This is a genomic window from Gallalistipes aquisgranensis (assembly GCF_014982715.1).
In the GTDB taxonomy this organism is placed as follows: Bacteria; Bacteroidota; Bacteroidia; order Bacteroidales; family Rikenellaceae; genus Gallalistipes; species Gallalistipes aquisgranensis.
In genome coordinates, this window is sequence record NZ_JADCJY010000001.1 from 865,073 (window position 1) to 980,415 (window position 115,343).

General features: G+C 51.6%; 107 protein-coding genes and 1 tRNA gene (2 of these 108 running past the window's edge). 45 read left to right on the forward strand and 63 right to left on the reverse strand.

The features are described 5' to 3' along the window. Window positions 1–382 carry the start of a M23 family metallopeptidase gene (locus tag INF32_RS03145; protein ID WP_226386959.1) on the reverse strand. Its footprint begins 584 nt before the window's first position, so the window shows 382 of its 966 coding nt (coding positions 1–382); its start codon is at window positions 380–382; its stop codon lies beyond the left edge, outside the window. Between the two features lie 120 nt (window positions 383–502). Here INF32_RS03145 and alaS point away from each other — a divergent pair, with 120 nt between their 5' ends. Both alaS and gpmI read left to right on the forward strand, forming a co-directional pair. Further along, window positions 503–3,124, forward strand: coding sequence for an alanine--tRNA ligase (gene alaS / locus INF32_RS03150; protein WP_226386960.1), 2,622 nt, complete (start codon window positions 503–505; stop codon window positions 3,122–3,124). Window positions 3,125–3,138: 14 nt separating this feature from the next. Further along, window positions 3,139–4,665, forward strand: a complete 1,527-nt coding sequence (gpmI, locus tag INF32_RS03155) for a 2,3-bisphosphoglycerate-independent phosphoglycerate mutase (protein ID WP_226386961.1) — start codon at window positions 3,139–3,141, stop codon at window positions 4,663–4,665. A 110-nt stretch (window positions 4,666–4,775) separates the two neighbouring features. Here the strand turns inward: gpmI and INF32_RS03160 are convergent, their stop codons facing one another. The 3 genes from INF32_RS03160 to INF32_RS03170 are packed head-to-tail and all read right to left on the reverse strand — an operon-like array spanning window position 4,776 to window position 7,125. Further along, entirely contained in the window at window positions 4,776–5,735 is a 960-nt protein-coding gene (locus INF32_RS03160; RefSeq protein WP_226386962.1) for an NAD(P)-dependent oxidoreductase, read from the reverse strand. Further along, on the reverse strand, window positions 5,732–6,484 hold the full coding sequence (locus tag INF32_RS03165) for a tRNA threonylcarbamoyladenosine dehydratase (RefSeq protein ID WP_226386963.1): 753 nt from the start codon (window positions 6,482–6,484) through the stop codon (window positions 5,732–5,734). The genes INF32_RS03160 and INF32_RS03165 overlap by 4 nt, the downstream gene beginning before the upstream one ends. Beyond that, complete coding sequence (locus tag INF32_RS03170; RefSeq protein WP_226386964.1) at window positions 6,472–7,125, reverse strand: TatD family hydrolase; 654 nt, start codon at window positions 7,123–7,125, stop codon at window positions 6,472–6,474. The genes INF32_RS03165 and INF32_RS03170 overlap by 13 nt, the downstream gene beginning before the upstream one ends. Window positions 7,126–7,191: 66 nt before the next feature. Between INF32_RS03170 and hydE the strand changes: the two genes are divergently transcribed. From hydE to INF32_RS03215, 9 genes are all read left to right on the forward strand, one after another. After that, window positions 7,192–8,256, forward strand: a complete 1,065-nt coding sequence (gene hydE, locus INF32_RS03175) for a [FeFe] hydrogenase H-cluster radical SAM maturase HydE (RefSeq protein WP_226386965.1) — start codon at window positions 7,192–7,194, stop codon at window positions 8,254–8,256. 75 nt (window positions 8,257–8,331) lie between these two features. Next, window positions 8,332–9,690 (forward strand): Na(+)-translocating NADH-quinone reductase subunit A, encoded by a 1,359-nt coding sequence (locus tag INF32_RS03180; RefSeq protein WP_226386966.1) that lies wholly within the window; start codon window positions 8,332–8,334, stop codon window positions 9,688–9,690. 6 nt (window positions 9,691–9,696) lie between these two features. Beyond that, window positions 9,697–10,887, forward strand: coding sequence for an NADH:ubiquinone reductase (Na(+)-transporting) subunit B (locus INF32_RS03185; protein ID WP_226386967.1), 1,191 nt, complete (start codon window positions 9,697–9,699; stop codon window positions 10,885–10,887). A 13-nt stretch (window positions 10,888–10,900) separates the two neighbouring features. Then, the gene (gene nqrC / locus INF32_RS03190; RefSeq protein WP_226386968.1) at window positions 10,901–11,713 is read left to right on the forward strand and encodes an NADH:ubiquinone reductase (Na(+)-transporting) subunit C; all 813 of its coding nucleotides are present in this window, start codon (window positions 10,901–10,903) and stop codon (window positions 11,711–11,713) included. A 9-nt stretch (window positions 11,714–11,722) separates the two neighbouring features. Continuing rightward, window positions 11,723–12,379: an NADH:ubiquinone reductase (Na(+)-transporting) subunit D gene (locus tag INF32_RS03195; RefSeq protein ID WP_226386969.1), complete on the forward strand. Its 657-nt coding sequence runs from the start codon at window positions 11,723–11,725 to the stop codon at window positions 12,377–12,379. A 15-nt stretch (window positions 12,380–12,394) separates the two neighbouring features. After that, window positions 12,395–13,012, forward strand: coding sequence for an NADH:ubiquinone reductase (Na(+)-transporting) subunit E (nqrE, locus tag INF32_RS03200; RefSeq protein WP_226386970.1), 618 nt, complete (start codon window positions 12,395–12,397; stop codon window positions 13,010–13,012). A gap of 15 nt (window positions 13,013–13,027) precedes the next feature. Next, window positions 13,028–14,272 (forward strand): NADH:ubiquinone reductase (Na(+)-transporting) subunit F, encoded by a 1,245-nt coding sequence (nqrF, locus tag INF32_RS03205; RefSeq protein WP_226386971.1) that lies wholly within the window; start codon window positions 13,028–13,030, stop codon window positions 14,270–14,272. A gap of 66 nt (window positions 14,273–14,338) precedes the next feature. Then, window positions 14,339–15,832: an NAD(P)H-hydrate dehydratase gene (locus INF32_RS03210; protein WP_226386972.1), complete on the forward strand. Its 1,494-nt coding sequence runs from the start codon at window positions 14,339–14,341 to the stop codon at window positions 15,830–15,832. 43 nt (window positions 15,833–15,875) lie between these two features. Continuing rightward, entirely contained in the window at window positions 15,876–16,160 is a 285-nt protein-coding gene (locus INF32_RS03215; RefSeq protein WP_226386973.1) for a hypothetical protein, read from the forward strand. A gap of 49 nt (window positions 16,161–16,209) precedes the next feature. Here INF32_RS03215 and INF32_RS03220 read toward each other — a convergent pair whose 3' ends face one another. The 10 genes from INF32_RS03220 to dnaA form a co-directional block, all read right to left on the reverse strand. Beyond that, window positions 16,210–16,962, reverse strand: coding sequence for a metal ABC transporter ATP-binding protein (locus INF32_RS03220; protein ID WP_226386974.1), 753 nt, complete (start codon window positions 16,960–16,962; stop codon window positions 16,210–16,212). A gap of 4 nt (window positions 16,963–16,966) precedes the next feature. Beyond that, entirely contained in the window at window positions 16,967–17,818 is an 852-nt protein-coding gene (locus tag INF32_RS03225; protein ID WP_226386975.1) for a metal ABC transporter solute-binding protein, Zn/Mn family, read from the reverse strand. Further along, window positions 17,815–18,249: a cupin domain-containing protein gene (locus INF32_RS03230; RefSeq protein ID WP_226386976.1), complete on the reverse strand. Its 435-nt coding sequence runs from the start codon at window positions 18,247–18,249 to the stop codon at window positions 17,815–17,817. Before INF32_RS03230 ends, INF32_RS03225 begins: the two co-directional genes overlap by 4 nt. Window positions 18,250–18,450: 201 nt before the next feature. Then, window positions 18,451–18,927, reverse strand: a complete 477-nt coding sequence (locus INF32_RS03235; RefSeq protein WP_226386977.1) for a helix-turn-helix domain-containing protein — start codon at window positions 18,925–18,927, stop codon at window positions 18,451–18,453. A gap of 416 nt (window positions 18,928–19,343) precedes the next feature. Beyond that, window positions 19,344–19,730: an HIT family protein gene (locus INF32_RS03240; RefSeq protein WP_226386978.1), complete on the reverse strand. Its 387-nt coding sequence runs from the start codon at window positions 19,728–19,730 to the stop codon at window positions 19,344–19,346. Between the two features lie 12 nt (window positions 19,731–19,742). Further along, complete coding sequence (locus INF32_RS03245) at window positions 19,743–20,105, reverse strand: hypothetical protein (protein ID WP_226386979.1); 363 nt, start codon at window positions 20,103–20,105, stop codon at window positions 19,743–19,745. Between the two features lie 14 nt (window positions 20,106–20,119). Further along, window positions 20,120–22,348, reverse strand: coding sequence for a RelA/SpoT family protein (locus INF32_RS03250; protein ID WP_226388090.1), 2,229 nt, complete (start codon window positions 22,346–22,348; stop codon window positions 20,120–20,122). 33 nt (window positions 22,349–22,381) lie between these two features. Beyond that, entirely contained in the window at window positions 22,382–23,389 is a 1,008-nt protein-coding gene (gene recA, locus INF32_RS03255; protein ID WP_226386980.1) for a recombinase RecA, read from the reverse strand. A 31-nt stretch (window positions 23,390–23,420) separates the two neighbouring features. Beyond that, a complete protein-coding gene (gene bcp, locus INF32_RS03260) occupies window positions 23,421–23,882 on the reverse strand; it encodes a thioredoxin-dependent thiol peroxidase (RefSeq protein ID WP_226386981.1) in 462 nt (153 codons plus the stop codon). A 119-nt stretch (window positions 23,883–24,001) separates the two neighbouring features. Beyond that, a complete protein-coding gene (gene dnaA / locus INF32_RS03265) occupies window positions 24,002–25,414 on the reverse strand; it encodes a chromosomal replication initiator protein DnaA (RefSeq protein ID WP_226386982.1) in 1,413 nt (470 codons plus the stop codon). Window positions 25,415–25,638: 224 nt separating this feature from the next. Here dnaA and INF32_RS03270 point away from each other — a divergent pair, with 224 nt between their 5' ends. Continuing rightward, window positions 25,639–27,381, forward strand: coding sequence for a phospho-sugar mutase (locus INF32_RS03270; protein WP_226386983.1), 1,743 nt, complete (start codon window positions 25,639–25,641; stop codon window positions 27,379–27,381). A 156-nt stretch (window positions 27,382–27,537) separates the two neighbouring features. Here the strand turns inward: INF32_RS03270 and INF32_RS03275 are convergent, their stop codons facing one another. From INF32_RS03275 to dapB, 8 genes are all read right to left on the reverse strand, one after another. Next, window positions 27,538–28,173 (reverse strand): O-methyltransferase, encoded by a 636-nt coding sequence (locus tag INF32_RS03275; protein WP_226386984.1) that lies wholly within the window; start codon window positions 28,171–28,173, stop codon window positions 27,538–27,540. A 5-nt stretch (window positions 28,174–28,178) separates the two neighbouring features. Beyond that, complete coding sequence (locus tag INF32_RS03280) at window positions 28,179–29,393, reverse strand: M16 family metallopeptidase (protein WP_226386985.1); 1,215 nt, start codon at window positions 29,391–29,393, stop codon at window positions 28,179–28,181. Window positions 29,394–29,426: 33 nt separating this feature from the next. After that, window positions 29,427–32,252, reverse strand: coding sequence for an excinuclease ABC subunit UvrA (gene uvrA, locus INF32_RS03285; protein ID WP_226388091.1), 2,826 nt, complete (start codon window positions 32,250–32,252; stop codon window positions 29,427–29,429). A 169-nt stretch (window positions 32,253–32,421) separates the two neighbouring features. After that, window positions 32,422–32,886, reverse strand: a complete 465-nt coding sequence (gene pyrI / locus INF32_RS03290; RefSeq protein WP_226386986.1) for an aspartate carbamoyltransferase regulatory subunit — start codon at window positions 32,884–32,886, stop codon at window positions 32,422–32,424. Between the two features lie 9 nt (window positions 32,887–32,895). Next, window positions 32,896–33,807 carry an aspartate carbamoyltransferase gene (gene pyrB, locus INF32_RS03295; RefSeq protein ID WP_226386987.1) on the reverse strand — a complete coding sequence of 304 codons (912 nt, stop codon included), beginning with the start codon at window positions 33,805–33,807 and terminating at the stop codon, window positions 32,896–32,898. Between the two features lie 33 nt (window positions 33,808–33,840). Next, window positions 33,841–34,452, reverse strand: a complete 612-nt coding sequence (locus INF32_RS03300) for an IMPACT family protein (RefSeq protein ID WP_226386988.1) — start codon at window positions 34,450–34,452, stop codon at window positions 33,841–33,843. 18 nt (window positions 34,453–34,470) lie between these two features. Continuing rightward, on the reverse strand, window positions 34,471–35,853 hold the full coding sequence (lepB, locus tag INF32_RS03305) for a signal peptidase I (protein ID WP_226386989.1): 1,383 nt from the start codon (window positions 35,851–35,853) through the stop codon (window positions 34,471–34,473). Beyond that, window positions 35,853–36,569, reverse strand: coding sequence for a 4-hydroxy-tetrahydrodipicolinate reductase (dapB, locus tag INF32_RS03310; RefSeq protein WP_226386990.1), 717 nt, complete (start codon window positions 36,567–36,569; stop codon window positions 35,853–35,855). Before dapB ends, lepB begins: the two co-directional genes overlap by 1 nt. A 124-nt stretch (window positions 36,570–36,693) precedes the next feature. On the opposite strand from dapB, the gene truA reads away from it, so the two are divergent. Then, window positions 36,694–37,455 (forward strand): tRNA pseudouridine(38-40) synthase TruA, encoded by a 762-nt coding sequence (gene truA / locus INF32_RS03315; protein ID WP_226386991.1) that lies wholly within the window; start codon window positions 36,694–36,696, stop codon window positions 37,453–37,455. A gap of 27 nt (window positions 37,456–37,482) precedes the next feature. Beyond that, window positions 37,483–38,628 carry a galactokinase gene (gene galK, locus INF32_RS03320; RefSeq protein ID WP_226386992.1) on the forward strand — a complete coding sequence of 382 codons (1,146 nt, stop codon included), beginning with the start codon at window positions 37,483–37,485 and terminating at the stop codon, window positions 38,626–38,628. 162 nt (window positions 38,629–38,790) lie between these two features. On the opposite strand, the gene INF32_RS03325 is transcribed toward galK, so the two are convergent. Further along, window positions 38,791–39,420, reverse strand: a complete 630-nt coding sequence (locus INF32_RS03325) for a nitroreductase family protein (protein WP_226386993.1) — start codon at window positions 39,418–39,420, stop codon at window positions 38,791–38,793. 125 nt (window positions 39,421–39,545) lie between these two features. Between INF32_RS03325 and INF32_RS03330 the strand changes: the two genes are divergently transcribed. After that, window positions 39,546–40,418 (forward strand): helix-turn-helix transcriptional regulator, encoded by an 873-nt coding sequence (locus INF32_RS03330; protein WP_226386994.1) that lies wholly within the window; start codon window positions 39,546–39,548, stop codon window positions 40,416–40,418. A 96-nt stretch (window positions 40,419–40,514) separates the two neighbouring features. Here the strand turns inward: INF32_RS03330 and INF32_RS03335 are convergent, their stop codons facing one another. The 3 genes from INF32_RS03335 to INF32_RS03345 form a co-directional block, all read right to left on the reverse strand. Next, the gene (locus INF32_RS03335) at window positions 40,515–41,309 is read right to left on the reverse strand and encodes an energy transducer TonB (protein ID WP_226386995.1); all 795 of its coding nucleotides are present in this window, start codon (window positions 41,307–41,309) and stop codon (window positions 40,515–40,517) included. 336 nt (window positions 41,310–41,645) lie between these two features. Continuing rightward, a complete protein-coding gene (lpdA, locus tag INF32_RS03340; RefSeq protein ID WP_226386996.1) occupies window positions 41,646–43,043 on the reverse strand; it encodes a dihydrolipoyl dehydrogenase in 1,398 nt (465 codons plus the stop codon). A 7-nt stretch (window positions 43,044–43,050) separates the two neighbouring features. Continuing rightward, a complete protein-coding gene (locus INF32_RS03345; protein ID WP_226386997.1) occupies window positions 43,051–44,727 on the reverse strand; it encodes a dipeptidase in 1,677 nt (558 codons plus the stop codon). A 91-nt stretch (window positions 44,728–44,818) separates the two neighbouring features. Here INF32_RS03345 and INF32_RS03350 point away from each other — a divergent pair, with 91 nt between their 5' ends. Together INF32_RS03350 and INF32_RS03355 are read left to right on the forward strand one after the other, a co-directional pair. Beyond that, window positions 44,819–45,481: a YggS family pyridoxal phosphate-dependent enzyme gene (locus INF32_RS03350; RefSeq protein ID WP_226386998.1), complete on the forward strand. Its 663-nt coding sequence runs from the start codon at window positions 44,819–44,821 to the stop codon at window positions 45,479–45,481. 105 nt (window positions 45,482–45,586) lie between these two features. Continuing rightward, window positions 45,587–46,564, forward strand: coding sequence for a dihydroorotate dehydrogenase-like protein (locus INF32_RS03355; protein WP_226386999.1), 978 nt, complete (start codon window positions 45,587–45,589; stop codon window positions 46,562–46,564). 74 nt (window positions 46,565–46,638) lie between these two features. On the opposite strand, the gene INF32_RS03360 is transcribed toward INF32_RS03355, so the two are convergent. From INF32_RS03360 to atpD, 9 genes are read right to left on the reverse strand one after another with little or no spacing between them, the layout of a single operon-like run. Continuing rightward, the gene (locus INF32_RS03360) at window positions 46,639–47,526 is read right to left on the reverse strand and encodes a F0F1 ATP synthase subunit gamma (RefSeq protein WP_226387000.1); all 888 of its coding nucleotides are present in this window, start codon (window positions 47,524–47,526) and stop codon (window positions 46,639–46,641) included. Window positions 47,527–47,532: 6 nt separating this feature from the next. Beyond that, window positions 47,533–49,110 (reverse strand): F0F1 ATP synthase subunit alpha, encoded by a 1,578-nt coding sequence (atpA, locus tag INF32_RS03365; protein ID WP_226387001.1) that lies wholly within the window; start codon window positions 49,108–49,110, stop codon window positions 47,533–47,535. A 27-nt stretch (window positions 49,111–49,137) separates the two neighbouring features. Next, on the reverse strand, window positions 49,138–49,692 hold the full coding sequence (locus INF32_RS03370) for a F0F1 ATP synthase subunit delta (RefSeq protein ID WP_226387002.1): 555 nt from the start codon (window positions 49,690–49,692) through the stop codon (window positions 49,138–49,140). A gap of 6 nt (window positions 49,693–49,698) precedes the next feature. Beyond that, entirely contained in the window at window positions 49,699–50,199 is a 501-nt protein-coding gene (gene atpF, locus INF32_RS03375) for a F0F1 ATP synthase subunit B (RefSeq protein ID WP_226387003.1), read from the reverse strand. 12 nt (window positions 50,200–50,211) lie between these two features. Then, window positions 50,212–50,484 (reverse strand): ATP synthase F0 subunit C, encoded by a 273-nt coding sequence (gene atpE / locus INF32_RS03380; RefSeq protein WP_226387004.1) that lies wholly within the window; start codon window positions 50,482–50,484, stop codon window positions 50,212–50,214. Between the two features lie 42 nt (window positions 50,485–50,526). Beyond that, on the reverse strand, window positions 50,527–51,600 hold the full coding sequence (gene atpB / locus INF32_RS03385; protein WP_226387005.1) for a F0F1 ATP synthase subunit A: 1,074 nt from the start codon (window positions 51,598–51,600) through the stop codon (window positions 50,527–50,529). After that, window positions 51,597–51,971 (reverse strand): hypothetical protein, encoded by a 375-nt coding sequence (locus INF32_RS03390; protein WP_226387006.1) that lies wholly within the window; start codon window positions 51,969–51,971, stop codon window positions 51,597–51,599. Before INF32_RS03390 ends, atpB begins: the two co-directional genes overlap by 4 nt. A gap of 41 nt (window positions 51,972–52,012) precedes the next feature. After that, window positions 52,013–52,255, reverse strand: a complete 243-nt coding sequence (gene atpC / locus INF32_RS03395; RefSeq protein WP_226387007.1) for an ATP synthase F1 subunit epsilon — start codon at window positions 52,253–52,255, stop codon at window positions 52,013–52,015. Beyond that, a complete protein-coding gene (atpD, locus tag INF32_RS03400) occupies window positions 52,255–53,808 on the reverse strand; it encodes a F0F1 ATP synthase subunit beta (protein WP_226388092.1) in 1,554 nt (517 codons plus the stop codon). Before atpD ends, atpC begins: the two co-directional genes overlap by 1 nt. A gap of 173 nt (window positions 53,809–53,981) precedes the next feature. On the opposite strand from atpD, the gene INF32_RS03405 reads away from it, so the two are divergent. Then, window positions 53,982–54,866, forward strand: a complete 885-nt coding sequence (locus INF32_RS03405) for a helix-turn-helix domain-containing protein (protein ID WP_226387008.1) — start codon at window positions 53,982–53,984, stop codon at window positions 54,864–54,866. A 6-nt stretch (window positions 54,867–54,872) separates the two neighbouring features. Here the strand turns inward: INF32_RS03405 and INF32_RS03410 are convergent, their stop codons facing one another. The 9 genes from INF32_RS03410 to INF32_RS03450 all read right to left on the reverse strand — a co-directional run bounded on the left by INF32_RS03410 (window position 54,873) and on the right by INF32_RS03450 (window position 61,605). Next, complete coding sequence (locus INF32_RS03410; RefSeq protein ID WP_226387009.1) at window positions 54,873–55,850, reverse strand: peptidoglycan DD-metalloendopeptidase family protein; 978 nt, start codon at window positions 55,848–55,850, stop codon at window positions 54,873–54,875. 164 nt (window positions 55,851–56,014) lie between these two features. Continuing rightward, window positions 56,015–56,593: a DUF3109 family protein gene (locus tag INF32_RS03415; protein WP_226387010.1), complete on the reverse strand. Its 579-nt coding sequence runs from the start codon at window positions 56,591–56,593 to the stop codon at window positions 56,015–56,017. Further along, a complete protein-coding gene (locus INF32_RS03420) occupies window positions 56,590–57,573 on the reverse strand; it encodes a D-alanine--D-alanine ligase (RefSeq protein WP_226387011.1) in 984 nt (327 codons plus the stop codon). Before INF32_RS03420 ends, INF32_RS03415 begins: the two co-directional genes overlap by 4 nt. Before the next feature lie 77 nt (window positions 57,574–57,650). Further along, window positions 57,651–58,688: a hypothetical protein gene (locus tag INF32_RS03425; protein ID WP_226387012.1), complete on the reverse strand. Its 1,038-nt coding sequence runs from the start codon at window positions 58,686–58,688 to the stop codon at window positions 57,651–57,653. Between the two features lie 94 nt (window positions 58,689–58,782). After that, complete coding sequence (locus INF32_RS03430; RefSeq protein ID WP_262892954.1) at window positions 58,783–59,202, reverse strand: SdpI family protein; 420 nt, start codon at window positions 59,200–59,202, stop codon at window positions 58,783–58,785. A 106-nt stretch (window positions 59,203–59,308) separates the two neighbouring features. Further along, complete coding sequence (locus INF32_RS03435) at window positions 59,309–59,551, reverse strand: tetratricopeptide repeat protein (RefSeq protein WP_226387014.1); 243 nt, start codon at window positions 59,549–59,551, stop codon at window positions 59,309–59,311. Further along, on the reverse strand, window positions 59,524–60,126 hold the full coding sequence (gene nadD, locus INF32_RS03440) for a nicotinate (nicotinamide) nucleotide adenylyltransferase (RefSeq protein WP_226387015.1): 603 nt from the start codon (window positions 60,124–60,126) through the stop codon (window positions 59,524–59,526). The genes INF32_RS03435 and nadD overlap by 28 nt, the downstream gene beginning before the upstream one ends. 5 nt (window positions 60,127–60,131) lie before the next feature. Next, entirely contained in the window at window positions 60,132–60,710 is a 579-nt protein-coding gene (gene gmk / locus INF32_RS03445) for a guanylate kinase (RefSeq protein ID WP_226387016.1), read from the reverse strand. A gap of 13 nt (window positions 60,711–60,723) precedes the next feature. Beyond that, window positions 60,724–61,605, reverse strand: coding sequence for a YicC/YloC family endoribonuclease (locus tag INF32_RS03450; protein WP_226387017.1), 882 nt, complete (start codon window positions 61,603–61,605; stop codon window positions 60,724–60,726). Between the two features lie 177 nt (window positions 61,606–61,782). Between INF32_RS03450 and serC the strand changes: the two genes are divergently transcribed. The 7 genes from serC to INF32_RS03485 all read left to right on the forward strand — a co-directional run bounded on the left by serC (window position 61,783) and on the right by INF32_RS03485 (window position 68,001). Next, window positions 61,783–62,856 (forward strand): 3-phosphoserine/phosphohydroxythreonine transaminase, encoded by a 1,074-nt coding sequence (gene serC, locus INF32_RS03455; protein ID WP_226387018.1) that lies wholly within the window; start codon window positions 61,783–61,785, stop codon window positions 62,854–62,856. An 85-nt stretch (window positions 62,857–62,941) separates the two neighbouring features. Then, window positions 62,942–63,865, forward strand: coding sequence for an NAD(P)-dependent oxidoreductase (locus tag INF32_RS03460; RefSeq protein ID WP_226387019.1), 924 nt, complete (start codon window positions 62,942–62,944; stop codon window positions 63,863–63,865). 6 nt (window positions 63,866–63,871) lie between these two features. Next, on the forward strand, window positions 63,872–65,116 hold the full coding sequence (locus INF32_RS03465; protein WP_226387020.1) for a DUF1015 domain-containing protein: 1,245 nt from the start codon (window positions 63,872–63,874) through the stop codon (window positions 65,114–65,116). Window positions 65,117–65,349: 233 nt separating this feature from the next. Beyond that, the gene (locus tag INF32_RS03470) at window positions 65,350–65,580 is read left to right on the forward strand and encodes a 4Fe-4S dicluster domain-containing protein (protein ID WP_226387021.1); all 231 of its coding nucleotides are present in this window, start codon (window positions 65,350–65,352) and stop codon (window positions 65,578–65,580) included. Window positions 65,581–65,589: 9 nt separating this feature from the next. Beyond that, entirely contained in the window at window positions 65,590–66,678 is a 1,089-nt protein-coding gene (locus tag INF32_RS03475) for a 3-methyl-2-oxobutanoate dehydrogenase subunit VorB (RefSeq protein WP_226387022.1), read from the forward strand. Window positions 66,679–66,680: 2 nt separating this feature from the next. Beyond that, the gene (locus INF32_RS03480; protein WP_226387023.1) at window positions 66,681–67,445 is read left to right on the forward strand and encodes a thiamine pyrophosphate-dependent enzyme; all 765 of its coding nucleotides are present in this window, start codon (window positions 66,681–66,683) and stop codon (window positions 67,443–67,445) included. A gap of 4 nt (window positions 67,446–67,449) precedes the next feature. Continuing rightward, entirely contained in the window at window positions 67,450–68,001 is a 552-nt protein-coding gene (locus INF32_RS03485) for a 2-oxoacid:acceptor oxidoreductase family protein (RefSeq protein ID WP_226387024.1), read from the forward strand. A 144-nt stretch (window positions 68,002–68,145) separates the two neighbouring features. Here the strand turns inward: INF32_RS03485 and fmt are convergent, their stop codons facing one another. The 4 genes from fmt to INF32_RS03505 are packed head-to-tail and all read right to left on the reverse strand — an operon-like array spanning window position 68,146 to window position 72,650. Continuing rightward, a complete protein-coding gene (gene fmt / locus INF32_RS03490; protein ID WP_226387025.1) occupies window positions 68,146–69,126 on the reverse strand; it encodes a methionyl-tRNA formyltransferase in 981 nt (326 codons plus the stop codon). A gap of 13 nt (window positions 69,127–69,139) precedes the next feature. Next, a complete protein-coding gene (locus INF32_RS03495) occupies window positions 69,140–70,363 on the reverse strand; it encodes a bifunctional 3,4-dihydroxy-2-butanone-4-phosphate synthase/GTP cyclohydrolase II (protein WP_226387026.1) in 1,224 nt (407 codons plus the stop codon). Window positions 70,364–70,372: 9 nt separating this feature from the next. Then, window positions 70,373–71,824 (reverse strand): LptF/LptG family permease, encoded by a 1,452-nt coding sequence (locus INF32_RS03500; RefSeq protein WP_226387027.1) that lies wholly within the window; start codon window positions 71,822–71,824, stop codon window positions 70,373–70,375. Window position 71,825: 1 nt separating this feature from the next. After that, window positions 71,826–72,650, reverse strand: coding sequence for a metal ABC transporter permease (locus INF32_RS03505; protein ID WP_226387028.1), 825 nt, complete (start codon window positions 72,648–72,650; stop codon window positions 71,826–71,828). A 61-nt stretch (window positions 72,651–72,711) separates the two neighbouring features. On the opposite strand from INF32_RS03505, the gene INF32_RS03510 reads away from it, so the two are divergent. The 7 genes from INF32_RS03510 to floA all read left to right on the forward strand — a co-directional run bounded on the left by INF32_RS03510 (window position 72,712) and on the right by floA (window position 80,193). Further along, window positions 72,712–73,401 carry a DUF4369 domain-containing protein gene (locus tag INF32_RS03510; protein WP_226387029.1) on the forward strand — a complete coding sequence of 230 codons (690 nt, stop codon included), beginning with the start codon at window positions 72,712–72,714 and terminating at the stop codon, window positions 73,399–73,401. 96 nt (window positions 73,402–73,497) lie between these two features. After that, window positions 73,498–74,802 (forward strand): tRNA (N(6)-L-threonylcarbamoyladenosine(37)-C(2))-methylthiotransferase MtaB, encoded by a 1,305-nt coding sequence (gene mtaB / locus INF32_RS03515; protein WP_226387030.1) that lies wholly within the window; start codon window positions 73,498–73,500, stop codon window positions 74,800–74,802. Between the two features lie 41 nt (window positions 74,803–74,843). Continuing rightward, the gene (locus tag INF32_RS03520; RefSeq protein WP_226387031.1) at window positions 74,844–75,593 is read left to right on the forward strand and encodes a CHASE3 domain-containing protein; all 750 of its coding nucleotides are present in this window, start codon (window positions 74,844–74,846) and stop codon (window positions 75,591–75,593) included. Then, the gene (locus INF32_RS03525; protein WP_226387032.1) at window positions 75,594–77,039 is read left to right on the forward strand and encodes a TrkH family potassium uptake protein; all 1,446 of its coding nucleotides are present in this window, start codon (window positions 75,594–75,596) and stop codon (window positions 77,037–77,039) included. It begins immediately after the preceding gene. Between the two features lie 113 nt (window positions 77,040–77,152). After that, window positions 77,153–78,643, forward strand: coding sequence for an SPOR domain-containing protein (locus tag INF32_RS03530; protein ID WP_226387033.1), 1,491 nt, complete (start codon window positions 77,153–77,155; stop codon window positions 78,641–78,643). Window positions 78,644–78,698: 55 nt separating this feature from the next. Then, a complete protein-coding gene (locus INF32_RS03535; RefSeq protein ID WP_226387034.1) occupies window positions 78,699–79,184 on the forward strand; it encodes an NfeD family protein in 486 nt (161 codons plus the stop codon). A gap of 40 nt (window positions 79,185–79,224) precedes the next feature. Continuing rightward, a complete protein-coding gene (gene floA / locus INF32_RS03540; RefSeq protein WP_226387035.1) occupies window positions 79,225–80,193 on the forward strand; it encodes a flotillin-like protein FloA in 969 nt (322 codons plus the stop codon). A 54-nt stretch (window positions 80,194–80,247) separates the two neighbouring features. Here floA and INF32_RS03545 read toward each other — a convergent pair whose 3' ends face one another. From INF32_RS03545 to INF32_RS03585, 9 genes are all read right to left on the reverse strand, one after another. Next, on the reverse strand, window positions 80,248–81,480 hold the full coding sequence (locus INF32_RS03545) for an MFS transporter (RefSeq protein WP_226387036.1): 1,233 nt from the start codon (window positions 81,478–81,480) through the stop codon (window positions 80,248–80,250). Window positions 81,481–81,647: 167 nt separating this feature from the next. Next, window positions 81,648–83,366 (reverse strand): sensor histidine kinase, encoded by a 1,719-nt coding sequence (locus INF32_RS03550; protein WP_226387037.1) that lies wholly within the window; start codon window positions 83,364–83,366, stop codon window positions 81,648–81,650. A 4-nt stretch (window positions 83,367–83,370) separates the two neighbouring features. Next, the gene (locus INF32_RS03555) at window positions 83,371–84,492 is read right to left on the reverse strand and encodes a sensor protein KdpD (protein WP_226387038.1); all 1,122 of its coding nucleotides are present in this window, start codon (window positions 84,490–84,492) and stop codon (window positions 83,371–83,373) included. Beyond that, window positions 84,493–85,236 carry a hypothetical protein gene (locus tag INF32_RS03560; RefSeq protein ID WP_226387039.1) on the reverse strand — a complete coding sequence of 248 codons (744 nt, stop codon included), beginning with the start codon at window positions 85,234–85,236 and terminating at the stop codon, window positions 84,493–84,495. It abuts the gene before it with no gap. Between the two features lie 268 nt (window positions 85,237–85,504). After that, window positions 85,505–86,074, reverse strand: a complete 570-nt coding sequence (locus INF32_RS03565; RefSeq protein WP_226387040.1) for a K(+)-transporting ATPase subunit C — start codon at window positions 86,072–86,074, stop codon at window positions 85,505–85,507. A 12-nt stretch (window positions 86,075–86,086) separates the two neighbouring features. Beyond that, window positions 86,087–88,129: a potassium-transporting ATPase subunit KdpB gene (gene kdpB / locus INF32_RS03570; protein ID WP_226387041.1), complete on the reverse strand. Its 2,043-nt coding sequence runs from the start codon at window positions 88,127–88,129 to the stop codon at window positions 86,087–86,089. A gap of 13 nt (window positions 88,130–88,142) precedes the next feature. Then, complete coding sequence (gene kdpA / locus INF32_RS03575) at window positions 88,143–89,834, reverse strand: potassium-transporting ATPase subunit KdpA (protein ID WP_226387042.1); 1,692 nt, start codon at window positions 89,832–89,834, stop codon at window positions 88,143–88,145. A gap of 27 nt (window positions 89,835–89,861) precedes the next feature. Next, window positions 89,862–89,942, reverse strand: coding sequence for a potassium-transporting ATPase subunit F (locus tag INF32_RS03580; RefSeq protein WP_226388093.1), 81 nt, complete (start codon window positions 89,940–89,942; stop codon window positions 89,862–89,864). 392 nt (window positions 89,943–90,334) lie between these two features. Next, window positions 90,335–91,672: a sigma-54-dependent transcriptional regulator gene (locus INF32_RS03585; protein ID WP_226387043.1), complete on the reverse strand. Its 1,338-nt coding sequence runs from the start codon at window positions 91,670–91,672 to the stop codon at window positions 90,335–90,337. 401 nt (window positions 91,673–92,073) lie between these two features. Between INF32_RS03585 and INF32_RS03590 the strand changes: the two genes are divergently transcribed. From INF32_RS03590 to INF32_RS03645, 11 genes are all read left to right on the forward strand, one after another. Continuing rightward, window positions 92,074–92,940 (forward strand): alpha/beta hydrolase, encoded by an 867-nt coding sequence (locus INF32_RS03590; protein WP_226387044.1) that lies wholly within the window; start codon window positions 92,074–92,076, stop codon window positions 92,938–92,940. Window positions 92,941–93,255: 315 nt separating this feature from the next. Then, the gene (locus tag INF32_RS03595; protein WP_226387045.1) at window positions 93,256–96,297 is read left to right on the forward strand and encodes a SusC/RagA family TonB-linked outer membrane protein; all 3,042 of its coding nucleotides are present in this window, start codon (window positions 93,256–93,258) and stop codon (window positions 96,295–96,297) included. A gap of 20 nt (window positions 96,298–96,317) precedes the next feature. Beyond that, window positions 96,318–97,922 (forward strand): RagB/SusD family nutrient uptake outer membrane protein, encoded by a 1,605-nt coding sequence (locus tag INF32_RS03600; protein ID WP_226387046.1) that lies wholly within the window; start codon window positions 96,318–96,320, stop codon window positions 97,920–97,922. 13 nt (window positions 97,923–97,935) lie between these two features. Then, a complete protein-coding gene (locus tag INF32_RS03605) occupies window positions 97,936–98,946 on the forward strand; it encodes a DUF5017 domain-containing protein (RefSeq protein ID WP_226387047.1) in 1,011 nt (336 codons plus the stop codon). 35 nt (window positions 98,947–98,981) lie between these two features. Next, a complete protein-coding gene (locus INF32_RS03610; RefSeq protein WP_226387048.1) occupies window positions 98,982–100,853 on the forward strand; it encodes a fimbrillin family protein in 1,872 nt (623 codons plus the stop codon). Between the two features lie 17 nt (window positions 100,854–100,870). Then, window positions 100,871–102,958, forward strand: coding sequence for an exo-alpha-sialidase (locus INF32_RS03615; RefSeq protein ID WP_226387049.1), 2,088 nt, complete (start codon window positions 100,871–100,873; stop codon window positions 102,956–102,958). Between the two features lie 470 nt (window positions 102,959–103,428). Then, window positions 103,429–105,891, forward strand: coding sequence for an FAD-dependent oxidoreductase (locus tag INF32_RS03620; RefSeq protein ID WP_226387050.1), 2,463 nt, complete (start codon window positions 103,429–103,431; stop codon window positions 105,889–105,891). Window positions 105,892–106,094: 203 nt separating this feature from the next. Then, window positions 106,095–106,529 (forward strand): thioredoxin, encoded by a 435-nt coding sequence (gene trxA, locus INF32_RS03630; protein WP_226387051.1) that lies wholly within the window; start codon window positions 106,095–106,097, stop codon window positions 106,527–106,529. A 64-nt stretch (window positions 106,530–106,593) separates the two neighbouring features. After that, entirely contained in the window at window positions 106,594–106,740 is a 147-nt protein-coding gene (locus tag INF32_RS03635; RefSeq protein WP_226388094.1) for a 4Fe-4S binding protein, read from the forward strand. Continuing rightward, a complete protein-coding gene (locus tag INF32_RS03640; protein ID WP_226387052.1) occupies window positions 106,724–107,071 on the forward strand; it encodes a MarR family transcriptional regulator in 348 nt (115 codons plus the stop codon). Before INF32_RS03635 ends, INF32_RS03640 begins: the two co-directional genes overlap by 17 nt. Window positions 107,072–107,249: 178 nt before the next feature. Beyond that, a complete protein-coding gene (locus INF32_RS03645) occupies window positions 107,250–108,125 on the forward strand; it encodes a pirin family protein (RefSeq protein ID WP_226387053.1) in 876 nt (291 codons plus the stop codon). An 83-nt stretch (window positions 108,126–108,208) separates the two neighbouring features. Here the strand turns inward: INF32_RS03645 and INF32_RS03650 are convergent, their stop codons facing one another. The 4 genes from INF32_RS03650 to INF32_RS03665 form a co-directional block, all read right to left on the reverse strand. Then, the gene (locus INF32_RS03650; RefSeq protein WP_226387054.1) at window positions 108,209–108,397 is read right to left on the reverse strand and encodes a hypothetical protein; all 189 of its coding nucleotides are present in this window, start codon (window positions 108,395–108,397) and stop codon (window positions 108,209–108,211) included. A 166-nt stretch (window positions 108,398–108,563) separates the two neighbouring features. After that, window positions 108,564–108,797 (reverse strand): hypothetical protein, encoded by a 234-nt coding sequence (locus tag INF32_RS03655; RefSeq protein WP_226387055.1) that lies wholly within the window; start codon window positions 108,795–108,797, stop codon window positions 108,564–108,566. A 420-nt stretch (window positions 108,798–109,217) separates the two neighbouring features. Next, a tRNA-Gly gene (locus tag INF32_RS03660) sits at window positions 109,218–109,290 on the reverse strand. Between the two features lie 93 nt (window positions 109,291–109,383). Further along, the gene (locus INF32_RS03665) at window positions 109,384–110,157 is read right to left on the reverse strand and encodes a S1/P1 nuclease (RefSeq protein WP_226387056.1); all 774 of its coding nucleotides are present in this window, start codon (window positions 110,155–110,157) and stop codon (window positions 109,384–109,386) included. Window positions 110,158–110,291: 134 nt separating this feature from the next. On the opposite strand from INF32_RS03665, the gene INF32_RS03670 reads away from it, so the two are divergent. Next, a complete protein-coding gene (locus INF32_RS03670; protein ID WP_226387057.1) occupies window positions 110,292–111,485 on the forward strand; it encodes a glycosyltransferase family 87 protein in 1,194 nt (397 codons plus the stop codon). 152 nt (window positions 111,486–111,637) lie between these two features. Here INF32_RS03670 and rho read toward each other — a convergent pair whose 3' ends face one another. Then, window positions 111,638–113,473: a transcription termination factor Rho gene (rho, locus tag INF32_RS03675; RefSeq protein WP_226387058.1), complete on the reverse strand. Its 1,836-nt coding sequence runs from the start codon at window positions 113,471–113,473 to the stop codon at window positions 111,638–111,640. A 183-nt stretch (window positions 113,474–113,656) separates the two neighbouring features. Next, window positions 113,657–114,403, reverse strand: coding sequence for a 3-deoxy-manno-octulosonate cytidylyltransferase (gene kdsB / locus INF32_RS03680; RefSeq protein ID WP_226387059.1), 747 nt, complete (start codon window positions 114,401–114,403; stop codon window positions 113,657–113,659). A gap of 112 nt (window positions 114,404–114,515) precedes the next feature. On the opposite strand from kdsB, the gene INF32_RS03685 reads away from it, so the two are divergent. After that, window positions 114,516–115,343 carry the 5' portion of an acyl-CoA reductase gene (locus tag INF32_RS03685; protein WP_226387060.1) on the forward strand. Its footprint extends 186 nt past the window's final position, so only the first 828 of its 1,014 coding nucleotides appear in the window; its start codon is at window positions 114,516–114,518; its stop codon lies beyond the right edge, outside the window.

Consider the following 115,343-nt stretch of genomic DNA (forward strand, 5'->3'; position numbering starts at 1 on the left):
GGGCGAAACGGTCTTCGGCAGCCGATGCGTATTTTTCGTCCGGATAGGGGGTGTAGATACCCGGAATGGAGAGCGTGTCGGCAGCGAACAGCGACCGGTAGACGTTCTGGTCCCGGTGCTTGATCTCTTCGATCTTGCGGGTCGCCGCCTTTATCTTGTCGCGCAGAATGTCGTATTTGAGAATTAATTCACTGTTTTCCCTGCTGATCCGGTACATTTTCGGTGTATAGAAAAAGAAGGAGAAAACGAAGTTGATGACCGATGCGAGGATAAATCCGATCAGGATTTTACGCAGCAGACGGTAGAACCGGATACGGAACGGCGCGGCTATTACCTCATAGGTGAGGGTCTGTGGATTGAATTTGTACTCTTTTTTTGCCATTCGCAGAAAAACTCGCTCTCGGAAGAGGCAAAATTAGACTAATTTGTGTAATTTTACAACCTCTTTTCAGAAACGTAAAAAGTATCGGTAATATTATAGACGTAGAAATTGAGACAACACATGGAATCGAATCAGATCAGAGAGGCTTTTCTGGAATTTTTCCGTTCGAAAGGACACCAGATCGTTCCCTCGGCGCCGATGGTGGTCAAGAACGACCCCACGCTGATGTTTACCAACGCCGGCATGAATCAGTTCAAAGATAAGTTCCTGGGCAATTCGCCCATCACCAGCAAGCGTGTGGCCGATACGCAGAAATGTCTGCGGGTGTCGGGCAAGCACAATGACCTGGAAGAGGTGGGGCACGATACGTATCATCACACTATGTTCGAGATGCTCGGCAACTGGTCGTTCGGCGACTATTTCAAGAAAGAGGCGATTTCGTGGGCATGGGAGTTGCTGACCGAAGTGTACAAACTGCCGAAGGAGCGTCTGTATGCGACTATTTTCGAAGGGAGCGAGGAGGATGGCGTCCCCCGCGATCAGGAGGCTTACGACTACTGGTTGCAGTTCCTGCCTGCCGATCATATCATTTTGGGAAACAAGCATGACAATTTCTGGGAAATGGGTGATACGGGGCCCTGCGGTCCGTGCAGTGAAATCCATTTCGATCTGCGGTCCGACGGGGAGAGGGCAGTGAAGGACGGCCGTGAGCTGGTCAATGCCGGACATCATCTGGTGATCGAGATATGGAACCTGGTGTTCATGCAGTTCAACCGCAAGGCGAACGGATCGCTGGAGCCGTTGCCCGCCCATCATGTCGATACGGGAATGGGATTCGAACGGCTTTGCATGATTCTTCAGGGAAAACAGAGCAACTACGATACGGATGTGTTCCAGCCTGCGATCCGTGAGATATCGGAGATGTCCGGTAAAAAGTACGGGGATGATCCTAAGGCCGATGTCGCTATGCGGGTGATTGCCGATCATCTGCGGGCCATCGCGTTTTCCATTGCGGACGGGCAGTTGCCTTCGAACGTGAAGGCAGGATACGTGATCCGCCGGATTTTGCGTCGTGCCGTGCGTTACGGCTACACCTATCTGGGATTTACGGAGCCCTTTATCTGTCGTCTGGTGGACGGATTGGCCGAGCGTATGGGCGGCCAGTTTCCGGAACTGGTGGCGCAGAAGGCGCTTATCAAGAGCGTGATCGAAGAGGAGGAGAGCGCGTTCCTGCGTACGCTCGCTACGGGTATCAGTCTGCTCGACAGCGTGATCCGTAAATCGCAGGCGGCAGGCGGCAAGACGATCAGCGGAGCAGATGCGTTCCTGTTATACGATACGTACGGTTTCCCGATTGACTTGACCGAACTGATCGCGCGGGAACAGGGTATGGAGGTAGACCTGGACGGTTTTGACCGGGAGTTGCAGGCCCAGAAAGCCCGTTCACGCAATGCTGCAGCCGTGGATACGGACGACTGGGTGGAGGTCCGTCCGGTGGAAGAGAGCCGTTTCGTGGGGTACGATTCGCTGGAGTGCGAAGTGCGGATCGCCCGTTACCGTCGGGTGACGACCAAAGGGAAAAGCTATTATCAATTGGTGTTCGATGCGACTCCGTTTTACGGAAATTCGGGCGGTCAGGCCGGGGACACCGGTTACATCGAATATGACGGAGAGCGGATCGCTATTACCGATACTCAGAAAGAGAACAACCTGACGGTGCATATCGCGGATAAACTTCCTGCCGATCCGTCCGTTTTGTTCCGGGCCGTGGTGAATCGGGAGCGTCGTGCCGCATCGGCCAACAACCATACGGCCACCCATCTGATGCACGAAGCATTGCGCGAAGTGCTCGGGACCCATGTGGAGCAGAAGGGGTCGCTCGTGACGGCCGATTACCTGCGGTTCGATTTTTCGCATTTCCAGAAGGTGACGGACGAACAGTTGCGCGAGGTGGAGAAACGGGTGAATGCCAAGGTCCGGGCGAATTATCCTCTGGAAGAGCAGCGGGAATGTCCGATAGAGAAAGCCCGAGAACTGGGCGCCATGATGCTGTTCGGTGAAAAGTACGGCGACAAGGTGCGCGTGGTGAAATTCGGCTCTTCGGTAGAGTTTTGCGGGGGGACGCACGTGTCGTTTACCGGGAATATCGGGCTGTTCAAGATCCTTTCGGAGAGTGCCACTTCGGCCGGCGTACGGCGAATCGAAGCCGTAACGGGAGCCCGGGCTGAAGAATACGTTTACGGGCTGGAGAATACGCTGAAAGACGTACAGCAGTTTGTGAACAATCCCTCGGTGACGCAGGCTGTGAAGAAGATATTGGAGGACAATACGGAGTTGCATAAGGAGTTGGACGAATTGCGCCGGGAAAAATTGAATTCGTTGAGGGATAAGGTCGCGGCGGAGTTGAAAGAGGAGGACGGTATGGTGCTTTGCGCCAGGGAGATCAATCTGGCACCCGCCTTTATCAAAGATATGGCTTTTGCTCTGAAGCCCCGGTTCCCTCGGTTGGTGATGGTGATCGGTTCGAATGTCGGCGGGAAAGCCACGCTGACCGTCATGCTCGGTGACGAGATCGTGGCCCAGGGAGTGAATGCCTCGCAAGTGATACGCGAGGCCGCGAAAGAGATCAACGGCGGCGGCGGCGGTCAGCCTTTCTTCGCAACGGCAGGCGGGAAAAATCCCGAAGGGATGGAAAAGGCGATTCTGAAAGCAGTGGATATGATAAAGGAAAAACTTAAATAAGGGTAAACAAAGATATGAAACAGAAAGTTTTGCTGATGATCTTGGATGGCTGGGGCAAGGGCAATCACGGTAAAGGCGATGTGGTCTTTTCTGCTCATCCGGAATACATCAACGGTTTGGAAGCGAAATTTCCGCATGCGCAGTTGCTCACCGATGGTGAGAACGTAGGGTTGCCCGAAGGCCAAATGGGCAACTCGGAAGTGGGACACCTCAATATCGGAGCCGGACGGGTAGTTTATCAGGACCTGGTGAAGATCAACCGGGCCTGTCGGGACAATTCGATCCTGAAAAATCCGGAAATCGAGAAAGCGTTCGCATACGCGAAAGAGAACGGCAAACAGGTGCATTTCATGGGGCTCGTTTCGGACGGAGGCGTGCACAGTTCTTTGGAACATCTGTTCAAACTGTGCGATATTTCGAAAGAGTACGATCTCGGAGACAGGACGTTCGTGCATTGCTTTATGGACGGCCGTGATACGGACCCTCGCAGTGGGAAGGGGTACATCGAACAGTTAGAGGCTCACATGGCTGTTTCTGCAGGGCGTATCGCATCGGTGATCGGACGTTATTATGCGATGGACCGGGATAAACGCTGGGAGCGGGTGAAAGAGGCATACGATCTGTTGGTGAACGGTGTAGGTGAGCCGGCAACGGCTGCCGCTACTGCGGTACAGAAATCTTACGACGAAGGTGTGACCGACGAGTTTATCAAACCGATCGTAGTGGTCGGAGCGGATGGAAAACCGGTCGGAACCATTCAGTCTGGCGATCTGGTGATTTTTTTCAATTTCCGGAACGACCGGGCCAAGGAACTGACGATCGTGCTGACTCAGGAGGATATGCCCGATGCGGGAATGCATACGCTTCCACTTTATTATTGTACGATGACCCCTTACGATGCCAAGTTTCAGGGGCTTCATATCCTGTTCGACAAAGAAAATGTTCAGAATACGATCGGAGAATATGTCTCGAAACAGGGTCTCAAGCAGTTGCGCATTGCGGAAACCGAAAAGTATGCCCATGTCACTTTCTTTTTGAACGGAGGCCGTGAAGAGAAGTTCGAGGGTGAAGAGCGTATTTTGATAGCCTCTCCTAAAGTGGCGACATACGATCTGAAGCCGGAAATGAGTGCTTATGAAGTGAAAGACGCCCTCGTGGAGGTTCTGGGAACGAAGAAATTCGATTTCATCGCGCTGAATTTTGCGAACGGAGATATGGTGGGGCATACGGGAGTGTATGACGCGATCGTGAAAGCGGTGAAAGCGGTGGATGCGTGTGTGAAGGATGTGGTGGAGGCTGCTCGGACGAACGGTTACGAGGTGGTTATCATTGCGGATCATGGGAATGCCGACAATGCCATCAATCCGGATGGTTCTCCCAATACGGCCCATTCGCTCAATCCCGTGCCCATTATCGTCGTGTCGGACCGGGTGAAAAGCGTGAAAAACGGAGTGTTGGCCGACGTGGCTCCTACGGTATTGAAATTGATGGGGCTTTCTCAGCCGGCCGAAATGACGGGACAGGCGCTGGTCGAATTGTAAGCGCTGGTCGAGCCGTAAAGAACGATAAAACGGGAATGTCTCAAACATTCCCGTTTTATCGTTTTATTGAAGCGAATGGTTCAATGAACCGGAAGTTTTACGGTCAGGGACTATTGATCGTCCGTCCGGTCAGCGATGAACCGGCTGATGTTTTCGGCGACCTTGTCGATCAGGTAGACCAGCGCTTCCTCGGAGGACCATGCCGAGTGCGGGCTGAGAATCAGTTTGTTCGGGTCTTCGATATGCAGCAGAGGATTGTCGGCCGGGAGTGGCTCCGATGAATAGACGTCGATTCCCGCACCTGCAATCGTTCCGATGTCGAGGGCTTCGGCCAGTGCCGATTCGTCCACTATACCGCCACGGGCAACGTTGACAATGAGGGCCGAAGGTTTCATCAGTTTCAGTTCATCGCTGCCGATCAGATGGTAGGTTTTAGCGCTGAGAGGTGCATGGATCGAAACGATATCCGATTCGCGGAGCAGATCGCCCAACGGTTTCTGCGGATATTTTTCGGGGCGGTGTATGCCGGAGACGGAACAGTAGGAGACGACGCAGCCGAATGCGTCAGCCAGCGAGGCGACCCGACGGCCGATATTTCCCATGCCGATGATACCCCAGTTTTTCCCGTGCAGTTCATGGGTCGTACGCCCGAAATCGAACAATTTGTCCGAACGGGAGTAGGTGCCGCTTTTGACGAAACGGTCGTAGTAGAGTGTCTGCTTCATTAGTGCCAGCACGTCGCATAAGGTCTGTTCCGCTACCGAATGGGTGGAATATCCGACCGCATTACGGACAGTGATACCCAGTTGGGCCGCCGTGTCGAGGTCGACGTTGTTCATGCCTGTCGCGGCGATACAAATCAGTTTCAGGTGAGGCAGAGCATGCAGTGTGTCGCCTTTAAGGGGTGTTTTATTGGCTATCACTACGTCGGCCTCCCGGCAGCGTTCGACGATCTGACCGACCGGAGTGGTGTCGTAGCCCGTATAGTTCCCGAGTGCTTTAATGGGGGAAAGATCTGTGTTATGGATGGTGTATTGGTCTAAAAATACGATGTTCAGTGGATTATTCATTGTCGTTTGTCGTTTTGGTTAATCTCTCCGATCAGTCCTCGGATTACGACCGAAGCGCATCCGCATCCGAAGACGGCTGGCAGATAGGAAATCGTGCCTACGTTCGATTTTTTATTGGTCTCCTCGCACAGAATCATCGAGCCTTCCCGGACGGGTTCGGCAGAGAATACGGCTTGGAATCCGCTGCGGACACCTGCCTTGTGCAGCCTTTTTCGCAGCATGTGGGCCAGCGGACAGTGATGGGTACGGGAAATGTCGCATATTTCCATGCGAGTCGGATCGGTTTTGGCTCCGGCTCCCATGGAACTGACGACGGGGTATCCCCGATCGAGGCATCCCGTGATCAGATTCACTTTCGGTGCCAACGTGTCGATGGCATCCACGACAAAATCGTACGGCCCGTTATCGAGCAGGGTATCCGTAGCGTCGTCGCGGATATATTCGCAAATGGTACGGAGTCGCAGATCGGGATTGATGTCCTGCAGCCTGTGTGCCAGAATTTCTGCTTTGGACAGACCTATCGTGGAGCGGAGTGCGATCAGCTGTCGGTTGATATTGCTTTCCGCTACCGTATCCGCATCGACGATGGTCATGCGCCCCACACCGCTGCGGCAGATCATTTCGGCCGCATAGGCTCCTACGCCGCCGAGCCCCACTACCAGTACGTGGGCCTGGCGGAGCCTGGACAGCTTCTCTTTACCCAGCAGCAATTCGGTGCGTTCCAGCCATGGCGGGATTATTTCTTCCATTTTCTGTAATTATTATATATAATGTGTCGCAATGTACCGGTCGGCATACCGAGTATTTCGGATGCTTTCTCGTAAACATCCCTGATCGGTACGGGGGTGTCGTCCGTTTCGAAAAACAGCCGGTCGGTCGGAATTGACCGTAGTGCTTCGGCAGTTTTCGGGGAGAGCAGGGAACGCGACCCGAATGAGAGGTAATATCCTTTCCGGGTAAGTTGTTGTGCTTGTTGTTCGTTTCCGGTGAATCCGTGGAAAACGACTCCGGAAACGGTATGCCTGCCGAGTGCTGCAAGCATATCGTCCCATGCCCGTACCGAGTGGAGGATGATCGGTAGGGACCGGGCGGATGCGATATCGAGTTGCTTTTCGAAAACCGACAGCTGGCGGAGACGGTCGACGGGGCGGGTGTAATCGAGACCGATTTCACCGATAGCGGATAACTCCGGAGCGGTTTTGAGTTCTGCCAGCAAGCGGTCTGTGTCGTCATTATCGAGGTGTTCCAGGCTCCACGGGTGGATTCCTGCCGAGCAGGGCGGGGCAGGGCACGGTTCCTGTTCGCCCAGCATGCGGTTCGTTACCGATACGGTGTCCGGTCCGTTTTCCGGACGGTGCGTATGGATATTTACATAAGGATCGAGTTCCACCGTTTGTCTCTGTTCGGTTTTTAATTAATTTTGTTCCCGACAGCAAAATTAGCAAAACATTTCAACATGGTCCACCTGTCCGTTGCCGGGATACGCGAAATGCTTGAAAGTACGGGGTCTGTCCGAGAGGATTTGTTCCGTCAGGCGTTACGTCTCAAAAAAGAGGCCGCGGGAGAAGGTATTTATCTGCGGGGATTGATCGAATTTTCCAATGTTTGTCGTAAAAACTGCCTCTATTGCGGTATCCGGCGGGAAGGAACCCGGGTCGGACGCTATACGCTTACGGATGCCCAGGTGCTCGATGCAGCTCAGTATGCGTGGAGAAAAGGCTACGGTTCCGTGGTCCTTCAGGCCGGGGAACAGGTGTCGGAGGGATTTATTGCCCGGATCGAACGATTGGTCGGAGAGATCGGGGATCTTTCGAACGGAGAACTGGGGATCACTCTTTCGTTGGGAGAACAATCGGCCGTGACCTATCGACGCTGGAGAAAGGCCGGGGCGCATCGTTACCTGTTGCGGATCGAGAGTTCCTCGCCGGAATTGTATGCCCGTATTCATCCGGATGATTCCAGGCATTGTTACGAAGACCGTGTGCGTGCGTTGGAGTCGCTTCGGAAGGAGGGGTATCAGGTGGGAACGGGCGTCATGATCGGACTGCCTGGTCAGACGACTTCCGATCTGGCCCGGGACATCCTGTTTATGAAGAGGCTCGATATCGACATGTGCGGTATGGGCCCCTATGTAGAGTGTGCAGGTACGCCGTTGGCCGCATATTCCGAAGCGCAGGGGGGCGGAACGAAAGAGGTGTTGCATGAGCGGCTGGAGATGACGCTGAATATGATTGCCGTGTTGCGCATTGTCATGCCCGATATCAATATAGCGGCAACGACGGCCCTGCAGGCGATCGATGCAGGGGGGCGTCTGCGGGCGGTGGAGTGCGGGGCCAATGTGGTGATGCCCAATCTCTCTCCGCAGGAGGTGCGGGAAAATTATGCGTTGTATGACAATAAGCCGCTTGCACTCGACAGTCGGATTCTGGAACAGTCTGTATGCTATGGCGAACGGGGCGATTCACAACACTTTAAAAAAAGAGAAAAAACAGCGTGGAATAGTGGAAAATATCCGAAATAAAAAGTAAATTTGCATCGCTGGGTTGATTTTTAAATTCTTTAAGAAATAAATACCTATTATCCATACTTTAGTAGCATGTCGAAAATTATAAAGTTGAAGAGGGGACTTGACATCAATCTTCTCGGAGAGGCCGCCCGGAAGCTCGTCCGTCTGCCGCAGGCGGCTTCTTATGCACTCAGACCCGATGATTTTGTCGGGGTGGTGCCCAAGTTGCTGGTGCGGGAGGGCGACCGTGTGAAAGCCGGAAATGCCCTGTTCTTCGACAAGAACAATCCGCAGGTGCTTTTCCCGTCACCCGTGAGCGGAGTGGTGTCGGCTGTACGCCGCGGTGAGAAGCGGAAAATTCTGGAAGTCGTGGTGACACCCGATGCCGAACAGGAGTATGAACAGTTTCCTGTGCCCGATTTGGAAAAAGCATCCCGGCAGGACGTGGCCGGTGCGTTGCTGGCAGCCGGTCTTTGGCCCTGTATTGTGCAGCGTCCCTATGGAATCATCGCCGATCCGGGGCAAACGCCGAAATCTGTTTTCGTTTCCGGGTTCGATTCGGCTCCGCTGGCTCCGGATATGAATTTTGTGTTGACGGAAGAGTTCGACAATCTGCGGACGGGGGTCGAGGTGTTGAAAAAACTGACTTCAGGCAAAGTCCATTTAGGTCTGAAAGCAGGTGCCGAAGGTGTGTTGAACCGACTCGGCAATGCCGAGCAGCACTTGTTCAGCGGTCCTCATCCTGCTGGGAATGTCGGCGTTCAGATACACCACATAGATCCGGTTAACAAGGGAGAGGTCGTTTGGACTGTCGATGTGCAGAATCTCGCATTGATCGGACGTTTGTTCCGTACGGGTAAAGTGGATATGCACAAGATCATTGCCCTGACGGGATCGGAGGTCGCCGATACGCATTATTGCTCTGTGGTTGCCGGTGCTCAGATCTCCTCCCTTGTCGATGAAAGCAATGTCCGGCATCAGGAAACCTCGTCCGTGCGTTACATCAGTGGAAATGTACTGACTGGAACCAAAGTGGAGCGGGACGGTTATCTGGGGTTTTATCATAATCAGGTGACGGTAATCCCGGAGGGAGACAAATATGAATTTATGGGGTGGGCGATGCCCCGGTTCGGTAAATTTTCGGTGTCTCATTCCTATTTTTCGTGGTTGATGCCTCACCGGGCGTATGCATTGGATACCAATCTGAACGGAGGGGTGCGTCCTTTCGTCGTGACGGGATTGTATGACAAGTATCTCCCGATGGATATTTATCCGCTTTATCTGTTCAAGGCGATTTTGGCCGGGGATATCGACAAGATGGAGAATCTGGGTATTTACGAAGTGGTCGAGGAGGATTTTGCCCTGTGTGAATTCGTCGATCCCTCCAAGACGGAAATGCAACAGATTATCCGCGATGGGATCAATCTGATGATTAAAGAGCTTAACTAAATACAAATGAAAGCATTAAGGAATTTTGTAGACAAGATAAAGCCGACCTTCGAAAAGGGAGGGAAGCTGCATATGCTTCATTCGACATTCGACGCTTTCGAGACGTTTTTGTTCGTTCCCAACCATGTGACGAAGAAGGGGGCCCATATTCGGGACTGCAACGACATGAAGCGCGTGATGATCGTGGTTGTGATCGCCCTGATGCCGGCTCTGCTTTTCGGGATGTTCAATGTGGGGCTTCAGCATTTCAGAGCGATAGGTTTGCCCGATACGGGGATCGGAGAGTGTTTTTGGTTCGGTTTTCTGAAGGTATTGCCGATTATTCTGGTCTCTTATATCGTGGGGCTCGGAATCGAGTTCGCTTTCGCGCAGGCGAGAGGACATGAAGTGAATGAGGGATTTCTCGTGACGGGTATGCTGATTCCGCTGATCATGCCGGTGGACGTTCCTTTGTGGATGGTGGCCGTGGCGACGGCGTTCTCCGTCATTATCGGCAAGGAGGTCTTCGGAGGAACGGGAATGAACGTATTCAACCCTGCTTTGCTGGCACGGGCGTTCATATTTTTCGCCTATACGCCTTTCATTTCGGGAGAAAAAGTCTGGGTCGCCGGTCTGAGTGAAGGAAAAGGAATTGTGGACGGTTTTTCGGGGGCGACTCCGCTTTCGGATGTAGCCAATGCGTTGGCCGAGGGGGCTGAAACCGTAAACTGGACGAATGCTTCGACTCCTTGGGACTGGTTCGTGGGAACGATTCCCGGCAGTATCGGGGAGACTTCGACGATTGCTATTCTGATCGGAGCGGCAATCCTGCTCTATACGGGGATTGCAAGCTGGCGTGTTATGCTGAGTGTTTTTGCCGGCGGTTACCTGATGGGGCTCGTCTTCAATCTGATCGGTGCCAACGTGGCGATGACTTTCCCTGCGTGGCAGCATCTGATCGTGGGTGGCTTCGCGTTCGGAGCCGTTTTTATGGCGACCGATCCGGTGACGGCACCGCAGACCAATACGGGCAAGGTGATCGGAGGTTTCCTGATCGGCGTGATCGCCGTGCTGATCCGGGTTGTCAACCCAGGTTATCCGGAAGGTATGATGCTTGCGATTCTGTTTATGAATGCCCTGTCGCCGTTGATTGATTACTATGTGGTGCAGGCGAATATCTCGCGGCGTAACCGCCGCCTTAAACCGGCAAGCAAATAAGGAGGATTGGACGATGAACAAGAACAGCAATACTTATATTATAGGTTACTCGGCGATTATGGTGATCGTCGTTGCTTCGGTGCTCTCTTTCGCGTCGCTTTCGTTGCAGAAACGTCAGAATGAAAATGTAAAGATCGAGAAAATGAATGACATTCTCCGATCGATCGGCGAAGGGGAAGATGCCGACAAGGCTCCCGACAAAGCGAAGTACGTGATAGGCGAGTACGAGAAATATATCGTGGACAGCTATGCCGTGAATACGAAGGGAGAAAAAGTGAATGGAGCCGATGCATTCAGCTTGTTGATTAATCTGAAGGCAGAATACGACAAGCCCGATTCAGAGCGGGTGTTACCCATTTTCGTAAGTCGTAGCGATGAAGGTGTCGTCCATTACATATTGCCTGTCTGGGGTGCCGGTTTGTGGGGACCCGTCTGGGGATATGTGGCGCTCGATGCGGACTGGAATACGATCTACGGGGTCGTTTTCGATCATAAGAGCGAGACGCCGGGGCTGGGCGCAGAAATTACCACGATGGCGTTTCGCGGTCAGTTCGAACAGAAAAAAATCTATGAAGAATCCCGTATGGTGGCCATTTCGGTGCTGAAGGGTGCAGGAGCTTCTGCCGGAAACATTCATGCCGTAGATGCCATATCGGGAGGAACGATTACCAGTCGGGGTGTCGAAAAGATGTTGAAGGACTGTCTGACCGATTATTCCGCATATATGGATAAAGAGCGGGCCGCCTTGTCGGAACCTCAGACTGCTGTTCCGGCGGAAATTGCCGGGGATGCGATGCCTGTCGATTCGTTAACCATTAACAAGTAAGGTGTAACCATGAGCGAAAAAGAAAAAGAACCGATGTTTTCGGCAAAGATATGGAAGCTCCTGACTTCCCCCTTTAATCAAAGCAACCCGATCACGGTACAGATTCTGGGTATCTGTTCGGCGTTGGCTGTGACGGCGAAACTGAAACCTGCTTTTGTAATGGCTCTTTCGGTGATCGTGGTGACTGCGTTTTCGAGTCTGATCATTTCGATGATCCGGAAGTCGATTCCTTCGCGTATTCGGATCATCGTGCAGCTGGTCGTGGTGGCCGCGTTGGTAATTCTGGTCGATCAGGTGCTGAAGGCTTATGTGTACGATGTAAGCAAGCAGCTGTCTGTGTTCGTGGGATTGATTATTACCAACTGTATCATCATGGGGCGTATCGAGGCGTTCGCGCTCGGGAATAAACCCTGGGCTTCGTTCGTAGACGGTGCAGGTAATGGATTAGGCTATGGGCTGATTCTGATTATTCTCGGATTTTTCCGCGAATTGCTGGGGGCCGGTACCTTGTGGGGGTATCAGATTATTCCCGATTCCTGGTATATCGGAAATGGCGGATTTTATTCTAATAATGGGTTGATGTTATTGCCTCCGATGGCATTGATTTGCGTGGGGATCATTATTTGGGTACAGCGGAGCCGCAATAAAAGTCTGATTGAAAAATAGTGAAAGGATAGCCTTATGGAAAATATACTGAATATATTCGTCCGGTCGATTTTCATCGACAATATGGTGTTCGCTTTCTTCTTCGGCATGTGTTCTTTCATCGCTGTAAGCAAGAGTGTGAAGACGGCTATGGGGCTCGGAGTTGCCGTTACTTTTGTGATGGTGGCAACGGTGCCTTTGAACTGGTTGCTCAATGAGTATGTATTGAGCGGCGGAGCGTTGAGTTGGATCAGTCCGAAATTGGCGGACGTGGATCTCAGTTTTTTGAGTTTCATCGTCTTTATTGCCGTTATTGCTTCGTTTGTTCAGCTTGTGGAGATGGTTGTGGAGAAATTCGCACCGGCCTTGTACAATCAATTGGGTATTTTCCTGCCTTTGATCGCTGTGAATTGCGCCATTATGGGCGGTTCGCTTTTCATGCAGGAGAGGGGATATGCCAATATCGGCGAAGCCACTGCTTTCGGTTTGGGTTCGGGGATCGGCTGGTGGTTGGCGATCGTTATGATGGCGGCCATTCGTGAGAAGATTGCCTATTCGAATGTTCCTCCCGCATTGAAAGGGGCCGGAATCACCTTCATTCTGACGGGGCTGATGGGAATCGCTTTTATGACTTTCCTGGGAATTCAAATCTAATTTAAAAGGATAGAGATGGGATTATCAATTATTATAGCCATTGTGGCATTTATGGCGGTCACATTGGTGCTGGTAGGTCTGTTGCTGTACGCCAAAAACAAACTGACTCCGTCGGGTGAAGTGCAGATCGACATCAACGATGCGGAAAAAGTGCTGACGGTGGAGCCAGGCAGTTCCCTGCTTTCGACTTTGGGTAATAACGGGATTTTTCTTCCTTCGGCTTGTGGCGGAGGCGGTTCGTGCGGAATGTGCCGGGTGCAGGTGCTCGAAGGGGGAGGGGATATTCTGCCTACCGAAGTGAATTTCTTTACCCGGCGTCAGCAGCAGGAAAAGTGGCGTCTGGGTTGCCAGGTGAAGGTCAAGGAGAATTTGAAAATTCATGTTCCCGAGGCTGTGCTGGGGGTGAAAAAATGGGAATGTGAAGTGGTTTCGAATCATAATGTGGCAACGTTCATCAAGGAATTTGTGGTGAAACTTCCTGAGGGAGAACGCCTCAATTTCCGTTCGGGCGGTTATATCCAAATCGACGTGCCTAAATATGACGAGATCAAATTCAGCGATTTCGATATTGATCCCCAGTATCGGGAGGATTGGGACAAGATGAAGATGTGGGGACTGGTAACCAAAAATCCGGAACCTACTTTCCGTGCCTATTCCATGGCTAACCATCCGGCTGAAGGGAATATCATCATGCTGAATATCCGTATTGCTACTCCGCCCTGGAACCGGGCAGCCGGAACGTTTGAGAATGTCAATCCGGGAATATGCTCGTCCTATATCTTTTCATTGAAACCGGGAGATAAAATTACCATATCCGGTCCTTACGGCGAATTCTTCGTGAAGGATACTCCCAATGAGAAGATGTTTATCGGCGGCGGTGCGGGTATGGCTCCCATGCGTTCGCATATCTTCCACCTGTTCAAGACGGAAAAGACTGACAAGCCGGTAACTTTCTGGTACGGTGCGCGAAGCCGGCGCGAGATTTTCTATGAAGAGCAGTTCGAGGAGATCGAAAAGCAGTTCCCGAATTTCAAATTCCATATCGCGCTTTCGGAGCCGAAACCCGAAGATAATTGGACGGGTTATGTCGGATTCATTCATCAGGTGATTTTCGACAATTATCTCAAAAATCACGAGGCACCGGAGGATATAGAATACTATCTGTGCGGTCCTCCCATGATGACTGCTGCTGTCTGCAAGATGTTGGACAGTCTCGGAGTTCCCCCCGAAAACATTATGTACGACAATTTCGGTGCATAAATCGGATTATATGCGAAAGACGGAGAGGCTGTGGGTCTCTTCGTCTTTTTTTGAGAGTGGAAAAAGATGAAAATACTGACGGGAAAACAGATTCGTGAAGCGGACCGTTACACGATCGAGCATGAACCGGTCGGTTCGCAGGAGTTGATGGAACGGGCATCCGAAGTGATCGCCCAGTGGATATGCAACCATATCGGACAGGAGACGCCGCTTTTCTTTTTCATCGGGAAAGGCAATAACGGAGGAGACGGTCTGGCCGTGGCGCGTATGCTGTACCATGCAGGTTATAGCTGCTATGTCTATCTGATTTACGGAAAGGAGTTACTTTCTGCCGAATGCCGATTCAATCTGGAACGGTTACCCGAGGGGGTGTGTCGTCAGGAAGGCGGCATCGTACAGGAGCTCGATATTCCTGGAGATGCCGTTGTTATAGATGCCATTTTGGGAACCGGTGTGACCGGTCCGTTGAAAGATCCGGTACTTTCGGTCGTGGAAATGATCAATTTTTTGCCGAATCGGGTCGTATCCATCGACCTTCCTTCAGGGCTGGGAACGGAGTTCGGAAATGACGGGCGGTTAACTGTGATGGCAGAGACTACTCTTACTCTGGAATTCCCGAAATTGGCGATGTTGATGCCCGAGGCCGGAGAAGCCTGCGGCAGAATCGAAGTATTGGCGATAGATTTGGATGCCCGGTATATGGATGCGGCTCCGTCACCCTACTATTATGTGACGGAAGAGGTGGTTCGTGCCCAGCTTTTATCCCGTCCGAAGTTCGGTCACAAAGGGACTTTCGGTCATGTTTTGCTCGTATGTGGCTCGGAAGGCATGATGGGGGCGGGAATTTTGGCTGCGGCTGCGGCATTACGGTCCGGGTGCGGTCTTGTGACCCTGCATTTGCCGATAGCCGAGCGCATGGCTGTGCAGGTCAGTTCGCCTTCGGCGTTATTGAGCCTTGATCCCGGGACCTGTTTTTCCGTTTTACCAAGGGATTTGACTCGTTATGCTTCGATAGGGATCGGATGTGGAATGGGGCAGGCGGAAGAGACCGTAGCGGCTTTCGAAACTCTGCTGCGGACTTATTCTCGGCCTGTAGTGTTGGATGCAGATGCTTTGAATATATTGGCTTCCAATCCCCGGTTGCGTGAGTATGTTCCGGAAGAATCTATTCTGACGCCTCATCCGGGTGAATTGAGACGATTGGTAGGGGAGTGGGACGATGAAGAACAAAAGTTGGAGCTGGTGAAAAAATTGGCAGCCGATCTTCGTTCGGTGGTTGTGGTGAAGGGAGCCCATTCCATGATCTGTTCGCCGGAAGGAGTCTGCTGGTTTAATTCTTCGGGGTGTGCAGGTTTGGCCAAGGGCGGAAGCGGCGATGTTTTGGCCGGATTGTTGGCCGGATTGCTTGCCCGAGGATACGATTCGATGGCTGCGGCTGTAGTGGGAGTTTACATTCATGGTTTGGCCGGAGAAAAATGTGCCGCTTATTACGGGGAGGAGAGTATGAACAGCGGAGATCTTCCGGACTTTTTGGCGGAGGCTTTTATGGATATCCGATAAATTTTTCTATATTTGTTCTGCTAACTTTAAAATCTGTTTTGATATGGCAAGCATTCGTTTGATAAAGAAGGATATAGACTATCTCGTGGGAGAAGTGATCTCGGATTGTTACCTTACCGTCTATTTTCACCCGGAGAAAAAGCAGGAGATCGTATCCGTGATGGAAGAGGCTGTCGAATTACGGAACTCTCTTTTTTCTCAGGTAAAACCGAAAGAGAAACATAATCCGAGTCTGGTGAAAAAGCATTATGCTCACATGCGTCGGGAGCTGATGGAGAAAGTGGATGGACTATTCGTTAAACTGAGCGGGATTTCCTCGAAAAAGTAGAGAATTCTTTTTAGAATCAATAAGGCGGAAAATGTATGCATTTTCCGCCTTATTTTTCTTCATGTTTTTTCAAAACGGTATGCGGAATATCGCCATGGCATATCAGTTGGATCGGACAGTCATAATTGTACAGTTGCTCTTCTGTAATTTCATTCGAATCGTGGCGATGGACTCTGCGGTTGACGCATACGATGGTTTTGACGACACTTGTAATGGTGCCGATGTCATGAGATACCATGACGATGGCCATCTGGCTGTTCAGTGTTCGGAGAATATCGTACAACTCTTTTTCGAATTTGTTATCCACGAAATTGGCGGGTTCATCCAAAATCAACAGTTTCGGGTCGGAGATCAGGGCCCGGCAGAGTAGGGCGCGCTGCATCTGCCCGCCGGATATCTCTCCGATCGGATTTTGCGCTATTAATGAGATCCCTGTCATTTCCATCAATTCTTCAGCCCGTTTTCTGTCAGTGGCAGTATACCGTTTCCAAAGTCTTTTTCGGGCCTGCAAGCCAGAGTACACCACTTCGCGTACGGAAATGGGAAACGAACGATCGAAATTGTTCTGTTGCGGCAGGTATCCGATAGCCCGGCCATACCGGTCGTCCAGACCGGGTGCGTACCAAATCGAGCCGGAGTAGGGGATCGTACCCAATATGGCTTTGACAAGAGTGGTTTTTCCTCCTCCATTCGGCCCGATGATTCCGATAAAGTCGTGTTCGAAAATGTCGAGATTCACATTTTCCAAAGCCGTATAGATACCGTATGTGACCGAGAGACCGCGGATTGAAATGAGAGCCATACTGTTATTCCGAGATTTGATTCGCAATACGATTTAGATTTTCCACTACATTTTCTTGCAGAGGATCGATCTCTATCGCCTCTGCCCCTATTTCCGATGCGAAGGCAACGACGGAGGCCCGACTGAACTGGCTCTGGTAAAATAATTTTCTGATTCCGTCATTTTGGGCTTGGCGAATGATTTTTTGTAACCGGTCGACAGAGGGTTCTTTTCCGTCCTCTTCAAGGGGGATCTGTTCAATACCATAATCTCGGGCCATATAAGTAAGGGCCGGATGATAGATCAGAAAATATTTTTTATCCGATGCCGAGAACCGGGTACGCAGTGTCCGGTCCAAAGAATCCAAACGTGAGAGCAAGTTCCGGTAGTTGACCGCATATCTGGTAGAATCGGGGTAGAGCAGGGCTATTTGTCGATAAGCTGTCGATGCCATTTGTTTCAATGCCGCGGGCGAAGTCCATATATGGGGGTCGGTTCCTTTATGGCCTGTGTGATTGTGTTCTCCGGTGATGAGGCTTATGTTTTCAGATAGGTTCACAATTCGGTTTTCCGCGATAGTGTTGGAAAATCGTTCGGATAATTGTCGTTCGAAATCAATTAATCCCGTGGTGAAAACTAATCTGGAATCGGATAAAGCGGTCATTTGTGCCGGGGTGGGCTCGTAAGTCTCCGGAGTCGCTCCGGGAGGCAGTAAGATTTCGACTGGGAAATCCTGTTCTGTGATGCTTTCTACGATATATTTTAATGGAGGAATACTGACGATCCAACTATTTTTGTCGTTTTTGTCCGTTTGTTTGGCACAGGCACAAAACAACAAAGCTATGGTAATTCCCTGCAATAAGTGCGTTCTTGTCATAGAGCATTGTTGATTACCAGATATTTGATGGATTTTCTCCCGGCTTTTTTGATGCCATGAAGAACTCCTCCTGGGCAATAGACACAGGTTCCCGGCCTGACTCTCATTTCCTTATTACCGATAATTACAGTAGCCCTACCTTCTAAGATGAAATAGCATTCGTCATTGGGGTGTTGGTGTGGTGCATGGGTTGCCGTAGCTTTGTCGACATAGGAAAGCTTGACATTAAACCCACTTTGTGTGAATTCTTTGGGAAGATACCAAAACGCATATCCGGACTTGGTTGGTGTGATTTCGCTTTTAGTAAAAGGTACGACACAATTATTAATGGAATATCGGATTGTTGTATCCTGTGGATGTTGTTGGGCGGAGAGATTTCCACAAATTAAGATACTTCCGAGAAAAACCAAAAAAGGAAAAAGTTCTTTCATAATATGGTCTATTGAAATTTATTTTTCAAAAGTAACTCAAATTTGCATGAATGCAATAAATGTCAAAGATAATATAATTAACATAATGAACGCTGTTGCAATTTTGTATAAATACACAAGATTGGGAAAGCGAATCACTGGATTTATTCTGCTTTCCCCAATTGCAATTCTGTAATGAATTATAATTTATATTATGTTAAATTATTTTCTTTGGTTGTAAATGGTAAAAGTATGATCATCAAAACAAATTATTATTTGTTCTGCCACTCTTTTTTGTTCGGGTAATTTAAATTGAATTTCTTTTTGGGAATTTGTTTTGGGAAAAGGCAATGTCGGGTGCTCCGTTTCTACCTCTATGTAATTTGTTGTGGTCTGGTCTTTTGGTCTGCTGGATGTATAAAGTTCTGTTTTGTTCGATAATTTTTCTTCCGATGTTCGAGGTGTTGATTTTCGTATATCGGCATTTCTAAAGATTGTTCCTTTACCTAAAAGAAGCCAATCGGGATTGACCGAAGGAAAGCATTGAAGGAATTTTACAATAAATTCAAAACCAGGTTTATTCCTTCCCGAAAGTAAATGGGAGATACTGGAAGGTTGCACCTCCAGTAAATTAGCCAATTTTCCCGGTGTCAATCCTTGTTGCTTTAGAAATTCAGCTAAACGGTCTTTCATATTCATTTTTTACAAATATAAAACTAATTCTATACAAACTCAATTTTCCAAAAATAAAAAATAAAAGAAAATCCTGTTATGTAATGGTATAAGCCACATGACAGCGTGAAATCTTTATACATTAAAAGAATATATAATTGTATGTAAATATTTGATTTTTCATTTAATGTGTCTTTTGTGTTGTAATTGTAATGATTGAGTATTTTTTGAAATAAGGAAACCGTGCAATATGCCTGTATTTTGTATTGATTTGCTAGTATTTAAACCACTGATAATTAATAATATATCATGCTTAAATTAAATAATTTAACCGAAACAGCGCCGAGATTTTTCAGTGATATGTGTTTACAAATGTGAATAATGAGCGACAAATAAAAGGCAGGGAATACCCTGCCCTATCTGTTTGCAAATTTGTTCTTTGATTAAAGTTTCAATTTAGATTGAATTTCTATGAATTCGTCTGAAGTCAGTTGCAATTTTGCTTTATGGAAGTCAACATCACCTTCACTATTTATAGGAATTAAGTGTATATGTGCATGTGGAACTTCCATGCCCAATACGACGATAGCAACCCGTTTGCAAGCTACTTGCTGCTTTATCTTAATTGCGATTTTTTTGGCAAATAACATTAACCCAGCAAGTGTTTCATTATCGAGATCGAAGATATAGTCGGTCTCTTGTTTAGGAACGACTAAGGTATGCCCTTTTGTCAATGGATGAATATCCAGGAATGCATAATATTTTTCATCCTCTGCAATTTTGTAACAAGGTATTTCCCCTTGAATGATACGAGAAAATAAGGTCGGCATAATTATAAAGTTTTAGTATTCTTTGAATTTTGGTGTGAGTATTTCTGAATAAATTATCGCGGCCCTTAAGTCGAAATCTCTGTTGTTTACATTTGTAAATTGTATTGGTGTGGTCTCTTTTTCATTTGAAGGTACTGGTTGTGTCTCATCCAGACTTTTCTGCGCATATCGTGGTGTAATCTTTTCTGTAAATAACCCCTTGCCCTCTACTGTTCGGTGTTTCAAATTTCTTGAGGACTCTTCTGCTAACTCATCGATTAGATTCAAATCGGGTATCGGCGTTGTCTGTTGTAGTTTCTTCTTTTTATTGATTGATCCTATTAATGATGCTACGGCGATCAATAACAAAACCAATATGTCTGAAACCTCTTCCATCTTACCTGTTTTTTTTAATTGTTTCTAATCCTTTTCACCTTCTCTATTCCTTTGATTTTCCTGACTTTATTCGTGATCATGTTAAGGTCTTCTATGCTTTTTACGTAGAGGCTGATTGTCCCTTCGAAAATGCCGTCATGACTTTGTATGTGAAGTTCTCTGATATTGATGCTGAGTTCGCCGGTGATCACCTGTACCATTTCCATCAAAATTCCCATACGATCTATGCCTCGAACCTCAATTATGGAGAGATATGACATAGCCTTATGGCTTGACCATTTGATAGATGTGATATTTTCTCCGTGTTGTGAGGCCAAGCGTGTCAGTTCGTCACAGGAAGTTTTATGTACATATATTTTGCCGCTTTCCGGGTCTTTGTATCCCATCACTACATCTCCGGGAATCGGGTTGCAACATTCGGCCATGATAAATTGAGGTTCATTTCCTCCTACTTCGGTCGGTTCTTTTACAACATACTGGTCGTTCTTTTTGTCGCCGCCGCCTCCTAAAAATTTGAAAGGATTGACGAGTTGAAGCGTCCAAAATTTCAGCATTTTGCTTGCTGCATTCTGTTTCAGTATTTTTTCCAGGTTATCCAGTTTCAGTATTTCAGCTCCCAGTTTGCTGTAAAATTCATCCTTATTCGTGCATTCGTATGCAGGAAGGACCTTTCTGAACACCCGGGCACTTGGAGTGATGCCGAATTCTTTCAGTTTGCTTTCGAACAGTTCGATACCCCGTTCTATATTGTTTTGCTTGTCTTTTTTCAGGTAATTTTTGATCGATTGTTTGGCCTTGGCCGTGGTGACATGTTCCAGCCAGTCTGTTTGGGGGTGTGCTGTGCCCGAGGTCAGAATTTCCACTTGATCTCCGCTTGCAATCGGTGTGAAAATGGATTCGATCTTATGGTTGATTTTGGCTCCGATCGCCCGGTTGCCGATCTTGGTGTGAATGTCATATGCAAAGTCGAGTGCAGTGGCGCCCTGAGGTAATTTGCGGGATTCACCTTTGGGTGTAAATACCACGATTTCTGTGGTATAGAGGGTCATTTTGAAATTGTCCAGAAAATCGACGGCATTCTCCGTCGGACTGTTCAATGCCTCCCGAACTTTTTTAAGCCATTTATCGAATTCGTCTTCGTCATTGGATATGGTGGCATGTTTGTATTTCCAATGTGCGGCGAATCCTCGTTCGGCGATCTCCTCCATTCGCTGGGAGCGAATTTGCACTTCGGCCCATACTCCGTCGGGACCCATTACGGTCGCGTGCAGAGCTTCATAGCCATTGGCTTTGGGAATCGTGACCCAGTCCCGTATCCGGTCGGGTTTGGGTTTGTATATATCGGTAATCAGTGAGTAAATATGCCAGCATTGCGATTTTTCGGGAATAAGCGGCGACGGCTGGAATACGATGCGGATAGCGAACAGGTCGTAGATTTCCTCGAAAGGAATTTGTTTACGCTGCATTTTCGACCAGATCGAATAGATGCTTTTGACCCGTCCGGAAATTTCAAAGTCGATACCGCTTTCCTTCAGCCGTTCGATGATCGGGGCATTGAATTTTTCGATGAAACGGGCCCGGTCGGCCTCCGTTTCGTTCAGTTTGCGTTCGATTTCGAGATATTGTTCCGGGAATCTGTATTTCAGGCTGAGGTCCTCCAGTTCGGTTTTGATCGAATAGAGGCCGAGCCGATATGCCAGCGGCGCGAAAAGATAGATCGTTTCGCTGGTTATCTTGATCTGTTTGTCGGGAGGCATCGAACCGAGTGTCCGCATGTTGTGCAACCGATCCGCTATTTTGATCAAAATCACACGGACGTCGTCGGACAGGGTCAGCAATACCTTTCGGAAGTATTCCGCCTGCTGGGAGGTTTCTGTGTTGAAAACTCCGGCCATCTTGGTCAGTCCGTCCACCATGGTGGCGATCTTGGGGCCGAACATCAGCCCGATCTCTTCTACGGTGTAGGCCGTGTCCTCCACGACATCGTGAAGCAGTGCTGCAACGACCGATTTTACACCGAGCCCGATCTCCTCGATCACAATTTTGGCGACGGCGATCGGGTGAATGATATATGGTTCACCCGACTTGCGCCGGACGCCTTTGTGGGCCTCTTTGGCCAGAAAGAAGGCTTTTTTGATGATGTTCCAGTCCTTTTCGCTTTTGCATATTTTTTCGCAGCTATGCAAAAGGTCGTTGAATTTGTCTTCGATCAGAATTTCATCTTCAGCCGAATATTCCGCCATGACCACCTCAATGAAAACGTTAGTACTGCCGCTCTATTTGGCTGCCATTGCCTCTCTTACCTTAGCTTCGATTTCGGATGCCAGGGTCTCGTTGTTTTTCAACAATTCTTTGACGGCATCGCGGCCCTGTCCCAGTTTTTGGTCGTTGTAAGAGAACCAGGAGCCGCTCTTTTTGATAATGCCGAAATCGACGCCGAGGTCTATGATCTCCCCGATCTTCGAAATACCTTCGCCGTACATGATATCGAACTCTGCCCGACGGAATGGCGGAGCCACTTTGTTCTTGACGACCTTCACCTTGGCCCGGGCTCCGAGTTGCTCCTCGCCGTCCTTGATGCTGGAGGATTTTCGGATGTCGATCCGGACACTGGCATAGAATTTCAGGGCGTTACCTCCTGTGGTAGTCTCCGGATTGCCGTATGCGATACCTATTTTGTCCCGCAACTGGTTGATGAAGATGCAGACGGTTTTGGTTTTGCTGATTGTGGCTGTCAGTTTGCGGAGTGCCTGCGACATCAGGCGGGCCTGCAAACCCATTTTGGACTCCCCCATCTCCCCTTCGATTTCGGCTTTCGGGGTCAGGGCTGCTACCGAGTCGATAACGACGATATCCACAGCACTCGAGCGAATCAAATGGTCGGCGATTTCCAGCGCCTGCTCCCCGTTGTCGGGCTGGGAAATTAGCAGGTTGTCCACGTCAACGCCCAGTTTTTGCGCATAGAAACTGTCGAATGCATGTTCTGCGTCGATGAATGCGGCGATGCCTCCGGCTTTTTGGGCTTCGGCGATGGCGTGGATTGCCAGGGTGGTTTTGCCCGAAGATTCTGGACCGTAGATTTCTATGACACGCCCTTTGGGGTATCCGCCCACACCTAATGCTATGTCGAGGGTGATGGAGCCGGTCGGGATGACGGCGACCTCCTCTATCTTGTCGCTGTTCATGCGCATGATGGCTCCTTTTCCGAAATCCTTTTCGATTTTGTCCATCACGGCATTGAGAACCTTGAGCTTGTCCGGGTTGATTTGTGCTTTTTCTGCCATATTCGTTTTTTGTCTGAGTTGCGTATCGTTATTATTTGTAAGCGTCGGAAATCTGTTCAAAGTGATTTTTCGTGTTGACTTTATCGAAAATCTTTTCGATTTTACCATCCGGGTCAATTACAAACGTAGTACGGAGAATACCCATATGGGTTTTGCCCATGAATTTCTTTTCGCCCCATACCCCGAATGCCTTGGCGACGGTTTTGTCTGGATCGGACAGCAAGGTGAAGTTCAGCGAGTGTTTAGCAACAAAACCTTGATGCGATTTTTCAGAATCGGGGCTGACACCGATAATGGAGAATCCCATTCGTTCCAGCTCCCTTTTGCCATCCCGCAAACTGCAAGCCTCTGCCGTACATCCGGGAGTGTTGTCTTTGGGGTAGAAATATAAAATGACCCGTTTGCCTTTCAGTGATTCGAGAGTAACGGTATTCCCGTTCTGATCCTTGGCGCTGAATTGCGGGGCGTTGTCACCTGCTTTTAATTTTTCCATAGCGATCGGTTAAACTTTCTGGTAAAGATACATTAATTTGGCTAAATCGAAAAGCCTTCCAGCACAAATATCGCACCGGAAGGCTTTTTATTGCTCGTTTCAGGGGATGGGAAATTCTCTTATCTTGCCATGACCCGTTTTTCGATCTCTTCAATTTGGGCCCGGAAAGCCTTGTCTGTCTCGAGCAGATTGGAGATCGCCTTGCAGGCGTGCAGGACCGTTGCGTGGTTTTTGCCTCCGATGGCGGCCCCGATGGCGGTAAGCGGAGCCTTCGTGTGTTGCTTGCTCAGATACATGGCGATTTGGCGTGCCTGGGCGATTTCCCGTGTCCGTTTCGGGGAGCGGAATTTCTCTTCGTCCAGATTCAGGTATTCGCACACCACTCTTCGGATGTGGTCTATTGTAATCTCTTTCTGGTTGAATTGCACGTAAACCTTAAGTATTTCTTTAGCTAAGGATACGGTGATTTTTTTATTCAGGAAAGAGGCGTTGGCCACCAAGGAAGAAAGAGCACCTTCTATTTCCCGTACGTTGGCATTGATATTGTTGGCTAAAAAGTCGATTACCTCATCCGAAACTTCGGTGCCTAAGCGGGCCACTTTGTTGCGGATGATTTTGAGTTTGGTTTCTTGGTCCGGTTGCTGAAGTTGGGCTGAAAGGCCCCACTTGAATCGGGTGAGCAGGCGTTGTTCGATATCCTTCAGTTCCACGGGAGGTTTGTCTGAAGTGAGAACGAGTTGTTTGCCGGATAGTTGAAGGTGGTTGAAGATGTTGAAAAACGCGTTTTGGGTCTTCTCTTTTCCTGCCAGCTCCTGAATGTCGTCGATAATCAGAACGTCGATCATCTGGTAGAAGTGAATGAAGTCGTTCAACTCCCCTTTGATCGCCGCGTTCTGGAACTGGGATTGGAATTTGTTCATTGACACGTAGAGCACCTGCAATTCCGGATGGCGTTGCCGGACCTCCATGCCGACGGCCTGTACGATATGGGTTTTACCCAGTCCTGAATCCCCGTATATATATAAGGGGTTGAACGGGGTTTTTCCCGGATTGACGGCTACGGCCAGACCCGCCGACCGGGCGAGGCGGTTGCACTCTCCTTCGATGAAGTTGTCAAAGGTGTAGTTCGGGTTGAGTTGGGGGTCGATTACGATCTTTTTGATACCGGGAATGATAAACGGATTTTTTATATTAGCGGTATCCGTTTGGGTGATGAATTTGTTGATCGCACTATTGTCGCCCTCCTGGGTTATGGTCATGGTTTTCGGTTCGGATTTAGGTACGGCGTAACGCAGCCGTGTCTTGAGGCCGAATAACTGATGGATAATGGGTTTCAGGAAAGGAATGTAGTTCTTTTCAATGTGATATACATAACTTTCGTTGGGAACCCGCAGGCGCAGAGTAGTTCCGTCAAAGTCCAGAGGTACAATGGGTTTGAACCATTTCACAAACTCCTCTTCGGATGTCTGTTCTTTGATACGGGACAAGCAGTTTTGCCATATATCGCTATATGTCTGTGTGTTAATGACCATTGTAGGGGTTGGGTATTTTTGCACTACAAAAGTGTAGATAAAATTGTTAAAAAAATAGTGGGGCCACCTTGTTTATTCAATATTAATTTATATAGAAAAATAAGGGCTTGAACGGGGTCGAGATTTAATCTGCTGATTGTGAGAAATCATATTTTTTTCCATATATTTGTATATAGATTTTTTTAGTTCCGGTTAAATTTGTTATAAGTAAAATTGATACGATTATGAGTGCAGAATTGGATGTATTGGTTATGGAGAAAGCTCGCAAGTGGCTGGACGGGAATTATGACAAGGCTACTAAGGAGCGGGTCAAGTATTTGATAGACAATGATAAAAAGGAGTTGACGGAAAGCTTCTATAAAGATCTGGAGTTTGGTACGGGAGGGCTCCGGGGTATTATGGGGGTCGGTACCAACCGGATGAATGTCTACACGGTAGGGATGGCGACGCAAGGGTTGGCCAACTACCTGAAAAAGGTTTTCAAGGGAGAGGAAATCCGCGTGGCGATCAGTCACGATAGCCGTAACAACAGCCGCCAGTTTGCCGAGCACGTGGCGGATATTTTCGCCTCGAACGGTTTTACCGTTTTTCTGTTCGATTCGCTGCGGCCTACTCCGGAGTTGAGTTTCGCGATCCGGGAGTTGAATTGCCAAAGCGGTGTGATGGTGACCGCTTCCCACAATCCCAAGGAGTATAATGGATACAAAGCTTATTGGTCCGACGGTTCGCAGGTGACGCCCCCCCACGATAAGAACATTATCGAAGAAGTTGGCAAAATTACGTCGATCGACCAGATTCTGACGGGAAAGAACAAGGAGAACATCAACGTGCTCGATGAACAGTTTGACCGGATTTATCTGGACAAGATACACTCCCTGTCGCTTTCCCCGGATGCCGTGAATAAGTTCCATGACATGAAGATCGTCTATACTCCTCTTCACGGTGCAGGGGTGATTCTGGTGCCCGCTTCGCTCAAACGATTCGGTTTCACCAATGTAAAAACCGTGAAGGAGCAGAATATCCTCGACGGTAATTTCCCGACGGTGGCTTCACCCAATCCCGAGGAGCGGACGACCATGAAAATGGCAATTGAACTGGGAGAGAAGGAGAAGGCCGATATCGTGCTGGCTACTGATCCCGATTCCGACCGGATCGGGATCGCCCTGCCGGATGAAAACGGGAAATATGTACTGCTCAACGGAAATCAGACCTGTGTCCTGCTTACTTATTACCTGTTGCGTCGGTGGAGCGAATTGGGCCGTCTGAACGGTCACCAATATATCATCAAGACGATTGTGACTTCGGAAATGATGGCGAAACTGGCTGAATCATTCGGCGTGAAATGCTACGATTGTCTGACCGGGTTCAAGTATATCGCCAAGATCATCCGGGCGAACGAGGGAACGGGCGAACAGTATATCGGTGGCGGTGAAGAGAGCTTCGGTTATCTGGCCGGCGATTTCGTGCGCGATAAGGACGGAGTGAGTGCCTGCTCGCTGGCGGCTGAAGCGGCTGCGTGGGCCAAGAGTCTCGGAACGACGCTGTATTCCCTGCTGAAAGAGCTGTATGTGAAGTACGGTTTCTATAAGGAGGGGCTCGTTTCCGTTGTTCGCAAAGGCAAGGAGGGGCAGGAGGAGATTCGTAAGATGATGGAAGAATACCGGAATAATCCGCCCGCTACGATTTGCGGTTCGGCCGTGGTGACGGTAAAGGATTATTCTGTGCCCGACAGTCTCGATGTGGCCACAGGGAAAAAGAGTCCGATCGAAATCGACAAATCGAATGTTCTTCAATTCCTGACAGCCGACAATACGATCATTTCCGTCCGTCCGTCCGGTACGGAACCCAAAATAAAATACTATTTCGGGGTGTGCGAACCTTTGTGCTGTATTTCGAAGTTCGACGAGGTCAATGCCCAGCTCGATGCGAAGATCGAACGGATGAAAAAGGAACTGAAACTGGAGTAGCTGCGAGTTGGTCAAAAACAATAAAGCCATACTTGTAAAAGTATGGCTTTATTGTTTTGGGGGGGCGTCCTTTATTCCGGGAAAAACCGGAAAAGAGGGCGGGGTTTGAGGCTTGCTCCGCAATGGTAGGATGCGATTGATGGTGGAAGGGAAATATTATTTTACCCGGATCAGATTTAGTCCGTCACGAATCGGCAGGATGACGTTTTCCACCCTTTCATCATCGCGTACCATACGGTTGAAGTCCGCGATGGCCTGGGTGTGCCGGTCGTTGTGCTGGATCGGCTCCGTGATTTTTCCGTACCAGAGGATGTTGTCGGCCAGAATGATGCTGCCGCTGTGTATCAGCGGCGTGTCTAACAACATGTCGTAATAGGCCGGGTATTCGCGTTTGTCGCCGTCGATGAATACGAGGTCGTATTGTATGCCGCGTTTCGGGGCTATTTCCAGAGCCGATCCGATATGCATGCGGATTTTGTGGCCGTGTTTGCTTCGGTCGAAAAACGATTGGGCCAACTCCTGGAGTTCGTCATCCGTTTCGAATGTGTCGATATAGCCCGGTTCATCCAATCCTGTGGCCATACATAGGGCCGAATATCCCGTGAATGTGCCGATTTCCAGAATGTTCTGCGGACGGAACATTCTGACGATCATTTCCAGCAGCCGGCCCTGAATGTGTCCCGAGATCATTCGGGGTTGGATCATGCGCAGGTGGGTCTGCCTGTCGAGCTCTCGCAGCAATTCGTCTTCCGGGGACGAAAAGGTTTCGATATATCGTTCCAGAGCATCCATACATACTATTTATATAGGAGTACCGACGTGTCGGTGAAAAGGTCGTTGGCCACCTCCTGGATCTGCTCCCGAGTGATGGCTGCTATTTTTCGGCATACGGTACCGATTTCATCGACGTGCCCGTACACCAGATAACTCTTGGCTGCTCCGAGCATGTACCCTTCGTTGCTTTCCATGGCGATGGCCAACTGTCCGAGGTATTGTTTTTTCGCCATCGAAAGGCGTCGGGCCGAAAGCGGTGTCGATTTCAGTTGGGATAATTGCCGGTCCACGATTTCCATGCAGCGGTCGGTCTTGTCCCTGTCCGTGCCGAAATATATGGTGAAGATACCCGAGTCGTTCAATGGAGAGTAACCCGCTTCCACACTGTACGACAATCCGTTTTTCTCCCGAAGGGCTACGTTGAGAAGGGAGTTGGCCGACGGTCCTCCCAGCAGATTGGTAAGCAACGAAAGAGTGATTCTGCGCGGGTCGTTGATGCTGTATGCACGACCCCCTACGATGCAGTGGGCCTGATGCGTGTTGCGGTTGACCGTTTTATGGAACGGCACATAGGCTCCCGGTGCTTCTCGGGTGAATGTGCGAGGGCGGTTCCCTACCCCTCCCAGATATTTTTCCACCGTACGGACGAAATTTTTCTCGGAGACATTGCCGATCGAAGAGAAGATCATCTGGTCCGTGTTGTAGGTTCGGCCCGCGAAGCGGAGTATGTCTTCTCGGCCGTAACGGAGAATGGCCGATTTCGTACCGAGAATATTGTGTCCCAACGGAGAGCCGGAGAAAAGAAGTTCTTCGAAATCGTCGAAAATCCGCTCCGACGGAGAGTCTTTATACGAGTTGATTTCATCTACGATCACTTCTTTCTCTTTTTCCAGTTCCCGCGTGGGAAAAACGGAGTGGAATACGAGGTCGGCGATCAATTCGGCCGCTTTGGGGAAATCCCCGCGAAGTGTCGTCGCATGTACGACGGTCTCCTCTTTAGTCGTGAAGGCGTTGAGTTCGCCGCCCAGGTTCTCCAGCCGGCAGTTGATATGGTAGGCTTTCCTGTGTTCGGTTCCTTTGAACAGGGTATGTTCCGTGAGGTGGGCGATTCCCTGTTCTCCCGGAAGTTCGTCCCGGCTGCCTGCCCCCACGGTCAGTGCACAATAGGATACGGCCGACTTGACGCGCTTGTGGATGCAGCGGATTCCGTTAGGGAGCGTATGTGTATAGAATTCCATGAGTTCGGGTGTTTTGTTTCGATTGGCGGCGGATCAGTCTTTGGATTGTTCGGCTGCAGGACGTTCATGCCGGGCGAGAAACTGTCCGGTATGACTTTCCTTGCATTTTTCCAACTCACGGGGCGTACCTTCGAATACGACGTGTCCTCCGTTGTCTCCTGCTTCGGGACCCAAGTCGATTACCCAGTCCGCACATTTGATGACATCCATGTTGTGTTCGACGATGACGATCGTGTGACCTTTGGCCATTAGTGCGTTGAATGATGCCAGCAGTTTGTTGATGTCATGAAAGTGCAGCCCGGTCGTAGGTTCGTCGAAAATGAACATAATCGGTCCTGCCGCATTCTCCTTGAGCAGGAAGTAAGCCAGTTTGACCCGCTGGCTCTCACCGCCCGACAGCGTGGACGACGACTGGCCGAGTTTGATATATCCGAGCCCTACGTCTTGCAGGGTTTTGAGTTTTTCGACGATTTTCCGGTTGATCGTATCTTTTTCCTTGTATTTTCCGAAAAACTCGATGGCATCGTCTACTGTCAATTCCAGAACATCGTAGATCGAAAGGTCATGGTATTTGACCTCCAGGATTTCGTCCTTGAACCGTTTGCCGCCGCAGCTTTCGCATTTAAGCTCCACGTCCGCCATGAACTGCATCCCGACTTTGATGAATCCCTCTCCCTGACACTCCTCGCACCGTCCGCCCGCAATGTTGAACGAAAAATGGGAGGGGTTCATTGCATTGTGTTTCGCATAGGGCTGGTCTGCAAAAAGTTTCCGGATGTCATCGTAGGCTTTGATGTAGGTCACGGGGTTGGACCGCGATGATTTTCCAATCGGGTTCTGGTCCACCATTTCGATTGATTTAAGCAGGGATACGTCTCCTTTTAGTTTCTCGAAACTGCCGGGTTTGAGTCCCGTTTCGTAGAGTTCTCTGCGAATGGCCGGATAGAGGATGCCTTTGACCAGCGAGGATTTCCCGCTGCCGCTGACTCCCGTGATGCAGGTGATGACTCCCAGAGGTATTTTTACGTCGATCCCCTTGAGATTGTTCTCCCTGGCTCCTATGATTTCGATGTAGTTGTTCCACTGACGGTAGTGGGCCGGAGGCTGGATGGATTTGCGCCCCGTCAGATAATCGGCTGTCAAACTGTTTTTGGCTCGGATCAGTTTGTCGGCCGGACCGCAGAAAACCACTTCACCCCCGTTGTACCCGGCTTCGGGGCCTATGTCCACGATCTGGTCCGCCGCCCGGATGATTTCCTCCTCGTGCTCCACAACGATCACGGTGTTCCCCAGATCGCGCAGTTGCTTGAGTACGTTGATCAGCCGGTGGGTGTCCCGGGGATGAAGCCCGATGCTCGGTTCGTCCAGAATGTAGAGCGACCCGGTCAGGTTGCTGCCCAAGGAGGTGGAGAGATTGATCCGCTGGCTTTCCCCTCCGGAAAGAGTCGAAGAGAGTCTGTCGAGGGTGAGATACCCCAATCCCACGTCCAGCAGATATTGCAAACGGTTGCGTATCTCTACCAGAATACGGCCGGCGGCTTTCGTGTCGTGTTCGTCCAGTTTCAGTTCCGCGAAAAAAATCGCCAGTTCACTCACGGGCATACGCACCAGATCGGGAATGGTCTTTCCTCCGATTTTTACGTACAAGGCCTCTTTGCGCAGGCGTCCTCCGCCGCAGTCGGGGCAGAGGGTTTTCCCTGTATAGCGGGAGAGCATGACCCGAAACTGGATTTTATAGCGCTCTCCTTCCAGATATTTGAAAAATTCGTCCAACCCGTGGAAATATTGGTTTCCTCTCCATAACAGGGCTTTCTGTTCCCGGCTCAACTCGAAAAAGGGAACATGGATAGGGAATCCGAACTTGGAAGCATTGTTTATCAACTGTTCGTTCCACCATTTCATGGTTTCGCCCCGCCAGCAGGCGATGGCTCCGTCGTAGATCGTTTTCGTCTTGTCGGGTACCACCAGGTCCTCGTCGATTCCGATGACTTTGCCGTATCCTTCGCAGCGGGGACAGGCCCCGATCGGGTTGTTGAAACTGAAGAGATATTCTGAGGGTTGTTCGAATTCGATACCGTCCGCCTCGAACCGCGAAGAGAATTCTTCCGTGTGGCCGTCTTCCGAAATGATCCGGCATACGCCATCCCCGTAGCTGAATGCCCGGGCTACGGAATCTCCGAAACGGCTGAGCGATTCTTCGTCTGAAGCGACACGTCCCCGGTCGATAACGATACCAATCCGAACCGGATCGGTATCGTTATCGATTTCGGGGAGAAAATCTTCGATCAGTATCGTCTGTCCGTCACAGACGATCCGTTGCAGTCCGTCTTTGAGCAGCAGGGTCAGTTTTTCGATGATCCCCTGCCCTTCCGACAGCATTAAAGGGGCTGCGATCATCATGCGACTACCGGAAGGCAGCGAAGTGATATAGGTGACGACATCGCTGACGTAGTGGATTTTGACCTCTTTCCCAGATACGGGGGAGAATGTCTTTCCTATACGGGCGTAGAGCAGTTTCAGGTAGTCGTATATTTCGGTCGATGTTCCCACCGTGGAGCGCGGATTCCGGGTGTTGACCTTCTGTTCGATGGCGATGGCCGGAGCAATGCCCGTGATGGAATCCACGTCCGGCTTGTCGATTTTTCCGAGGAATTGACGGGCATAGGCCGATAGGCTTTCCACGTAGCGACGCTGACCTTCAGCGAAGATCGTATCGAAGGCCAGCGTCGACTTGCCGGAGCCGGACAGGCCTGTGACGACTACCAACTGGTTGTGCGGAATATCTACCTCTATATTCTTGAGGTTGTGCACTCTCGCACCTTTTATATGAATGGATCGTATTTCGTTTTTGTCGCTCATCATTCGGAGAATTAGCCGCTAAAGATAACGAAAAACAAGCAATAAAAAGTACAGGAGCATCGGAAATTTCGTTCCGTTACTCCTGTGTTGTATTGCTCTGGACGGAATTGCGGATGTGAAGTTATTTCCGCAACACATTATCCGGAATTCGCCTCAGATCGTCGTCGGATTATTTGATCAATTCCATCTGTTTTTGATAGGTGATCTTCTCGCAGTAGTGGCATTTGAGGGCGATTTCCTCCCCGTTGATGACTTCGAACGAAGTGGTCATCGGTTCGTTGTTGGTGATACATTTGGGGTTGGAACACCGGACGAATCCCTCGATGTGCTGTGGAACGGTAATCGTCCGTTTTTCTACCACTTCGAAATTCTTGATAATATTCACGACCGCCATCGGGGCGACCAGTGCCAGGCGGTTGATCTCCTCCTGTTGGCAGTAGCGGTCGTTGATTTTGATAATGGCTTTGCTGCCCATGCGTTTGCTTTCGAGGTTGGTGCCGAACGTCATGCGATGGGTGTCGGTGTCGAGTTTCAGAATCTTGATGATTTTGAACAGGCTGTCCGAGGGAATATGGTCGATCACCGTGCCGTTCTCGATGGCACGGACTTCCATTCTTTTGTCTGTGGTTGTCATGTTTCCGATCTATTTTTTTACTCCTAACAGATAACTGATGATGGCCATTCGGGTATAGACACCGTTTTCGGTCTGGTTGAAATAGTAGGCTTTGGGATTCGAATCCACATCCATGGCGATTTCATTCACTCTCGGCAGCGGATGCAGAATGCGCATGTTGGGCTTGGTGTTCTCCAGCATACTGTTGTGCAGTACGTAAACGTTCTTGACCCGCTCGTATTCCATCGGGTCCGTAAAGCGTTCGCGTTGCACGCGGGTCATGTAAACGATGTCGGCCTTGTCGATCGCCTCGTCTATTTCGCGTTTTTCCTCGAACGGCAGGCCTTTTTCTTTCAGGAACAGTTTGTATTCGTCGGGCATTTGCAGCTCGGGCGGAGCTACGAAGGTGAATTTCGTGTTGAAATGCGAAAGGGCCTGAAGCAGCGAATGTACGGTGCGGCCGTATTTCAAGTCGCCGATCATCATGATGTTGATTCCGTCCAAGCCTCCCTGGGTCTTCTTGATGGAATAGAGATCGAGCAGGGTCTGTGAAGGATGCTGATTGGCTCCGTCTCCGGCATTTACCACCGGAACTTTCGAAATTTCGCTGGCGTAACGCGGTGCCCCCTCCAGACTGTGCCGCATGACGATCATGTCGCAGTAATTGGAAATCGTGGTGATCGTATCGTGGAAGGTTTCGCCTTTCGATACGCTTGTGTTGGCCGTGTCTGAAAAGCCGATAACCCTGGCACCCAGTCTGTTGATGGCGCTTTCGAAACTGAGCCGTGTGCGGGTGGACGGCTCGAAGAACAGCGAAGCGATCACTTTCCCCTCCAGTAGAGGCTGGTAGGGATTGGCTTCGAATTCTGCCGCCAGTTCCGTGATACGGATAATCTCTTCCTTGGAGAAATCCGTGATGGAAATAAGGTTCTTCTTTCCCATGATCCTTTTTCGTATCTTGTAATAAGTTATCTCCTACTTATACCCGAGGTGCTCAATCGAGGCATCTTCACATTTTTCCAACCGGGCGAGCAACTCCTCTTCCCTGCTCTGCCGGATGGCGAGCCGGATCGTGCAGACGTTGTCGAATTTCTGTGCGATCACCTTCGGCTGTATCTCCTTTATCGTTTTCATGATGTCATTCATTGCCAGATAGGAGAAATGGACTTCCAGTCGGGCATCTACCGTCCTTTGTTCGATTTGTGCGGCTTCCAATACGGCTACGGCCGATTCACGGTAGGCCGCGATCAATCCCGGCACACCCAATTTCGTCCCTCCGAAATAGCGGACCACTACGACCAGCAGATCGGTCACCTCTTTCGAAAGCATCTGTCCCAGAATCGGTTTTCCCGCTGTCCCCGAAGGTTCGCCGTCATCGTTGGCTCTGAATAGAGCCCCTTTAGGTCCGATCCGCCACGCGTAACAGTGGTGGGTGGCATCGTAATGACGCTTCCGCAGAGCATCCAGCAGACGTTTGATCTCGTCTTCCTCTTCGATGGGGTAAGCGTAAGCCAGAAAACGGCTTCCCCTCTCTCTGAGAACTGCTTCGGCTGGTGCGACGATCGTACGGTAACTGTCTTCCTCCAATGTGAATGAACTTAAAGGTTATTTGATTCCCCTGAACATTCTGCTCCATCGTATCTTGGATGGAAAACTCTTGTCCTTGTCCAGCGACAGCCATACGAACGAGGCCTTGCCGACGATATGGTCTTCGGGCACGAAACCCCAGAAGCGGGAGTCAGCCGAATTGTGCCGGTTGTCTCCCATCATGAAGTAGTAGTCCATCTTGAAAGTGTACCGGTCGGCCGGACGGCCGTTGATATAGATTGTCCCTTCCCTGACATCGAGTTCGTTCCCTTCGTATGTTTCGATAATTGTCCGGTAGAACGGCAGCGTTCGGAGGTTGAGTTCCACAGAACTTCCTTTGCTTGGAATCCACAGAGGTCCGAAATTGTCTTCATTCCACCGGTAGAGCGTATCGTGAGGGAATACGGACGGATTGGGTTCTTCCGCGATGTATTGTTCTACGTCCGTCACGTTGCGCATTTTCCGTACCCGGTCCAGATTTTCGGCCGTGAGCGGAATCATGTAGGTCTGGGTGTATTGGTTGTAGGAAATATCGTCTACCGCCACGCCCATATCTTCGAACGTGTTTTTATTGATCGGAGTGCCGTTGGTCTGGATGAAATACATATACTGCATCTTCGGAATTTCCGGAAGCGGTTTCCCGTTGACCGTCAGATGCGAATTTATGATACGGATCGTATCCCCCGGAATACCTACGCAGCGCTTGATGTAGTTCTCCCGCTTGTCTACCGGACGGGCGATGACGGTGTACTGTTTGTTCAGCATCTCTCTACCCTCTCGGTCCCCGTAGGTGGCCTGGTATTCGCGCAATACATCGTAATAGGTGGCGGACTGGTTCTCCAGCAGGACGGTGTCTCCGGCCGGGAAGTTGAAGACCACCACGTCGCCCCGTTTTACATTTCCCCACCCTTTGAGCCGGTGGTAAGGCCACTGGATCAGTGTGGAAAATGATTTTTTAGTCTGCGAAAAAGGCATGGTATGATGTACGAACGGGAACGAAAGCGGCGTATTGGGTATTTTGGGGCCGTATGCCACTTTGCTGACACAGAGATAGTCTCCCACGAGCAGTGTCTTCTCCATGGAGGAGGTGGGGATCACGTACATTTCGAAGAAAAAGATACGGATCAGCGTAGCGACCACTGTGGCGAAAATGATGGCTTCCACCCATTCCATCGACTTTTTGTAGGTGCGGCTCCTCGCCTTTTTCGCTTTGTGCTTGCTCCACACCAGCCTGTACATGATTTTTGAAATGTAGATGTCGTAGATGACCGGAATGCCGAGCAGTAACCACAGGTTGCCTGTCCATACTACGAACCACAATATATAAAGCAGGGAAACCACGCTGAATTTGACCCAGCGGTTTCCCCAGAACTTTTTCAGTTTGCTCCAGAAATCCTTCATTATAAATCCAGTAAATCGTTCATTGAGAACACTCCCGTCTTGTTTTGGATGAATTCGGCCGCCAGTACGGCACCCACGGCAAAGCCTCTGCGGCTTTTGGCATTATGCGAAAGGGTGATCACGTCTGCTTCCGATTCGTAAGTCACCGTATGGATACCCGGTACCACGCTGCGGCGTATGGACTGTACCTCGAGTTCGTCGGGGACGGTCGTCATGCCGTTGACCCATTTTTTCTTGCGGGCGAGATGCGAAACGATGCCATCGGCCAGCGTAATGGCCGTACCGCTGGGAGCGTCTTTCTTCTGGGTGTGGTGTACCTCTTCCAGCGTAACGTCGTATTCGGGAAAACGGTCCATCATCCGTGCCAGTATCTCGTTGAGCCGGAATGTGAGGTTGACCCCGATGCTGTAATTCGAAGCATAGAAAAAGGTACCTTTCCGCTCCTCGCAGAACCGTTTGACTTCGTCGTACCGATCGAGCCAAGCCGTCGTTCCGCACACCACGGGTGTGCCGCATTCGAGGCAGGTCATGATATTGGTGAAGGCGGTCTGAGGTGTCGAAAACTCGATGGCCACATCCGCCCGTTTCAGATGTTCGGCATCGAGCTCCGAAGCGTTGTCCCGATCCACGATCAACACTACCCGGTGCCCCCGCTCGGAAAGGACCTTTTCAATCTCCTTCCCCATCTTGCCGTATCCTATGAGTGCTACATTCATGCGTCTTGTTCTATTTAACGGCAAATATAGTGCTTTACCCGCTCTTTTTAAAGAATTGTACTGTAAATTACTTTTTTTAAATAATTTTAATATTTTTGTGTCATGCGAAACCTGAAACTTCTCTATGCGTTATTTTCTGGAACTTTCCTACAAAGGCACTGCCTATAACGGCTGGCAGCGGCAGCCCGATGCCCCTTCGGTGCAGCAGACTGTCGAAACGGCTCTTTCCACCCTGTTGCGGACTTCCGTGGGAATCGTCGGCGCAGGACGTACGGATACGGGGGTGCATGCCGCCTATTATGTGGCCCATTTCGACACGGTGTCCGAAATAGAGGATACGGCTCGGTTTTGCTACCACCTGAATGCCCTGATGCCTGCGGATATCGCAGCGGGTACCGTTACGCGTGTGGCTGACGGAGCCCATGCCCGTTTCGATGCTCTTCAGCGTGAATACTTCTATCGTATCGTTCCGTTCAAAGATCCGTTCCGAACGGAGACGGCGTGGCTGTATTCCGTGCCGTTGGACGTGGAGCGGATGAATGAGGCGGCCGCGTTGTTGATGCATTACGAGGATTTTACCACGTTCAGTAAACTGCATTCGAATAACCGTACCTCTATTTGTCGGATATTCGGTGCCGAGTGGGCCGGGCGCGGCGACGAACTCGTATTCACGATCCGGGCCGACCGTTTTCTGCGCAACATGGTCCGTTCGATCGTGGGGACGCTGGTGGATGTGGGGCGCGGAAAACTGACCGTGGAATCGTTCGGCGACGCAGTGGAGAGCCGTGACCGTTCGCGGGCTTCCGGTTCCGCTCCGGCACAAGGGCTTTTCCTTTCGGATGTGCTTTATCCGGAGGAGATATTTCGCAGAACCCGAAGACAATGATTAACCAATATAAATTCACAAGACAAGATGATCTATAAAATTCAGGAAGAGTTCCAAAAACGTTTCGGCGAAGGCGCCGTTTGCTATGCTTCGCCCGGTCGGGTGAATCTGATCGGTGATCATACGGATTACAATCTGGGTTTCGTACTGCCCGGTGCGATCGACAAAGCGATCTACGTGGCGATTCGCCCTGTGGAAGGAACGGTCTGCCGGCTCTATTCGATGGATTACGGCGAGTCGCTCGAACTTGATATGACCGGTTCCCTGCCGGAGAAACTGTGGGCACGGTTCATCTACGGTGTAGTGCAGGAGATGAAAAAACGAGGTGCCGAAGTCGGAGCCTTCGAATGTGTGTTCGGCGGTGATGTGCCTTTGGGGGCAGGGCTCTCCTCTTCGGCTGCGTTGGAGAGCGTTTTCGGATACGCGCTCAACGATCTGTTCAGCCTCGGCTTTTCTAGGGCTGATCTGGCGCGGATCGGGCAGATGACCGAACACAATTATGTGGGAGTGAAATGCGGAATCATGGACGAGTTCGCTTCGCTGTTCGGACAGAGAGGTAAGGTGATCCGGCTGGATTGCCGTTCGCTGGAATACGAACTGGTGCCGTTCGAACCGGCAGGGTGCCGGGTGATGCTGGTCGATTCAATGGTGAAACACTCTCTGGCATCGTCCGAGTATAACGTCCGCAGGGAGCAGAGTGAAGCAGGCGTCGCAGTGGTGGCGAAACATGTGAAAGGCGTGGAGAGCCTGAGGGATGTGACGATGGATATGCTCGATACCTATAAGGACGAAATGGAGCCGGTCGTTTATCGGCGCTGCGCATATGTCATTCAAGAGAATCTGCGGTTGCTGGAAGGTTGCGACTTTCTGAAGCGAGGTGATTACAAGGCATTTGGACAGAAAATGTTCGGTTCCCACGAGGGGCTCAGCCGGGAGTACGAAGTGAGCTGTGCGGAACTCGATTTCATAGAGGAGATTGCCCGCAAAACGCCCGGAATGCTCGGGGCCCGGATGATGGGCGGCGGTTTCGGCGGTTGTGTGATCCATCTCGTTGAGGAACAGGCCCATGACGCCTACCTCGATGAGGTGAAATCCCGGTTTCAGGCCCGTTTCGGACAGATACCTCGTGTGATCGACGTAGTGATCGGCGACGGAGCCCGGAAATTGGCGTAATTCGGTAAGAAAATTTTGCAGCGACCGGAACACCTGTTTGATGGACATGAACAGATAGGGCTCTTTTCCGAAGCATAACCGGAAATACGGGCGGAAAGAAAATATATTTTCTTTCCGCCCGTATTGATTTATTTTGTCTTTTTGAGTGATGTTCGCCGTACGTCACCAAACATTCCTGTGGATTCTGTCTTTCACGCGGATGTTTTTTTGTTTGCAGATATGTGCGTCTGCCGCTGCGTAACCGATGGTGAGAAAACAGGTGAATTCATATTCGTCGGGGGCACCGACGAGTTGTTTCACGTATGCGGGTTCGTTGCCGATGGGGATACGGAATGCGCACGACAATCCTTCTGCAGTGGCGGCCAGCAAGATGTTTTCCACGGCAGCCCAGGCTGAAGCGAAATAGTTCAGGGAACTCTGATCTGCCGGTTGGCAGAGGGGATGGTCTTTTTGTCTGAAAAACGGCAGAATGAGGCAGTCGCTCTGCATCAGCATGCGTTGCTGTTTCGGCAGTGCATCGACGAACATGGCATATTCGTCCCGGTCCATTGTGTTTGCGGCAGCCTCGAGCCCGGTTTGCTGGATGCGGCGGGTGTTCTCTGTCACGGGGGAAATGAGCCTGGCAATGTTTTCCCGTCCTCGGATGACAATGAATTCGAACTGGCGCAAATGGTCATTGGTCGGAGCCTTGAATGCGGCCGATAATACCTTTTCTACAATCTCTTCCGATACTTTCCGGGAAGAGAAGTCGCGGATGGTCCTCCGTTTTTCCAATACTTCGTAAAAATCCATAGCTGTAAGGTTTTTATGGTGCTTTGTGTTTGTTCTCCCAGCAAAATTACCCCGATTTATTGCTGTGTATTTGTTGGTTTGTGCCGATTATTTGTCGTAAATTTGTATTTCGTATTTTTTGCAATATGACGGAAGAGGTAATCATCCCTTATGAGCTGCCTGAAACGGAGGATCATTCGTTCTTTTTCGTGAACCAGCGGATAGATGCCCGTATGGAGGCGAAGCTGCATCGACACGATGCTTGGGAATTATATTATGTGATGCACGGACACGGGACCAGAATGGCCGGAGATACGTTGCAGCCGTTTTCGGCAGGTGATGCGGTTTTGATTCCTCCCTCCATGCACCATTATTGGGAATATGCATCGGCATCGGTGGACGGGGAAGGATGCGTCCATTACCTGATGGTCGCTTTCAGCCATTCTTTCGTCGTGCAGTGCATGGAGTCTTTTCCTGAGTTACGGAACCGTTTGTCCGGTCTTTCATTTCCCGTTGAGGCATGGAAATTCGGCCCGGAAAGTTCGCGAATGATCCGCAAGGTATTACTCCGGATGAATGATGCGGACGAATTGGACCGTTTGTGTGAGATGCTTCGGTTGCTTCCGTTCATTTTCGCCTCGTCTGACCATACGGTCGCCGGCAAGCCGATATACGTCGATAAGGAAGTGAGGCGGATGCAGCAAATCTGTACGTATGTGATGGCTCATTATGTCCATGCCATTACCCTGGAGGAGATTGCGGCCGAAACCGGGATGAACCGTTCTGCGTTCTGTTCCTATTTCAAGCGGCATAAGGGCATGACTTTTTCTCAGTTTGTCACTCGATATCGTCTCAGCACCGCCTGCGAGCTGCTGAAACATTCCCGGAAACAGGTATCTGAAATATGTTTTCTTGTAGGGTTTAACGATTTGCCCCACTTCGTGCGGACGTTTACGAAAGTCGAGGGAATGTCTCCTTCAAAATATAGAAAACAGTATCGGCAAGAGGATTTGCCGTGAAATGAGGCGGTCTTCGGATATTTGTCAGTGTTGTCGAAGAGAAGACGTCCACACAGGGCGTCTTCCTTTACTGTCGGTGATTCCGCGGGCGGGATTTTACGGACGATTCTTGAAGTTGAACGAGATGGAAAGTTCCGCAGGGGCGATTTCTCCGTTTACCATGCCCGGTTTCCACTTGGGACTCAATTTTAAGACCCGGACCACCTCCTGTGTGAGTAGTTTGTGCGGGCTTTTTATCGGGGTGATCTGCCCGATGGAACCATCCGTTTCTACGACGAATGAAACGGTCACCTCCCCCTCGATGTTGCGGATGGCGCATGCCGTCGGATATTGGATTCTGTCCATTACCCATGTCCGGAAAGTTTTTAAATCCCCCTCCTTGAATTCGGGAGGAATGTTTTCCGACAGGTAGAACCCGTATTTTTTCTTGCCGGGGCGGAACAGTCCGTTTATGCACATCGTGTAATCATGTTCCTTTTTGTTGACCAGAGCCGGAGCCCAGTCGGGAGAAGTCTCGACAACCCGTTTCAATTCGGCCGATAACCGTGGATCGTCGCATTCCGAGATGTTCACGTCCGTAACGGAACCGTTCGCCCGGACGACGAATGCAATACGGCAAGGATGTATGTTTTTGTCTTTCTTCGGTATGGGAGACCGGAAGTTCTCCCCGATCCAACGGATGAAATTCGGGATGGATTGGGTGGTTATCTGAACCGTGGAGGTACGGGGAAATAGCGGCTCGGCCAGCGTGGTCACGGAGATCATGTCCGGTCGTTTCTGCGGGTCTATTTTAGGGGTCAGGTCGAGAACGATTTCCACCGAACCTTCGCAGGGGATTCCGTCCCGGGTCGCCGGCATCCATTCGGGCGAACTCCTTATGGTTTCCAGCAAAGCATCCCGGATGGCCGCATGAGGATATTGCCGGGTACGGCATCGGCTGATTTTTCCTTCCTTTGAAATGCTTATCAAGAAGGTGGCCGGGCCTGTCGTCCGGTCTTTTAACGCAACGGCGGGGAATTCGGTGCGGTCGTATACCCATCGGGTAAAATCGCCGTCGGGGAAACGGGGTGGCGTGTTTTGCCCGGATATATTCTTGGCCCGGGAACAAACAGACAGAAGCACACCCGCGAGCAGGAACCATACATGTTTTTTCATGACAAAGAAATATCGGTATTACTCCTTAAAAATAAGGTTAATACCGATATTTTCAAAATGTTTTGCGGAAAATCAGATGTGGATCGCCTCCCCGTGGGCAGCTTCGGCTGCCTCGAGGATGGCCTCACTCATGGTCGGATGCGGATGGACGGTGTTCATCAGGTTGCGGGCGGTCGTTCCCAGCATACGGGCCAATGTGGGCTCAGCGACCATTTCCGTGACATTATGGCCGACCATGTGGGCTCCCAGCAACCGGTCGCTCTGTCCGTCGAAAATCAGTTTCACGAATCCGTCCCGTTCTCCGGCAGCCGTAGCCTTGCCCGAAGCCGTGTACGGGAATTTGCCGATCCGCAGGGAGAAGCCCTGTTCTGTGGCCTGTTTTTCGGTCAGTCCTACCGAAGCCACTTCGGGAGTCGTATAGACACAGGACGGAATTGCCGACCAGTCGATCGGCTGCGGATCGAGACCGCATATCTTTTCTACGCAGCGGATCGCTTCGGCTGAGGCTACGTGGGCGAGTGCCGGAGTGGGTGTCAGGTCTCCGATCGCGTAAATTCCGGGAACGTTCGTTTGTCCGAAGGCATCGACTCGGATTTTATCCCGTTCGACCTCTATCCCGACGGTTTCCAGTCCCAGGTTTTCGATATTGGTTTTGATACCCACGGCACTCAGTACGATCTCTGCCTCCAGCGTCTCAGGGCCTTTTTTGCCTTCGATTTCGATAAGGCATTTTGTGTCCCGGTCGTTTCGTACCGATTTGACGGTCGTTCCAGTTAAGACCGTTACCCGCATTTTGCGGAAAGACCGCTCCATCTGTTTCGAAATTTCCTCGTCTTCCAAGGGCAGCAGGTTCGGCAGGTACTCGATGATGGTGACCTTGCTGCCGAGTGCGGCGTAGAATGAGGCGAATTCGCATCCGATGGCTCCGGAGCCGACGACGGCGATACTTTCCGGAATACGGTCGAGCAACAGTGCATGGCGTGAGTGAATGATCCTTTTGCCGTCGATGGGCATAAAAGGCATTTCCCGGGGCCGGGCGCCCGTAGCCAGAATGATATGGCCTGCTTCGAGCGTGGCCGTCGTGCCGTCGGAGTTGAGTATGACTTCCACCTTTCCGCTTCCGGCCAGACGTCCTTCTCCGGCGATCACTTCGATTTTGTGTTTGTTCATCAGGAATGCCACGCCGCGGCTCATGGTCTCGGCTACGGTTCGGCTGCGGGCGACCATTTTTGCCAGATCGGGTTTGGGACTACCCTCGATTTCTATGCCGAAAGCGGCCGCATGGCGGACTTCAGCGAGTACCTGGGCGCTGCGCAACAGTGCTTTGGTCGGAATGCAACCCCAGTTCAGGCACACGCCGCCCAACTCCGCCTTTTCGATTACGGCTACCTTTTTCCCTAACTGGGCGGCCCGGATGGCGGCTACATAACCGCCGGGCCCGCTTCCGATAACGATAATGTCGTATTTCATGTTCTTCCTATTTTTTGATCTCGATCTCTTTGAGCCGGTCTCCCGTGCTACCGGCTACTGCCTTTTTCCACTCGTCGTTATATCCGGGGAAATCCGGCGAGGCCGGAATATTGCGGCCGTAACCGTTGTCGAGAAACTTCCCGTTCCGTTCTTTCTTGACGTTTCCGTCCATGTATTTCACGAGCAGGTAACGATCCAGTTCCACCCATTTGTCGAACATCTCCTGTGCCGTTTTTACCGAGTAGTCGGTCAGAAGACGGATCGCGGCTTCCGGATTCGTTTTGTAGAGGGAAAGGGCTTTTGCGTCGATTTGTTGTACCTTTTTCAATTGTCCGTTTTCACGTTCGTTCACCACTTTGAGTATGTCGGCACTCATCATGTCGTATCGCAGATAGGCGAAATTCGTGACCCGGTTGAAGAGCCAGAATGCCGATGTGGGCGAATATTCGGTCATGTGGCCGTTCCCTTCGCGGAAACATTCGGGGATTTCCGTAACCGAACAGTAGATGGGAGTCAGACAAGAGGTTCCCGCATCGTCCACTCCGAACCAATAAACACCCCCGATGGGATCTGGCAGGTAGTTGCGGGCCTGTGCCATGAACCAGAATCCGGTCTGTTGTGTGGCCGTGGCCCGTTCGTTCAGATATTTCACTCCGTCCACTTCGAAGCCCATCGGCCGCCAGCGGTAAGGCAGATGATGACCGCCCGCTCCGATGTCGTAGCGCATGTCCATCGGGGTGTCCTCATAGTGGTCTCGCATGAAGTCCATGACCTCTTTGGGGGAGATACGTTTCGCCGGTTTCACCCACAGGGGCATACGGTTTTCCGGATTTTTTCCCAAAGCATAATCCAGATACCGGTCCATACCCGGCGTAATGCGACGGAACATGCTCCATACGCGGGCCTCGCAACCTCGCATACCACTGAAATCGAGCGGTGCATAGGTGTCGCAGAAACTGAAGTCGGCATCAGTACCGTTATACAGACCCGCTTCACGTGCGAAAGAGATCACATCGGGGGCGTAGAGGCAGTTTTCCGGATCGTCCTTCGGAAACTGCGTAATGCGGGCCTGATTGGCATGGGCGCAGACATATCCGTCGGGGATACGCCGGGCAACCCATACGATCCCTTTGTTGACGTTTTTACCGTTCACCATTTTGCAGCCCTTGCCGATCATCTCGAAAATCCAGGCTTCATCGGGATCTGCGATCGAGAACGATTCTCCGCTGGAGGCATAGCCGTACGTATTGGCCAGATTGACGATTACGTCGATGGCTTCCCGGGCCGTTTTCGCCCGTTGGAGGGTGATGTAGATCAGCGATCCGTAGTCCATGATGCCCGTACTGTCCTCCAATTCGGGACGTCCGCCGTAAGTGGTTTCGCCGATGATGAGCTGATGTTCGTTCATGTTGCCCACGGTCTGGTACGTGTGGGCGACCTGGGGGATTTCGCCCAGATAACGTCCGGTATCCCATTCGTATATTTTCAACGTCTCTCCGGGACGGTAGTCCCGGGCGGGTCTGTAATAGAGGGCTCCATAAAGTTGGTGCGAATCGGCGGCATATGTGACCATGACCGAACTGTCTGTCGAGGCACCCCGCGTGATAATGAAATTAGTGCACGCTTCGACCCGCGAGAGGGCCAGAGCACTCAGGGCGGCCGTGGCGATCAGGAGTTTTTTCATTTGTCGAATGGGTTTAATTGCGGTTAAACTGTCTATAACTTAACAAAAATAGGAAAATAATGTCTATTTTTACCTCCATAAATTCAATAAAATGTCTGTTCGCGAACAAATAATTGATTTACAGAAATGTCTGCCTGCGGGGGTCAAACTGGTAGCCGTTTCTAAAATGCATCCCGCTTCGGCCGTGGAGGAGGCGTACGCTGCCGGGCAGCGTATATTTGGGGAGAGCCGTCCGCAGGAGTTGTGTGCCAAGTATGAAGCACTCCCCAAGGATATCGAGTGGCACATGATCGGACATTTGCAGACCAACAAGGTCCGCAGTATCGTGCCGTTCGTGTCGCTGATCCATTCGGTCGATTCGGCCCGTCTGTTGGAGTATATCGACAGGGAGGCGGCACGGATCGGCCGTGTCGTAGACGTGTTGCTGGAGATATTCGTGGCGCAGGAAGAGACCAAGCACGGATGGGAAGAGGCCGAACTTACTGCCTATTTGCAGGAAGGAACCTGGAGGTCGTTGAAAAATGTTCGTTTCCGGGGCGTCATGGGGATTGCCTCGCTGACGGACGACCGGGAGCGGATATGTCGGGAATTTTCACGTCTGCACGCGTTGTTCGTCAGTTTGCGCGAAGAGTTTTTCGGTACGGATTTCGATACCCTGTCCATGGGGATGACGTCCGACTGGAAATTGGCGGTGGAGTGCGGCAGTAATATGGTGCGTATCGGAAGCCGGATTTTCGGCGACCGGAATTATTGACCCACCCTGCCCCGTGCCTGTCGGTCCGCGGTTCCGGATTTGGCGGTTTGAAAAAAATACGGTAAATTTATTGCATTCGAATTTGTAACCAATTTAATGTCTGTTATGATAACACTGGAAACCGATTATTTGGGATTGAAACTACGCAATCCGTTGATCGTAAGCAGTTGCAGCCTTACCTCCACGCTGCCTAAACTGAAAAGTCTGGAGGAACACGGTGCGGGTGCCGTGGTGCTCAAATCCATTTTCGAAGAGCAGATTCTGGGTGAAACGGCCATGCTGGAGCGTTACAGCGATTACCCCGAAGCGTCCGATTATTTGCACAATTATCTGAGCGACGATTATCTCCGTACCCATCTCGATCTGATTTCCCAGGCGAAATCCGAATTGTCCATTCCTGTGATCGCCAGTATCAACTGCGCTCATGTCGGAGAGTGGGTGGATTATGCCCGGCGGATGGAGGAGGCCGGAGCCGATGCCCTCGAACTGAATATTTTCATGCTGCCGCTGGATATGACCCGTAGTTCCGACGAGATCGAAAAGGCCTATCTTGAGATCGTGAATAAGGTGGTGGCAGCCGTTTCGGTTCCCGTTTCAGTCAAGTTGGGGGTTCGTTTTACAAATATTCTTTCGATCGCTCAGCAGATTTACTACCGGCATGGCAAGGGTGTGGTGATGTATAATCGCTTTTTCGAACCGGATATCGACGTGAACAATATCGCGGTCGTTTCGTCCGATCCGATGAGTTCGCCTTCCGAGTTGCGGAACAGTTTGCGGACTGTGGCTCTGTGTTCGTCCCAACTGCCTTTGTTGGATATCGCCGTTTCCACCGGGGTCTATACGGGTGAGGATGCGGTGAAGGCATTGTTGGTCGGAGCCAAAGGCGTTCAGATATGCAGTACGATCTATACGAATGGTCTGGACGTGATCCGGTCGATGGCGGACTATATCGGAAAATGGATGGAGCAGCACACCTTTTCCCGAATCGAGGATTTCCGGGGTATGCTGAGTTATAAAGGTACGGCCGATACGGAGGAGTACCAGCGGGTTCAGTATATGAAGTTTTTCCCGAAAGATCGGTAGTTTCCGTTACCTAATAACAAGGAGGGGGTGTTGTAAAAACACCCCCTCCTTGTTATTAATGAGCCCCTCTATATCTATACGGCTGCTCCGCTCATGATATCGAGCAGTTCGTTGGTGATGGCCTGTTGACGGGTTTTATTGTATTGGACGGTAAGTTCCTGCAGGAGTTCGTCCGCATTGTCCGTTGCCAACTGCATGGCCATCGTGCGGGCAGCATGTTCCGCTGCACTCGAATCGAGCAGCACGGTATAGATTTTCAAACTCAGTACCATCGGAAGCATGGCCCGTATGAGTTCATCGCGGGACGGTTCCAGAATATAATCCGGTTGAAGGTTCCATTTCCCTTCGTGTGAACTCGCATCCGCCGTTGGGATTTCCTGTTCGAGGGGCAGGTAAGGCTCTTGTGTCATAATCTGTACGGCCGTACTTTTGAAATGGTTGTAGATCAGATCCACCCGGTCCACTTCGCCCGTAGCGAACAGATGCATCAGTCGCTGTGCCAATTCTGCGGCACCTTTGTAGTCGGGTTTGTCCGAAAGGTGCTGAAAATCTCCCTGCGGTTCGAAACCCTCTTTTTTGACGGCATCGTAAATTTTTCGCCCCACAGGGAAGAGCAGGATGTCTTTCCTGTCCAGTTTCCCGTAGTCGTCATGCAGGACTGAATGGAGTTTCCGTACGACATTGGCATTGAAAGCCCCGCAGAGCGACGAATTGGATGAAACGGCCACGATGGCGACCCGCTTCACTTCGCGCCGTACAGTGTACGGAGAGTCGATCGTATCGTCCGAAGAGAGCAGACCGGCCAGCATCGCGTTCAGTTTCCGTTCGTAGGGAAGCATGTTTTCGATGGCCCCTTGTGCCTTGTGCAGTTTGGCGGAGGCGATCATACGCATGGCAGAGGTGATCTTCCAGATGCTGTTGACCGACGTAATCCTTCCCTTTATCTCTTTCAGTGACGACATGACATGCTATTTTTTGAGCGCTTTGGCCACGGCTGCCGCCGTTTCCTCTATTTTTGCCGTCACCTTGTCGTCCAATACGCCGCTGCGTAGCAACTCGTACTCTTCGCTTTCGGTGAAGGCATCCAGAAATTTGGTTTCGAACTCCTGTACCTGACTCAGTTCCACGTCTTTCAGCAACCCGTGCGTTCCGCAGTACAATACGGCGATCTGCTTGGCTACCGGCCTGGGGGAATATTGGGGTTGGATCAATAGACGAGTGTTTTTACGCCCCCGGTCGATCGTAAGAGCCGTGACGGGATCCATGTCGCCGCCGAATTTGGTGAACGACTCCAATTCCCGATATTGGGCCTGGTCGATTTTCAACATGCCCGCCACTTTCTTCATCGCCTTGATTTGGGCATTTCCTCCCACACGGGAGACGGAGATACCCACATTGATGGCCGGGCGGTTTCCCTGGTTGAAAAGATCGGTGTCCAGAAATATCTGGCCGTCCGTGATGGAAATCACGTTGGTCGGGATATAGGCGGCCACGTCTCCAGCCTGCGTTTCGATGATCGGCAGGGCGGTGAGCGATCCTCCGCCCCGGACTTTCCCCTTCAGACTTTCGGGCAGGTCATTCATTTCCTGCGCCACTTCCTGCTGGTCGATGATCTTGGCCGCACGTTCCAGCAGACGCGAGTGAAGATAGAAAATGTCGCCCGGATAAGCTTCGCGTCCCGAAGGACGCCGCAGGATCAGTGATACCTCCCGGTAGGCTACGGCCTGTTTGGATAGGTCGTCGTACACGACCAGCGCATGACGGCCGGTATCCCGGAAATACTCTCCGATGGCGGCTCCTGCAAAAGGGGCAAAATACTGCATGGCAGCGGGATCGGAAGCCGTAGCAGCCACGACGACCGTATAGTCCATGGCACCTTTTTCCCTAAGCGTATTGACGATCGTGGCGACAGTCGAGCCTTTCTGTCCGATAGCGACATAGATACAGTAAACGGGATCACCGTCCTCGAAATTGGATTTCTGATTCAGGATGGTGTCAATGGCGATCGAAGTTTTGCCGGTCTGTCGGTCGCCGATAATCAACTCGCGCTGTCCGCGTCCGATAGGAATCATGGCATCGACGGCCTTCAGTCCCGTTTGCAGCGGTTGGTTGACCGGTTGACGATAGATTACGCCGGGAGCTTTACGCTCCAGCGGCATTTCGGTCGTTTCGCCGCCGATCCGGCCCAGTCCGTCGATCGGTTCCCCCAGCGGGTCGATCACACGTCCGAGCATTCCTTCGCTTACGTTGATTGAAGCGATCCGGCCGGTACGTTTCACGATGTCGCCCTCCTTGATCTCGTCGGTCGGTCCCAGCAGGACGACACCAACATTGTCCTCCTCGAGGTTCATTACCACTGCTTTTTCTCCGTTTTCGAATTCCAGCAATTCGTTCGCTTCGGCATTCTGCAATCCGTAGATACGCGCCACGCCGTCGCTCACCTGGAGTACGGTACCCACCTCTTCGAATTTGAGTTTGGTATTGATACCCTCCAGTTGCTTGAGCAGCACTTCGGATACTTCGCTTGCTTTTAAACTCTCAGACATACAATTCGCTCTTTACTCATAAATGGATCATACGATCCGTCTGTTCTTTTCAATAAATTGCTTGCGGATACCGGCCAGTTGCGACACGACCGAAGCATCCAGTCTCCGGAAATCGATCTCGAAGATGAACCCTCCCACGAGCTTCGGATTGACGGTGGCTTTCAGCTCCATAGTCCCTTTGGTGTGCGAGGTGACCATCTCCTTGATCCGTTCTTCCACCTCTTTGTCTACGGCAACGGCCGTTTCGAGACTGCCCACGCTGATGTTGTTCGCTTTGCGGTAGAGGTCCTGATACATCAGGGCGATGGATTGCAGGTACTCTTCGCGGTGGTTTTCCAACACCAGGTCAATGAACCGTTCGCTTTCGGCACTGACCTTTTCTCCGATAGCGCTGTGAAGCAGGTCTTTTTTATCCTTGGCGGACAGAACCGGATTGTCCAGCGTCGGCCGCAGGGTGGGTTCGAGGGAAAAACTGAGGGCCAGGCTTTCCATCTCCGCATAGACCTGCTTTTCCGCCGAACGCGACTTTGCGAATTCCAGCAGAGCCTTGGCATAACGCGAAGGGATGATTCCTGCATTCATGGCTTATCAGGCTTTAGGTGCGTGAATCTCATCCAACATTCGTTCGATCAGAGCCATTTGTTCCTGCGGCTCTTTGATCTGGGCCCGGATCACCTTTTCGGCAATGTCGACCGAGAGTACGGCGATCTGGCTGCGCACTTCGGCAATGGCCGCCTCCTTTTCGATCCTGATCTGCTTTTTCGCCTCCTCCAACTCTTTCTGAGCCTCTTTCCTAGCCTCTTCTTTTGCCTCAGCGATGATTTTTTCCCGGGTTTGCGTTGCTTCACCGAGAATCTTCATCTGCTGTGTACGGGCTTCGGTGAGGACCGCTTCGCCTTCGGCTTTGATGTTCGCCAACTGCCGGTTCGCTTCCTCTGCCACCTCCAGCGAATGGTCGATAAACTCTTTCCGTTCGTTCACCATTTTTACGATCACAGGGAAACCCCATTTCGCAAGGATGATGAACACCACTCCGAAAGAGATCAGCATCCAGAACAGGAGGCCGGCGTCCGGTAATAACAACGACATAAGGCGCAGCGATTATAATGCCAGGAAACAAACCACGACGGCGAACAGGGCAACACCCTCGACCAGTGCCGCTGCGATGATCATCGACATACGAATGTCTCCGCCTGCTTCGGGCTGGCGGGCGATGGCGTCCATGGCCGACCCTCCGATTTTCCCGATACCGATACCTGCGCCGATGGCGGCCAAACCTGCGCCGATGGCGGCCAAACCTGCGCCGATGGCGGCCAAAACACTAAGATCGACCGACGTGGCGGCAACTGCTTGCATTAACATTGTTAGTAGCATAATCTTCTGTTTTTAAGTTTATAATTGTTTTAATTCTGTGTTTCAGTGTTGTTTGTGGGGTTCCACGCGCGACAGTCCGATAAATACGGCCGAGAGCATCGTGAATACATAAGCTTGAATGTAGGCGACCAATAACTCCAGGCAATTCATAAAAATACTCATCAGTACCGATACTACGGTCATGGACGTATTGATAACGGGTCCCATCGCGACCGTGACGAATATCATACAGGTCAGTCCCAATATGATGGCATGTCCCGCCATCATATTGGCAAACAGACGGATGATAAGGGCGAACGGTTTGGTGAATACTCCGAAAAGTTCGATGGCAGGCATGAGGGGCAGTGGCACTTTCAGCCATGTCGGAACATCCGGCCAGAAAACCTCTTTCCAATACTCTTTGGTTCCCCAAATATTGACGGCAAGGAACGTGCAGACACCCAGTACGATAGTGATTGCGATATTGCCCGTCGTGGAGGCTCCTCCCGGGAAGATCGGAATAAGTCCCATCAGGTTGTTGACCAGAATGAAGAAGAACGCGGTCAGCAGATAGGGCGCATAGCGTTCGTAACCCTTTCCGATACACGGTTTTATCAGTCCGTCGTTGATCTCCATGACGAACATCTCCACCGCTCCGACAAATCCTTTCGGAACGGCTTTGGGACGTTTCCTGTACCACCGGGCGACACATAGTACGATACAGACCAGTATCGTGCTGTTGATCAGCAGGGCCAGTGCGTTTTTCGTGAGGGAGAGATCGACGGGACGCACCGCTTCTCCCCGGGCGTTGTACTCCACGATCTTTCCTGCGTATTTTCCGTCTTGGGCGATGCTGAATCCTTCGTAACTGCCGTTACCGTGATAGAGATGCGACGAAGAGAACAAATGCCACTTGCCGTTTTCTCCCCGTACGATCACAGGCAGCGGAATGGAAATATGGGTATCTCCCCAGGTCGTGACGTGCCATTCGTAGGAGTCTCCTATATGGGAAAAGATCGTCTCTTTCACATCGAACTGTTCCTGCGGAGTCACTTCCACCGGTTGCTCTTCGGCCCGGGCCGTATAGGCGGCTGTCAATACCAGAACAAAGCACAATATGTTATACAATGATCTCATCTGTCAATACCCTTGTTTACCAATTTTTCGAAACGGTAGAAAAAGTAGGTCTCAATGAATAGATAGAGGAAGTAAAAACCGATGGTCGTAATGCCAAAAAGCAGTTTGCGTTCCCCGATGATCCAGTCGTAAAGCAGGATGCTCCCGATAGTGACCAGCAGTTTTACAGCCCGCATCGTCATATAAATGTGGACGATCTTTTCCGGTCTGTCCTTGCTGTGGCGGAACATGATCGAGGACATGACGATTCCCAACACCGTGAAATAGACGGGTATCGAAGGATACCACGCAAAGTAGTAATCCGGGAAGCCGTAATGCAGTACGCATCCCACGATCGCCCCTACCAACAGGTTGGTCGCCAGGATTAGCACTATCGCCCTTTTCCTCAATCGTTGCACCGCATTCATGACTGCTATTCGTTAGATTCTATGCAGACCGTTATCGTATCGTCTCTGATCTCTGCAAATCCGCCCTGAATGTCCAGTTTTTCCTCTTTGTCTGCATTTCTGTAACGGATTTCTCCCGGAGCGAGAGCCGAGATCAGCGGGGCATGATGCGGCCATACGGTGAACGAACCCACCACACCCGGCAGTCTTACGCTGTCGGTATCCCCTCTGAAAAGAGTCTTTTCCGGCGACAGGATCTCCAGTTTCATCACTTATCTTTAGCCTGTTCCAACATTTTTTCACCTTTCTCGATAGCCTGTTCGATGGTTCCTACATTCAGGAACGCCTGTTCCGGCAGGTAATCCACTTCTCCGTCGAGAATCATCTTGAAGCCTTTGATCGTATCTTCGATCGGGACCATCACACCCGGTACGCCGGTGAACTGTTCGGCTACGGTGAATGGCTGTGACAGGAAGCGTTGTACCCGGCGGGCCCGGTTTACGGTCTGACGGTCGGCATCCGATAGCTCCTCCATGCCCAGGATCGAGATGATGTCCTGCAATTCCTTGTTACGCTGCAGAATCTGTTTGACCCGTTGGGCCGTTTCGTAGTGCTCTTCCCCTACGACCAGCGGATCGAGGATGCGGGAGGTCGATTCCAATGGGTCAACAGCCGGATAGATGCCCATTTCCGTGATCTTGCGGCTCAGCACCGTCGTGGCATCCAAGTGGGTGAAGGTCGTCGAGGGAGCCGGGTCGGTTAGGTCGTCGGCCGGCACATAGACAGCCTGAACCGATGTGATGGACCCTTTCTTGGTCGAGGTGATGCGCTCCTGCATAGCACCCATCTCCGTGGCCAGTGTCGGCTGGTATCCCACGGCGGAGGGCATTCGGCCCAGCAGGGCCGAAACTTCCGATCCTGCCTGTGTGAAACGGAAGATATTGTCGATGAAGAACAAAATATCCTTCGTGCCGGTTCCTTCGTCACGGAACGATTCGGCCACGGTCAGACCTGACAGTGCCACTGAAGATCGGGCTCCGGGCGGTTCGTTCATCTGTCCGAAAACCAGCGTAGCCTGCGATTTTTTGAGTTCTTCGGGATCGACTTTGGAAAGGTCCCAATGCCCTTCCTCCATGCTTTTCTTAAACTCTTCGCCGTAACGGATCACGCCAGATTCGATCATCTCCCGCAACAGGTCGTTTCCCTCCCGGGTACGTTCCCCCACCCCTGCGAAGACGGAAAACCCGTTGTGCTGTTTGGCGATATTGTGGATCAACTCCATGATGATCACGGTCTTTCCCACTCCGGCGCCTCCGAACAGTCCGATTTTTCCTCCTTTGGCATACGGCTCCAGCAGGTCGATCACCTTGATACCCGTATAAAGTATTTCGCGGGTAGTCGTCAGTTCGTCGAATTTCGGTGCTTCACGGTGAATCGGATATCCGCCTTGCATATCGGGCTGGACCATGCCGTCGATTGCCTCACCCACCACGTTCATCAGGCGGCCCTTGATCTGCGGGCCTATGGGCATTTTGATCGGGGCTCCCGTTGAGATGACTTCCATACCGCGCCTCAGTCCGTCGGTCGTATCCATGGCGACAGTCCTTACAGTATCTTCTCCGATATGCTGCTGAACTTCCACGATCAGTATCTTTCCGTCGTCGCGTTTGATCTCCAGTGCGTCATGAATACGCGGCAGGGCGACGATACCACCGGGTCCTTTTTTGTCGAAATAGACGTCCACGACCGGGCCGATAACCTGCGAAATATGCCCTGCGATTTTTTTGCCGGACGGTTCGTGTGCTGTGGTTTCCGATTTCATCATGATTCGATTAAAAATAATTGTTCCAAAATTAGTTTTATAATCCCGTAAAACAAAGTTCTATTCCGCTCTTTTGATGACCTAAAAGTCGTTTTTTTATCGGGTGAATCGAACGGAAAATAGTTGCAAAAGTCGTCCTGTTGCTTATCTTTGTCCCAAAGGTATTGCAGAATATGGTGAAACAGGAGGGGCTGTCCGTACTCAATATGTTCAGGAACAGCGGTGAAAAGAGAAACGATTATCTGTCGGCTAATTTTGTCATATCGGATGCGAACCCGGAGCAGCTGGAGTTATTGCGGGAACCTTGCCGCCTGAACGGCGGTGCTTTCGGACTTTGTCTGAGGGGAACCTGCGAACTGTCTCTCAATCTGAACACATACCGGGTGAGTCCCCGCGATCTGATTGTGGTTACTCCCGGGGCTATCGTGCAGATCAAGGAGAAAAGCGAGGACTTCCGCGGTTTTCTGATCGGTTTTTCCGTCGATTTCGTGCGGGAAATAGATTTCCTGTCCATGATCCCCTTTTATGCCACCATACACGATAATCCGTGTCTTCCCCTGTCGGACGACAGTGCGTTCATGCTGTTCGACTTTTTCACCTTTCTGGGGGAAAAGGCCCGGCCGGGACATTTATATAAAAAGGAGATCACCCAGCATCTGATGCTTGCCCTGTTTTACGAGATCAGTGCGATTTATCAGAAAAGGCAGCCGGAATTACAGGTCCGCACACTCTCCCATCACGAGGATATCTGCAAACGGTTGGTCGAATTGGTGGTAAAGCATCACCGTAATGAACGCAGCGTGGGATTTTATGCCCGGGAACTCTGCATGACGCCCAAATATCTCTCTTCGCTCGTCAAACGTATCAGCGGCAAGTCCGTCTTCGACTGGATCAACGATGCCGTGATCCTGGATGCGAAAACGCTGTTGAAATCCTCGTCGATGACGGTGCAACAGATTTCGGACCAGTTGAATTTTCCGAATCCCTCCTTTTTCGGACGCTACTTCAAACAGCACACCGGAATGACACCTCGCCAGTACCGGCAACATATTGGTTGACGCCGCTTATTTGATCCGCAGTTTGCGTCCCAACCGGAGTACCGTATTGCGGCTGATGCCGTTCAGCCGGCAAATCTGGTCGATACTGACTCCGTAGCGGACGGCGAGTTTGCTCAGCATGTCACCCTGACGGATCGTGTGGTAAACGGCGTTGCTCGGATTGAGCCCTGTCGGCTGCGACTTCTGGCTCTTTTGAGGATTGGTGATCCGTTCCAAAATCTCTTCTGAAGTGTTTTCTCCCGATTCCGAGGCCAACATTTTGAAACTGTCGTCCCACTCATCGTCTTCCTCCAACTGGTCGGAGGCCCGGGAGTTGATATTGAAAAAAGATTTCTCGAGCGCGAAGGTCTGATAACGGAGCTGGCCGGTTTCGAAATCCACGATGAATTCCGGATCGAAAGTTTGGTCGCAGTAGCGCATTTCGTAGTGGAGGTGCGGTCCCCGGCTGCGTCCCGTACTGCCGATAAAGCCGATAATCTGGCCTGCTTTGACGTATTGTTCCGTCTCCACATTGCGCTTGGTGAGATGGGCATACCATGTCTCCAGCCCGTTGCGGTGCCGGATGATGACCAGATTGCCGAATCCCCCCGTGTTGTATTTCGAGTAGCGGATGCGTCCGTCGAATGTGGCGTAGACGGGCTCCCCTATTTGCAGGGGAATGTCCACGCCGTTATGGTTCCGGCGTCCTCTGCGTCCGTATTTGGAGAGGACTTTGCCCATGACGGGATAATGGAAATCGCTCAGCGACGAGATCAGTTTCAGGTCAGTGACGGGCGGCAGATCGGCCAGCTCGATTGAGCGATAGGCGAACACCTGCGTCGTGTCCCAATGTTCCCGATAGACAGGCAGTTCATCGAGCGCCTGGAGGGAGGGACGATAATAGCTCCAGGTATTGTTGCTGTACAGAATGACCTTGGTCTCCGGATCGGATGTGTCGAGCGTGTCGAGCGCCCTCTGCGGAAGGTCTTCCAGTTTCGGCGTCACGTGTTTGACAGGCCGGCGGGGTGCGGCTGTACCCGGTCCGGCCGAATATAGAAAGGGGATGGCTAAGATGCTTATGAATAGTGGTTTGAAATGCACAATAAGGGATTTTATGGATTTCGTTCCCACAAATGTAGAAAAAAAACGGTAAAGTCAATTTCCGGAAGCTACCTGCCGTTATCCTGCAAAAACTTGTCCGCAGCTTCCAGTGCTTTGTAAAATTCCTCGCCGAAACGGCGGATGATCGGCTCTTTCAGCGAGCGGTACAGCGGGATGCCCTTTTTTTCACCACAATGCAGTGCCGGCGAACAGATACTCCAGCGATGATAGTTCAGACCGAATGTACCGTTACTGAACCGAATTACCCGGATCGGATAGAGATGGCAGGAAACAGGCTTGTTGACAGGACATTTTCCCTCTCTGTACGCTTTTTCGATGGCGCAGAGAGTAATGCCGTTCTCTGTGTAGGAATAGGCGCATTCGGCGTCGTTGATCAGCGGCGTCGTGTAATCTCCGTCGACATCCACCACCATGAATCCCTGTCGTTCGACGGCCTCTATGCCTTCCGGTTTCATATACGGACGGAAGGTGTCGTATGCCGCTTCGAGTTCATCCGCTTCTTCGGCTTCGAGCGGAGCTCCGGAATTTCCTTCCACGCAGCAGATTCCCTTGCAACGGGAGATGTCACAGGAGAATCGGGTGGTCAGAATTTCGGTGCTTATGATTTTGTCGTCGATCTCGATCATTTTTTTACACATGTATTTTCGATGATGATGTCGAACAGCTCACCGAGTGTCATGCCCATGGCCCGGACCTGCTTGGGTACGATACTGCCTGCACTCATGCCCGGTATCGTATTTATCTCGATCATGTAGGGGGTATCGTTCCGCACGATGAAATCAATACGGACCACTCCCCGGCAGCGACAGGCTTTGTATGCTTTGAGGGTCATCTCATTCAACAGGCGCGTTACTTCGGGCTTGAGGTCGGCCGGAGTAATTTCGTCGGCCAGTCCTGCGGTATATTTGGCTTCATAGTCGAAAAAATCGCGTTTGGAGACCAGTTCCGTAACGGGGAAGACATACTCTTTGCCGCCGGCGATCATGACGCCGCATCCGATTTCCCGCCCTTCGATAAACTCTTCGATAAGCACTTCCGAACTCTCTCTGAACGCAGCTTCCAATGCCGGCAGTATCTCTCCCTCCTTTTTCACTTTCGTCACACCGAAACTGCTGCCGCTGGCGTTGGGTTTGATGAAAAGCGGCAGGCCGAACCTGCGGACCACTTCTGCCGGTTCGACCGTATCTCCTTTTTTGACGAATATTTCGCGGGCGAGAGGAATTCCCATGTCAGCCACGGCCCGTTTGCAGGAGATTTTGTCGAACGTGATGACCGACGAAACCATGTCGCACGAAGAGTAGGGAATGTCCATCATTTCCAGGTAGCCCTGCAATTTACCGTCTTCGCCCGGAGTGCCGTGAATCAGAATCAACGCATATTCGAGCGGAATTTTACGGCCGTCGAGTGTCAGCGAAAAATCGTTTTTATCGACCTGGACGCGGGTTCCGTCCGGTGCCGTATAGTTCCAATCCCGTCCGTGCAGGTCGATTTTATATATGTTGTATTTCGACGTATCGAGCGTCTGTTCGACCTGTGCGGCGCTGTCGAGCGATACGTTGCGTTCGGAGGAGTTGCCTCCTGCCAGTAATGCGATGTTCAGTTTCATGTTTCGAATATCTTTTGTGGCCTCAAAGGTAATAAAAAAAGCTGCCTTTGGGGCAGCTTTTTAAACAGGCCGGACGATTATTTGTCCCTCTCTGCGGTCGGCAGTTTGCACCACTCCTTGAAAGCTTTCATCTGATCGGCAGGGATGACGGATTCCATCTCTTTCAGATAGGCTTTGTATCGGGCTCCGCTGGCGGCTTTACGTTCCTCTTCCGACTTCCAGGTTCTGAATCTGTTCAGATAATCCGCTTCGTAGAAGTAGTTGTAGTTGATCTCTTCGAGCAGCTGCTTTGTCTTGTTGTTGACCTGGATGGCACGGCACAGGTTCGCTACCCTCTTTTCCGCCCGGGCGGCCGCTTTTTCGTTCTTTTGGGCGGGAATGGATGGTGCCGGATCGACTTTGCGGTCGCGTTCGGCCGTGGAGAGCCTGCTCCATGCCCGGTATGCTTCCATCTGGTCCTCGGGGATCAGTTTCTTCAGCTGGGTGGTATAGGTACGGTAGGCTTCGCTCGTAGCGGCTTTCTTCTCTTCCTCGGAAGCCCACTCCTTTGCCCTGAACTCGATGTTCACCTTGTAGAAATAGTCGTAGGAAATGTCTTTGGCGATCTGCTTGAGATCATCGTTGATTTTGACCGTCTGGCACATGTTCTCCACGCGGTTGTTCGCCCTGTCGCGTGCTTTCTGTTCCTTTTCGGTCAGTTTGGGGTCGGCATTGGCTTTTTGTGCCGGGCCGGACGGAGCCACCTGACGATCGCGCTCGGCGGGCGGCAGTCTTCTCCACGTTTCGAAGGCGGCTCTCTGGTCGCTCGGGATGAGCGAGCGCATCTGTTTGATATATTCGTTGAAAGCCTTGCCTCCCGCCTCTTTCCGGGCCTGCTGGGAAGGCCATTCCTGTTCTCGGTATTTGACGTCGACGAGTACGATGTAGTCGTAGGTGATCTGTTTGATCTTCTCTTTGATGTCGTTGCTGAGCTTGACCGTCTGGCACATGTTTTCCACACGGTTGTCTGCTTTGGCGCGTGCTTTGGGATACTTTTCTTTGGCTGATACGCAAACGGAGATCAGCATGGCTGCACCCAATGCGAGCATGGGTCTGAAAACGGTTTTCATCTGCATTCCGAATGTTTTTTTAGGTTGAAATTGGGTTTCTGTTCCCAAATATAGGGAAAATATTCGGAATGTATCCGTTCCGACAGGAAAATGTCTTCCGTCAATCGCATCTGCTGCCGGCCATCCTGAGGATGAAATAGAGCGGGGTGACGAACAGCAAGACGATCAGAACCTGGAAGACAAGACCGACGCCCGTGACCGAGTGGCCGTGGAACACCGTAAAAAGAGAAAGGTTGTTGATGCAGGCGAACATGACGGTTATTTCCAGTTTTATATGGCGCATCATTCTGACACCGAGCCGGTAGAGCGTATTCCGGTTGTGGTCGGATACTTTGACTGGATAATTGAATTTTTTGTAATATTTTTCGCTGATCGAAAGTCCTGTAAACAATACGGCTGCTACGATCGGCAGGATAAGCAGATACGAGCGTCCGCCCCAGCCGTCGGCTGTTCCTCTGATATCGAAATGAATCGGAATGGCCGTATCGGCCAATTCGTTCCAATAGAGCAATGGGTACAACGCCCAAATGAAACTTGCTCCGGAAAGGATTTCCAGTATCCGGTCGTAGCGTTCTTTTCGGGTCGGGGATAAAGATTCGGGTTCTCGGTGCAAGGTCAGAGAGTTGTCAGGGATTGTAGATGTCTTTGTAGCGGAATTCGAATATTTCCCGGAGCATGGCGATGTATTCGCCCGCTTCCGTGTGGGAGGGAACGAGTTGCCGTACACGGATAAAGTCGTTCATCGCTTTATCGAACGCTCCGTCACGGTGGTACAGTTTACCCCGCTCCAAATAGAGTTTGTGATCGCCGGGCGACTCTCCGATAGCGGTCGTCAGCAGATCTATTTCGTTTTGCAATCTGTTGTGCATGTCCATAGTCCGTGTTTTTCGATATAACGGTACACTCCCGGGGTGACCATCTCTTCGACCGGTTCTCCGAGGCGTAATCTCCGTCTGATTTCGGTTGCGGAGTAATCCAACAGGGGAGCGGAAGGAAGGACTTTCGCCGGGGTGTTGTACTTCGTTCCGTCACCGCCGCTTCTCGGATAGTACCATATACGGTATTTCCGGATGAACCGGTCGTATCCCTTCCAGCGGGGCAGTCCGCTGACGTTGTCTTCTCCGATCAGGATGGAAAAGGTCCGGTTGGGATAACGCTCTTCGAGTGCCTGCAACGTGTCGACGGTGTACGAAGGTTTGGGCAGGTCAAATTCTATGCCGCAAGCCTGTATCCGGTCGGGATGGGAGGACTCTCCGGCAGCTGTGCGGACCATCTCCAGGCGATGCTGTTCTTCGGCCAGTTCCTCCTGCCGTTTGAACGGACTCCGGGGAGAAACGACGAACCACACTTCTTCGCACAAGCCTTGGTCCAGAACCCATTCCGCAATGGCGATGTGTCCTTTGTGGACAGGATTGAACGATCCGAAATAGAGCATCGTCTCCATGCGGGTTAGCCGATAAAGTCGCGGATGAGCGTGGTCACCTCCTCTACGGCCTCTTCCAGCCGGTCGTTTACCACGATGCGGTCGAATTTATGGCAATAGGAAATTTCCGTTTCAGCCTTTTGTATGCGTCGTTCGATCACTTCGGGAGCATCCGTTCCCCGGCCGATCAACCGGCTGCGGAGCTCTTCGATCGAGGGCGGCATGATGAATATGGAGAGAGCTTTGTCTCCGAATATTTCTTTGAGCCGGATGCCGCCCTTTACGTCCACGTCGAAAATGATGACGTTCCCTTTGCTCCAGATACGTTCGAGTTCCGTGCAGAGCGTTCCGTAACAGGTGCCTGCATAGACCTCTTCCCACTCTACGAATTCGCCCCGTTCGACGGCTTTGGAGAATTCTTCGGGCGACAGGAAATAGTACTCCACTCCGTTCCGTTCCGTCCCCCGAGGGGCCCGGCTGGTTGCCGAGACGGAGAATTCGAGCCGGGGGAAAGTCTTCAGCAGATGTTTGACGATCGTGCTTTTCCCTGCACCCGATGGGGCTGAGAGGATGACGAGTTTGCCGGTGTACTGACAATGAAACATGGGTGAAGGAAAATTACAGTAGATTCAGAACCTGTTCCTTTATTTTCTCCAGTTCATCCTTCATCTGGACGACGAGTTTCTGGATGGCGGCATCGTTCGCCTTCGAGCCGAGCGTGTTGATTTCACGTCCCATTTCCTGGGCGATGAATCCGAGTTTGCGCCCCACCCCGTCTTCCGAGGCGGCCACTTCGTGGAAATACCTGCAATGGTTTTCCAGCCGGACTTTTTCTTCTGTGATGTCGAGTTTCTCGATGTAGAAAATCATCTCCTGCTCCAGTCGGTTGCTGTCCACCGGGATTCCCGCCGATTCGATGTTTTCCCGGATACGTGCTTTGATCTGTTCGGTACGGGCCTGTTCGTACGGTGTTACCTCCTCTTTCAGTGCCCTGATTTTGTCCACCCGGCGCAACAGGTCTCGGATCAATGTGTCGCCTTCCTGGAGACGGAATTGTTCGATATGGTCGAGGGCCTGCCGGACGGTTTCCGCGACGGCCGACTGTTCTTCCTCGGAAAGCGAGGTGTTTTCGTTCTGAACCACCTCCGGAAGCCGGAGAATGGCGGGAATGGCTGCTGCGATCGTTTGGGTGTCCCAGCCGATCCCCTGTTCGGAAGCGATACGTTCTATCTGACGGTAATATTCACCGAACAATGTACCGTTGATGGCGGCCGATCCGGATGACGCATCGGTTTCGTAGGAGATGAAGACATCCACCTTGCCCCGCTGCATGACTTTTGCCACACAGTTGCGGATTTCGTATTCGAGACCGCGGTAGAGCCCGGGCACCTTGACCGAAAGATCGAGCTGCTTGCTGTTCAGGGAGCGTATTTCGACGGTGATTTTTTTTCCGGCTACGGCCGTTTCCGCTTTGCCGTAGCCGGTCATGGACTTTATCATGGCGTGAACTGCTTTGTGATTAAATATCTGCAAATGTACGGTAAAATTGCGGAAATGCAAGGCAGGGCCGCCGTTGTTAAAATATAAGTGTTTTTGAATAATTTTAAAAAACTTTTTGGTAACTTTGTCGGATACAATAATTGTCAATCAAAACCAAACGTATAAACGAACAGTTATATGAAAAAGCACAACTTCAATGCAGGACCCTCGATCCTGCCGCGTGTAGCCATTGAAAATGCCGCTAAGGCCATTCTCGATTTCGAAGGCATCGGTCTTTCGCTGTTGGAAATATCCCATCGCACCAAAGATTACGAGGCTGTGAACGACGAGGCCGAGTCGCTTTTCAGGGAGCTGTTGAATATTCCGGATAATTATAAGGTGCTTTTTCTGGGCGGAGGTGCCAGCACCCAGTTCTTCCACGTTCCCTACAATCTGCTGGAAAAGAAAGCCGGTTATGTGAACACGGGCGTGTGGGCGAAGAAGGCCATCAAGGAGGCCAAGAATTTCGGCGAGGTAGAGGTGCTCGCTTCCTCGGAGGACAAAAACTTCACCTATATTCCGAAAGGATATAAAATCCCGGCTGATCTGGACTATCTTCACATTACGACCAACAATACCATTTACGGAACGGAGTTGCACGAAGATATAGATTCGCCGGTGACGGTGGTGGCCGATATGAGTTCGGATATTCTGAGCCGTCCGGTGGACGTCACCAAATACGGGTTGATCTACGGCGGGGCGCAGAAAAATATGGGGCCTGCCGGTGTCACTTTCGTAATCGTACGTGAGGATATTCTGGGGAAGGTGAGCCGTCCGCTTCCTTCGATGGTGGATTACCGCAACCATATCGCCAACGATTCGATGTTCAATACTCCTCCCGTTTTTGCGATCTATGTAGTGAAGGAGACCCTGAAGTGGTTGAAGTCGATCGGTGGTGTGCCTGAAATACAGCGCCGCAACAGGGCCAAAGCCGACCTGCTCTACGGGGAGATCGACCGGAACCCGCTATTCGTGGGAACGGCGGCCAAGGAGGACCGTTCACTGATGAATATCTGTTTTGTGATGGCTCCGGGTTACGAGGAGCTGGCGCCCGAATTCCTCGAATTCGCCAAAGGTCGTGGCATGGTCGGCATCAAGGGACACCGGCTGGTGGGAGGTTTCCGCGCTTCGTGTTACAACGCACTGCCCGTCGAGAGCGTGCAGGCGCTGGTGGACTGCATGCGGGAATTTGAAAAAATGCACGTAAAATAGATCGGTCATGGCTCTTTTAGTTACTTATCAACCCCGCCAAAAGAGCAAGTCGGTCAAGTTTTATGATCTGTTAAACGATATGAAGATGAAAGTATTAGTTGCAACCGAAAAACCTTTTGCCAAAAGTGCCGTAGAGGGTATCCGCCGGATCGTGGAGGAGGTCGGGTACGAATTGGCCCTGCTGGAAAAATATACTGACAAGTCCGAACTGCTCGCGGCCGTGGCCGATGCCGATGCGCTGATTATCCGCAGCGACAAGGTGACGGCCGAAGTGGTGGCTGCCGCTCCGAAACTGAAGATCGTCGTACGTGCGGGAGCCGGTTACGACAATGTCGATCTGGCCGCCTGTACCGAAAAAGGCATCGTGGTGATGAACACTCCGGGGCAGAATTCGAATGCAGTGGCCGAGCTGGCCATCGGGATGATGATTTTCATGGCCCGCAATCAGTTTACGCCGGGAACAGGTTCCGAAATACATGGAAAGACAGTGGGTATCCATGCTTACGGAAATGTGGGCCGTCTGGTGGGTCGTTACGGTAAGGCGATGGGCATGAATGTGTTGGCCTACGATCCTTTCGTGGCGGATAAGGGAGTGTTCGCCGCCGACGGTGTGACGGCCGTGGATTCGGTAGAGGAACTGTATGTTAAGAGTGATTACGTTTCGCTGCATATTCCCGCCACGGAGCAGACGAAGCGGTCGATCGGCTACGATCTGCTTTCGAAGATGCCGAAAGGGGCGACACTCGTCAATACCGCCCGCAAGGAGGTGATCGACGAGGAGGGGTTGGCCCGAGTATTGGAGGAACGGAGCGACCTGAAGTATATCACCGACATTGCCGCCGATTCGCAGGCTGCTCTGAACGAGAAGTTCGGCAAACGGGTTTTTGCTACCGCAAAGAAGATGGGAGCGGAAACCGGTGAGGCGAATGTGAATGCAGGATTGGCCGCCGCCCGCCAGATCGTCGATTTTATCCGGAACGGGAACCGTAAATTCCAGGTAAACAAATAGGTACGTATGGTAAAGATCAAGCCTTTTGCCGGAATCCGGCCCCCGAAAGAGTATGCCGCCGAAGTGGCGTCGCGTCCCTATGACGTACTGAGTTCGGCCGAGGCTAAAGCCGAGGCGACCCAGCGTTCGCTGTTGCATATCATCAAGCCCGAGATAGACTTCGATCCGATTGCGGACGAACATTCTCAGGCCGTATATGACAAGGCGGTGGAGAATTTCAAGAAATGGCGTGCCAACGGCTGGCTCGTGCAGGACCCCGAGGAGTATTACTATGTATATGCTCAGACGATGAACGGCCGTACGCAGTACGGATTGGCCGTATGTTGCCATTTCGAGGATTATCTGACCGGAAAAATCAAGAAGCACGAACTGACCCGTACCGATAAAGAAGAGGACCGGATGATCCACGTGCGAAACCAAAACGCCAATATCGAACCGGTATTTTTCTCCTATCCGGCCAACAGCGAAATAGATGCGATCGTATCCGATGTCGTAACGAAACAGGCTCCCGAATACGACTTTACGGCGGCCGACGGTTTCGGGCACCATTTCTGGCCGATCAGGGATCGGAAGACAATAGACCGGATTACGGAGATATTCGCCGGTATTCCCGCTCTGTACGTGGCCGACGGCCATCATCGTACGGCTGCCGCGGCCCGCGTAGGTCAGGAACGGATGAAAGCCAATCCTCATCACACGGGGAATGAAGAATACTGTTATTTCCTGGCGGTGATTTTCCCGGATAACCAGTTGCAGATCATCGACTACAATCGGGTCGTGAAAGATCTGAACGGCCTGACGCCTGCCGGGCTGCTCGAAAGGCTGAAGGAGAACTTTACGGTGGAAGATCGGGGAACGGCTGTTTACAAACCCGATGCCCTGCATCGCTTCGGCATGTATCTCGACGGTCGCTGGTATGCTTTGACGGCCAAGGAAGGTACATATAACGACAATGATCCGATCGGTGTGCTGGATGTGACGATCCTTTCCGATCTGGTGCTCGATAGGATTCTCGGTATCAAAGATCTGCGTACGGATAAGCGAATCGACTTCGTCGGAGGTATCCGCGGCTTGGGCGAGTTGCAGAAACGGGTGGATTCGGGTGAGATGAAAGTGGCTTTCGCTCTGTATCCCGTTTCGATGAAACAGTTGATAGATATTGCCGATACAGGTAATATCATGCCTCCCAAGACCACGTGGTTCGAGCCCAAGCTGCGTTCCGGCGTGGTGATCCACTCTTTTGAGGAATAATATTTCATCGAAGTTATCGAACCGACAGCCCGCGACATTGTGCCGCGGGCTGTTTCTTTGAAGTAGAGGATACGAAACTTTCCTGAAACATATGGCTGGAAGTAAATCCGATAGCTTCCCGAAAGATTTTTTAGGCATTGTAAAAAAATCTTGCTTTTAAATAATAAATATCACGATATAATATTATATTTGTAAAGGAAAGAATAGGAATCCTTTACAAATCGTAATATATTATGGCTAAAATCAAGGGAAGTATAATTGTCGACCGGGAGCGTTGCAAGGGTTGCGATGTCTGTGTCGTTTCGTGCCCGTTCGGAGTGCTGAAGCTGTCTGCCGAAGTGAACTCCAAGGGGTACAACTATTCCTTTATGGCTAATCCGGATGCCTGTACGGGCTGTGCAAGTTGTGCCGTGATCTGTCCCGACAGCTGTATTACCGTATATCGGCAGAAGGCATCAAATTAAGTAGGTTGTATGGAAGAGGTAAAATTAATGAAAGGGAACGAGGTGGTCGCCGAGGCGGCCGTCCGTTCGGGTTGCGACGGTTATTTCGGCTATCCTATCACTCCGCAGACGGAAATCATCGAAACGCTTATGGAAATGCGTCCGTGGGAGACGACCGGCATGGTCGTGTTGCAGGCGGAGAGTGAAACGGCCTCGATCAATATGGTGTACGGGGGGGCTTCCTGCGGCAAACGGGTGATGACCTCTTCGTCCAGCCCGGGGATCAGTTTGATGGCTGAGGGTTTGAGTTATCTGGCGGGGGCCGAATTGCCCTGTGTTGTGGTGAACGTTTCCCGCGGAGGGCCCGGACTGGGGACGATCCAGCCTTCGCAGAGCGACTATTTTCAGGCTACGAAGGCTGCGGGACACGGTGATTTCCATCTGATCGTATTGGCTCCTAATTCGGTGCAGGAGATGTATGATTTCGTATTCGACGGTTTCGACCTGGCTTTCAAATACCGAAATCCCGTCATGATCCTGACCGACGGTCTGATTGGGCAGATGATGGAGAAGGTGGTGCTCGGCCGCCAGCGTCCCCGTATGACGGACGAATATATCGCCGAACATTACGGTGATTGGGCGTTGACCGGAAAGAGGGGGCGCCATCGCAATATCATCACTTCGCTGGAGTTGGAACCGCATGTGCAGGAAGAACGGAATCACCGGCTCCAGGCCAAATATGCGGCGGTCAAAGCCAATGAAGTGCGTTACGAGGCCCGGATGTGCGACGACGCTGATTACGTGATCGTGGCATACGGCTGTTCTTCGCGTATTTGTGCGAAAGTGATCGAGATGGCCCGGGAAGATGGATATAAGGTCGGGCTTCTGCGTCCGATTACGTTGTACCCCTTCCCGACGGAAACGCTCCGCGTGATGGCTGAACACGTAAAGGGATTTCTCGCCGTGGAACTTAGTGCGGGACAGATGGTCGAGGATGTTCGTCTGAGCGTAGGCAGCAACGTGTTGGTGGAGCACTACGGCCGTTACGGCGGGATGGTGCACTCCCCTTCCGAGGTGTACGATGCATTGAAAGAGAAGATAATCAGTAAATTGAAATAACTATGGCTGAGTTTCAGGTTGAAATGAAAGATGAAAACCGGGTGTATGCCAAGCCTCGTTTGCTGACCGACAATGTGATGCATTATTGCCCGGGATGCAGCCACGGGACGATTCACAAGTTGGTGGCGGAGGTGATCGAAGAGATGGGGCTTGAGGAACGGAGCATAGGTGTATCTCCGGTAGGTTGCTCGGTGTTCGCTTACAACTATATCGACATAGACTGGGCCGAGGCGGCCCACGGTCGTGCTGCTGCAGTGGCTACGGCTATAAAAAGGCTGAACCCTTCGAAATTGGTCTTCACCTATCAGGGTGACGGTGACTTGGCTGCTATCGGTACGGGCGAGACGATTCATGCCTGCAACCGGGGCGACAACATCACGATCATTTTCGTAAACAATGCCATATACGGTATGACGGGCGGCCAGATGGCTCCCACTACCCTGTTGGGCATGAAAACGGCGACCACTCCCTATGGCCGCGACGCCGCATTGAACGGTTATCCCTACAAGATCGCCAATATGATCACGCAGCTCGAAGGAGTCAGCTATGTGACCCGTCAGAGCGTTCATACTCCTGCGGCTGTCCGCAAGGCGAAAAAGGCGCTTCGCCATGCGTTCGAAAAGTCGATGGAAGGGAAAGGAGTGTCGTTCATCGAATTCGTTGCCACGTGCAACAGCGGATGGAAACTGACCCCCGTTGCTGCCAATCAATGGATGGAGGAGCATATGTTCCCATTTTATCCTCTGGGAGATTTAAAAGACATTTAGCCTTATGAAAGAAGAGTTGATTATAGCAGGATTCGGAGGGCAGGGAGTGCTCTCGATGGGGAAAATTCTGGCCTATTCGGGTGTGATGCAGAATTACGAAGTAAGTTGGATGCCCTCTTACGGTCCGGAGATGCGGGGCGGTACCGCTAATGTGACGGTTATGATCAGCGACCGGCCGATCTCTTCCCCGATCGCTCACGATTACGATACGGCAATCATTCTCAACCAGCAGAGTATGGACAAGTTCGAAGAGAGGGTTAAGCCGGGGGGCGTACTGATTTATGACACCAACGGCATCGTCCGGCATCCTGTACGTAAAGATATTCGCATCTATACGATCGACGCGACGGCCGAGGCCGCACGGATGGGAAATTCCCGTCTGTTCAATACGATGATTTTGGGCGGATATCTGAAAGTACGTCCCGTGGTTACGCTGGAGAACGTATTCAAAGGATTGGAGAAATCGTTGCCTGAGCGGGCGCACAAGAGTTTGCCCGCCAATCAGGAGGCGATCCGGATCGGTATGGGATTGATTAAAGAACACGAGGCGGAATAACAGACGCTCGTGTTGGTTTACAGATTAAGGTGAAAACGTCCCGACAATATGGTCGGGACGTTTTTGTTACGGGGATTGCATACACCCGAGGGTACATACCGGAAAGGAGAACGAAAATGATTTTTGCAGAACGTCTCCGAATGGCTATTCGAAGCGACAGTTCTCTATCCCCTTGAATCCCCGCAGGAACTCTTCCGTCTTCATCCGTTTCTTTCCGGCCATCTGTAGTTCTCCGATCAGAATATAACCGTCGGCACAAGTTGTTTTCAAATATTTTTTCCCGTCGGTGAACAGCATGCCCGGCGGGTGGGAATGAATGGCCCGTTCGAAACGGACCTCGTATATTTTTACATTCGAAGATTCTTGAGTCCCGCTCAATGCGCTCCACGCGGCCGGATAGGGCGATAGACCCCGAACCAGATTGCGGATATTTTCTCCGGTTTCACTCCAGTCGATCCGGCAGTCGTCTTTGAAAATTTTTGGAGCCTCTTTGAGCAATCCTTTTTCGCTTTCGGGTTGTACGATCGGACGTGCGGTTCCTGCGGCGATTGCTTCTACAGTCTCCGTTACCAGTTCGACACCCGCGTTCATCAGCTTGTCGTGGAGTGTCCCGGCGTTGTCTTCCGGAGAGATCGCCACTTCGTGCTGTCCCAGTATATCCCCCTTGTCGATTTCGTGGTTGAGCATGAAGGTCGTTACTCCCGTACGGTTTTCTCCGTTGATAAGCGCCCAATTGATCGGCGCAGCGCCCCGGTATTGGGGAAGCAGTGAGGCGTGCAGATTGAACGTACCTAAACGTGGGGAACTCCAGATGATTTCAGGCAACATGCGGAATGCGATTACAATCGCGAGGTCGGCGTTGAGAGCCCGGAACTGCGCCACGAATTCGGGATTTTTTAGCTTTTCGGGCTGGAGAACCGGAATTCCGGCCTCTTTGGCGTACCGTTTCACGGCACTCTCCTGCAGTTTCAGTCCCCGGCCGGCCGGTTTGTCCGGCATGGTGATGACCGAAACGACCTGATACCCCTCTTCGACCAGTCGGCGCAGGGGTGCTACGGCGAAATCGGGAGTGCCCATATATACGATGCGAAGTCCCTTTCCGGGAGTGGCCGGACGATCCGTCATGGTTCCTGTCGGTTTAATGTTTGAATAATCCGAGCGTATGCCCCATTTCCACCTCTTTGGTCTCGAGATATTTTTCATTGTACTTGTTGGGGGGAATGACGATCGGCACGTTTTCCACGATCGAGAGCCCGTATCCTTCCAGTCCTGCGCGCTTGAGCGGATTGTTGGTCATCAGCTTCATCTTGGTGATGCCCAGTTCGCGCAGAATGCTGGCCCCTACTCCATAATCGCGCTCGTCGACCTGGAATCCCAGTTTCAGATTGGCTTCGGCCGTATTGTAACCCTGTTCCTGCAGTTTGTATGCCTGCAATTTGTTGAAAAGCCCGATTCCCCTGCCCTCCTGATTGAGGTAGACGATAGCGCCTTTCCCCTCTTTTTCAATCATGGCCATCGCTTCGTGAAGCTGACGGCCGCAGTCGCAGCGGTACGATCCGAAAATATCTCCCGTTACGCAGGATGAGTGTACCCGCACCAGTACCGGTTCGTCGGGTTTCCACTCCCCTTTGGTCAGAGCGATGTGTTCCAGTCCGTTGCTTTTCTGGCGGAACGAGGTCGCCTTGAACATGCCCCATTCTGTGGGCATTTCTACCTGGTCGCCTTTTTCCACGATAGATTCGGTTTTGAGCCTGTATGCGATGATATCGGCGATGGTGACGATTTTCAGCCCGAATTTCTTGGCGATTTCCAGCAGTTGCGGCATGCGGGCCATCGAACCGTCTTCATTCATGATCTCGATCAGCGCCCCCCCCACTTTCAGACCCGCCATACGGGTCAGATCGACGACGGCTTCGGTATGTCCCGGACGGCGCAGAACGCCCCGGTTCCGGGCCCTGAGCGGAAAGATGTGACCGGGACGTCCCAGGTCCGAAGGTTTCGTGTCGGGATCGACCAGCGCCCGGATCGTAGCCGCCCGGTCATTCGAGGAGACTCCCGTGGTGCATCCGTTTCCCAAAAGATCGACCGATACGGTGAAGGGGGTGCCCAACAGCGACGTGTTGTTGCCCACCATCATGTCGAGTTCCAGTTCCCGGCAACGCTCTTCGGTGAGCGGAGCGCACATCACCCCCCGGCCGTTATGAAGCATGAAGTTGACGATTTCCGGGGTGATCTTTTCTCCGGCGACGATGAAGTCGCCTTCGTTTTCCCTGTCCTCGTCGTCGACGACGATCAGTACCCGACCGGCCCGGATCTCCTCAAGGGCCTCTTCCACGGTATTTGTCAGTTTCTTTTCAGTCATGGTCGTATGTTATTTTTTTCTTTTATGCAGTGTCGAAAGAAATGCTTTCAGTTTTCGGTAGTGTACGATGTACCACTCGGCGTTGAAGAGGTTGGAGTCGTTGGTAGCCTTGTAGGTGAGGAAGATCGAGATCGGAAGCAGGATGAATGTCGAAATCCACATTCCGGCGAAGCTGCCCCACGAACCTTCCCGGGCCAGTTTCTCGCCCGTGATGCTGATGATATAATAGATCACGAAAAAGAGGACCGACACCACGATCGGCATCCCGAGTCCGCCCTTCCGGATAATGGCCCCCAGCGGGGCGCCGATCAGGAAAAAAATCATAATGGACACCGGCAGCGACATCTTGCGGTGCCATTCCACCTTGTAACGGTACAGTTGATTCAGCGCCTCTTTGGCACTTTGTTCGTCCATCGAAAAAAGACTGCGGGAATTGTTGGCCGTGATCCGGGCATCCTCCCACAGGCTTTTCCGTTCGTAAATGTCCATCTTGGCGATGGAATCTTCCAGCCGGACTTTCGGCTTACGGGAATTGTCGACCGGAACGGTATCCTGGGCGAGCGCCTTGTCGTGCGTGAAAATATAGTTTTTCAACAGGGGTTCGTAAGAACTGTTGGCGGATTTGGATGTGACGATTTCGAGGGAATCTATGCCTTGCGTCAGTTCAGCGATATTCTTGGTTTGGCTGTTGTTGAACATTTCGGTGTCTGTCCGTTCGAAATCGAATCCGGACAAAGGGATCACACCGTTCTGTTCGGTGAAAAAATGGTGGCGCAGGGCGCTTTTGTCGAACCACTGGTAGTTGCGGGTCTCTTCGTACGTCTGTCCGTTGTAAAGAGTGACTAACAGGTATTTCTTGTCGTCCGAGAGTCGGATATAGCCCGAGTCGGCCAGCGTGGTAGTCATGTTTCCGTTCAGGTCGCGGGTGTCGTAGATCAGAATGTCGGTCAGCAGCTTGGTCTCGGGATGCTGCTTGTCGACCCGGATGCTCATGTTGTCGATCCCGTTGAAAAAGATACCGTCCTTGAATTCGATCGACTGTTTCTGCTGGCGTATGTCGTAGATCAGTGCATAGATTTTTTTTGTCGAGTACGGCACGAGGTTGTTGGCGACGAAAAAACTCGCTACGGCGATAATGCCGATAACGATCGTCAGGGGCTTCATGATGCGGGGCAGCGACATGCCGGCCGATTTGAGCGCCAGCAACTCATAGTTCTCCCCCAGATTGCCCATGGTCATGATAGCGGCCAGAAGCGTGGCCAGCGGCAATCCCATCGGGATCAGCGTGGCCGCCGCATACATCATCAATTCGAAAATGACACTGGTGTCGAGCCCCTTGCCGACCAGTTCGTCGATATACCGCCACATGAACTGCATGATCAGCACGAACATCACGATGAAGAACGTGAGGACCATCGGGCCCAAATAGGACTTCAGGATGAATTTGTGGACGGTTTTCATGCTAAGGCTTCAGACTTTTGCAGCACAAAGGTAATAGTTTTACCACAATAAGCGTAAGGGTGAGTGCAAATATTGTGGCGGCCCCCGCAGGAATGTTGAACTCGTAGCTGAAATAGAGCCCCGTGAGATTGCCGAGCGTCGCTACGACTGCCGCCCACCACGTAATTTTTCGGTAGGATTTGCTGAGCGTATTGACGATGACCGGAGGGATGGTAAGCAGGGAAATCAACAGAACGATACCGACCGTCCGGATCGACAGGACGATTGTCAGGGCGACCAATACTGCCATAAAATAGGAGATAGTCCGTGTCGGAATGCCTTGGCTGCGTGCGAATTCCCGGTCGAACGCCACGTACATGACGGGGCGCAGGGCCAGCAGGAAAAGAAGCAGGATTACCACGTCGAGCCCCGCCAATGCCAGAATGTCTCCGTCGGTGACGGTCAGAATATTGCCGAACAGGAAACTCATCAGATTGGGTGCATATCCTGGTGTCAGGTAGATGAAAATGATACCGATGGCCATGCCTACCGACCAGACGATGCCGATGGCCGAATCTTCCCGCATCCGGCCCCGGTCCGAGGCCGTTTCGATTCCCAGGGCGGACAGAACGGCGAACACCAGTGCGCCCAGAATGGGATTCCACCCCATATAATATGCGATGCCGATACCGCCGAACGAAGAATGAGTGATCCCTCCGCTCAGAAAAACCAGTCGTCGGCAGACCACGTAGGTTCCGATTATGCCGCAGGCTATTCCTGACAGCAGGCTGGCGAAAAGAGCGTTGGTAAGAAATTTGTACTGAATTATTTCGTGAATGAAATCCATGCGGACAACGGTTAAGGCTGCAAATTTAAGTTTTTTTTATAACTTTGGTGCCCCGGATTTTATGAAAAAGTACTATCAAATAGCATTCCTTTTTGTCGTCGCGGCAACGGTTTTTCTCTCCTGCCGCGAAGAGCCGGAATATATCCGGGGGGACATCGTTAACCTTCCCGACGGAAAGGTGTATCTGCGTGTATGGGAGGGAACCCTGCGCACGGTAGACAGTACCCGTTCTGCCGGCGGCAGATTCAGTTTCGTGTTGCCGGATGTATTGCCCGATATTTTTTATGTTCAGTTCGAAGGTTTTCCGGACTATTTTATTCCGGTGATCGTGGACGGAGAAGAGGTGGGCATCGGCGGTGATTTCAATTATCCCGACGACGTGAAAGTGTCGGGTACGGCACCTAACGACGCATTGTGGGGTTATCGGGAATCGGTGCGTCGTTACGAAGTGATGCTTCGGGCCATTGGTCGTCAGCTGGAGGTTTACCGGACCGAAGAGATGGATTCGGTCGCCTATCGCGGGCTGCTTGTCAAAGAGGACAGCATAAAGCGTATCATGGCCGGTTTGCGGCGCGATTTCGTCCGGGCGCACCGAGGCAGCATCGTTTCCGCTTTTCTGATGGTGGCTACCCTGCCCGACTCCGCTTCCCGTGCCCAGATCGACTCGCTGATCGGAGAACTCGATCCGACCATGGCCGACAATGCCTTCCTGCGCCGTCTTCACCGACGTCGGAATGCGGCAGTCCGTTAGTCCGCGGATGTTGCGAATCCGCCATGCTTTTGTTACTTTCGCACCGTATTGTTCAATCGTATCACTGCGACACGGTCGCATTTAAAGTTTCAGTGAATGTCCCACGAGAGAAAGGTTCGTTTCCATACTTTGGGGTGTAAACTCAATTTTTCGGAGACTTCGACCCTTGCCCGGCAGTTCGAGGAGGGTGGTTTCGTACGTACCGGCTCGGATGCCGATGCCGACATATTCGTGATAAACAGTTGTTCGGTGACGGCACATGCCGATAAAAAATGCCGTAGTCTCGTACATAGACTTCACAGAATTCGGCCGGAAGCCATCATCGCCGTAACGGGGTGCTATGCCCAGCTCAGACCGGAGGAAGTCGCCTCCGTCGAAGGGGTCGATCTCGTGTTCGGGAATAATTATAAGGGAGAACTATATGAAACAGTGGCCGCATTGGCCGGTAAGAAAGAGGCTGCGGCGGTGTACAGTTGCGATACGGATCAGCTGACCGACTTTTTTGCGGCCTTTTCTTCGGGTGACCGTACCCGGGCCTTTCTCAAGGTGCAGGACGGATGCGATTATAAATGCGCCTACTGTACGATTCCTTACGCCCGGGGAGGCAGCCGGAACATTCCGGTTGCGCAGGCGGTGGACGAGGCCCGGCGGATCGCAGCTTCCGGGCAGCAGGAGATAGTCATTACCGGAATCAATACGGGGGATTTCGGCCGCACGACCGGCGAACGTTTTATCGACCTGCTGCGGGCACTGGATGCCGTGGAGGGAATCAGCCGTTACCGTATCTCTTCGATCGAACCAAATCTGTTGACGGACGAAGTGATCGGCTTTACCGCCGGGTCGGAAAAATTTCAGCCCCATTTCCATATTCCGCTTCAGAGCGGATGCGATTCCGTGTTGGCCCGTATGAGGCGCAGGTATACGACTGCCCGTTTTGCCGAACGGATCGAAGCGGTGCGCAGGGCGATGCCCGATGCTTTCATAGGAATTGATGTGATTGCGGGTTTCCCCGGTGAAAGCGATGCCGATTTCGAAACGACCTATCGTTTTTTGGAGAAGGTCGCTCCGGCCTATCTTCACATTTTCCCTTATTCGGTCCGTCCGGGAACGCCGGCGGCCGGATTCGAAGGAAAAGTCCCTCCGCAGGTTGTGGCCGGACGGACGGAACGGCTGGCAGGACTTTGCTGCCGCCTGCACCGGGATTTTTCCCTGCGCTATATCGGCGGAGAGACTACGGTACTTTTCGAAAGCACCTGTCGGGGCGGAATGATGTCCGGCTTTACGGAGAATTACCTGAAAGTGCTTGTTCCTTACCGGAAAACGCTGGTGAATACGCTTTGCCGGGTGTCGCTCGACACTCTGGACGATGCGGGAAACATTCGGGGAAGCGTGCTTGATTAATCCGGGGGAAATATCTATTTTTGTGAATCAATCGTCTGGAAATGGGAATACGTAAGAAAATAATGATCGGCTTCCTGAGTCTGGCCGCCCTGCTTTTTTTCGCGGGTATGGTCTCACTGGTCGAGTTGCTTCGTTTGAGTAAGACCACGCAGATACTGTTGGATTCCAGTACGCGTAATATCGAGTTGTCCCGTCAGATGTTGGATGCCGTACAGGATCAGAATACGGCCCTGTTGCAGATGGTGGTGCTGGGACGGAACGAGTTCGATTCGTTGTATCTGTCGGGCAAGCAGAAGTTCGATCATGCGTTGGCTCAGGCGACGGTGACCGTGAAAGATCTGTCGGAGCTCGATTCGGTCTATAATGCCCGGATGCGTTACAACGAGGTGGTGTCCGCTCAGTTGGGAACCTATCGGAAAGATGATATGGATTGGTTCGTAAATATATATAAAACATCTTATTATGAACTGACAACTGCGATCAAGAATTATATGATTTCCTCCCAGAGTTCGCTGGGTACGCGGGCCTCCCAGTTGGAAGGGAATGCCTACCGGGCGACTTCTCCCGGTATCATTACGCTGGGGGTGGCCATTTTGATCGTATTGATGTTCTTCTTTCTGATCGACCTCTATTACATACGTCCCGTTCTCAAAATTACGAAGGGACTTGAAGATTATCTTTCGCTGAAGATACCTTTCAATGTGAAAATGGAGGGAAAAGACGAGGTGTTCAAATTGAAGGAGCTGATCGAAAGTCTCATACTCGTGGTGAAAAACAAGAAAGCGGAATAGATGCGGTTCAATGTCGTATTGAGGTACATGGGCCTTGTGCTGCTGCTGGATGCGGTTTTCATGCTGATATCCGCCGGCATTTCCCTGCTCAACAATTTCGATACGGGATTTTATCCGTTATTGCTTTCATTCATTCTGACAGCCGTGCTCGGGGCGTTCCCGCTGATTTTTGTGGAAGGAGGCGAGCAGATCAACAACAAGGAGGGATATGCCATCGTGGTAGGGGCTTGGATCGTCTCCTGCATGGTGGGTACGTTTCCCTATCTGCTTTGGGGCGGAGAGTTCGATTTCGTCAATTCCTGGTTCGAAAGTGTTTCCGGGTATACGACGACAGGGTCTACGATCCTGGTGGATGTGGAGGCGTTGCCGCGTGGTATGCTGTTCTGGCGTTCATCCACGCATTTGCTGGGCGGTGTGGGTGTCGTCATGTTCGCACTGGTGATCCTCCCTGCTCTGGGACGAACGAAAATGACTCTTTCCAGTGTGGAATTATCTCCCTTGGCTAAAGATAATTACCGGTATCGTTCTCAGAAGATAGTTCAGGTCCTTCTGACAGTGTATGTAGGGTTGGTCGTGGCCGAAACGATTTTGCTGAAAGTTGCGGGAATGACATGGTTCGATGCCGTGAACCATGCGTTTTCGACGATTGCTACGGGAGGGTTCAGTACCCGCAATCTGAGTATTGCCTATTATGACAACTACTGGATCGAAATTATCATTGTCGTTTTCATGCTGTTGTCCAGTATTCATTTCGGAGTCATTTTTGCTACGCTGACCGGTAAAACAAACAATATTTTTCGTACTGAGGTGAGCCGATTCTATATCGTTTCGTTACTGGTCGCTGCCGTACTCATCGCTGCGAGCCTCTGGGCGGCGGACATGTATCCTTCGTTTCTGTCTGCACTGCGTTACGGTTCTTTCCAGCTTATGGCTGTCACCTCCACGACGGGGTTCGCTACGGCCGATTCTACGTTGTGGACCCCTTTTGCGATTGCTGTCCTGATCTTTTTCAGTCTGCAGTGCGGTTGTGCCGGTTCGACGGCGGGAGGGATCAAAGCCGACCGGATATTGTTGGCCGGAAAGGTGATGCGGGCCCGTATCCGGCAGCAGCAACATCCTAATGCGATCCTGCGGATCAAATTGAACAACGTGTTGCAGGACGAAGAATTGATTCATTATGCGATGATCTTCATTGTGGCGTATTTGATGATTCTGATGGTGGGAACCGTGGTCAATACTCTGTTCGGAGTCGATCTGATGACCAGTTTCAGTGTCGCGTTCGCTTCGATGGGGAATATCGGTCCGGGATTCGGGCAGGTTGGTTCGATGAACAATTATTCGGCTCTTCCCGATGCGGTCAAACTCAATGCGGCTTTGATTATGTTGTTGGGTCGTCTTGAGATTTTCGGATTCATTCAGTTGTTTTTGATTAAGTGGTGGAAGTGATGAAATTGATATTCAAATATATCGTATTGCTGTCGACTTTTTGGGGGCCTGTGACCTTGTCCGCACAGCAGGTCAAGGCCCGGGTTGCGGGGCTTGAGAATAATAAGGAATATATGGATCTGCTGGTCCGGGAAAAGGGATTGCAGATTCAGGAAGATTCCATTGTCAAAGTGGTGGCGGATACGCGCAGGAATTTTCGGGCGAATCCAGAAAATCGGGAAAAATACGGGGCCGAAATCCTTCGTCTGGAGCAGGAGTTGTTCGACGTGCGGAATCGGCGGGGTGTGTTGATCGGAAAAATCAATGCTATCGAACAGGAATGGGTGATCAGCAATCTCGGGAAAAATACGTCTGAGCGCAATGTCGTACAGGATACGTCGCGCCGGGATAGTGCCGTCGTCCGGAACCATCCGGCGGTTGTTCCCAATCTGGTCTTCAATGCCTATTTCCGCGATCATCTTGCTCCGGGGGATTATGCCGCGTTGCTCGGCGCCCAGTCGAAGGAACAATCCGTGTTGAATTACCTGCAGATATTCAGAAACAACTATTATACGATCCGACAGTTGGAACGGGATTATACGGCAGCGGTTCGTGCCGAACCAGCCGATAGTATTTACCGGAAGTACAAAACTCTTTCCAATCTCAATGGTAAAGTGGCTGATTCGGTGTCTTATATATGGTCGTACATATTTGATAATAAAACTTATGCATATACTTATCTGCTGGATCGGATGAATCGAAGCGACTTGTTGGGCTTGTACGAGGACAAGTTGCAGGCTCTTCGGCAGAAAGAGGCGGAAAACCGGGACTTTTTCATGGAGGACGCCGTGGGGTTCTATCCCTGGAGAAAGCGTTTCGTTTTGGAGTACGAGCAACAGCTGGCCGAACTGCTGAATCTGAAGCCGGTCAGCGATTCATTGTCCGGAGCGGTACGGGTACTCGATTCGCTGGATTTCGACTTTCCGAAAATAGTCATTCAGGAGAGGTTGTTTCTGGATTATGCGGATATAGAGGTTGCGACACCGGCCAAGTACAATACCCGCAATCCGATTCCTCTCTGTACCGTCTACCCGAGAGGGACAATCTACCGGTTGCTGTTGGGGACTTATCTGAAACCGCAGCTTCCTTCGATTTTCCGGGGTGTGTTCCCGTTGGGTTACTTGAAAGGAGAGGATGGCCGGTACCGTTATTTCGCGGGAGGCTACCCTACTTTGTCTGAAGCCGAAGAGGCGCAGGCCATGTTGAAACGGACGGGGTTCCGTCGTCCGGAGGTCGTTGTCTGGGAGGATGGCGTTTATCGGAATATCAGTGAAGAGTCGGTCGAGAGTGCGAAAGGCGGAGAGTCGAAATCCGAGACGGTGTACCGGATCGAGATCCGCAACGGAGGAGATGCTCTCGGCGACAATGTCCGGGCCGTGATCTCCGCCATGGCTGAAGGGAAGGAACTGGTCCGGGTAGCGGCTCCGGCTGCGGAGGGAGAGACAGCCCGGTATATGTTTATCGTCGGTTCTTTCGCCACGCGCGAAGCTGCGGAGAAGATCGTTTCGGCCATTCGGCAGCAGGATGTCTCTCTTTCAGTGAAAATAGTGGAGATGACTCTTTAAATTGTGAAAATAATTCATATCTTAGTGGCGGCAGAATTTTATTCTGCCGCTTTTTGTGTCAGTCGAAGATACTATGTGGGTTATTGCAGGTCTGATTGCTGTGGCATTGCTGCTTCTGGTGGCTGAGTTGGTGTTATTGCCTGGATTTTCCGTGGCGGGTGTCTGTGCGCTATTGGCCGATATCGGGGCGATATGGATCGCATTTTCCCGCTATGGCGTTCGGGGAGGCGTGATTGCGTTCGTCGTGATACTGGTTCTTTCCGTAGTGACACTCGTCCTGTCGTTACGTTCGCGGACCTGGCAGCGTTTCTCTTTGCAGGATCGGGTGGACGGAGCTGCGCAATGTACGCCCCAACAGAGGAATGTACAGGTGGGTGACCGGGGAAAAACGTTGACCCGGCTGGCTCCGATAGGAAAAATTTCCGTGAATGGACAGACTTTCGAAGCGAAAAGTATTGACCGATACGTTGATGCCGGGGCGGTGGTGGAAGTGACTGGATTCGAGAATTTCAGCGTAATTGTTCAGCCAGTCGTCGAATGAACCGGGAAGAGATCGTTTGAATTTTAATTAAATATAAATTATGGAGAATATGGGTTTTCTGGCGCTGATCGTATTCCTGTCGATCGTCGTATTGTGGTTTGTTTTTTATTTCATACCGATCGGACTATGGTTCTCAGCACTCGTTTCCGGAGTGAGGATCAGTCTGTTGCAGTTGATACTGATGCGTTGGAGGAAAGTTCCCCCTTCGACCATTGTATCCGCCATGATCGAGGGGACCAAGGCCGGGCTTACGCTCAATGCCAATGAACTAGAGGCCCATTATCTGGCGGGGGGGAACGTGCCGAATGTCGTGCATGCATTGGTTTCGGCCCAGAAGGCGAGCATTATGCTCGATTTCAAGATGGCTACGGCGATCGACCTGGCCGGCCGCGACGTATTCGAAGCCGTACAGATGTCCGTGAATCCGAAGGTTATCAATACGCCTCCCGTGGCTGCGGTGGCGAAAGACGGCATTCAGCTGATTGCCAAAGCGCGTGTGACCGTCCGGGCGAATATCAAACAGTTGGTCGGCGGTGCGGGGGAAGAGACCGTGTTGGCCCGGGTGGGTGAAGGAATCGTCTCTTCGATCGGTTCTGCCGTCACGCACAAGGTGGTGCTCGAAAATCCGGATTCCATTTCCCGTGTCGTGCTGGAGAAAGGTTTGGATGCAGGGACCGCATTCGAAATCCTTTCCATCGACATTGCGGATATAGATGTGGGGAAAAATATCGGGGCACAGCTTCAGATGGACCAGGCCGATGCGGACAAGAACATCGCACAGGCCAAAGCTGAGGAGAAACGGGCGATGGCTGTCGCCCATGAACAGGAGATGAAGGCAAAGGCCCAGGATGCAAGGGCGAAGGTGATTTTGGCCGAGGCGGAGATTCCCATGGCGATCGCCGAGGCGTTCCGCAGCGGAAATCTGGGAATTATGGACTATTACAAACTGAAAAATATCCAGGCCGATACCTCCATGCGGGAAAGTATCGTGCGTTCCGACAAAAAATAGTTGCCGGGCGGATTCGGATAGCGGGGGACGGAAATTTTTCCGTCCCCCGTTCGTTTACGCTTCGGCGATGCCTTTGTAATAGGCAGGTGTGACGCCGAGTGTGAAAGAGTTCTGTTTGAAATAGGTCCATATCGTCAGTGCCAGCATGAGAATCGCGTTGACCAGAAACGGAAAACGATTGCTTTGGGTGCCGAAAAGATGCTGAAGCGTATCAATGATGAACGGACATACCATGATGGCCAGATAGTTGACCGACATGACGAAAGACAGCGCCAGTGTCGACATTTTCCGGGTGGAGATGGCGGCCGTTTTATCGTAAATGAACGGTTGCATGACACCGTAGCCGAATCCCGACAACAAGCAGCCCGTGATCATGAAAAATTTGTCGGGAAAGAACCCGATCAGTGACAGGCCCGTCACGATGCAGATCATCGAGATGAAATTCACTTTGCCTTTGAAACGCATGATGATTTTGTTCAGAAAGAATCCCGGGGCCATGATCGCCAGAAAAAACAGAGATATCATGGTGCCAGACAGGGAACTGCCCATGTGGTGTTTTTGTGCGAGGAAAGGCAGGTAGAATGCGACGGCCAACACGGCATAGGTGACGAAGAAATAAAGTCCCATCAGTTGAATCAGCTTGCGCCGGTCGATACCCGTTTGTTTCTCTTTTACCGTAGCTTTTTCGGAGGGAAACGTATGTGGTTTCTGTACAGGTTTCTCCTTTTTCAGAAAGAATGCGAGAGCCAGGGAGATACCGGGGAATGTGTAGACGATGAACGGTGCATGCCAGTTGAAATTGGCGAGGTATCCGGCGAGTGCGGTGGCCAGTACCAGCGTGATGTTGTTGATGGCGGAGCTGAGGCCCAGTTGCTTTACCCGATAGGCACCTCTGAAATAGTCTACGATCAGTCCAGTAGAGAGAGGTATCATGATTCCGGCACCGATTCCCAGAATACAACTGATGGCGATCAGAGCCGTCATGCTGGTGGCGAAAAAGTAGAGGATGCCGCTTCCGAAAAACAGGGAGAGCCCGAGAATGAGCAGTCGGATTTTATCCCGTCCGATGGACAGTTTTCCCGAAAGCAGGACGAAGGGGATGATGAGCAGCGACGGCAGCGAGGTGAGCATCTGAATTTCCAGGTCGCCCGCTTTCGGAAAGATGACGGAAAGTTTTCCCAATATCGGGGATACGGCAAGTCCCGGCAGGGATACGACTGCCGAGACCGACCAAATTGCGATCAGGGTGATCAGGGAGATCGACCCGTTTCCTGTTTCTATTTTCATGGGTCCGAGAGATTGTCTACCGCCTTACCGTTCGCAATTGTGATGCCGAACTCCCCTCTTCGCTATCGGCTGTATTCTCGGGCAAAAGATATATCTCCGAATCTTTGCGGAATAATCGGCCGTTGTTCCCACCCTTTGAGGTGCCTTGTTGTTTCCCGTTTTTCTATCTATACGGGAAGCATAACCGAAAACCGGCTTCCTTTTCCGATTTCGCTCTCTACCGAGATCGTTCCCCCGTGGGCTTCCACGAACTCTTTGGAAATGGCCAGTCCCAGACCGCTTCCCTGGACTTTGGTCCCCGGAACTCGGAAATAACGGTCGAAAATACTTTTATGGTAACGCGGGTCTATGCCCCGTCCGAAATCCTGTACGTAGATTTCTACTACCTTTTCGTGCTGGACGGCTCCTATGATGATCCGGGAGCGTTCGGGTGAATGGTGGATGGCATTCGACAACAGGTTGGTGATGACCCAGGCGATCTTTTCGTTGTCTACGAAAAGTTTCGAAATTTTTTCCGGGTAATCCACTTCCACGAAACAGCAGAACCGTTCGGCCAACACCTGAGTCGCTTTTACAGCGTAGTCTATCAGTTCGATGGGTTTGGTGATTTTGGGCATGAGTTTAAGCTTTCCGGTTTCGATCTGGGTCATGTTGAGCAGTTCTCCCGTGATGGACAGCAACCGGTCGCTGCTGTCCCGGATACTGCTTACGAGCTGTTTCTGTTCGTCGTTGAGCTCGCCCAGCCTGGAGTCGTTCAACAGTTGGAGGCTCATCAGAATCGAGGAAATCGGGGTTTTCATCTCGTGCGATACGGTCGATATGAAGTTGGTTTTCGCCGAATCGAGCTCCTTGAACTTGGTGATGTTGTTCAGTACGATCAGGTTGCCGATAAATTGCTGGCCGGTGCTTCCCACCGGAATGATATAGAGCGGAGTGTTTTCCACCTGGAAATAACTCTCCTTATCGTCAGCATAGATTTTCAGGGGTTCCTTGTCGTTTTCGTTCTTCTTTTCCTCGTACAGTCCGCGGATCAGCCTGCGCAGCAGATCGTTCGAAAGGGCAACTTCTGTGGCGCTGCGTCCGATGACATCTTCTTTCAGGTTCAGAATCGAGAGTGCCTCCCGGTTCATGAAGAGGATTTTCCGGTCGGCACCCAGACCAACGATCGGTTCGTGCAGGGTGTTGACAATCGCTTCGATGCGTTTCTTTGCGGTCATCAGGTCGTCGAGAGAACTGCGGCGGTATTCGTCGAGTTTAGCGGCCATGTCGTTGAATGATTCGGCGACCGCCTCGAAATCGCGGTTTCCTGTGAATTCCAGTCGTTTCCGGTAGTTGTGGTTGGCGATTTCCCGAATTCCTTTTTTCAGTTCGTCGATCGGACGCAGCACCAGTTTCGGGAACCAGATCAGTACGCCTCCGGCGATGAGGGCGCACATGGCGGCCGCTGCGATCAACCACCACATGACATAGTCAGCCCTCTCCTCTACCCCGGCGCTTTTGGCCCGGATAGCAGCCATGTTCAGCTCCATGATGCGCAGCAGGTCTTCGCGTACCTCCTGCAGCTCGGATTCTGTTACCGGATCGCTCAGCAGGGCGATGTGCTGTTGCAGCGAAGAGGTGATCTCCTTTTCGCTGATTTCGGTGATATTCTGTTGCTGGAGCGCCAGATTTTGCCGTAGGGCGTGCCGCGATACGGAATCCTGTCCGATGTCGTTGAGCGAACGGAGCATGTCTCCGGCGTATTGCAGCGAATTGTAGTTGTCTGCGAGAATGGTTCCCGTCGCCCGGGACAGTTGTCGTACATAACTTACCGACTGAATGCCCAGAAGCAGGATCATGGCGAACAGCAGGCCGATGCCCAGGGTGATTCTCCTTTGTATTCTCATGGTGTCAGGATAAGATAAAAAGGTCCGTATTCATACGCGATAGCTGTTTGAGGAGCCGTCTCAGGTCGATAGCGTATTTCAGCAACGAAAATAGCGAAAATTCTGGGCGGCCGATGCAAACGATGTTGATTTTTTGTTCCCGGCACAGATTCACGATGGTTTCGATCGGCCGGTTGGAGTGTATCTGTCGAATTTCGCCGCCGAGTTCCGTGGCGAGATTCAGGTTGTTGATCAGGTAGCGTTGGTTGGAGAGCGGTATCCGGTCGACATCCTCTTTGTCGCTTTGGACATAGAGCACCAGAAAACCGGCATTGTGGTAGGTGGCCATCCGGGCGGTCTTGCGTATGACACGGCGGGCGCGTTTCTCACTGCTGTCGATCACGGCCAGCAATTTGTCATGCCTGTATTTGTCGTTTTCGGTAACTTCGTTTTCCACCTTCTTTTCCACGCGCATGGCCACTTCCTTCAGGGCCAGTTCCCGCAGTTGCAGCAAATTGTCCTGCGTGAAAAAATTACCGAGTGCTGCAGCGATTTTGTCGGGTTTGTATATTTTTCCCGCTTTGAGCCGCGTGATCAGCTCTTCGGCGGTCAGGTCGATGTTCACTACTTCGTCGGCCATGGCCAGCACGCTGTCCGGTACTCTCTCGTGGACTTCGATTCCCGTGATCTCCTGGACGGCTTCGTTCAGCCCTTCGATGTGCTGGATATTTACTGCGGTGATGACGCTGATACCTGCCTCGAGAAGTTGCATGACATCCTGCCACCGCTTGGGATTGCTGCTGCCTTCGATGTTGGTGTGGGCCAGTTCGTCCACGATGACGATTTCCGGATGTAGATTCAGTATCGCCTGCGTATCCATCTCCTCGAGCTCCTTGCCCTTATAAAAGAGCCTGCGCCGGGGTACGAACGGAAGCCCTTCTACGAGGGCTTCCGTTTCTGCACGTTGATGTGTTTCTATGTACCCGATGCGGATGTCCACTCCGGCATCGAGCAACTGTCTGGCTTCCTGTAGCATCCGGTAAGTTTTCCCTACACCGGCACTCATGCCGATGTAGATTTTGAACTTGCCGCGGTGCGAGCGCCGGATCAGTTCGAGAAACCGCTGAACGCTGTCCTGTCTGTCCATTTACATTCTGAATGAGAGGCCTCCCACAAAGTTAACATCTTCTGTGGCCGGATTCCATATCAGATTGGTGAAAAATCCGATTTTCATGGATTCAGCTCCTTTGATGTCCCATGTTTTGCCGGCATTGAGGAAGATATTCTGTACGTAGAAATCCCGGTCGATGCCGTAGGTGCCGTATGCGTTCCAGGGAACCATGCCGATTCCTGCCTTCATGTCTACGCTTTTCACCTTGAAAGGATAGGCCACCTCGAGGTACGAGGCGTAAGCCCGCTCTCCCTTGATATTTACATCGGCTGCGCCGAACAGTACGGTGTACCACGACAAGGTGAAGGGAACCTTTTCCGACATGATCCAGCTGGCACCTATTTCCACCCGATGGGGAGAATTCCTGTCGAATGTGAAATAGTTGCGGTTCGTGAGGCCGCGGTCGGCCGAACTGCCTTCCCAGTAGAGGTCGGCCAACGACAGAGTTACGGGGCCGAGCGTGTAAGCTAAGGTCAGGTCCATCTCTTTATAGGAGGTCGATGCGAAATCCACCGATCCCCAGGCCGTAGCCGAAAAATTCCCCGCTGTCATGGTCAGTGTGGGCTGGAGGCTGATTCCGGCTTGGGTGACGCCCCGCCATACGTATGCGCTGACGAGGTCGGACCCTCCGCTGAAAGCCACTCCCTTGTTCTGAGCGGAAAGGTGTCCGGTGGATAAAACGGCGGCTAAGGCCAATGAGAAAATAGTAAAACGTTTCATAATGATGATTTTCTTTAAGTTGAGTTTGTAAAATGTTTTTCAAAGACGGACAGGAATGTCGTCCGGACGAGTGGTGTTTTATGATATTCCGGATAACCCGGCTGATTCCGTAGCCGGAGAATTCTGCCGGCACGGGATTCGGTGGTCCCGTGCCGACGAATCTCATCGGAATTTTACGGATGGATCAGGTCTGCAACCAACAGGACGATCAGGCAGACAGCCAACAGAATCATCCAGCGTTTAGTCGGTTTATCCAGCTTTACCATGGTTATTCCTGTTGTGCCGCGTCGAGGGCTACATTGAGTTTCAGTACATTGACTTTATAGGTGCCGAACAGACCGAGCCACGGTTTCTGGATCGTTTCTTCCACGATCTTCCGAACCGCCTCTTCCGACATGCCACGGGCTTCGGCTACACGGCGTATCTGTACTTCTGCGCCGCACGGAGAAATGTCGGGATCGAGACCCGAACCGCTGGCCGTTACCATTTCTGCCGGGACCTCGCTGCGTTCCAGATAGGGATGGGCGGCGAGAAATGCTTCGATACGCTCTTCCACTTCGGCCAGATATTCCGGATTGTTCGTGCCTTTGTTGCTTCCTCCCGAACCGCCGCCATTGTAATCGACAGCCGAGGGACGTCCCCAGAAATAGATACTGTCCGTAAAGGTCTGGCCCACGTTGGCCGCACCGACCACCTGGCCGTTCACCTCTACCAGGGCAGCCTCCCCGTCGTTGGGGGAAACGGCTGCTGCCGTCAGGCGCAGTATCAGGACATATCCTACCGTCAGTACCACACACATGGCCAACGTGATTTTAACAGATATCCATAAGTTTTTCATGACTGCTTGCGATTAAAAGAACACACTAATTAACATGTCGATCAGTTTGATACCGATGAACGGTGCCACGATACCGCCCAGACCGTAGATGAACAGGTTCCGGCGCAGCAGGGCCGATGCCCCGATAGGCTTGTAGGTCACGCCGCGCAGAGCCAGCGGAATCAGCAGCGGAATGATGATCGCGTTGAAGATCACGGCCGACAGGATAGCGCTTTCGGGCGAGTGCAGGTGCATGATGTTCAATGCCTGCAACGATGGGATCGAAGTGATGAACAGTGCCGGGACAATGGCGAAATATTTGGCCACGTCGTTGGCTATGGAGAACGTTGTCAGCGTACCCCGGGTCATCAGGAGCTGTTTGCCGATCTCCACGATCTCGATCAGTTTGGTCGGGTCGTTGTCCAGATCGACCATGTTACCCGCCTCTTTGGCGGCCTGCGTGCCGCTGTTCATGGCTACGCCGACGTCGGCCTGAGCCAGTGCCGGCGCGTCGTTCGTACCGTCGCCCATCATGGCTACCAGTTTGCCGGCCTGCTGTTCGCGCTTGATGTATTCCATCTTGTCTTCCGGTTTGGCTTCGGCGATATAGTCGTCCACACCGGCCTTTTCAGCGATATATTTGGCAGTAAGCGGATTGTCTCCCGTTACCATGACGGTTTTCACGCCCATTTTGCGCAGGCGTTCGAAACGTTCGCGGATACCGGTTTTGATGATGTCCTGAAGTTCGATCACGCCTTTCACTTCTTCATCGGAGCATACCACCAGCGGGGTGCCGCCGTTTGCGGAGATTTCGTGTACGATTTTCTCCACCTCTTCGGGGAAGGCGTGTCCGGCCTCGGTGGCGATGCGGCGGATCGCTTCGGTCGCTCCCTTGCGGATGCGTACGCCGTCGGGCATATCCACTCCGGAGCAACGGGTTTCGGCGGTAAACTTCACCATGCGGACGCCGACCATCTCCATCGGGTCGATTTTGATACCTTCGGCAGCACCCAGTTCTACGATGGATTTGCCTTCGGGTGTCTGGTCTGCGACCGATGACAGCACGCAGAGACGGGTGAACGCTTTCGCATCGACGCCCTTCACGGGATAGAACTTCGTCGCTTTGCGGTTGCCGATCGTGATGGTTCCCGTTTTGTCGAGCAGCAGCGTATCGAGGTCACCCGCCGTTTCCACGGCCTTACCCGATTTGGTAATCACATTGGCTCGCAGGGCACGGTCCATTCCGGCGATACCGATCGCCGAGAGCAGGCCGCCGATCGTGGTCGGGATCAGGCAGACGAACAGAGAAATGAAGGCGGCTACCGTGATATTGGCGCCTACGTAATCCGCAAAGGGCTTCAGCGTGGCGCAGACGATGACGAATACGAGCGTGAAACCTGCCAGCAGAATCGTCAGGGCAATTTCGTTCGGGGTTTTCTGGCGGGAAGAGCCTTCGACCAGTGCGATCATTTTGTCGAGGAAACTTTCTCCCGGTTTGGCGGTCACTTTGACCAGAATACGGTCGGAAAGCACCCGTGTGCCACCGGTCACGGAACTCTTGTCGCCGCCTGCTTCGCGGATGACCGGCGCGGACTCTCCCGTGATGGCGCTTTCGTCGATCGACGCGAGACCTTCGATGATCTCGCCGTCGGCCGGAATCGTATCTCCTGCGACACATTCGAAGACGTCGCCTTTTTTCAGTTCCGAGCTGCTTATGGTCTTGGCGGAACCGTTGGACAAAATCAGTTTGGCCGGTGTCTCTTCGCGGGTTTTGCGCAGAGAGTCTGCCTGGGCCTTGCCCCGGGCCTCGGCGATTGCTTCGGCGAAGTTGGCGAACAGGATCGTCAGCAGCAGCACGAAGAAAATGACCAGATTGTAGAGGAACGAACCCTGCGATTGATCTCCCGTAGCGGCGATGTAGAACAGCATCAGCAGCATGACGAAAGTTACGATTTCCACCGTGAACATGATCGGGTTCTTGATCATCATGCGGGGATCGAGCTTGCGGAACGACTCCACGAGGCTCACGTTTACCAACTGTTTATCGAACAGTGCAATATTTTTTTGCTTTTTCATCTTCAGTCCGAAATTAGAAACTTAAGTAATCAGCGATCGGGCCCAGAGCCTGTGCGGGGAAGAACGAAAGGGCTGCGACGATCACGATCACGGCGAAGGTCATCAGGGAGAATGTGGCCGTGTCGGTTTTCAACGTACCGGCGCTTTCAGGAACGTATTTCTTCGACGCAAGCAATCCTGCGATGGCGACCTGTCCCACGATCGGGAAATAACGACCCATGATCAGAGCGATACCCGTGGATATGTTCCAGAAAGGAGTATTGTCGGCCAGTCCTTCGAACCCGGAACCGTTATTGGCCGCAGACGACGTATATTCGTACAGCATCTCGCTCAGTCCGTGGAACGACGGATTATTGAGCCAGCCGATTTCCGGATTGATGGCGGCGATGGCGGCTGAAATACCTGTGCCGACCAGAATCAGGAACGGATGCATCAGCACGACCAGTGTGGCGATCTTCATTTCGCGGGCCTCCACTTTTTTCCCGAGGAACTCGGGCGTACGGCCCACCATCAGTCCGCTGATGAATACGGCGATGATCAGGAAGGCGAAATAGTTCATCCATCCCACACCGACGCCGCCGAACCAACAGTTGATCTGCATGTTCAGCATCTGCATCATACCGCTCAGAGGTGTTTGGCTGTCGTGCATGGAGTTGACCGAACCGTTCGACGTTACCGTGGTAACCATGCCCCACATGGCCGATGCCGCCGAACCGATGCGGGTCTCCTTGCCCTCCATCGAGCCCATATTCTGGGCGATACCCATTTCGTCGATCCGCGGGTTGCCGCCCATCTCCTGGGGAACGGAGATCAGCACGCCGACCGTAAAGGCGAAGAGCATCACGCCGAAGATACATCCGGCCAGTTTTTTACGCCGGATATAGAATCCGAAACACCATGCCATGGCCATCGGGATGATCAGGATCGACCAGCATTCCAGCATGTTGGTAAAGGCGTTGGGGTTTTCGAGCGGATGCGAAGAGTTGGTGCCGAAATAACCGCCGCCGTTGGTGCCGAGCTGTTTGATAGGTACGATGGCGGCTGTCGGTCCCTGACTGATCACCTGCTCGTTGCCTTCGAGGGTGGTGATCGTCTGCTTGCCGTCGAACGACATCGGTGTGCCGTTGATGATCAGCAGGATACCTACCAACAGAGACAAAGGCATCAGAATGCGGGTCGTGCTTTTAACGAGGTAAACCCAGAAGTTACCGATGGTTTTGGTCGTTTTGGCTGCCAGTCCCTTCATGATGCCGGCCATCGCCGCCATACCGCAGGCTGCAGTGATGAACTGGAACAACATGATGACATAGAGTTGGGTGAAGTAACTCAGTCCCGACTCGCCGCTGTAATGCTGCAGGTTGCAGTTCACCATGAACGAGATGCAGGTGTTGAACGCCAGATCGGGAGTCTGTCCGGGATTTCCGTCCGGATTGAGGGGAAGCCATCCCTGGCAGACGAGCAGCACCATACCCCATACGAACCAGAAGAGATTGACCATCAGCAATGCCTTGAGGAATTGCTTCCAGTCCATCTCTTTGTCCGGCTGGATGCCGCATATTTTGTAAATCCACTTTTCTACGGGAGCCATGAAGTCGAGCCACGTGCGCTCTCCCTTGTACACTTTGGCCATATAACGTCCCAACGGATAGCAGAGCACGACCAAAGCTACCCATTGCAGAACGACGCCTAAAATTTCAGTATTCATTTATTTGCGTTTTTGGAAGTCCGACAATCAGAATTTCTCGGGTTTCACGAGTACATACATCAGATATATGAATATCACAATGCTCAGAATCAATAGTCCTACGAACATGACGTTGAAAATTAAATCTTTTCGAACCAATCTACACACTTGTAATAGAACCAGTAGCATAACCCGCCCAAGGCGAGCAGCAACAGAAACATGACGATTTCATTCATAACCGTTCATTCTTTTTTGAGTTAGACAACATTTTCACAAAACCGCACAGCATGCGTCCGAGCGCATAGAACGCACCGCAGAATAGGAGTATCAATAACACGATCATCATATCCGATCCTCTGTTTGGTTTTGCGGCGCAGAGAATACGAAGGGTGTGCCAGAAATCTATTCCGGTATTTAATTGTGTGATTATTAGTGTTGTATGCATTTAGAAGATGTGCCGACAGAAAAGGCTGTCCTATCAAAATGATAAGACAGCCTTTCTGAAATGATAGGACGGAGATCTATTTCATCCCGTAGCTTTCCAGTTTGCGGTATAACGTGGCGATACCGATACCCAGCAGACGTGCAGCTTCGCTTTTGTTGCCTTTGGTGTATTCCAGTACTTTGAGGATGTGGCGTCGTTCCATCTGTTCGAGCGCGAGCGAGTCGGGATTCGCATCGGAGCCGTGTATCGTGTGGAATTCGGGCGAAAGGCACTCTGCCGAAAGCGTATGGTTCTCGGCCATGATCAGACTGCGTTCCACGACGTTGCGCAATTCCCTGACATTGCCCGGCCAGGAGTGGCGCTCCAGGGTCGAGAGATAATCTTTTCCGATCGTGTCGATCCGTTTACCCATTTTGTCGGCGAAACGGGAGGCGAAAAAGCGGACATATTCGGCGATGTCTTCCTTCCTCTCCCGCAACGGCGGCAGATGGATGCGGAATACCGAGAGGCGAAAATAAAGGTCTTCCCGGAAATTACTCTCCCCGATCTCCTTCTCGAGGTTGCGGTTCGTGGCTGCGATGATGCGCAGGTCTACTTTCGTGGGGCGGGTCTCCCCTATTTTAATAAATTCCCCGCTTTCGAGTACGCGCAGCAATTTCGCCTGCAATTCTACGGGCATCTCTCCTATTTCATCGAGAAACAGGGTTCCCTTGTTCGCCTCCTCGAAAAGACCTTTCTTGTCTTTGGCCGCTCCCGTGAAGCTGCCGGCCCTGTAACCGAATAGTTCGCTTTCGAGCAACTCTTTGGAGAATGCCGAACAGTTGACCGCGACGAAAGCCTCTTTCTGGCGGCGGCTGGCATGATGGATGGCTTCGGCGAAGACCTCCTTCCCGGTCCCGGTCTCTCCGGTCAGAAGCACGGACGTGTCCGTCGCGGCGACTTTGCGTGCCAGTTCGGCCGCTTTTCGCAAAGTGTCCGACGAACCGATGATCCGTTCGAAAGAGAGTTCACGGGAAAGATCGCTGTCTGTCTGGAGAGCCCGGCGTTGTTCCATTGCCTTTTCCGTGGCACGGCTCAGCAACGGTAAGATTTTATGATTGTCATCCCCTTTGGTGATGTAGTCGAAAGCGCCGTTTTTGATGGCCTGTACCCCATCGGGAATATTGCCGTATGCTGTCAGCAGGATAACTTCGCAGTCAGGTGATTCCTCCTTGATCCGACCGATCATTTCCACACCGTTGCCGTCCGGCAGTTTCACGTCACAGAGTACGACATCCGGTTTGTGTTGCCGCAGCATTTTCAATCCCGAAGCACAGTCCGAAGCCTCGATAATCTCATACCCTTCCAGTCCGATGATACGCGCCAGCAGTTTTCTCAGTTGAGTCTCGTCGTCGATAATCAGAATTTTCGCCATGCTTCCCGTTCACTTTTCTGCAAAAGTAAGAGAAATAATCCGCAATTTGAAAGAAAGGCCGGAGTTTCACGGTGCGTCGGTTCGGATTTTCGCCAGTAGGAATATGTTACCGGGAGTGATAAAATTTAGAATCAACGTAGCGTTATTTCATTTTTACAATGATATTTTATTATTATAATTTTGTTTGCTAAAACGATTTTAATATCTTGCAAAAGTGTTAAAAGATTGTCCGGTTGTTATGCGGACTCCGCTTCAATGGACGATAAGTTTATTCAGTAACAATCATCTGTGTGGCACGGTATGGGAAGCATAGGAAGGTGAAGTTTTTTAGATAAATTTGCTAAAACGTTTTAGTTGTATTAGGCGATTGAATTCTATTTCTTTCTAATAAACTGAATGATATGAATTTAAAACTACTTTTACTGTTGTGTGCGTTGGTTCCCGGGTTGAGCCATGCGCAGGGGGATCGGCTTGTGATGAAACTGTATCCGCATGGCCCTTCCGAGAGTAACGGACTTACACGGGAATGTTGGATAAAGGATTTTACGCAACTGCGTCAGGTCTGCGATCCTTCGCTGACCGTCTGCTTTCCCGAAAAAGGAAAAGCGAACGGTCAGGCGGTCGTGGTATGTCCCGGTGGCGGCTACTCTGCACTGGCTATTCACCACGAGGGATTCATGGTGGCCGACTGGCTCAATTCCCTGGGAATTACTGCTGTCGTTCTGAAATACCGTATGCCCAACGGGCATCACCAGATACCGCTCAAGGATGCACAGACCGCATTGGAAATCGTCCGCAGGCATGCCCGTAAATGGCATATCAATTCGGACAGGATCGGAATCATGGGCTTTTCGGCAGGAGGGCATCTCGCCTCTACCGCAGCCACACACTTTACCTCCGCAGCCAATCGTCCGGCTTTTGCCGTGTTGGTCTATCCTGTCGTTACGATGGGACAATATACGCATAAGAATTCACGCAAGGAGCTTTTGGGAGAGAATCCTTCCCGGGAGTTGATTGATCTCTATTCGAACGAAAAACAGGTCACATCCGACACGCCTCCGTTGTTCATCGTTTTCAGCGAAGATGACAAAACGGTCAATCTTGCCAACGGCGTTCAGTTCTACGAAGCTGCCAAAGCCCATAATGTCCCTGCCGAACTGCATTTCTATCCTACCGGCGGACACGGTTGGAGTTTCCGGGATCGTTTCGCTCACCGCGCGGAATTCCGTGCCCTACTTTCCGGGTGGCTCGAAAGACAGAATAACTGATTTGCAATAACTGCAAGGATGGATATCTGACGGCTGGTTTCCTGCCGTCATGAGGGAGTTTTATACCGATTTTTTGAAAAGAAACTGCTTTTTATTCTGTCTTTTGGTGGTTAAGTGTCTTGTATGTTAGGCATTGAACGATCATAGGCGGCAGGATTTAAAAAAGAACGAACTAACTCAAATGCAACCTAAATTATGATGAATCTGAACAGATGCAAAAGACGTATGCGCTCTTTTGGTGGGCTCATACTTCTGTTGTTGTTTGCCGTCCATGCCGGATCGGGAATGAGGGCGTATGCACAGACATCTCGCCCGGTGACCGTGAAAGGCAAAGTGGTGGACAGTGAAAATCACCCTGTCGTGGGGGCGAATGTACTGATTAAAAACTCCACTCGGGGCGAGGTGACCGGAAAGGATGGCTCTTTCGAAATCAAAGCCGTTCCCACCGATGTCCTCGTGGTAAGTATGATCGGTTATGTCCCGGTTGAAAAGCCCGTCGGTCATGCGACATCGTTTGTCATTACGCTGAAAGAAGATCAGATGAAGATCGACGATGTAGTGGTGATCGGATATGGTGAACAGCGTCAGAAAGATGTGACGGGAACAATCTCCACCGTCAAGATGGACGACTTGGCTAAAGCTCCGGTCATATCGTTCGATCAGGCTTTGCAGGGACGTGCGGCTGGCGTGGTTATTTCCAGTAATGACGGTCAGCCCGGCAGCGGCATGAATATCGTTATCCGGGGTGCCAATTCGCTGACCCAAAGTAATTCGCCGCTCTATGTGATCGACGGATTTCCTATGGAGGATTTCGTGGCCTCTTCGTTGAATCCTGCAGATATCGCCTCGATCAATATTCTCAAGGATGCCTCCGCTACGGCCATTTACGGTTCCCGGGGCGCCAACGGTGTGGTCATTGTCGAGACTAAAAGCGGCAAGGCCGGACGAGCCAAAGTAACCTACAATGGGTCGTATGGATTCCAGACACCGTCCAAAATGATGGAACTGATGAATCCTTACGACTATGTCAAATACATTACGGAGCTGATACCCAACACCGGCACCACTTTTTTCGAAAACCAGAACCGAACGTTGGAGGATTACCGTACAGTACCGGGTGTAGATTGGCAGGATATGTTTTTCCGCACGGCAGCCATTCAAAACCATTCCGTGTCGGTGAACGGGGGGAACCGGCAGACTCGCTATGCCGGATCGCTCTCCTACTCCGGCCAGAACGGGATTATTGAGAATTCCGGGTATAAGCGTTATCAGGGTCGATTCCGGTTCGACCAGGAGATCGCCCGGAATCTGAAAGTCAATCTCAATTTTTCCTATACATCCGAAAAGACTTCGGGAAGCACGATTTCGACCGAGGCATCATCGTCGAACTCATATATGAGTTACATGATGTATCGGGTATGGACCTTTCGTCCCGTACTGCTCGACGGACTGACCCTGGACGACTCCTTCGAGGATGATTCGTCGCTCGGTCTGCTCAATCCGATCAAATCGAATGAAAACGAATCGGTCAACGCGATTCGGAACACCCTGCAGGCTAATGCGAAAATTTCCTGGACAATTCTTCCCGGGCTGACTCTCAATGTGAGCGGAGGTTATTTTTATCGGAATCTGACAGATAAGCGTTTTTACAATCATTGGACGTATGCCGGTTATACGGGTTACGGAAGTACGAAAGGTGTGAATGGCCTGTTCAACAATGCTCAGATGAAGCAGTTTCTGAATGAAAATACGATCAATTATACCAAAACGATCAAGCGCAAGCATGTGATCTCGGCAGTGGGAGGCTTTACCCTTCAAAGCGTGACTAACGAGAGTTATGGTTACAAGACCCAGCAGATTCCCTGGGAGGGATTGGGTATGAGCGGTATAGATAACGGCGTTCCTTACGAGACCTCCGCTGCGCCGTCCGAATACCGGATGATGTCGTTTTTGGGACGAGTCAACTACTCTTACCGGTCCAAATATCTGTTCACCGTTTCATTTCGTGCCGATGGATCGTCCAAATTCGACCATGACAATCAATGGGGATATTTTCCGTCGGGGGCTTTTGCCTGGCGGCTCAAAAACGAAAGATTCCTGCGCAAGTCGAAAGTGGTTTCCGATGCGAAAATACGTGTAAGTTGGGGGCGGACAGGCAACAACCGCGTAGGGAGTTACGCTTCCAAAGGTGGCGTCAACATAACGGATACTTATTCGTTCGACAATGCCACGCCCTCCAAAGGCTTGTCTATCCGGGGATTCGACAATCCCGACCTGACTTGGGAGACGACCGAACAGACGGATTTGGGATTCGATCTCTCGCTGTTCAACGACCGGATTGGCATCACCGCGGACGTCTATCGGAAAACGACCCGGGATCTGCTGCTCAATACCCGCATTCCTTACAGTTCGGGATTGACTACTGCAATGCGTAACGTGGGAAAAGTGCGTAACGACGGTTTGGAAATAACGTTGAATACGGTTAACATCAAAAAGAGAAATTTCGAATGGTCGAGTGATTTCAATATCGCTTTCAATCGCAGCAAGGTCCTTGCGTTGGCGGACGGGCAGGATTATTTCTTCTCGTATGTCAATTTTACAGGAGATTTCAACAACACCCCTCTCTATATCACACGTGTCGGCGGACCGATGACCTCCTTTTTCGGGGTTGTTCATGACGGAAATTACCAGGTGAGTGATTTCGATGAAATCGCCCGAAACGTGTACCAACTCAAACCGACGATTGCTACCAACGGAAGTTCGCGCGAAACCATTCAGCCGGGATATATCAAATACGTGGACCAGAATGGCGACCGGACCATCAATAACGACGACCGGATTGTGATCGGGCGTGCGCTCCCGATTCATACGGGCGGATTCAACAACAATTTCCGGTATGAAAATTTTACGCTCAATGTGTTTTTCCAATGGAGTTACGGCAATATGATTATGAATGCCAACCGGCTGATGCTGGAGGGTAATGCCATGCACGCCAATATCAATCAGTTCGCATCCTATGCCGACCGCTGGACATTCGAGAATCAGGATGCCCCGAATTTCCGGGCTGGCGGCGAAGGGCCCCGGGGAATCTACTCCACCCGTACGCTGGAGGACGGATCGTATCTCCGGTTGAAAACGGTACAACTCGCCTATCATATTCCGAAGCCTTTCTTGAAAAAGATCAAAATTGAATCCGCTAAAGTTTATGTCTCCGGGCAGAATCTGTTCACTTGGACGGACTATTCCGGGCTGGACCCCGAGGTTTCGACGAAATACACAGCCCTGACCCCCGGGTTCGACTATTCATCCTACGCCCGTAACCGGATTTTCATGTTGGGTTTGCAGGTCAATTTCTAATTTTAAATTAAGGGAATATCATGGATATCGGAAAGAATTTCATATCGGATATGTGTTGTAAGTTGGCGGTGGTGGCAGGCGCTATGCTGATGTTCGCCTCCTGTTCCTTTCTCGATGTGGAACCTCAGGACTTGATCGAATACGACAAATTTTTCAAAAACGAAGAGGAGCTCGAAATGGCCTTGACCGGATGCTACCGTCAGTTGGCTAGTAACGATCTGTATGGAGATATGTTCCAGGGACGTATGGGGTTGACCGCTGATTTGGGTTACTGTACCCAGTCCACTGACATGAACACGGTGGCCTTCAATACAATTACCGTGTCGGATGCCAAAATACTCGGATATTGGAAACGATTGTATGTTGTGATCAGCCGGGCCAATTTGTTGCTCAAGAATGTCGACAAGGTGGATATGGATGTGACCCGCAGGGGATACATTAAGGGTGAGGCCCTTTTTCTTCGTGCCTATGCCTATTTTTTGCTGGTGAATAAATTCCGGAATATCCCTCTTATCCTGGACGTTCCTCCTACCAGCGATCCCGAATATCTGCAGGTCGCTCAGAGTTCACCTGAAACGGTTTATCGTAAAATCGTGGCGGACATGAAGGAAGCGGGTGATCTGGTCCGCCCGATTTCTGCGGTCGAGGGAGGAGGACATGTCACCCAGTCAGCCGTCTGGGGTATTCTGGCGAGGGTCTGTCTCTCCATGGCCGGAGAGCCGCTTCGGATAACCGAAATGTATGCCGAGGCAGAAACGTATGCGAAGAAGGTGATCGATACCGGATTGCATCGGCTCAATCCCAAATACGATTCGATTTTCATCAACTATTCACGGGATATTTACGACCCGAAGGAGAGTATTTTTGAAATCGAATACTGGGGAGATAATACCGGACTTTATTATACTGCCGGTCGTGTCGGCCGTAATACGGGTATCGCCTCGTCGGTCAATTCACCCATCGGACAGTGCATTGCCATTATCCGGGCGACGGATTTTGCCTATCATCTTTATGACCGGGACGACCTGCGTCGTGACTGGTGTATTGGAAATTTTACCTATGTCAATAATTCCGACCAAAAGAATTACATGGCGGAAGGCAGTAATATGTGGATTCGCTACTGTGGTAAATTCCGTCGTGAGTATGAGGTTTCCAACAGCAAGGCGGGGATGGCAACAGCGATCAATTTCCCTGTGTTACGCTATGCCGATGTGTTGCTCATGTATGCCGAGGCGCATTTGTGCAATCCCGAACGTGATCGCGGACAGGACGATGCGGCCCTCGATTATTTCAACATGGTTCGTCGCAGAGGGCACGGAACTGATGTCGATGTGCCGGGAGAGTTCGATTATGAATGGGTTTCGGACACGGAGTTCATGAATGAAATCCGGGATGAACGGGCCCGGGAACTGGCTTATGAATTATTGCGCAGGGACGACCTGGTACGATGGGGTATGTACAACGATCAGATGAGATATATTCATTCGACTGTTCCCTCGAGTATGGTGTGGGAAAAGTATGCCAATGCATATTTCGGCAATGTTTCCGCCCGGGATGTGGTATGGCCCATTCCGGCTTATGAGATCGGAGTTAATAAAAAACTGGTACAGAATACCGGTTGGTAAAATCTTGCAGACAATGAAAAATTACAGAAGGAAAATAAGACGGGTCCTGTTCCCGACCTTTGCATTGATGATGGCAGGGATGCTCGTTTCCTGCGATAAGGAGAGAACGGCATCGGCTCCTGAATTGTCGGTGACTGCTTCCAAAACGACCGTGACAGAGGGAGAACCGGTGCGTTTCTATCTGAACGGCCACTCCGATTACCTGCTTTTCTTTTCGGGGGAGGATGGTAGTTCCTATGATTACCACGATATTCCTCGGGTTTATCCGGCATTCCTGAACCTCTCTTTCTCAACCCGGCTCGAAGGCGGGAACCAGCTCTCAGATATTCTTTCAGTCAAATATTCGTCGGATTTTTCCGGTGAGTACACCCGGGAGGCCGTACGTGCGGCGACCTGGACGGATATTACGGATAAGTTCACTATCCCTTCGAAGATCGAATCGACTCAGACGCCCTCGGGTACGCTGGACATGAGTGAGATTTTCTCTCAACAACAGGAGGTCGTTTTTCTCGCATTCGATTATAAGGTGGCTCCGTTTACAGGCAGTAACGACCGGACGGTGGTTTATATCTATGATTTTGCTGTCAATGCGGTTTCGGAAATAGGCGTGTCGACGGTGATGGATCAATCCACCGTTAACTGGCAGATGGTCCGTTTCGGGGAAGGTTTCGACGAAGACGCTTTCGGACCCAACAACAATGCCACTCGATTGTGTCTCAAATGCAGTCCTCAGCCGGCTGCGGAAAGGGAGGTGTATGCCATAAGTCCGGCGATCAAACCGGCATCCGAGGTCAATATGGGGCCGGATACGGGGGTTACGCTCAAAAGTTATGTCGATGAATATCCCGGTAGTCACGAATATACGTTCGATCGGGCCGGAGAGTACGACGTTACTTTCGTCGCCGTGAATGGGGCTGTCAACGGGCGGAAACAAAAGACCGTGACGATCCGGGTCAAAGTCGATCCTGCTGCCGATACGGAAGCGGAGGGAGAGACCGTTCCATCGGAAAAGGAGGAGTGGTAAGCCGGTCTATTTGTCCAATACAAAAAGTTTGAACGATGAACAGATTATATCAGAATATATTTTCGACAGTAGGGGTATGCCTTTTGCTGGGGGCCTGCACAAAGGAGATTCCCGATATGGCCATGAAAAATGTTTCCGATGGTTCTGAAGTGACCTTCGGAGCGTTCGGTGTCGATACCCGTACGACGGTTACCGATGGTCCCGCTGTATTGACGACCGACTGGACGGAGGAAGATTCGGTCGGTATTTTTGCCGAAGCCATACCTCAAGATGGCTATGCACTCGAATTGGGAGCCAATTTCAGATACGATGCCGTTCCCGGTACAATCGCTTCGAAATGTGATTTCTTGGCTCATGATGCTTCCCGGAACTTGAAATGGAGGTATGCTTGCTCTCACACGTTCTATGCCTATTACCCTTTCAAAGGAGCGGAAAACGGAATGACGGCGGCCAAGGTCCCGATGAGCTTGGCGACCGATCAGATGCAGGAAATGGCCGGTAGTACGGCTCATCTTGGGAAGTACAGTTTCATGAAAGCGAATCCGGTGAGCCGTGTTGCTGGAGATGAATCGAAAGTGTCTTTGTCGTTTTACAATGTTTTTTCGGTCGTTGAGTTGAAAATCAAACTGGCGCCCGGAATGCAGGATGTCTCCATTTCCGATCTTTCGCTTTCTTCGGAAACCCGGAACCTCACTTGTGTAGAGGGGAACATTGACTTAACCTCATCCATTGAGGAGGAGTGCGAGACTATCCCTTTCAATGTTACAGAGGGCATCGGGAGTGTTTGCATGACATTTAAGGAGAATCCGGTCCTCTCTTCGGCGGAAGAGACAAGCATCTTCCTGACAGTTCTTCCCGGAATGCACGATGCCGGTTCGCTGACACTTGTATTGACTACTGCCGGAGGGATAAAGGCATCGACTGTGATCGAAGATGCGGTGACTTTCAAGTCCAACAAATGCCATACACGCAGTGTCGTGCTCCGGTCCGATGATTTCGAAATTCCGGAAGAAGTTAGGGAAATCACGGTCACTTCGGCGATAGACACCGACTACAAAATCGTCCCGATGGCAACGGGCACGATTTATACCTCGAGAGATTACACCATTAAGAATATCCCGACCCAATTTGCCGGCTGGCAGATGGCCACCTCTCCCCATAATGTGCGTTTGGGGGGTATGATACATGCCGGGACAGCAGGCAAAGTCTATATCATCAGCCGGTTCAACCGTATCGCAGCCATGCAGAAGGCCGGATGGACGAATGAGACTCCCCTCCCCTCGTCCGATACTGATGTTCAAAGTCTGTACGAAGACACTTCGACGCCCACGGCTTTGATCGTGTGGTCGAAGTTGGCCGGGGCAGGAGAGTATATTCCCGTACCGCCTCTCATCGACAGCTATTTCGGTGGACTGACCATTATCGCTCCGGTTATTACGTCGGCGGAGCGGTCTGAGGATGCGCAATGGATCGAAGTGCATTCGTCCACGGAAGCAGAGTATGTTCCTAAAATGCTGGCTACCGATCCTATTTATACGGACCGGACGCAAACGGTTCAGGGTATTCCTTCCAAATATGCGGATTGGATGATGGCGACTACCGGAACCAAAGTGAAACTTGCAGGAACCATTACAACGCCAGTCCCCGGTAAGGTATACCTGTTGACTCGTTTCAATCGTATCGCTGCTATGCAGAATGCCGGGTGGACCAATGTGACCGAACTGATAACGGGTGAATTCGATGTTAAAAGTTTCTATGAGACGACGGCGAAGCCGACCGGATTGATTCTTTGGTCGTACGATGCCGCAGCCAATGTTCCGGTTGCTATTCCGGGTAACACGACCGACGCTTCGTTCGGCGGATTTGTACCCATTGCACCCTATATCACCGTACCTGTCGAAAAGTAGAATAAAAACGTTGTCGTATGAATACTAGAGATAAATTGACCTGTTGCTGGGCTTTGCTTATGACGGTAACCGTTCTGAGTTGCAGCGGAACCAAGCCGGAGGACTTCCGGCCGGAAGGCAATTCTCCTTCCGACACTTCGTCAGTCCGGCCGGAAATTGTGATGACCATATCAGGTGGCAATCCACAATATAAAGTTGTAGAGATCGACCAAGACCCGCTTTATACGGATCGTGCATATGTCGTCGGCCGTAATTTGCCTGCCCGTTTTAGGGGGTGGCATATGGCTACTTCTCCGGTAAAAGTGAGGGCTGGAGGTAAAATGAGGCTTGATGCGCCCGGCCGAATCTATGTCATGACCCGCCTCAATCGAGGTCCGATCATGGATATTGAAGGGTGGACTATCGAAACACCCGACAATCCGGACGATCCGGACATCATCCGTGAAAGTACCGAAACGGGCGATCCTCTGGTCATCTGGTCGCGGAAAGTACGGGCCGGTCAGGAGATAGATATTCCTCAGCCGTCCGATACCTATTTTGGCGGTTTTATTCCCATTGCTCCCTCGATCCGATTGGAGGGTGCACCGACCGTTTTCGTTCGAGGGGAATTGCTCGACATTCGGTCCGTCGCTGAGGGGAAAGAGATATATCCTCAGCATACGAAGTTGCTATTTGCAGACATTCCTGCGGAGATAACCGGTATGTGGTATGCCACGTCCCTGAAAGAATTGCGCGGGGTGAAAGAGGTTGCCTGCGATCAGCCTGCCACTCTGCTGGTCGCGGTCAACCGGACGGATGACATTGCCGGCTGGAACCCGACCGGGAATACGCTAAACATCGGCGGTCGGGATTATGGCATTTACAGCCGTCGATATGATACGCCTTATGAATGGATTCTCGTACCGGAAGGGGATTCCGGGCAGGGTTCTCCGCTTGTATTCGGATCGGCGATACAGGTGTACGATCCACCCTCTGTCCCAGGGACAGTCATTGCCAAAGCCGCCCGGCTCAAAACGGATAAGGTGACCAATCCCAATCTGGTGATACTTCCCGACGGAAGTTATCTCTCTTCGGCCTATGGATTGCTCGGTGGAAGGGGGCCTGCCTTTTATCACTCCACGGACCGCGGATTGACTTGGAATCCGATCCATGGTAACGACAACGCGACGATCAATTTCGATAAGGTATTTCTTGTGGGAAAGGTATTGTATCAGTTGGGAACGGATTTTTCGGCCGGAAACAACATCGTAATTCGCAAGTCAGTTGATAATGGGGTGAGTTGGAGTCCGTTTTTTACACTGTTCTCAGGCGAGAACTTCCTGGCGGCCCCTACCCCGGTTACGATTCATGATGGAAGAGTCTGGCATGCATTCAATACGGCTCCGGTCGGATTAAAAAAAGGTACATTTATAATATCGGCTCCCGTAGATTCTGATCTGACGGATGCCTCCAACTGGACCCGGTCAAATACCATTACGTGGGTTTACGAATGGCAGCCCGATTCGTTTGCCAATTGGGAAGAGGGTAATGCCATTGTAGGACCGGACAACCGGATGGTGATCGTCAGCCGTATTGACGAAAGCAATTTTGTTAAACCCCTGCATGATCGTGCGGCGATCATCCGAGTATCAGATCCTTCGACGATCGCTTTCGATCCCGTGAATGATATCGTTGACTTTCCGGGTGGAGGTAAAAAGTTTACGATTGGCTTTGATTCCGTGAGTAAAAAATATTGGGCTTTAGTCAATCCCACTTTGCCCGAGGATAAAGGGAAAAAACATTCCGGTATCTATGCAAAGGGAATCAGTGCCGGCCTGCAACGTAACCGACTCGCCCTGATCTCATCGTCCGATTTGCGGAACTGGACCACGGAACATATACTTATCTCCAGTAACAATCCGTTTTTTCATGGATTCCAGTATCTGGATTGGGTTTTTGACGGAGACGATATCATTGCCGTCGTTCGAACTGCATTCGAAGAGGAACGGGGTTTGCCCGTGCGTCAACACGATGCCAACATGTTGACTTTTCTCCGGGTGAAAAACTTTCGGGCGGCGGCAACGTTCAATCCTACAATCGAAATAAGGACAGAAGGACTCGACTGAATTAAACAAGGCCCCTATATGTCAATCATATAGGGGCCTTGTTTGCGATCTCAATCGAGGTCCGGATAGAGGAAACGCTCACTCCAATGTTATCACACCTCGGGCAGGACGACGAATACCGACCCTGGGGTATGACAGTACGACGCTGCGACACTGCTCGGTGGTGTTTCTCTTTGAACGTTTTTATCAGGGGACCAAACGGGAAGGCTCGGCGGGCTGAGGCAGACTTTGGCTCTGCTCAAAGCTGTGACCGACAGCAACGGTCGGGCTTATTTTCGCGCGGAAAAGTACGGGGACGAACACCGTTGGATTCACACCTGCCCCCTTTTTCGCAAGACATCGAGCGGTATTCGACACACAATCCGTTCTCCGCTATTTTTTTAGTTAATTATTTTCCTTTGGAAATTTGTTTCAATGGAAAATAATTGTATCTTTGCAGTGATTCAAACATTGTAAACCGGAAAGATCGTATGAAACACGTTATCATCGGAGGCGTCGCAGGCGGCGCAACGGCTGCGGCCCGGATTCGCCGGGCAGACGAAGGGGCTGAGATTGTCCTGTTCGAAAAGGGAAAATATATCTCGTACGCCAACTGCGGGCTGCCGTACTATATAGGCGGTACGATCGCCGAACGGGAAAAGCTTTTCGTGCAAACCCCCGCTTCGTTCGGCGGACGGTTCAATGTCGACGTGCGGGTGGAGAACGAAGTCATCGGCATAGACATCGCCGCCAAAAGCGTCGAGGTACGCTGCGCGGACGGATCGACTTACACCGAACGCTACGACAAACTGCTGCTTTCGCCGGGAGCGTCGCCCGTGCGTCCGTCGCTGAGAGGTATCGAGATGGAAGGTATCTTCACGCTGCGTAATGTGGATGACACCGATCGCATAAAGAATTACGTGACCTCGCGCCGCATAGAGAGTGCTGTGGTTGTTGGTGCCGGATTTATCGGATTGGAGATGGCCGAAAACCTGCATCACGCGGGTGCACAGGTCTCCGTGGTGGAGATGGGCAACCAGGTGATGGCTCCGGTGGATTTTTCGATCGCTTCGCACGTACACCAACATCTGTTGCAGAAGGGTGTGCGTCTCTATCTGGAGCAGAGTGTCGAGCGGTTCGAAAAGCAGGGCGGCAAAATAGAGGTATTCTTCAAAAGCGGAGAAAGTGTCGTGACCGATATCGTTATCCTGTCGATCGGTGTGCGTCCCGAAACTGCGCTGGCTAAAGCGGCCGGGCTCAGAATCGGCGAGACGGGCGGCATCTGGGTGGACGATTATTTACAGACCTCGGCGTCCGATGTCTATGCCGTGGGCGACGCCATCGAATTTCCGCATCCGCTGACGGGCAAGCCATGGCTCAATTACCTGGCCAATCCGGCTAATCGTCAGGGTCGTATCGTGGCCGACAACATGGTGTTCGGTAACACGATCCGGTACGAGGGGGCGATCGGAACCTCGATCGCCAAGGTATTCGATATGACAGTGGCCTCGACCGGGTTGGCAGCCAAACGCCTCAAGCAGTTCGGCATTTCCTATGCCAGTTCCACGACCCACTCGGCTTCGCACGCAAGCTACTATCCCGACGCGCTGCCACTCACGATAAAACTCACGTTCGACCCGGTGAGCGGCAAGCTCTACGGCGCACAGTGTGTAGGCTATGACGGGGTGGACAAGCGTATCGACCAGATCGCACTGCTCATTAAGCGCGGCGGGACGGTGTACGATCTTCAGCAGGTGGAACACACCTATGCCCCGCCCTTTTCCTCGGCCAAGGACCCGATCGCTATTGCAGGCTATGTGGCTGGCAACGTCATAAGCGGAGCGATGCCGGTGACGACATGGCGGCAGGTTGCAGGAATGGATCGTAGCGAGGCCTTGTTTCTGGATGTTCGCACACGCGAAGAGTTCGCCTTCGGGTCGATTCCCGATGCGATGAACATTCCGCTCGACGAGCTGCGCGGGAGAATCGACGAACTGCCGCGCGACAAGGACATCCATCTTTACTGCGCAATCGGATTGAGGGGCTATCTGGCGCTCAAGATTCTGATGGGGTGCGGGTTCACGCGCGTTACGAATCTGTCAGGCGGTTACAAGACCTATGCCACGGCGACCGCTCCGATCGTAAGTGCAATGGCTTCCGCCAGTTCCTGCTGCACAGCAGACGTGGACACACAGCGCGTGAATACGAAGTGTGCGGGCGGACAGGTCAAGACGGTGAAGATCGACGCCTGCGGATTGCAGTGTCCCGGGCCGGTGATGAAGATCAAACAGGCGATCGACTCGATTTCGGAGGGAGAACGTATCGAGATGGTGGCCACTGACGCGGGTTTCTCGCGCGACGCGCAGGCTTGGTGCAACACGACCGGAAACCGGCTGATCTCCAATTCGGAATCGAAAGGTAAATATACGGTGGTCATAGAGAAAGGTTCGCCCAAGGCGTGCGAAAAGGCGGCTCCGGGCGGCGGAAAGGCCAAGACGCTCATCATGTTCAGCGACGACCTGGATAAGGCGCTGGCGACATTCGTACTGGCTAACGGAGCGGCAGCTACGGGTCAGAAGGTGTCGATATTCTTTACGTTTTGGGGCCTGAACGTCATTAAGAAGACGGTGAAGCCGAAGGTGAAGAAGGACTTTTTCGGGCGGATGTTCTCCCTGATGCTACCTTCGTCGTCGCTCCGCCTGCACCTTTCGAAGATGAGTATGCTGGGCGTAGGAGACCGCATGATGCGCCATATCATGAAACACAAGGGCATCGACTCGCTCGAATCGTTGCGCCAGCAGGCTGTCGACAACGGTGTGGAGTTTATCGCCTGCCAGATGTCGATGGACGTGATGGGCGTGCAGCGCGAAGAGCTGCTTGACAATGTGACCGTAGGCGGTGTTGCGACCTATATGGAGCGAGCCGAAGAGGCGAACGTAAACCTCTTTGTATAGATATGGTCGGGAAATTGAAGCGATTTTGGCTGACCGGACTGGGAGTCCTGGGCGGCATGTTGGGAGGTTGGCTCTACCATAGTTTATGCGGGTTGTGACGGAGGTACGTGCCCGATCATATCGTCGCCCGTGCTGAGCGTACTCTGGGGTGCCGTGATGGGAGGCTTATTGTTCAGTATGTTCCAAAAAGAGAAGTGAGAAAGATGCACTCTGAAGAAATTACGGCCTGTAGCAACGCACAAACGAATCATAACGATAAAAACGAAAAGAATATGACAACGATCGAACTGACTAAGGCGGATTTTCTGAAGAAAGTCGCTGATTACGAAACTAACCCGACCGAGTGGAAATACCTCGGCGATAAACCGGCGCTGATTGACTTTTACGCTTCGTGGTGCGGCCCCTGCAAAATGGTGGCTCCGATCCTCGAAGAACTGGCTGCCGAGTACGGCGACAGCGTAGCGATCTACAAGGTGAACACCGAGAAGGAACCGGAGTTGTCCGTTGCGTTCGGCATCCGTTCGATTCCCTCGCTGCTGTTTGTCCCGATGGACGGGCTGCCCCAGATGGCACGCGGCGCGATGAGTAAGGCCGATTTCCGGCAGGCGATCGACGAAATATTGCTCCATAAGAAGTAGTGCGATGGCTTTTGCCATAGATAAGGCCCGGTGCCCGCAGAACCATCCTTGTCCGATGCTGCCGATGTGCCCCGTCGGGGCGATCTCGCAGGAGGGGTACGGACTTCCGCAGATCGATCCCGATCTATGTGTAGAGTGTGGCAAATGTGTGAGGATATGCGGTATGCGGGCGGTTTATAAAAAAGACGAAGATCATGGAAAAACTGTGTAAGATTCGGGACATCCAGCGGGCGGTCAACCGTTTCGAGCAGGATTTCGAACGCAAATACGGAATCTGCCTGAACGAAGGCATGGTACTGTGTTCTCTGCTTAAAGTGGATAGCCTGTCGGCAGGAGAACTCGGCGAACTGCTCGGATTGAGTCCGTCGAATGCTTCGAAAGTGATCCGTTCTGTAGAGGTCAAAGGATTTATCGAGCGAATTTTAGGCGACAAGGACAGGCGGCAGATGTATTTCTCACTGACGGAACGAGGCAAGGAACTGATCTTGTCTTTGAAATGCGACGAGATGGAAATACCGCCGCTGTTGGACGGACTTCTGTAAAAGTAGATTTCGCGAAATGATAGAACGAACTAAGAAGAAGCGAACGATACTGTGCTGGGAGTGAGTCGTGTCGTTTGAGCGGTCGATGTCGAAGGCAGGGCTGCGACGGCTTGTCCCAAGAGGCACGATAAATGTACTATAACTGGGGAAGATACGTTATATAATAAAACGCGATACGATGAAAAAGAGAACGGTAGAACTGGTTATGGCGCCGCCCGAAACACATTGGGTCGGCGACGGATTCCGGGTACATAACTTCATTCCCGGCGGCTACCATCTGGAGATGGAGCGCATGACGCCATTTATTTTGTTGGATTACAACTCCAAATATACTTTCGAACCCTCCGAACGCCCGCTGGGCGTCGGCGTACATCCGCACCGGGGTTTCGAGACCGTGACCATCGCCTACAAGGGGCGCGTGGAGCACCACGACAGTCACGGCGGCGGAGGTATCATCGGCGAAGGCGACGTACAATGGATGACAGCCGCCGGAGGCGTGCTGCACAAGGAGTACCACGAAAAGGAGTGGAGCCGTCAGGGCGGCGAGTTCCAGATGGTGCAGCTATGGGTCAATCTGCCCGCTGCCGACAAGATGTCGCAGCCCAAATACCAGGCGATCACCAACGCCATGATGGGCAAGGTGCAGCTTGCGGACGGAAAGGGAACGGTCGAAGTGATCGCCGGAGAATACGACGGCGTCTGCGGACCGGCTTCGACCTTCACGCCGATCCACCTCTATAACCTCCGGCTCAAACGGGGCGGGAAGGTCGGCCTTTCGTTTCCGGCGGAGTACAACACGGGGCTGCTGGTCATCGAGGGTTCGGTGCGCGTGAACGGCGAAGAAGCGCCTACGGACCATTTCGTGCTGATGGACAACGATGGCGAAGCGTTCGAAGTGGAGGCCGGTGAGGATGCCGTCGTACTCGTGCTGAGCGGGGAGCCGATCCGAGAACCCATCGCGGTTCACGGCCCCTTCGTGATGAACACCCGCGAGGAGTTGATACAGGCATTCGACGACTTCAACAGAGGGAGGTTCGGACACCTCGAAGATTGAAGCATATGTGGATAAGGGGAAAGTTCCGGGCCATGTGGTCCGGAACTTTCTGTGTCCGGTCAGCTTAGGATCATGCCCGGACGTCACGGATCGTAGTTGTAGATGAGGATCACGGAGGGTTCCTTCGGTTTGCCATCCTTATAATATTCGTGCAAGGCGTACAGCATCCATTGGTAGGTCGCGGCGCGGAAGTTAATAAAAATGGACAACTCGGAGGTAAAGGCCACAGCCCCGACGAAAGTATTATGCGCCATCATTAATAGTTGGTCCATATGCCGATAATGCAAGGAAGCACTTCTTTTCCTGTCAAGGTATCGGTCGATTTGCATAATTTCATTTGCTAATTTCATTTCTAAGTTAGTCTATTCGGTCACTCCTTTTGAACAAGAGATAATTAGCGAGTGAATGAGGTAAATACCTCGACGTTATTTACACGTTTCAATGATAAAACCGTTCCTCCTTCACGCTTCCGTCCTTGACGCTGCTGTTGGTGACGCCCGATTTTGATTTGTTGAACTTGTAGGTGATATTGAAGGTGAAATACCTGCCGAAAGAGCGCGTCCACGTGTTTTGGATATAGTCCGAGTACATGGCTGTCTTGTGGCCAGAGTTGCGGTTGAGGATGTCGTAGGCCGTGAAACTGAGTCCCCCCGACGCTTCAGTATCTTGCAACCCACGGCAACGTTTAGTGTCTGATTGTCCAGGTTGTAGGAGTTACCGCCGAAGCGTTTGTAATACGAAAGGCTGTACGCGGCGTTGAGATAAAAACGTTTGAAGATATTGATAAGTTCTGTGCTGGCCGATGCTCCCTGCTATAAGGATTGGTGTCGTTGAACCGGGACGCAGTTGTTCGATGGACGGAAGTTGAACGCCTGTCATATACTGGACCAACAATTGTTTGGTCATCTTCGATGACGAGAAGGCAACCGAAGGGATAAATGCATTGAACCGCTTGTCGAAACTTTGGGTCTGACCGCCGACCGGTGTGGCGGAATAAGGTGTCGACTTGGTTTGGGTAAGAAGCTAAAAAAGCCCTTAAAACTTGATTTTAAGGGCTTTTGTCTAAGATATTATCCTCAGTTCGAGGTTTTGAGCGGAAAACGGGACTCGAACCCGCGACCCTCAGCTTGGGAAGCTGATGCTCTACCAACTGAGCTACTTCCGCATAGGCATCTGTTTCCGAATGCGCGTACAAAGATATAAATCTTCGGCATTATTCCGTCGAATTTCCGAGAAAAAATTTCAGAAAGGTGAAAAATTATTGGTAAATCTCATTCAGCAAGGCCGCCAGACGGTATCCGGCCCGTAACAGCTGAGTCTCGACGATTTCGATATTTTCATGGATGTATTCGTAGGAGTAATCGCTGTTTTCCTCTGCGTTCAGATAAATCTTTTTGCAAATATCCACGCATTGGTTCATCCATGCCTGTGGGATACCTGCAACGATGGCTACCCGCTCCTTTTCATCCGCGACATCTATGTTTTCGCTCCATTCCGTATAGCTCCACCGGTGGGCGGATTCGAGCAGTTTCTCATCCCAGACGGTATGTAGATTGGTCGGACTGCCGAACCATTTCACGGAAAATCGGTTGCCGCCCAGATCGGTCAGCCGTCCCGTGTGCATCGGGCAGTGCATGTCTCCCACCATGTGGATCAGAAATTTCGTATAAAGCGTTCGGAGACTGTCGTCCAGATTCCGTTCTTTCAAACGCTCTATAATCATGACCGTTTGCGTATAGACATCTCCGTCCGGATTCTTGGGCATAGTTTCGTAACTCTCGCCTTCGTCCACATTGGCATAGTGCCAGGAGGCTGTTTCGGAATAGAGCGGATTTTTCCGGATATTGTCCATCCACGATGCGTAGTACACCAGCGGATGAGTCAACACGGATTGCAAGCTCTTGCGGGCTTTGGGAGTCAGATGGCGGTCGGCGATGGCGGCAATGATCGAATGTCCTTTGTCGCCCCATCCGTAGGCGAAATGAATTCCTGCGGTGGAAATCAAAAGGAAGAGAACGGTGATACGTTTCATGTTGTATGTGTTTATGTATTGCAAATAAACCGAAATTGCCGAAAAATATCAAACATCTGCATGGATAAATCCTCCGTAATTTTATTTATTATATCTATTTTTGTCCACCGTATAACTAAATCGTAATTCGAACGATGACACCTTTTGCTTTGCGCATCAAGAAATTTTTCCTCACTCCCCAAAACCTGTATCTTCTGGGGTTTTTATGTGTATTCGCACTCACTTTTCTGGACGTGTCGCGGGGAAGACATTTCAATTTTCTGATTTTCCATGATTCCACAATCGACTTCTGGCGCCATATAAATCCCTACGGGGCGGAGTGGGCGGCTGCGCACCACGATTATTTTCTGTACGGGCCTCTGTTCTCTGTGCTGTTCGCTCCGTTCGCCTTCCTGCCCGACTGGCTGGGGCCCTTCGTATGGAATTTGTTCAACTATTCCCTTTATTTTGCGGCCGTGTTTACACTGCCGGATAAATATACGTTGGACCAGAAGTGCAGGATGTTCCTTTATACTTTTCTGATACTGGCTACGACGCTCTATTCGTTTCAGTATAATGTGGCGGTCGCCTACCTGTTCGTTTTTGCCTTTTCCCTGCTGGAACGGGGGCGGGCGTTCTGGGCAGTCGTTCTGATTCTCGTATCCGGATTTACGAAAGTTTACGGTATTTTCGAGCTCGGTTTGTTACTCTGCTATCCCCGTTTCTGGCGGAATATGGGCTATGTTTTGGTCGTATCTCTGCTCTTTTTCCTGCTTCCGCTGCTGAATCTGCACTATTCGGAACTGTTGCCGTATTATCAGAGCTGGGTGGACGGTTTGACCCAGCATAAGGACACCCGTACGTGGCAGACGATCTTTTTTCTCCGTCCGTTCTTTCACGGGATGCCCTCCTATGGTATGTGGATTCAGATAGGAGCGATAACCGCATTAGCCGGGCTGTTGATCGCCAATTTCCGCCGGTGGGGACAGTTCGTTTTCCGCGTTCAGTCGTTGGCCGTACTGATGGGTTGGGTGATTCTGTTCAGCAATTCGGCCGAAAAGCATACATACGTGATCGCATTGTTGGGATATCTGCTCTGGTATTGGAGCCGTCGTCCTCAGACGATCGACAAGGTGCTTTTCTGGGCGAATTTCATTGTGTTGGTCATCGTACCTGTCGATCTGATATGCCCGCCCCGGGTGATGCTTTTTTTGACTGAAACACTTCAGCTCAATTTGTGGCTTTTCATCGTAACCTGGGGCAGAATGTGCTATGTCACTTTTCTCAGAGATTCCTCGGTGGCGGAATTGCCGTCGGGCGGTTGTGCCTCAAATTCTGATGAACACTAATTTTCAGAGAATTATCGGGAGGGGATATTTTATCCGTTTCCTCATCTGCGATTATAAATAGAACGAGACGATGTGAATGATTCGGTTTGGAACTGTGTAAAAAAAGAACGGCAACGGTTTTTCCGTTGCCGTTCTTTTTCGCAATCGGTCGGTTACCGGTTCATCGTAATCAGCAATTCCTCGTTGCTTCGGGTCCCTTCCAGATGTTTCTTCAACTCTTCCATAGCTTCGACGGAGGTCATGTCCGAGAAGTGACGGCGTAGAATCCAAATTTTCTGGAGCACCTCTTTGCTCAGCAGCAGGTCTTCGCGGCGGGTTCCCGATGCGATGATGTCCACCGCCGGATAGATACGTTTATTGGCCAGTTTACGGTCGAGCTGGAGTTCCATGTTGCCGGTTCCCTTGAACTCTTCGAAAATAACCTCGTCCATTTTCGATCCGGTGTCGATCAGTGCGGTGGCGATGATCGTCAGCGAGCCCCTCTCTTCGGTGTCTCGGGCCGCTCCGAAGAAACGCTTGGGTTTGTGCAGGGCATTGGCGTCGACGCCGCCGGAGAGCACTTTGCCCGATGCCGGCTGTACCGTGTTGTAGGCCCTGGCCAGACGGGTGATGGAGTCGAGCAGAATCACGACGTCGTGTCCGCACTCCACCATTCGCTTGGCCTTGTCGAGTACCATTTCCGCCACTTTGACATGCCGGGCGGCCTGTTCGTCGAACGTGGATGCGATTACTTCTGCCTTGACATTGCGGGCCATTTCCGTCACCTCCTCGGGACGTTCGTCGATCAGCAGTACGATCAGATAGACTTCCGGATGGTTGTCCGCGATCGCATTGGCTACCGCCTGCAGCAACATGGTCTTACCCGTTTTGGGTTGGGCCACGATCAGCCCTCGCTGGCCCTTGCCGATCGGGGAGAACAGGTCCACCACCCGCGTGGAGAGGTTGTTGTGTCCGTTGCCGGTCAGATTGAACTTTTCGGAGGGGAAAAGCGGGGTCATGAATTCGAACTGTACGCGGTCCCGTACCCCTTCCGGATTAAGCCCGTTGATTCTATCCACCGAGACCAGCGGAAAATATTTTTCACCCTCTTTCGGAGGGCGGATCGTTCCGTGTACCGTGTCGCCGGGCTTGAGTCCGAACGATTTTATCTGGGCCGGAGAGACATAGATGTCGTCGGGGGAATTCAGATAGTTGTAATCGGCCGAGCGAAGAAACCCGTAACCGTCGGGCATTACTTCCAGCACGCCTTCTCCCTCTACGACGCCCAGATATTCTTCTTTGGGCTCCCGCTGGGTTTCCTGTTGTCTGTTCTGCTGATTCTTCTTTTTCCCCCGATCCTGATTGGCCGGGTTCTGAACGGCAGGGCGAGAGGGTTCGGCCGGCTGTCCCTGCATTTCAGGGATCGTATCGGTCTGTTGAACCTCTTCAGCCGGCAAGTTGATATTGGAAAACAGGTTGCTTTCTCCCTCGGCCGGGCGGGTTTCCGCCTGATCGGAAGTCGCAGGTCCCGATCCGGTTGCGTTATCCCTGTTTTTCCTGCGGTTGAATCGTTTTTCCTGCGCCGTCTGGTTGGGACGCCGCTTCTCCGTTTTCCGGAGATTGTCGGTCGGTTCGGCTATCGGACGTTCTTCTGCTTTCTCCGATGCGTCAGGTACGGGAATGGTCGGCTCGGAAGAAACAGGAGCATTTTGCATGTCGGCATCCTGAGTCGTATGGGGTTCGCCCCCTACCCTTACAAAATTGATTTTAGGGCGCCGTCCCCGGCGTTTGGGCTCCGGAGCGGCTTCTGATACAGCCTGTTCACGGACATCGTTCCTGTTCGATACGGTCGAATCGTTTTCTTGCGACTCTTTCGGAGCCGCTGCCGAAAGCTCCAGTATCCGGGCGATCAGATCGCTTTTCCGCATCTGGGCCTTAATGCCGAGACTGCGGCCTATTTCACGTAGTTGAACGAGACTTTTACTTTCTAATGCCTCTTTATCTTGCATACGATTAAGTTGGTTTTATTCTGTTTTCAGGATTCGAGCATTGCCGGATGGCAATCTCTTTCGATGGTGACAAAGATAATGGAAAATTTCTTAATCCTTCCGTTTTATACCGATAAAACGACCGGTCCTCCCTGTTTTTATGAGGTTTCCTTGCCGGCTGCCGCATCCCGAACGTATTGTCGGTTATTTTAACAGGTCGAGTACTCTCTGAAGGTCTTCGGGCGTATCGATGGCTACCGTTTCGGTCATGGTTTCCGCCACTCGGATCGTATAGCCGTTTTCCAGCCAACGGAGCTGCTCCAGCGACTCCGCCTGTTCCAGCACTCCGGCAGGGAGACGGACGATTTCACGAAGAATATCCGTCCGGTAGGCATACATGCCGATATGTTTGTAATATTTGAATCGTGTCTGCCACTGCGATTGCTCCTCTCCCCGCAGGTGAGGAATGGCCGACCGGCTGAAATAGAGCGCGAACCCGGTGGCGGACACTACCGTTTTGGGGCTGTTCGGATTGAAAATGTCTTCCGACGGGGAAAATGCCTTGACGAGGGTGGCGATTTGCGTGCCGGGAAGGGCGAACGGTTCTTTTATCCTAGTCAGGTGTTCTTCCGAGACGAAAGGTTCGTCTCCCTGTATGTTGACGACCACATCGAACCGGATACCTGTCTCCGTCTCGATTTTTTCGAGTGCTTCACCGCATCGGTCCGTACCGCTCCGGTGTTTCTCGGAGGTCATGACGACCCTGCCTCCGAAATTTTTTACGACCTCTTCGATCCGTAGGTCGTCGGTGGCTACATAGCAATGGGAGAACAGGCGGTTCACCCGTTCGTAGACGCGCCTTATCATCGGCCGGCCGTCGATTTCTGCAAGCGGTTTGCCGGGGAAACGGCTCGACGCGTAACGCGCAGGTATGATAGCGAGGAATTGCATGACGGAAAATTTTAATCTCGGGTAATTGTCGGACGATTGTCCGCGTAAAATGGTATGCGGCAAATATCGTTATTTTTTCCGGAACGACAAAGATTTTCGTAATTTTGTGGCCATGATCGACAGCAGGGAAAAAAGAATAGAGACGTTCGTGCGGCTGGGTGTGCAACTCGCTTCGTTCGGACAGGATGCCGTGAGCGGCTGGGTGGTGGCCGAAGCCTGCCGGGAGAACGCGTGGTTCACTCCGTCCGACGTGTTCCGGGCCGTGGAGGCGATCCGCAGCGAAATGCTTGGCGAGGAAAACCTTCGCCAATGGATAAGCTCTTATCCCCTGCTGCCTGTGACCCGTCCGCGGAATGTAGGGTTGATCGCAGCAGGAAATATTCCATTGGTCGGGTTCTTCGATCTGTTGTGCGTGCTTTTGAGCGGACATCGCTGCCTGCTGAAATCCTCGTCCAAAGACCGGGTACTGATGGAGTACGTCGTCGCGCAGTTACGGCAGTTCGAACCGGGCATTCCCGTGTATCCTTATATGGGGACGGAGCCGCTTGATGCCGTGATCGCCACCGGCAGCGACAACACGAACCGGTATTTCCGGAGCCGCTACAAAGGGATTCCGGCTTTGTTCCGGGGCAGCCGTGCATCCGTGGCCGTACTTTCCGGAGAGGAAAACGATGCGACGCTCGACTTGCTGGCCGAAGACATTTTCCCTTACTCGGGTCTCGGGTGCCGCAATGTCAGCCGGCTGTTGGTACCCGGGGAGTATGATCTTGCCGCATTGCTCGGACGGCTGTCTGAATTCCCGGTTCCGAATCCCCGCTACCGAAACAACTATTTGCAGCGGAGGGCTCTGCTTGCCATGCAGGGCGAACCCTTTCTCGACGGCGGTTTTTTCCTGATGCGGGAGTGCGACCAGTGGCCTTCGTCCGTAAGCGAAATTACT

Coding starts and splice junctions, on each gene's coding strand:
- INF32_RS03350 (WP_226386998.1), top strand. CDS start 44,819: ATGTCTGTTCGCGAACAAATAATTGATTTACAGAAATGTCTGCCTGCG.
- kdpA (WP_226387042.1), bottom strand. CDS start 89,834: ATGAATACTGAAATTTTAGGCGTCGTTCTGCAATGGGTAGCTTTGGTC.
- INF32_RS03370 (WP_226387002.1), bottom strand. CDS start 49,692: ATGAATGCAGGAATCATCCCTTCGCGTTATGCCAAGGCTCTGCTGGAA.
- INF32_RS03345 (WP_226386997.1), bottom strand. CDS start 44,727: ATGAAAAAACTCCTGATCGCCACGGCCGCCCTGAGTGCTCTGGCCCTC.
- INF32_RS03330 (WP_226386994.1), top strand. CDS start 39,546: ATGACGGAAGAGGTAATCATCCCTTATGAGCTGCCTGAAACGGAGGAT.
- INF32_RS03500 (WP_226387027.1), bottom strand. CDS start 71,824: ATGAAAACCGTCCACAAATTCATCCTGAAGTCCTATTTGGGCCCGATG.
- hydE (WP_226386965.1), top strand. CDS start 7,192: ATGGTCCACCTGTCCGTTGCCGGGATACGCGAAATGCTTGAAAGTACG.
- INF32_RS03165 (WP_226386963.1), bottom strand. CDS start 6,484: ATGGAAGAAATAATCCCGCCATGGCTGGAACGCACCGAATTGCTGCTG.
- dapB (WP_226386990.1), bottom strand. CDS start 36,569: ATGAATGTAGCACTCATAGGATACGGCAAGATGGGGAAGGAGATTGAA.
- atpA (WP_226387001.1), bottom strand. CDS start 49,110: ATGTCTGAGAGTTTAAAAGCAAGCGAAGTATCCGAAGTGCTGCTCAAG.
- alaS (WP_226386960.1), top strand. CDS start 503: ATGGAATCGAATCAGATCAGAGAGGCTTTTCTGGAATTTTTCCGTTCG.
- kdpB (WP_226387041.1), bottom strand. CDS start 88,129: ATGAAAAAGCAAAAAAATATTGCACTGTTCGATAAACAGTTGGTAAAC.
- INF32_RS03480 (WP_226387023.1), top strand. CDS start 66,681: ATGGCTGAGTTTCAGGTTGAAATGAAAGATGAAAACCGGGTGTATGCC.
- INF32_RS03215 (WP_226386973.1), top strand. CDS start 15,876: ATGGCAAGCATTCGTTTGATAAAGAAGGATATAGACTATCTCGTGGGA.
- fmt (WP_226387025.1), bottom strand. CDS start 69,126: ATGACGGATCGTCCGGCCACTCCCGGAAAGGGACTTCGCATCGTATAT.
- INF32_RS03670 (WP_226387057.1), top strand. CDS start 110,292: ATGACACCTTTTGCTTTGCGCATCAAGAAATTTTTCCTCACTCCCCAA.
- INF32_RS03210 (WP_226386972.1), top strand. CDS start 14,339: ATGAAAATACTGACGGGAAAACAGATTCGTGAAGCGGACCGTTACACG.
- INF32_RS03640 (WP_226387052.1), top strand. CDS start 106,724: ATGGAAAAACTGTGTAAGATTCGGGACATCCAGCGGGCGGTCAACCGT.
- INF32_RS03545 (WP_226387036.1), bottom strand. CDS start 81,480: ATGAAAATAGAAACAGGAAACGGGTCGATCTCCCTGATCACCCTGATC.
- INF32_RS03460 (WP_226387019.1), top strand. CDS start 62,942: ATGAAAGTATTAGTTGCAACCGAAAAACCTTTTGCCAAAAGTGCCGTA.
- INF32_RS03665 (WP_226387056.1), bottom strand. CDS start 110,157: ATGAAACGTATCACCGTTCTCTTCCTTTTGATTTCCACCGCAGGAATT.
- INF32_RS03420 (WP_226387011.1), bottom strand. CDS start 57,573: ATGAAACTGAACATCGCATTACTGGCAGGAGGCAACTCCTCCGAACGC.
- INF32_RS03620 (WP_226387050.1), top strand. CDS start 103,429: ATGAAACACGTTATCATCGGAGGCGTCGCAGGCGGCGCAACGGCTGCG.
- INF32_RS03600 (WP_226387046.1), top strand. CDS start 96,318: ATGGATATCGGAAAGAATTTCATATCGGATATGTGTTGTAAGTTGGCG.
- recA (WP_226386980.1), bottom strand. CDS start 23,389: ATGGCAGAAAAAGCACAAATCAACCCGGACAAGCTCAAGGTTCTCAAT.
- INF32_RS03355 (WP_226386999.1), top strand. CDS start 45,587: ATGATAACACTGGAAACCGATTATTTGGGATTGAAACTACGCAATCCG.
- INF32_RS03275 (WP_226386984.1), bottom strand. CDS start 28,173: ATGGATGCTCTGGAACGATATATCGAAACCTTTTCGTCCCCGGAAGAC.
- pyrI (WP_226386986.1), bottom strand. CDS start 32,886: ATGACAACCACAGACAAAAGAATGGAAGTCCGTGCCATCGAGAACGGC.
- INF32_RS03270 (WP_226386983.1), top strand. CDS start 25,639: ATGAGTGCAGAATTGGATGTATTGGTTATGGAGAAAGCTCGCAAGTGG.
- trxA (WP_226387051.1), top strand. CDS start 106,095: ATGCACTCTGAAGAAATTACGGCCTGTAGCAACGCACAAACGAATCAT.
- INF32_RS03465 (WP_226387020.1), top strand. CDS start 63,872: ATGGTAAAGATCAAGCCTTTTGCCGGAATCCGGCCCCCGAAAGAGTAT.
- INF32_RS03425 (WP_226387012.1), bottom strand. CDS start 58,688: ATGCAGATGAAAACCGTTTTCAGACCCATGCTCGCATTGGGTGCAGCC.
- INF32_RS03615 (WP_226387049.1), top strand. CDS start 100,871: ATGAATACTAGAGATAAATTGACCTGTTGCTGGGCTTTGCTTATGACG.
- INF32_RS03405 (WP_226387008.1), top strand. CDS start 53,982: ATGGTGAAACAGGAGGGGCTGTCCGTACTCAATATGTTCAGGAACAGC.
- INF32_RS03530 (WP_226387033.1), top strand. CDS start 77,153: ATGGATCTGCTGGTCCGGGAAAAGGGATTGCAGATTCAGGAAGATTCC.
- INF32_RS03550 (WP_226387037.1), bottom strand. CDS start 83,366: ATGAGAATACAAAGGAGAATCACCCTGGGCATCGGCCTGCTGTTCGCC.
- atpE (WP_226387004.1), bottom strand. CDS start 50,484: ATGCTACTAACAATGTTAATGCAAGCAGTTGCCGCCACGTCGGTCGAT.
- galK (WP_226386992.1), top strand. CDS start 37,483: ATGATCTATAAAATTCAGGAAGAGTTCCAAAAACGTTTCGGCGAAGGC.
- uvrA (WP_226388091.1), bottom strand. CDS start 32,252: ATGAGCGACAAAAACGAAATACGATCCATTCATATAAAAGGTGCGAGA.
- INF32_RS03590 (WP_226387044.1), top strand. CDS start 92,074: ATGAATTTAAAACTACTTTTACTGTTGTGTGCGTTGGTTCCCGGGTTG.
- INF32_RS03185 (WP_226386967.1), top strand. CDS start 9,697: ATGAAAGCATTAAGGAATTTTGTAGACAAGATAAAGCCGACCTTCGAA.
- dnaA (WP_226386982.1), bottom strand. CDS start 25,414: ATGGTCATTAACACACAGACATATAGCGATATATGGCAAAACTGCTTG.
- INF32_RS03560 (WP_226387039.1), bottom strand. CDS start 85,236: ATGAAACGTTTTACTATTTTCTCATTGGCCTTAGCCGCCGTTTTATCC.
- INF32_RS03610 (WP_226387048.1), top strand. CDS start 98,982: ATGAACAGATTATATCAGAATATATTTTCGACAGTAGGGGTATGCCTT.
- INF32_RS03565 (WP_226387040.1), bottom strand. CDS start 86,074: ATGAAAAACTTATGGATATCTGTTAAAATCACGTTGGCCATGTGTGTG.
- atpD (WP_226388092.1), bottom strand. CDS start 53,808: ATGAAATCGGAAACCACAGCACACGAACCGTCCGGCAAAAAAATCGCA.
- INF32_RS03485 (WP_226387024.1), top strand. CDS start 67,450: ATGAAAGAAGAGTTGATTATAGCAGGATTCGGAGGGCAGGGAGTGCTC.
- INF32_RS03580 (WP_226388093.1), bottom strand. CDS start 89,942: ATGTTCGTAGGACTATTGATTCTGAGCATTGTGATATTCATATATCTG.
- INF32_RS03585 (WP_226387043.1), bottom strand. CDS start 91,672: ATGGCGAAAATTCTGATTATCGACGACGAGACTCAACTGAGAAAACTG.
- bcp (WP_226386981.1), bottom strand. CDS start 23,882: ATGGAAAAATTAAAAGCAGGTGACAACGCCCCGCAATTCAGCGCCAAG.
- INF32_RS03360 (WP_226387000.1), bottom strand. CDS start 47,526: ATGTCGTCACTGAAAGAGATAAAGGGAAGGATTACGTCGGTCAACAGC.
- atpF (WP_226387003.1), bottom strand. CDS start 50,199: ATGTCGTTGTTATTACCGGACGCCGGCCTCCTGTTCTGGATGCTGATC.
- INF32_RS03415 (WP_226387010.1), bottom strand. CDS start 56,593: ATGATCGAGATCGACGACAAAATCATAAGCACCGAAATTCTGACCACC.
- INF32_RS03435 (WP_226387014.1), bottom strand. CDS start 59,551: ATGCACAACAGATTGCAAAACGAAATAGATCTGCTGACGACCGCTATC.
- INF32_RS03450 (WP_226387017.1), bottom strand. CDS start 61,605: ATGATAAAGTCCATGACCGGCTACGGCAAAGCGGAAACGGCCGTAGCC.
- nqrE (WP_226386970.1), top strand. CDS start 12,395: ATGGAAAATATACTGAATATATTCGTCCGGTCGATTTTCATCGACAAT.
- pyrB (WP_226386987.1), bottom strand. CDS start 33,807: ATGGGAAAGAAGAACCTTATTTCCATCACGGATTTCTCCAAGGAAGAG.
- lepB (WP_226386989.1), bottom strand. CDS start 35,853: ATGAAGGATTTCTGGAGCAAACTGAAAAAGTTCTGGGGAAACCGCTGG.
- INF32_RS03245 (WP_226386979.1), bottom strand. CDS start 20,105: ATGGAAGAGGTTTCAGACATATTGGTTTTGTTATTGATCGCCGTAGCA.
- INF32_RS03220 (WP_226386974.1), bottom strand. CDS start 16,962: ATGGCTCTCATTTCAATCCGCGGTCTCTCGGTCACATACGGTATCTAT.
- INF32_RS03645 (WP_226387053.1), top strand. CDS start 107,250: ATGAAAAAGAGAACGGTAGAACTGGTTATGGCGCCGCCCGAAACACAT.
- INF32_RS03470 (WP_226387021.1), top strand. CDS start 65,350: ATGGCTAAAATCAAGGGAAGTATAATTGTCGACCGGGAGCGTTGCAAG.
- truA (WP_226386991.1), top strand. CDS start 36,694: ATGCGTTATTTTCTGGAACTTTCCTACAAAGGCACTGCCTATAACGGC.
- INF32_RS03525 (WP_226387032.1), top strand. CDS start 75,594: ATGCGGTTCAATGTCGTATTGAGGTACATGGGCCTTGTGCTGCTGCTG.
- serC (WP_226387018.1), top strand. CDS start 61,783: ATGAAAAAGCACAACTTCAATGCAGGACCCTCGATCCTGCCGCGTGTA.
- INF32_RS03240 (WP_226386978.1), bottom strand. CDS start 19,730: ATGCCGACCTTATTTTCTCGTATCATTCAAGGGGAAATACCTTGTTAC.
- INF32_RS03325 (WP_226386993.1), bottom strand. CDS start 39,420: ATGGATTTTTACGAAGTATTGGAAAAACGGAGGACCATCCGCGACTTC.
- nqrC (WP_226386968.1), top strand. CDS start 10,901: ATGAACAAGAACAGCAATACTTATATTATAGGTTACTCGGCGATTATG.
- rho (WP_226387058.1), bottom strand. CDS start 113,473: ATGCAAGATAAAGAGGCATTAGAAAGTAAAAGTCTCGTTCAACTACGT.
- gpmI (WP_226386961.1), top strand. CDS start 3,139: ATGAAACAGAAAGTTTTGCTGATGATCTTGGATGGCTGGGGCAAGGGC.
- INF32_RS03650 (WP_226387054.1), bottom strand. CDS start 108,397: ATGGACCAACTATTAATGATGGCGCATAATACTTTCGTCGGGGCTGTG.
- INF32_RS03230 (WP_226386976.1), bottom strand. CDS start 18,249: ATGAAAGAACTTTTTCCTTTTTTGGTTTTTCTCGGAAGTATCTTAATT.
- kdsB (WP_226387059.1), bottom strand. CDS start 114,403: ATGCAATTCCTCGCTATCATACCTGCGCGTTACGCGTCGAGCCGTTTC.
- INF32_RS03635 (WP_226388094.1), top strand. CDS start 106,594: ATGTGCCCCGTCGGGGCGATCTCGCAGGAGGGGTACGGACTTCCGCAG.
- INF32_RS03180 (WP_226386966.1), top strand. CDS start 8,332: ATGTCGAAAATTATAAAGTTGAAGAGGGGACTTGACATCAATCTTCTC.
- INF32_RS03520 (WP_226387031.1), top strand. CDS start 74,844: ATGGGAATACGTAAGAAAATAATGATCGGCTTCCTGAGTCTGGCCGCC.
- INF32_RS03235 (WP_226386977.1), bottom strand. CDS start 18,927: ATGAATATGAAAGACCGTTTAGCTGAATTTCTAAAGCAACAAGGATTG.
- floA (WP_226387035.1), top strand. CDS start 79,225: ATGGAGAATATGGGTTTTCTGGCGCTGATCGTATTCCTGTCGATCGTC.
- atpB (WP_226387005.1), bottom strand. CDS start 51,600: ATGAGATCATTGTATAACATATTGTGCTTTGTTCTGGTATTGACAGCC.
- INF32_RS03280 (WP_226386985.1), bottom strand. CDS start 29,393: ATGGAATTCTATACACATACGCTCCCTAACGGAATCCGCTGCATCCAC.
- INF32_RS03495 (WP_226387026.1), bottom strand. CDS start 70,363: ATGACTGAAAAGAAACTGACAAATACCGTGGAAGAGGCCCTTGAGGAG.
- mtaB (WP_226387030.1), top strand. CDS start 73,498: ATGTCCCACGAGAGAAAGGTTCGTTTCCATACTTTGGGGTGTAAACTC.
- INF32_RS03195 (WP_226386969.1), top strand. CDS start 11,723: ATGAGCGAAAAAGAAAAAGAACCGATGTTTTCGGCAAAGATATGGAAG.
- INF32_RS03250 (WP_226388090.1), bottom strand. CDS start 22,348: ATGGCGGAATATTCGGCTGAAGATGAAATTCTGATCGAAGACAAATTC.
- lpdA (WP_226386996.1), bottom strand. CDS start 43,043: ATGAAATACGACATTATCGTTATCGGAAGCGGGCCCGGCGGTTATGTA.
- INF32_RS03225 (WP_226386975.1), bottom strand. CDS start 17,818: ATGACAAGAACGCACTTATTGCAGGGAATTACCATAGCTTTGTTGTTT.
- INF32_RS03160 (WP_226386962.1), bottom strand. CDS start 5,735: ATGAATAATCCACTGAACATCGTATTTTTAGACCAATACACCATCCAT.
- nqrF (WP_226386971.1), top strand. CDS start 13,028: ATGGGATTATCAATTATTATAGCCATTGTGGCATTTATGGCGGTCACA.
- INF32_RS03505 (WP_226387028.1), bottom strand. CDS start 72,650: ATGGATTTCATTCACGAAATAATTCAGTACAAATTTCTTACCAACGCT.
- INF32_RS03475 (WP_226387022.1), top strand. CDS start 65,590: ATGGAAGAGGTAAAATTAATGAAAGGGAACGAGGTGGTCGCCGAGGCG.
- nadD (WP_226387015.1), bottom strand. CDS start 60,126: ATGGAGACGATGCTCTATTTCGGATCGTTCAATCCTGTCCACAAAGGA.
- INF32_RS03605 (WP_226387047.1), top strand. CDS start 97,936: ATGAAAAATTACAGAAGGAAAATAAGACGGGTCCTGTTCCCGACCTTT.
- INF32_RS03510 (WP_226387029.1), top strand. CDS start 72,712: ATGAAAAAGTACTATCAAATAGCATTCCTTTTTGTCGTCGCGGCAACG.
- gmk (WP_226387016.1), bottom strand. CDS start 60,710: ATGTTTCATTGTCAGTACACCGGCAAACTCGTCATCCTCTCAGCCCCA.
- INF32_RS03555 (WP_226387038.1), bottom strand. CDS start 84,492: ATGGACAGACAGGACAGCGTTCAGCGGTTTCTCGAACTGATCCGGCGC.
- atpC (WP_226387007.1), bottom strand. CDS start 52,255: ATGAAACTGGAGATCCTGTCGCCGGAAAAGACTCTTTTCAGAGGGGAT.